80 protein-coding genes, 2 pseudogenes and 2 riboswitches are annotated in these 84703 nt (G+C 72.9%); of the genes and pseudogenes, 57 read left to right on the forward strand and 25 right to left on the reverse strand.

Going from position 1 to position 84703, the window contains the following annotated elements; translation table 11 throughout:
* Positions 1-279: 279 nt before the first annotated feature.
* Both allB and alc read left to right on the forward strand, forming a co-directional pair.
* Positions 280-1566: an allantoinase AllB gene (gene allB, locus KME80_RS19520; protein WP_308125835.1), complete on the forward strand. Its 1287-nt coding sequence runs from the start codon at positions 280-282 to the stop codon at positions 1564-1566.
* Positions 1567-2511 (forward strand): allantoicase, encoded by a 945-nt coding sequence (gene alc, locus KME80_RS19525; protein ID WP_219507191.1) that lies wholly within the window; start codon positions 1567-1569, stop codon positions 2509-2511.
* Between the two features lie 18 nt (positions 2512-2529).
* Here the strand turns inward: alc and pknB are convergent, their stop codons facing one another.
* The 4 genes from pknB to KME80_RS19545 form a co-directional block, all read right to left on the reverse strand.
* On the reverse strand, positions 2530-4452 hold the full coding sequence (pknB, locus tag KME80_RS19530) for a Stk1 family PASTA domain-containing Ser/Thr kinase (RefSeq protein ID WP_308125836.1): 1923 nt from the start codon (positions 4450-4452) through the stop codon (positions 2530-2532).
* Positions 4453-4617: 165 nt separating this feature from the next.
* Entirely contained in the window at positions 4618-5325 is a 708-nt protein-coding gene (locus tag KME80_RS19535; RefSeq protein WP_246645237.1) for a thiazole synthase, read from the reverse strand.
* A 40-nt stretch (positions 5326-5365) separates the two neighbouring features.
* A complete protein-coding gene (gene thiS / locus KME80_RS19540) occupies positions 5366-5566 on the reverse strand; it encodes a sulfur carrier protein ThiS (protein WP_219507196.1) in 201 nt (66 codons plus the stop codon).
* Entirely contained in the window at positions 5563-6885 is a 1323-nt protein-coding gene (locus KME80_RS19545; RefSeq protein WP_246645232.1) for an FAD-dependent oxidoreductase, read from the reverse strand. Before KME80_RS19545 ends, thiS begins: the two co-directional genes overlap by 4 nt.
* Positions 6875-6991: riboswitch (TPP riboswitch) on the reverse strand. Its footprint overlaps the gene before it by 11 nt.
* Before the next feature lie 53 nt (positions 6992-7044).
* On the opposite strand from KME80_RS19545, the gene KME80_RS19555 reads away from it, so the two are divergent.
* Genes KME80_RS19555 through thiE form a run of 3 tightly spaced genes read left to right on the forward strand, consistent with a single transcriptional unit; the run spans position 7045 to position 9241 of the window.
* Positions 7045-8214 (forward strand): NAD(P)/FAD-dependent oxidoreductase, encoded by a 1170-nt coding sequence (locus KME80_RS19555; RefSeq protein ID WP_246645233.1) that lies wholly within the window; start codon positions 7045-7047, stop codon positions 8212-8214.
* Between the two features lie 30 nt (positions 8215-8244).
* Entirely contained in the window at positions 8245-8619 is a 375-nt protein-coding gene (locus tag KME80_RS19560) for an Rv2175c family DNA-binding protein (RefSeq protein ID WP_219507199.1), read from the forward strand.
* Positions 8597-9241 carry a thiamine phosphate synthase gene (gene thiE / locus KME80_RS19565; RefSeq protein WP_219507201.1) on the forward strand — a complete coding sequence of 215 codons (645 nt, stop codon included), beginning with the start codon at positions 8597-8599 and terminating at the stop codon, positions 9239-9241. Before KME80_RS19560 ends, thiE begins: the two co-directional genes overlap by 23 nt.
* Here the strand turns inward: thiE and KME80_RS19570 are convergent.
* On the reverse strand, positions 9222-10289 hold the full coding sequence (locus KME80_RS19570; protein ID WP_219507202.1) for a polyprenyl synthetase family protein: 1068 nt from the start codon (positions 10287-10289) through the stop codon (positions 9222-9224). The genes thiE and KME80_RS19570 overlap by 20 nt on opposite strands.
* 85 nt (positions 10290-10374) lie before the next feature.
* On the opposite strand from KME80_RS19570, the gene metF reads away from it, so the two are divergent.
* Together metF and KME80_RS19580 are read left to right on the forward strand one after the other, a co-directional pair.
* On the forward strand, positions 10375-11295 hold the full coding sequence (gene metF / locus KME80_RS19575) for a methylenetetrahydrofolate reductase [NAD(P)H] (protein WP_219507204.1): 921 nt from the start codon (positions 10375-10377) through the stop codon (positions 11293-11295).
* A gap of 19 nt (positions 11296-11314) precedes the next feature.
* Positions 11315-11917 (forward strand): mycothiol-dependent nitroreductase Rv2466c family protein, encoded by a 603-nt coding sequence (locus tag KME80_RS19580; protein WP_219507206.1) that lies wholly within the window; start codon positions 11315-11317, stop codon positions 11915-11917.
* A 175-nt stretch (positions 11918-12092) separates the two neighbouring features.
* Here the strand turns inward: KME80_RS19580 and KME80_RS19585 are convergent, their stop codons facing one another.
* Together KME80_RS19585 and KME80_RS19590 are read right to left on the reverse strand one after the other, a co-directional pair.
* The gene (locus KME80_RS19585; protein ID WP_219507208.1) at positions 12093-12668 is read right to left on the reverse strand and encodes a GNAT family N-acetyltransferase; all 576 of its coding nucleotides are present in this window, start codon (positions 12666-12668) and stop codon (positions 12093-12095) included.
* Between the two features lie 51 nt (positions 12669-12719).
* Positions 12720-13196 (reverse strand): YbaK/EbsC family protein, encoded by a 477-nt coding sequence (locus KME80_RS19590; RefSeq protein WP_219507209.1) that lies wholly within the window; start codon positions 13194-13196, stop codon positions 12720-12722.
* 114 nt (positions 13197-13310) lie between these two features.
* Here KME80_RS19590 and KME80_RS19595 point away from each other — a divergent pair, with 114 nt between their 5' ends.
* Entirely contained in the window at positions 13311-14126 is an 816-nt protein-coding gene (locus KME80_RS19595) for a L,D-transpeptidase family protein (RefSeq protein WP_219507211.1), read from the forward strand.
* Positions 14127-14253: 127 nt separating this feature from the next.
* Positions 14254-15996, forward strand: coding sequence for a hypothetical protein (locus KME80_RS19600; protein ID WP_219507212.1), 1743 nt, complete (start codon positions 14254-14256; stop codon positions 15994-15996).
* 1 nt (position 15997) lies between these two features.
* Here KME80_RS19600 and KME80_RS19605 read toward each other — a convergent pair whose 3' ends face one another.
* Positions 15998-16645: a TetR/AcrR family transcriptional regulator gene (locus tag KME80_RS19605; RefSeq protein WP_219507214.1), complete on the reverse strand. Its 648-nt coding sequence runs from the start codon at positions 16643-16645 to the stop codon at positions 15998-16000.
* Between the two features lie 95 nt (positions 16646-16740).
* Here KME80_RS19605 and KME80_RS19610 point away from each other — a divergent pair, with 95 nt between their 5' ends.
* Together KME80_RS19610 and KME80_RS19615 are read left to right on the forward strand one after the other, a co-directional pair.
* Complete coding sequence (locus KME80_RS19610) at positions 16741-17934, forward strand: cytochrome P450 (protein WP_219507215.1); 1194 nt, start codon at positions 16741-16743, stop codon at positions 17932-17934.
* Between the two features lie 9 nt (positions 17935-17943).
* Positions 17944-18135 carry a ferredoxin gene (locus KME80_RS19615; RefSeq protein WP_219507217.1) on the forward strand — a complete coding sequence of 64 codons (192 nt, stop codon included), beginning with the start codon at positions 17944-17946 and terminating at the stop codon, positions 18133-18135.
* On the opposite strand, the gene KME80_RS19620 is transcribed toward KME80_RS19615, so the two are convergent.
* Entirely contained in the window at positions 18112-18984 is an 873-nt protein-coding gene (locus KME80_RS19620; RefSeq protein WP_246645234.1) for a class I SAM-dependent methyltransferase, read from the reverse strand. The genes KME80_RS19615 and KME80_RS19620 overlap by 24 nt on opposite strands.
* A gap of 69 nt (positions 18985-19053) precedes the next feature.
* Complete coding sequence (locus KME80_RS19625) at positions 19054-19434, reverse strand: SdpI family protein (RefSeq protein ID WP_219507218.1); 381 nt, start codon at positions 19432-19434, stop codon at positions 19054-19056.
* Between the two features lie 399 nt (positions 19435-19833).
* Here KME80_RS19625 and KME80_RS19630 point away from each other — a divergent pair, with 399 nt between their 5' ends.
* Positions 19834-20280 carry an SAV_6107 family HEPN domain-containing protein gene (locus KME80_RS19630; RefSeq protein ID WP_219507219.1) on the forward strand — a complete coding sequence of 149 codons (447 nt, stop codon included), beginning with the start codon at positions 19834-19836 and terminating at the stop codon, positions 20278-20280.
* A gap of 814 nt (positions 20281-21094) precedes the next feature.
* On the opposite strand, the gene bldD is transcribed toward KME80_RS19630, so the two are convergent.
* The 4 genes from bldD to KME80_RS19650 all read right to left on the reverse strand — a co-directional run bounded on the left by bldD (position 21095) and on the right by KME80_RS19650 (position 25482).
* Positions 21095-21589, reverse strand: coding sequence for a transcriptional regulator BldD (bldD, locus tag KME80_RS19635; RefSeq protein WP_026214021.1), 495 nt, complete (start codon positions 21587-21589; stop codon positions 21095-21097).
* 327 nt (positions 21590-21916) lie between these two features.
* Positions 21917-22807: a universal stress protein gene (locus tag KME80_RS19640; RefSeq protein ID WP_219507221.1), complete on the reverse strand. Its 891-nt coding sequence runs from the start codon at positions 22805-22807 to the stop codon at positions 21917-21919.
* The gene (locus KME80_RS19645) at positions 22807-24228 is read right to left on the reverse strand and encodes an amino acid permease (RefSeq protein WP_219507222.1); all 1422 of its coding nucleotides are present in this window, start codon (positions 24226-24228) and stop codon (positions 22807-22809) included. Before KME80_RS19645 ends, KME80_RS19640 begins: the two co-directional genes overlap by 1 nt.
* Before the next feature lie 9 nt (positions 24229-24237).
* Positions 24238-25482: an arginine deiminase gene (locus KME80_RS19650; RefSeq protein WP_219507223.1), complete on the reverse strand. Its 1245-nt coding sequence runs from the start codon at positions 25480-25482 to the stop codon at positions 24238-24240.
* Between the two features lie 146 nt (positions 25483-25628).
* Between KME80_RS19650 and pyrR the strand changes: the two genes are divergently transcribed.
* From pyrR to rpe, 21 genes and pseudogenes are all read left to right on the forward strand, one after another.
* Positions 25629-26174: a bifunctional pyr operon transcriptional regulator/uracil phosphoribosyltransferase PyrR gene (gene pyrR, locus KME80_RS19655; RefSeq protein WP_219507225.1), complete on the forward strand. Its 546-nt coding sequence runs from the start codon at positions 25629-25631 to the stop codon at positions 26172-26174.
* Positions 26171-27088 (forward strand): aspartate carbamoyltransferase catalytic subunit, encoded by a 918-nt coding sequence (locus KME80_RS19660; protein ID WP_219507227.1) that lies wholly within the window; start codon positions 26171-26173, stop codon positions 27086-27088. The genes pyrR and KME80_RS19660 overlap by 4 nt, the downstream gene beginning before the upstream one ends.
* Positions 27085-28371, forward strand: a complete 1287-nt coding sequence (locus KME80_RS19665; protein WP_219507228.1) for a dihydroorotase — start codon at positions 27085-27087, stop codon at positions 28369-28371. Before KME80_RS19660 ends, KME80_RS19665 begins: the two co-directional genes overlap by 4 nt.
* Positions 28368-29474: a glutamine-hydrolyzing carbamoyl-phosphate synthase small subunit gene (carA, locus tag KME80_RS19670; protein ID WP_219507230.1), complete on the forward strand. Its 1107-nt coding sequence runs from the start codon at positions 28368-28370 to the stop codon at positions 29472-29474. Before KME80_RS19665 ends, carA begins: the two co-directional genes overlap by 4 nt.
* Entirely contained in the window at positions 29461-32748 is a 3288-nt protein-coding gene (gene carB, locus KME80_RS19675) for a carbamoyl-phosphate synthase large subunit (protein WP_219507231.1), read from the forward strand. The genes carA and carB overlap by 14 nt, the downstream gene beginning before the upstream one ends.
* Before the next feature lie 22 nt (positions 32749-32770).
* Entirely contained in the window at positions 32771-33637 is an 867-nt protein-coding gene (locus KME80_RS19680) for a dihydroorotate dehydrogenase electron transfer subunit (RefSeq protein ID WP_246645242.1), read from the forward strand.
* Positions 33638-33648: 11 nt separating this feature from the next.
* A complete protein-coding gene (locus tag KME80_RS19685; RefSeq protein ID WP_219507234.1) occupies positions 33649-34626 on the forward strand; it encodes a dihydroorotate dehydrogenase in 978 nt (325 codons plus the stop codon).
* A complete protein-coding gene (gene pyrF / locus KME80_RS19690) occupies positions 34623-35321 on the forward strand; it encodes an orotidine-5'-phosphate decarboxylase (RefSeq protein ID WP_219507235.1) in 699 nt (232 codons plus the stop codon). The genes KME80_RS19685 and pyrF overlap by 4 nt, the downstream gene beginning before the upstream one ends.
* Before the next feature lie 402 nt (positions 35322-35723).
* On the forward strand, positions 35724-36047 hold the full coding sequence (gene mihF / locus KME80_RS19695) for an integration host factor, actinobacterial type (RefSeq protein WP_020541698.1): 324 nt from the start codon (positions 35724-35726) through the stop codon (positions 36045-36047).
* 139 nt (positions 36048-36186) lie between these two features.
* Positions 36187-36759, forward strand: coding sequence for a guanylate kinase (gene gmk, locus KME80_RS19700; protein WP_246645243.1), 573 nt, complete (start codon positions 36187-36189; stop codon positions 36757-36759).
* A gap of 5 nt (positions 36760-36764) precedes the next feature.
* Positions 36765-37034, forward strand: coding sequence for a DNA-directed RNA polymerase subunit omega (gene rpoZ, locus KME80_RS19705; RefSeq protein WP_219507237.1), 270 nt, complete (start codon positions 36765-36767; stop codon positions 37032-37034).
* A 7-nt stretch (positions 37035-37041) separates the two neighbouring features.
* Positions 37042-38226 carry a bifunctional phosphopantothenoylcysteine decarboxylase/phosphopantothenate--cysteine ligase CoaBC gene (gene coaBC / locus KME80_RS19710; RefSeq protein WP_219507238.1) on the forward strand — a complete coding sequence of 395 codons (1185 nt, stop codon included), beginning with the start codon at positions 37042-37044 and terminating at the stop codon, positions 38224-38226.
* A gap of 95 nt (positions 38227-38321) precedes the next feature.
* Complete coding sequence (locus tag KME80_RS19715) at positions 38322-38690, forward strand: hypothetical protein (protein WP_219507239.1); 369 nt, start codon at positions 38322-38324, stop codon at positions 38688-38690.
* Between the two features lie 158 nt (positions 38691-38848).
* Positions 38849-40036: a methionine adenosyltransferase gene (gene metK / locus KME80_RS19720; RefSeq protein ID WP_219507240.1), complete on the forward strand. Its 1188-nt coding sequence runs from the start codon at positions 38849-38851 to the stop codon at positions 40034-40036.
* Positions 40037-40285: 249 nt separating this feature from the next.
* Positions 40286-43120, forward strand: a complete 2835-nt coding sequence (locus KME80_RS50435) for a primosomal protein N' (protein WP_308125837.1) — start codon at positions 40286-40288, stop codon at positions 43118-43120.
* A gap of 50 nt (positions 43121-43170) precedes the next feature.
* Entirely contained in the window at positions 43171-44664 is a 1494-nt protein-coding gene (locus tag KME80_RS19735) for a hypothetical protein (RefSeq protein ID WP_219507242.1), read from the forward strand.
* Positions 44665-44701: 37 nt separating this feature from the next.
* Positions 44702-46039, forward strand: a complete 1338-nt coding sequence (locus KME80_RS19740; RefSeq protein ID WP_219507243.1) for a hypothetical protein — start codon at positions 44702-44704, stop codon at positions 46037-46039.
* A 26-nt stretch (positions 46040-46065) separates the two neighbouring features.
* Positions 46066-46614: a peptide deformylase gene (def, locus tag KME80_RS19745; RefSeq protein WP_219507245.1), complete on the forward strand. Its 549-nt coding sequence runs from the start codon at positions 46066-46068 to the stop codon at positions 46612-46614.
* A gap of 2 nt (positions 46615-46616) precedes the next feature.
* Positions 46617-47549 carry a methionyl-tRNA formyltransferase gene (gene fmt / locus KME80_RS19750; protein WP_219507247.1) on the forward strand — a complete coding sequence of 311 codons (933 nt, stop codon included), beginning with the start codon at positions 46617-46619 and terminating at the stop codon, positions 47547-47549.
* 49 nt (positions 47550-47598) lie between these two features.
* Positions 47599-49068, forward strand: a complete 1470-nt coding sequence (locus KME80_RS19755) for an RsmB/NOP family class I SAM-dependent RNA methyltransferase (RefSeq protein ID WP_219507248.1) — start codon at positions 47599-47601, stop codon at positions 49066-49068.
* 64 nt (positions 49069-49132) lie between these two features.
* A pseudogene (gene rpe / locus KME80_RS19760) lies at positions 49133-49759 on the forward strand (ribulose-phosphate 3-epimerase); the annotation flags it as partial.
* Between the two features lie 9 nt (positions 49760-49768).
* Here rpe and KME80_RS19765 read toward each other — a convergent pair.
* The 5 genes from KME80_RS19765 to KME80_RS19785 are packed head-to-tail and all read right to left on the reverse strand — an operon-like array spanning position 49769 to position 55643.
* On the reverse strand, positions 49769-50803 hold the full coding sequence (locus KME80_RS19765) for an ABC transporter ATP-binding protein (RefSeq protein ID WP_219507250.1): 1035 nt from the start codon (positions 50801-50803) through the stop codon (positions 49769-49771).
* Entirely contained in the window at positions 50800-51813 is a 1014-nt protein-coding gene (locus KME80_RS19770) for an ABC transporter ATP-binding protein (RefSeq protein ID WP_219507251.1), read from the reverse strand. The genes KME80_RS19765 and KME80_RS19770 overlap by 4 nt, the downstream gene beginning before the upstream one ends.
* A complete protein-coding gene (locus KME80_RS19775) occupies positions 51813-52793 on the reverse strand; it encodes an ABC transporter permease (RefSeq protein ID WP_219507252.1) in 981 nt (326 codons plus the stop codon). The genes KME80_RS19770 and KME80_RS19775 overlap by 1 nt, the downstream gene beginning before the upstream one ends.
* Before the next feature lie 57 nt (positions 52794-52850).
* Positions 52851-54632, reverse strand: a complete 1782-nt coding sequence (locus KME80_RS19780) for an ABC transporter substrate-binding protein (RefSeq protein WP_219507253.1) — start codon at positions 54630-54632, stop codon at positions 52851-52853.
* 9 nt (positions 54633-54641) lie between these two features.
* A complete protein-coding gene (locus KME80_RS19785; protein WP_219507254.1) occupies positions 54642-55643 on the reverse strand; it encodes an ABC transporter permease in 1002 nt (333 codons plus the stop codon).
* A 178-nt stretch (positions 55644-55821) separates the two neighbouring features.
* Between KME80_RS19785 and KME80_RS19790 the strand changes: the two genes are divergently transcribed.
* The 11 genes from KME80_RS19790 to KME80_RS19840 all read left to right on the forward strand — a co-directional run bounded on the left by KME80_RS19790 (position 55822) and on the right by KME80_RS19840 (position 65083).
* Positions 55822-56631 (forward strand): oxygenase MpaB family protein, encoded by an 810-nt coding sequence (locus tag KME80_RS19790; protein WP_219507255.1) that lies wholly within the window; start codon positions 55822-55824, stop codon positions 56629-56631.
* Between the two features lie 64 nt (positions 56632-56695).
* A riboswitch (FMN riboswitch) is annotated at positions 56696-56826 on the forward strand.
* Positions 56827-56931: 105 nt separating this feature from the next.
* Positions 56932-58056 carry a bifunctional diaminohydroxyphosphoribosylaminopyrimidine deaminase/5-amino-6-(5-phosphoribosylamino)uracil reductase RibD gene (ribD, locus tag KME80_RS19795; protein WP_308125838.1) on the forward strand — a complete coding sequence of 375 codons (1125 nt, stop codon included), beginning with the start codon at positions 56932-56934 and terminating at the stop codon, positions 58054-58056.
* Positions 58056-58646, forward strand: coding sequence for a riboflavin synthase (locus KME80_RS19800; protein ID WP_219507256.1), 591 nt, complete (start codon positions 58056-58058; stop codon positions 58644-58646). Before ribD ends, KME80_RS19800 begins: the two co-directional genes overlap by 1 nt.
* The gene (locus tag KME80_RS19805) at positions 58643-59305 is read left to right on the forward strand and encodes a nicotinamide mononucleotide transporter family protein (protein ID WP_219507257.1); all 663 of its coding nucleotides are present in this window, start codon (positions 58643-58645) and stop codon (positions 59303-59305) included. The genes KME80_RS19800 and KME80_RS19805 overlap by 4 nt, the downstream gene beginning before the upstream one ends.
* A complete protein-coding gene (locus tag KME80_RS19810; protein WP_219507258.1) occupies positions 59302-60519 on the forward strand; it encodes a bifunctional 3,4-dihydroxy-2-butanone-4-phosphate synthase/GTP cyclohydrolase II in 1218 nt (405 codons plus the stop codon). The genes KME80_RS19805 and KME80_RS19810 overlap by 4 nt, the downstream gene beginning before the upstream one ends.
* Entirely contained in the window at positions 60516-60986 is a 471-nt protein-coding gene (gene ribH / locus KME80_RS19815; RefSeq protein WP_219507259.1) for a 6,7-dimethyl-8-ribityllumazine synthase, read from the forward strand. Before KME80_RS19810 ends, ribH begins: the two co-directional genes overlap by 4 nt.
* Before the next feature lie 19 nt (positions 60987-61005).
* The gene (locus tag KME80_RS19820; RefSeq protein ID WP_219507260.1) at positions 61006-61458 is read left to right on the forward strand and encodes a PH domain-containing protein; all 453 of its coding nucleotides are present in this window, start codon (positions 61006-61008) and stop codon (positions 61456-61458) included.
* Positions 61459-61476: 18 nt separating this feature from the next.
* On the forward strand, positions 61477-62367 hold the full coding sequence (locus tag KME80_RS19825; protein ID WP_308125839.1) for an AAA family ATPase: 891 nt from the start codon (positions 61477-61479) through the stop codon (positions 62365-62367).
* A complete protein-coding gene (locus tag KME80_RS19830) occupies positions 62360-63427 on the forward strand; it encodes a vWA domain-containing protein (protein ID WP_219507262.1) in 1068 nt (355 codons plus the stop codon). Before KME80_RS19825 ends, KME80_RS19830 begins: the two co-directional genes overlap by 8 nt.
* Complete coding sequence (locus KME80_RS19835; protein WP_219507263.1) at positions 63420-64526, forward strand: XdhC family protein; 1107 nt, start codon at positions 63420-63422, stop codon at positions 64524-64526. The genes KME80_RS19830 and KME80_RS19835 overlap by 8 nt, the downstream gene beginning before the upstream one ends.
* Positions 64523-65083, forward strand: a complete 561-nt coding sequence (locus KME80_RS19840) for a nucleotidyltransferase family protein (protein ID WP_219507264.1) — start codon at positions 64523-64525, stop codon at positions 65081-65083. Before KME80_RS19835 ends, KME80_RS19840 begins: the two co-directional genes overlap by 4 nt.
* On the opposite strand, the gene KME80_RS19845 is transcribed toward KME80_RS19840, so the two are convergent.
* A complete protein-coding gene (locus KME80_RS19845) occupies positions 65066-65956 on the reverse strand; it encodes an endonuclease/exonuclease/phosphatase family protein (RefSeq protein WP_219507265.1) in 891 nt (296 codons plus the stop codon). The genes KME80_RS19840 and KME80_RS19845 overlap by 18 nt on opposite strands.
* Positions 65957-66037: 81 nt before the next feature.
* On the opposite strand from KME80_RS19845, the gene KME80_RS19850 reads away from it, so the two are divergent.
* The 7 genes from KME80_RS19850 to nusB all read left to right on the forward strand — a co-directional run bounded on the left by KME80_RS19850 (position 66038) and on the right by nusB (position 72229).
* On the forward strand, positions 66038-67078 hold the full coding sequence (locus KME80_RS19850; RefSeq protein ID WP_219507266.1) for an LLM class F420-dependent oxidoreductase: 1041 nt from the start codon (positions 66038-66040) through the stop codon (positions 67076-67078).
* 86 nt (positions 67079-67164) lie between these two features.
* On the forward strand, positions 67165-67227 hold the full coding sequence (locus tag KME80_RS53220) for a putative leader peptide (protein ID WP_357586608.1): 63 nt from the start codon (positions 67165-67167) through the stop codon (positions 67225-67227).
* A 60-nt stretch (positions 67228-67287) separates the two neighbouring features.
* Positions 67288-68571: a dicarboxylate/amino acid:cation symporter gene (locus KME80_RS19855; protein WP_308125840.1), complete on the forward strand. Its 1284-nt coding sequence runs from the start codon at positions 67288-67290 to the stop codon at positions 68569-68571.
* A 167-nt stretch (positions 68572-68738) separates the two neighbouring features.
* Positions 68739-70154 (forward strand): serine/threonine-protein kinase, encoded by a 1416-nt coding sequence (locus KME80_RS19860; RefSeq protein ID WP_219507267.1) that lies wholly within the window; start codon positions 68739-68741, stop codon positions 70152-70154.
* A 39-nt stretch (positions 70155-70193) separates the two neighbouring features.
* On the forward strand, positions 70194-71231 hold the full coding sequence (locus KME80_RS19865) for a M24 family metallopeptidase (protein WP_219507268.1): 1038 nt from the start codon (positions 70194-70196) through the stop codon (positions 71229-71231).
* A 25-nt stretch (positions 71232-71256) separates the two neighbouring features.
* Positions 71257-71817, forward strand: coding sequence for an elongation factor P (gene efp, locus KME80_RS19870; protein WP_219507269.1), 561 nt, complete (start codon positions 71257-71259; stop codon positions 71815-71817).
* 1 nt (position 71818) lies between these two features.
* Positions 71819-72229 carry a transcription antitermination factor NusB gene (gene nusB, locus KME80_RS19875; protein ID WP_219507271.1) on the forward strand — a complete coding sequence of 137 codons (411 nt, stop codon included), beginning with the start codon at positions 71819-71821 and terminating at the stop codon, positions 72227-72229.
* A gap of 123 nt (positions 72230-72352) precedes the next feature.
* Here the strand turns inward: nusB and KME80_RS19880 are convergent, their stop codons facing one another.
* Positions 72353-73933 carry an MDR family MFS transporter gene (locus KME80_RS19880; protein ID WP_219507273.1) on the reverse strand — a complete coding sequence of 527 codons (1581 nt, stop codon included), beginning with the start codon at positions 73931-73933 and terminating at the stop codon, positions 72353-72355.
* Positions 73934-74028: 95 nt separating this feature from the next.
* Positions 74029-74631 carry an acyl-CoA-like ligand-binding transcription factor gene (locus KME80_RS19885; protein WP_308125841.1) on the reverse strand — a complete coding sequence of 201 codons (603 nt, stop codon included), beginning with the start codon at positions 74629-74631 and terminating at the stop codon, positions 74029-74031.
* Between the two features lie 195 nt (positions 74632-74826).
* On the opposite strand from KME80_RS19885, the gene KME80_RS19890 reads away from it, so the two are divergent.
* From KME80_RS19890 to KME80_RS19900, 3 genes are all read left to right on the forward strand, one after another.
* Complete coding sequence (locus KME80_RS19890; RefSeq protein WP_219507275.1) at positions 74827-75585, forward strand: methyltransferase domain-containing protein; 759 nt, start codon at positions 74827-74829, stop codon at positions 75583-75585.
* A gap of 27 nt (positions 75586-75612) precedes the next feature.
* Positions 75613-76854 carry a DNA polymerase IV gene (dinB, locus tag KME80_RS19895; RefSeq protein WP_219507277.1) on the forward strand — a complete coding sequence of 414 codons (1242 nt, stop codon included), beginning with the start codon at positions 75613-75615 and terminating at the stop codon, positions 76852-76854.
* Between the two features lie 202 nt (positions 76855-77056).
* Positions 77057-77455, forward strand: a complete 399-nt coding sequence (locus KME80_RS19900) for an SCO2097 family morphological protein (RefSeq protein ID WP_219507278.1) — start codon at positions 77057-77059, stop codon at positions 77453-77455.
* A gap of 68 nt (positions 77456-77523) precedes the next feature.
* Here KME80_RS19900 and KME80_RS19905 read toward each other — a convergent pair whose 3' ends face one another.
* The 3 genes from KME80_RS19905 to KME80_RS19915 are packed head-to-tail and all read right to left on the reverse strand — an operon-like array spanning position 77524 to position 82225.
* Positions 77524-79947, reverse strand: a complete 2424-nt coding sequence (locus KME80_RS19905) for a transglutaminase TgpA family protein (protein ID WP_219507279.1) — start codon at positions 79945-79947, stop codon at positions 77524-77526.
* Positions 79944-81191 carry a DUF58 domain-containing protein gene (locus KME80_RS19910; RefSeq protein WP_219507281.1) on the reverse strand — a complete coding sequence of 416 codons (1248 nt, stop codon included), beginning with the start codon at positions 81189-81191 and terminating at the stop codon, positions 79944-79946. Before KME80_RS19910 ends, KME80_RS19905 begins: the two co-directional genes overlap by 4 nt.
* Positions 81188-82225 (reverse strand): AAA family ATPase, encoded by a 1038-nt coding sequence (locus KME80_RS19915; protein ID WP_372455369.1) that lies wholly within the window; start codon positions 82223-82225, stop codon positions 81188-81190. Before KME80_RS19915 ends, KME80_RS19910 begins: the two co-directional genes overlap by 4 nt.
* A 411-nt stretch (positions 82226-82636) precedes the next feature.
* Between KME80_RS19915 and mraZ the strand changes: the two genes are divergently transcribed.
* The 3 genes and pseudogenes from mraZ to KME80_RS19930 all read left to right on the forward strand — a co-directional run.
* On the forward strand, positions 82637-83068 hold the full coding sequence (mraZ, locus tag KME80_RS19920; protein ID WP_219507284.1) for a division/cell wall cluster transcriptional repressor MraZ: 432 nt from the start codon (positions 82637-82639) through the stop codon (positions 83066-83068).
* A gap of 222 nt (positions 83069-83290) precedes the next feature.
* Positions 83291-84262, forward strand: a complete 972-nt coding sequence (gene rsmH / locus KME80_RS19925; protein ID WP_219507286.1) for a 16S rRNA (cytosine(1402)-N(4))-methyltransferase RsmH — start codon at positions 83291-83293, stop codon at positions 84260-84262.
* Positions 84246-84703: pseudogene (locus KME80_RS19930) on the forward strand (hypothetical protein); the annotation flags it as partial. The gene rsmH and the pseudogene KME80_RS19930, both read left to right, overlap by 17 nt.

Consider the following 84703-nt stretch of genomic DNA (forward strand, 5'->3'; position numbering starts at 1 on the left):
CCCCCCCCACCAGCAGCCCGCGGCCCGCGTGGCCGCCGCCCACCTACCCTGATGCCCCCACCCGCCCCGCCCCCGGTTCCCCCGCCCCAGGCTGCCCCGACCCCGGTGGCCTCGGCTCAGGCTGCCTCGGTCTCGGCGGCTTCGGTTGGGGCCGCCCCGGTCTCGGCGGACTCGGTCCCGCCCGCCAAGGTGCCGTCCGCTCCGGGCTCGGCGGACTCCGTTCCGGGGGCGGCTGCCTTCGCCTCCGTCAGCTCGGGCGGGGGTGCGTACGAGCTGGTGGTGCGGTCGCGGAGGGGGGTGACGCCCGACGGGGTGCGGCCGGTGGCCGTGGCGGTGCGCGGCGGCCGGATCGAGGCGCTGTGCCCGTACGACGCCGAGCTGGCCGCCGCCGAGGACGTCGACCTGCGCGACCTGGCGCTGCTGCCCGGCCTGGTCGACACGCACGTGCACGTGAACGAGCCCGGCCGCACGCACTGGGAGGGGTTCGCCAGCGCCACCAGGGCCGCCGCGGCCGGAGGAGTCACGACGATCGTCGACATGCCGCTCAACTCGCTCCCGCCGACCGTGGACGCCGCCGCGCTCGCCGTGAAGCGGCGCGCCGCCGAGGGCCGGTGCCACGTGGACGTCGGCTTCTGGGGCGGCGCCGTGCCCGGCAACCTCAAGGAGCTGCGGCGGCTGCACGAGGCGGGCGTATACGGGTTCAAGTGCTTCCTGTCGCCGTCGGGCGTGCCGGAGTTCCCGCCGCTCGGGCCGGGCGAGCTGCGGGAGGTCATGGCGGAGATCGCCGGGTTCGGCGGGATGCTGATCGTGCACGCCGAGGACCCGGCGCTGCTGACGGACTGCGCGGGCCCCTCGTACCGGGAGTTCCTGGCGTCGCGGCCGGGAGCGGCCGAGCGCAGCGCGGTCGAACTGGTGGTCCGGCTGGCGGCCGAGACGGGCGCGCGGGCGCACGTCCTGCACGTCTCCAGCGCCGAGTGCCTGCCGGTGCTGGAGGCGGCGCGAGCCGCCGGGCTGCCGGTCAGCGCCGAGACCTGCCCCCACTACCTGGCGCTCGACGCCGAACGGGTGCCCGAGGGCGGCACCGCGTACAAGTGCTGCCCGCCCATCCGCTCGGCCGCCAACCGCGACCTGCTGTGGGACGGGCTCGCCCGGGGCGTGCTGAGCTGCGTCGTCTCCGACCACTCGCCCGCCACCGCCGACCTCAAGGTGCCCGACTTCGCCGCCGCGTGGGGCGGCGTCGCCTCGCTGCAGCTCGGGCTGCGCGTCGTATGGACGGAGGCGGCGCGGCGCGGCCACGGGCTCGCCGACGTGGCCCGGTGGATGGCGGCGGGCCCGGCCGCGCTGGCGGGCCTGCCGGGCAAGGGCGGCATCGTCCCCGGCAACGACGCCGACCTGGTGGCCTTCGACCCCGACGCCGTCGAGCCCGTCGACGCAGCGCGGCTGCACCACCGCCACCCGATCACGCCCTACCACGGCCACGCGCTCAGGGGCGCCGTCCTGACCACCTGGCTGCGCGGCAGGCCCGCCGACGGCGTGCCGCACGGGACCTTGCTGAGGGGAACGTAGATGCCGAGCTTCACCCACCTGCCCGACCTCGCGCTGCGCGGCCACGGCGGAGCGGTCGTCGCCGCCAGCGACGAGGCGTTCGCCGAGAAGGAGGCGCTGATCCGGCCCGGCCGCCCGGAGTTCCGGCCCGCCACGTTCGGCGGCAAGGGGCAGGTCTACGACGGCTGGGAGACCCGCCGCCGCCGCGAGCCCGGCCACGACTGGGCGCTGGTGCGGCTCGGCCTGCCCGGCGTGATCCGCGGCGTCGTCGTCGACACCGCCTGGTTCACCGGCAACCATCCCTCGTCCGCGTCCGTCGAGGCCGCCGAGGTCGCCGGGCATCCTGCGCCCGCCGAGCTGGCCGGGGCGGCGTGGACGGAGATCGTGCCGCGCAGCCCGCTCGGCGGCGACGCCGCCCACCCGTTCGAGGTCACGGGCGAGCGCCGCTGGACGCACGTGCGGCTGAACATCTTCCCCGACGGCGGCGTCGCCCGGCTGCGGGTGCACGGCGAGCCCCGGGCTGACCTGTCGGTGTACGAGGGGCTCGGCCTCGACCTGGCGGCCATGGCCAACGGCGGGCTGGTCACCGCCTGCTCCGACGCGTTCTACTCCGAGCCGCACCACGTCATCGCGCCCGGCCTGCCCCGCCACCAGGCCGAAGGCTGGGAGACCGCGCGCCGCCGCGACGGCGGCAACGACTGGCTGGTCATCCGGCTGGCCGGGCGCGGCCTCATCAGGGTCGCCGAGATCGACACCACCCACCTGCTGCACAACGCGCCCGCCGCCGTCACGCTCACCGGCCTCGACGGCGACCGCGAGGTCGAGCTGCTGCCGGCGACCCCGCTGCTGCCCGACACGCCGCACCGCTTCCGGCTGAGCCACACCGAGCCCGTCGAGCGCGTACGCGTCGACATCCACCCCGACGGCGGGCTGGCCAGAGTACGCCTGCTCGGCACCCTGGCCTGACCTCTCAGCGCCGGGCGGCTAGTGCCAGAGCAGCACCTCGGAGTTGGGCGGGCGTTCGCTGTTGGGGGCCGGACGCTGGAAACGCACCACGCCGCCGCCGCCCACCGTGCGCACCCGCACCCGGAAGCCCAGCGCCCGCAGCTCGTTGCGGGCGTCGTTGACGTTCTTGCCCATCACCTGCGGCACGATGACGAACTGCTGGTCGTCGCGGGCCTCCTGGTCACCGTTGAACCAGTGCCAGAAGTCCGTCTGGCAGCGCGACACCGTGATCATCGCCGGGATGCCCTGGTCGACCTCCGCCTTGGCCTTGGGCGCCTGCGCGATCACCGTGCACGGCTCGGCGTCGTCGTCGACCTCGGTGACCTGCACCTGGAAGCCCTGCTGGCTGAGGAACGCGGCGGCCTGGTCCTTCGGCATGCCGTCGACGTCGGGCATCACCAGCCCGGCGCTCACGTACAGGTCGATCTTGGCGCCTTCCTTGACCTTCTCGCCCACCTGCGGGGAGGTGCGGATGACGGAGTTGCGCGCGACCTCCAGGTTCTGCAGGCGGCGGACCTTGCCCACGGTCAGGCCGGCGCTGCCGATGGCGTTGCGGGCGTCCTGCTCGGTCAGGCCCTGCACCTTCGGCACCAGCACCCGCTTGGGGCCGAGCGACGGCACCAGCGTGATCGTCTGCCCGGCCTCGACCTCGGTCTTGGCGGCCGGGTCCATCTCCAGGACGAGCCCCTCGGCCACCTCCTCGTCGTGGCGGCCCTCCACGCGGCGGACCTTGAAGCCCAGGTTGCGGGCGTTCTGCTCGGCGACCGCGAGGTTCTTGCCGACGAGGTCGGGCACCACGGCCAGCGTCTTCTGCGAGAAGTAGAGACCGGTCAGCGCCACGGCGACGACCATCACCGCGGCCAGCCCCACCAGGAACCAGTTGGGCCGGAACCCGCCGCCCTTGCCGCGCCCGCGCGGCGGGGGCGGCGGCGCGGCCGGCACCTCGGCGCGCGGCTGGATCAGCGTGTGCGCGGGAGCGGCGGCGGGCGGCATCGTGGACGGCATCGGGTGCGGCCTGGAGTGGGCGCCGGACGCGCGGCCGGGCTCGCTCAGCCGGGGCAGCGTGCGGTGCGCCTCGACGGCCGCCACCAGCATCGCGGTCGCGTCGGCCGGGCGGTCGTGCGGCTCGCGGGCCGTGGCGTGCGCCACCAGCGCGTCGATCTGCGGCGGCACGTCGTGGATCAGCGACGACGGCACCGGGACCGTGTCGTGGACGTGCCGGTAGGCCACCGACATGGGCGTCTCGCCGTCGTACGGCTGCCTGCCGGTGACCAGCTCGAACAGCATGATGCCCGCCGCGTAGACGTCGCTGCGCACGTCGGCGCCGCCGGTCGTCACCTGCTCGGGCGACATGTAGCCGATCGTGCCGATCATCACGCCGGTGCGCGTCTGGTTGGTCGCCTCGATCGCCCTGGCCAGGCCGAAGTCCACGACCTTGACCCGGCCGTCGGCGGTCAGCAGAACGTTCTCGGGCTTGACGTCACGGTGGACCATCCCGGCCTGGTGGGCCGCGCCGAGCGCCGCCAGCACCGGGATCATGATCTCCAGCGCCTCGCGGGCCGGCAGCCGGTCGCGCTCGCGCAGGATGTCGCGCAGCGTCTTGCCCGGCACGTACTCCATCGACAGGTAGACCACGTCGGTGTCGGTGCCCTGGTCGAAGACGTGCACCACGTTGGGGTGGGAGAGGCTGGCCACCGACTTCGCCTCGCCGATGAACCTGCGCACGAACGCCGGGTCGTCGGCGAGCGAGCGGTGCATGACCTTCAGCGCGACGGTCCGGTCCAGCCGGATGTCGAGCGCGAGGTAGACGGTCGCCATGCCGCCCCGGGCGATCCGGGACTCGACGCGGTAGCGTCCATCGAGCAGCCGGCCGACCAACGGGTCGGCAGTCGTCGTGTCCACCCCGCTGAGTTTACGGGCGTTTCGCACCCGGGAGGGCCTGACCATCCGAAACCGATGCCGACCCGTGCCCCGCCCGGCCTCTCACGTGCCCCGCCGTCGCACAGGCCACCCCGGCACCGGCCCCGGAGAGCCGGTGCGCCCCCGGCAGACGGGAAGAACGTCCCGTCAGGGGGTCAGCGGGGAGGACGCCTCGGCGTAGCGGCGGCGCGGGATGCGCCCCGCCTGCCGCGCCATGCGGCCCGCGCGGACCGCCTCGCGCATCGCCGCAGCCATCAGGTCGGGCCGCTGGGCCCGCGTCACGGCGGTGGCCAGGAGCACGGCGTCGCAGCCCAGCTCCATCGCCAGCGCCGCGTCACTGGCCGTGCCGATGCCCGCGTCCAGGATGACCGGAACCCCGGCCGCCTCGACGATCAGCTCGATGTTGTGCGGGTTGCGGATGCCCAGCCCGGAGCCGATCGGCGCGCCCAGCGGCATCACCGCCGCGCACCCGGCCTGCTCCAGCCGGCGGGCCAGCGCCGGGTCGTCGCCGATGTACGGCAGCACGGTGAACCCGTCGGCCACGAGCCGCTCGGCCGCGTCGAACGTCTCGATCGGGTCGGGCAGCAGGGTCCGCTCGTCGGCGATGACCTCCAGCTTGACCCACGAGGTGCCCAGCGCCTCCCGGGCGAGCCGGGCCGTCAGCACCGCGTCGCCCGCGGTGAAGCAGCCCGCCGTGTTGGGCAGCACCTTGATGCCGCGCTCGCGCAGCACGTCCAGCACCGAGCCGCGGGCGGCCGGGTCGAGCCGCCGCATGGCCACCGTCGTCAGCTCGGTGCCCGACGCGGCCAGCGCCTGGTCCAGCACCTCCAGCGACGGCGCGCCGCCGGTGCCCATGATGAGCCGGGAGGAGAACTTCTCCCCGGCGATGATCAGGTCATCCACCTTGCACCGCCGTCAGCACCTCCACGCGGTCGCTGTCGCGCAGCGCCGTCGTCTCCCACGCGCCGCGCGCGACGACCTCGTCGTTCACGGCCACCGCGACGCCGGTGGTGGCGGTAGTCAGGGTCTGTACGGCCTGCGCGACGGTCATGCCGTCAGCCACGTCGTGCGTACTTCCATTGATCAGCAATTTCATGAAATATCCCGAAATCTAGCGGGTGAGCACAGGGACGCGAGGTCGCCCTCCTCGCCCTGCAGGATCGCGGCCGTGAGCGGGGCCATCAGCACCCCGCCCCGGAAATGCCCCGTGGCCAGCACCAGCCCCGGGGCCGAGCCGGGCCCGATGATCGGCAGGTTGTCCGGCGTGCCCGGCCGCAGCCCCGCCACCACGTCGGCGACCTCCAGCTCCGTCACCCCCGGGACCAGCTCCCTGGCGTCGCGCAGCAGCTCGTACAGCCCGCCGGCGGTCACCCGGGTGTCGAACCCGAGCTCCTCCTGCGTGGCCCCGACCACGAGCTCCCCGTCGCCCCGGGGCACCAGGTAGACCGGCGTGCCGTGCACCATCCCGCGCACGCACCGGCCCAGCAGCGGCTCGGGGGAGCGCAGGCGCATGATCTGCCCCTTGACCGGCCGTACCGGGACGTCGGCCAGCCCGGCGCTCCACGCCCCGGCGGCCAGGACCACCCGCTCGCCGAAGATCTCCTCCCCGGACTCCAGGCGTACGCCGGTCACCCGGCCGCCCTCGCGCGACAGCCCCGCCACGCGCTCCCGTACCAGCGGGACGCCCCGCCGCTCCAGGGCCACGAGCAGGGCGGCGGTGACGCGGCGCGGGTCCACCCACGCGTCGCCTGGCGCCAGCAGACCGCCGCGCACGGACGGCGCCAGCATCGGCTCCAGCCGCCGGCACTCGCGCCCGGTCAGCCGCTCCACCGGCAGGCCGAGCTTCTCCATGAACGCGGCCAGCTCCCCGAGCGCGGCCAGGTCGTCCCCGCCGAACGCCACGTCCAGCGTCCCGTCGGACCGCAGATCCAGCACGTCCCGCCCCTCGGCCGGCACCCCGCCGAGCAGCGGAAGCCCCCCGAACGGGTCAACCGCGGCGCCCCCGTGGGAGGACGCCTTGCCGGGGCCGGAGACGGCGGGACCGCTCGCACCCCCGGCCCGTGCCGCACTGCCGGATCCCGCGGGAGGTCCGCCCAGGGAGGCGCCCCCGGAGGGCAGGGGCGCGCCGGCGGCGGTGGGGCCGCTCGGGTGGGCGCCGGTCCGTCCAGGGGGAAGGGCGGCGTCGGCGGTGAGGTCGGCGGCGAAGGCGGGCCAGCGGCGCAGGGCGGCGATGCCGAGCCGGAGCAGCGGCTCCTCGGTGTAGGTCACCTCGCTGACCGGCGCCAGCATCCCGGCCGCGGCGTGGGAGGCGCCCGAAGCGGGGGCCGGGTCGACCACGGTGACGGCGCGGCCCGAGCGGGCCAGGCGCCAGGCGATCGACAGTCCGACGACTCCGCCGCCCACGATCACGTCCATGTCCGCTCCCTTCGCCGGCATGATCCGGATCAGGTGTCTTGCGGTCGAAGGCCCGGTGAAGCCTTCCTCTCAGCCCGGTTACGGCCGGACTCCCGCGCGTCTTACGTCCCCCAGCCTACGGCCTCGGTGCGACGCCGCGGCACCGCCCCCGTTATGGTCATGAACGTGAATCGCGTCGTGGTGGTGGGAGCGGGTCTTGCGGGCGTGCGCAGCGTCGAGGCGCTGCGGGCACGGGGGTTCGGCGGCCGGATCACGTTGATCGGCCAGGAACGGCACCGGCCCTACGATCGGCCGCCGTTGTCGAAGGCGGTGCTGCTGGGCTCCGCCGACTCCAGCTTCGTCGACTCCGACCTGGACGCGCTGGAGGTGGATTTCCGGCCGGGCGTCTCGGCCAAGTCGCTGCGCGCGGGCGTGGTGGAGACGACCGAGGGCGAGCTGGGCTACGACGGCCTGGTGATCGCGACGGGCGCGGAGCCGATCCCGCTGCCGGGTGACGGCCCGCAGCACGTGCTGCGGACGCTGGACGACTCGCTGGAGCTGCGCGCCCGCCTGGTGCCGGGCGCGCGGGTGGTGGTCGCGGGCGCGGGCTGGATCGGCGCGGAGGTGGCCACGGCCGCCCGCCGGGCCGGCTGCGCCGTCACCGTGCTGGAGGCGGGCCGGACCCCGCTGGCGCAGGCGGTCGGCGAGGAGATCGGCGCCCGGACGGAGAGCTGGTACGACGGCATCGACCTGCGGCTGGACACGATGGTCGCGTCGGTCGACGAGGGCGGCGTGGAGCTGGTCGGCGGCGGGTTCGTGGAGGCGCACGTGGTGGTGGCGGGCATCGGCGTCCGCCCGGCCGTGGAGTGGCTGGCGGGCTCGGACGTCGACCTGCACAACGGCGTGGTCACGGACGAGCGGCTGCGCACGTCGCTGCCCGGCGTGGTGGCGGTGGGCGACTGCGCCGCCTGGTGGTCGAGCCGCTACGGCACCCGGCTGCGCGTGGAGCACTGGGACACCGCGCTGAGCGCCCCGGAGGTGGCCGCCGCGACGCTGCTGGGCGAGGAGGCCGTGTACGATCCGGTCCCGTACTTCTGGTCGGAGCAGTTCGGCCACATGGTGCAGTACGCCGGCCACCACCCGGCGGGCGAGCGCCTGCTCTACCGGGGCGGGCCGGAGGGCAAGTGGTCGGCCTGCTGGCTGACGGCCGAGGGCGGGCTGGCGGCGGTGCTGGCCGTCGACCGGCCCCGCGACCTCGTGCAGGGCCGCCGGATCATCCAGGAGGGCCGTCGTCTGGACGCGGAACGCCTGGTAGATCCAGATGTACCCCTACGGGATTGTGTTGTTTGAGCAAGCGCGGCATGTGGTAGTTGTGGTTTCGTGACGCTTTCTGTTGCACAGATCGACCGGGAGACCGACCAGCTCGTTGACGAGTGGCTCACTCTCCCCGAAGTGGCCCAGCGCCTCGACCTCTCGATGGGACGGGCCAAGCAACTCCTCAAGGATCACAAGCTGCTCGGCGTGCGCCGCGGCAGCGGCGGGCCACAGGTGCCCGCGGTGTTCCTCGACGGAAAGGACGTGGTGAAAGGCCTTCCGGGCACGCTGACCGTGCTCCGCGACGCCGGGTACGACGATGTGGAGGCGCTGCGCTGGCTGTTCACCCCTGACGACTCGCTGCCGGGGTCGCCCGTTCAGGCGATCAAGGCCGGTCGTCACACCGAGGTCAAGCGCCGTGCCCAAGCCCTCGCTTTCTGACGCCCGCCTCTACCTGTGCACCGACGGGCGGCGTGACAGGGGCGACCTGGCCGAGTTCCTCGACGCGGCGCTGGCCGGCGGCGTGGACATCGTCCAGTTGCGGGAGAAGGGCCTGGAGGCGCGCGAGGAGCTCGCGCTCCTGGAGGTCTTCCGCGACGCCTGCGACCGGCACGGCCGGCTGCTGGCGGTCAACGACCGGGCCGACATCGCCTTCGCCGCCCGGCCTGACGTGCTCCATCTGGGGCAGGACGACCTTCCGGTGACGGTCGCGCGAGAAATGCTCGGCGACGACATCGTCATCGGTCGGTCCACCCACTCCGCCGCCGAGGCTTCCGCCGCGGCGGTGGAGGAGGGCGTCGACTATTTCTGCTGTGGGCCGATCTGGCCCACGCCGACCAAGCCGGGCCGGCACGCGCCGGGCCCGTCGCTGCTCCGGCACGCGGCGGCGCTCGGCGGTGACCGGCCCTGGTTCGGCATCGGCGGCATCGACCTGGCCAACCTGGACGAGGTCATGTCCTACGGGGTCCGCCGCGTCGTGGTGGTGCGCGCCATCACCGAGGCCGACGACCCCGGGGCAGCCGCCGCCGAGTTCGCCAAGCGGCTCACGTCCGCCGCGACGTAGCCGCCACGGCGAGCCCGGCCAGCGCGGTGCGGGCTTCGGGCGTGATCGGCGCCTGGTCGAGCGAGGCGAGCGCCTCGCCGAGATAGTCGCCGATCATGTCCTCGCACGCCCGCAGCGCGCCCGTGCCTTCGATGATCTCGCGCAGCGCGGCCACGCCGGGCTCGTCGAGCGCGGGGTCGCCGAGCAGGCGGCGCACCACGCCGGCCTGCTCGGGGGTGGCGGCGGCCAGGGTGCGCGCCACCAGCATCGTCCGCTTGCCCTCGCGCAGGTCGTCGCCGGCCGGCTTGCCGGTCTGCGCGGGGTCGCCGAACACGCCGAGGATGTCGTCGCGCAGCTGGAAGGCGATGCCGACCCGGGTGCCGTACGTGGTGCACAGCTCGTCGATCCACGGCTCCAGGCCGCCGGAGGCGAGCGCCAGGCCGAGACGGAGCGGGTGCTCGACGGAGTACTTGCCGCTCTTGTACAGGGCCACGCGCAGCGCCGAGTCGAAGGTGTTCTCGCCGTGCGCCTGCTCCAGCAGGTCGAGATACTGGCCGCACATGAGCTCGGTGCGCATGTGGTCGTGCACCGGCTGGGCCGCCGCCAGCGCCCGCGCGGGCAGGCCGCTGGTGCGCCACATCTCGCCCGACCAGATCAGCAGCAGGTTGCCGAGCAGGATCGCGGCGCCCTCGCCGAACTGCGTGGCCGAGCCGTGCCAGCCCGACTTCTCGTGCAGCGTCTGGAAGCGCCGGTGGGCGGCGGGCATGCCCCGGCGCAGGTCGCTCTTGTCCATCACGTCGTCGTGCACCAGGGCGCTGGCCTGCAGCAGCTCCAGCGAGGCGGCGGCGGTGAAGATCTCCGGCACGTCGCCGCCTCCGGCGCCTCGCCAGCCCCAGTAGCAGAAGGCCGGGCGCAGTCTCTTGCCGCCCGCCAGCAGCTCGTCGGCGGCGGTGCGCAGCGGTTCCAGGTCGGGGTCGCCGGTGACGGGCAACTGCCGTTCGACGAACTGCCTGATGCGACGGTCCACCTGGGCGCGCAGGTTGTCCATCTTCGCGGCGTCTGTGCTCATGCCTTGAGACTAGTGGCCGGACATATCGGCTATACCGAGCAGGTAGAGAGTCGGGCGCCGCGCGGCCACCGGGTAATCTTGTCGCATGGCCCTTGGTCGACCCTCCGTCCTGCCCGATCGCGTCCCCACCGTCCGGGAGCTGCTCGCCTCCGGCGGCCGGTCGTTCTCCTTCGAGTTCTTCCCGCCGAAGACCGACGAGGGCGAGCGCCAGCTGTGGAAGGCGATCAGGGAGCTGGAGTCGCTGCGGCCGACGTTCGTCTCGGTGACCTACGGCGCGGGCGGCACCACCCGCGACCGCACCGTCGACATCGTGGAGCGGGTCGCGCGCGGCACCACGCTGACGCCCGTCGCCCACTTCACCGCCGTCAACCACTCCGTGCGCGAGCTGCGCCACCTGGTCGGCCGCTTCGCCGACGCCGGGGTGCGCAACATCCTGGCCGTGCGCGGCGACCCGCCCGGCGACCCGGGCGGCGAGTGGGTCCAGCACCCCGAGGGCGTCCTCTACGCCGAGGAGCTGGTGCGGCTGATCCGCCAGGCCGGCGACTTCTGCGTGGGCGTGGCCGCCTTCCCCTACAAGCACCCGCGCTCGCCGTCCATCGAGTCCGACACCGAGTTCTTCGTGCGCAAGTGCCGCGCCGGGGCCGATTACGCGATCACGCAGATGTTCTTCCAGGCCGACGACTACCTGCGGCTGCGCGACAGGGTGGCGGCCCGGGGCTGCGACACGCCGATCATCCCGTGCGTGATGCCGGTGACGCAGATGAGCACGATCGCCCGCTCCGAGCAGCTGTCCGGCGCGCCGTTCCCGCCCGACGTGGCGGCCCGCTTCGAGGCCGTCGCCGACGACCCGGCCGCCGTCCGCGCGCTCGGCATCGAGCACGGCGCCGAGCTGTGCCAGCGGCTGCTCGACGAGGGCGCCCCCGGCATCCACTTCATCACCTTCAACCGCTCCAGCGCCTCGCGCGAGGTGTTCCAGCGGATCGAGCCGGCGCCCGTCCCGGGCTGATCTCCTGTTGACTGGACGGATGATCGCAGACTTCTGGCTCGACCCGTCCTGCCCCTACACGTGGCTCACCTCCCGCTGGCTCGTGGAGGTGACCCGGGTGCGGCCGGTCGAGGCACGCTGGCACGTGATGAGCCTGTCGGTGCTCAACGAGGGCCGCGACGACGATCCCGAGGGCGACCCGGAGGGCTACCTGTGGGTGCCCGCCCGGCTGTGCGCCTCCGTGGCCGACCGCTACGGCTCCGACGCGCTCGGCCGGCTCTACACCGCGCTGTGGACCACCGGCGGCGACGACCAGGACTGGCTCGGCGACCTGACGACGGCCCTGCGGGCCGCCGGCCTGCCGGAGGACCTCGCCGACGCGGCGCTCACCCCCGAGTCCGACGACCTCGTACGGGCCTCGCACGCACGGGCGATGGCCGCGATCGGCGGCGAGTCGGGCACGCCGGTCGTCGCCGTGACCACGTCACCGGGGGAGCGCGTCGCCTTCTTCGGCCCGGTGATCTCCCGCGTGCCCGAGGGCGAGGCGGCCGGGCGGCTGTGGGACGGCGTGCTGCTGGTGGCCGGCACCCCGCACTTCCACGAGCTCAAGGGCCGGCCGAGGGCGAACCCCGTGCTGCGCTGAGCGGCGCCGCCACCCGCCCGCAGGGGGACCGGGCGGGTGACGGCAGGGGACCTGCGATCGGAGAGTAAAAGAGCGTGTGCTCTCTGTAATGTTTGGTGCCCCGTGCCAAGCCTGATAAAACCTCGCGTCAGGCGAAGGGCAGCGGGAGGCGTCAGGCGGAGGCTGGCGTCAGGCGTCAGGCGGTGGGCGGCGGGAGGGGGAGCGGGCGGGCCGCGATCGCGTACGCCTCGTGGCCGCCGGGGAAGACGAAGCCGGTCAGCAGGTCGGTGAAGCCCATGCTGGCGTAGAGGTGGCGGGCGGCCGTCGGCCGGTCGTGCGTCGACAGGACCGCGGTGCGCTCGGGGCGGCCGGCGCACAGCGTGGTGATCATCGCGCGGCCGATGCCCTTGCCCTGGTAGTCGGGGTGCACGTGGATCTCGGCCAGCTCGAAGGCGTGGCCCATCCAGGACTCGGCGGCCTCGTCGCCCGCGCGCTCGCGCAGGGCCCGCAGCACGACCTCGTGCCACCACTGGCCCGGCGCGCCGCGGAACCCGTACGCGAACCCGACGACCAGCGGACTGGCCGTACGGGGTGAATCGTGCAATTCTGCGAAATAGCACTGGAAATAGGGATATGTCCCATGATTTCGCATGATTGTGGTGCGGCCGGCGATCTGCTCGGCGGGCGGGCGCATGGCGGCGGTGTAGATGCCGATCACCGTGTCCAGCCGCTCGGCGAACTCGGCGGGCCCCGCACCGCGAAACTCGATCATCGTCGCACCCTACTCCCGTCCGGGCCACGCGCCCGGCACGCCGTCACGCGCCTACTCGACGTCGGCCGGGGTGCCGCCGGTGATGCGCACGAGCTCGTCGAACGTCGTCGGGAACACCGTGTGCGGATGGCCGCCCGCGGCCCACACCACCTCGTGCTTGCCCAGCCAGGTGTCCACCAGTGTGCGCACCGGAGCCGGGTGACCCACGGGCGCCACGCCGCCGATCGGCTGCCCGGTCGCCTCCCTGACGAACTCCGGCGTGGCCCGGCGCACCTTCCGCACGCCGGCGGTGCGCGCGACGAGCTCCACGTCGACCCGGTGCGCGCCGCTGGTCAGCACCAGCAGCGGCTCACCGTCGGCGTCGAAGATCAGGCTGTTGGCGATCGCGCCGACCTCGCAGCCGAGCTGGGCCGCCGCGGTGGCGGCGGTGGGCGCCTTCTCCGGCAGGACGACGATCTCGCCGGCCGCTCCCAGGCTCCGGAGCGCGGCTTCCACGCGTATCGCGTTGGCGGGCAACTTCTCAGACATGCGCACACTCTAAACAGGTTGAGCATCACTTGACCGTGTCCAGTGGTGGTATAGGGTCCGTTGATTCGTTTGTTAATGATTTGAGAGGTGATACCGGTGCGGGGTCGACCTGGGATGGCCGCTCTCCTGACGGCGGGGGCCGTCGCACTCGCCGGATGCGGCACGACGACGGTGGCGCACACGTCAGCAGCCGCTCCCTCCGCCGTTCCTGCCGCCGCCGTTCCTGCCGCCGCTGTGCCCGCCGCTGTGCCCCTGGCCGCGGGCGCCGCCGCCTCGGCCCCGGTCACGGCGCCGGACAAGAAGCTCAAGCTGGGCGACAAGGGCAAGGCCGTCGTCTGGCTGCAGCAGCGCCTGCGGGACCTCGGCTACCGCCCCGGCAAGGCCGACGGCCGCTACGGCGGCACCACGCTGGCCGCCGTGTGGGCGTTCCAGAAGGTCAACGGCATCAAGCCGACCAGCACCGTCGGCAAGGCCACCTGGTCCGCCCTGGAGGCGCCCAAGGCCCCGAAGGTCCTGGCCCCCAACGGCAAGCCGACCCGCGCCGAGGTCAACCTGACCACCCAGATCCTGGTCCTGTACGTGCGCGGCGAGGCCAGGCTGATCAGCCACATCTCCTCCGGCAGCGGCATCCCCTACTGCGAGACCACCGTCTGGCAGGGCAAGGAGCAGCGCTTCTGCGGCTCGGCCACCACCCCGACGGGCACGTACAAGACCACCTGGCGCCGCGACGGCTGGCACAAGTCCTACCTCGGCGAGCTGTACAACCCGATCTTCTTCAACGGCGGGATCGCCTTCCACGGCGCGCTGTCGGTGCCGCTCCAGCCCGCCTCCCACGGCTGCGTCCGGCTGCCGATGAACGTGGCCGAGGAGCTGCCCGGCCTGCTCGGCACCGGCGTCCCCGTGCACGTGCGCGGCAAGTTCCGGCGCTGACCCCGGCCCGCTGACCCCCGCATAACGTCCGCGTCACCACATCGGGTGACGTGGGGGTTATGCGGCGCTTGGTGGACTCTCCGGGCCGGCGCCGGGAGGGACCCGGTGACGGCACTGGGGGAGATCCGTGCTGTCCGCTGCCGTCCCGTCCGTCGTCCCGCCGGCCGCGCCGGAACGGCCGCCGCGCGCCCGCCGCCGGTTCGCGCTCCCGAGCCTGCTGGTGGCGGGCTTCGTGGCCCAGGTGCTGGTGAGGCTGTGGCTGTCGCGCTACCACGCCGGGCCGGTGGCGAACCCGGACGAGACCGGCTATCTCGCCGGGGCGCGCTGGCTGGCCGGCGGGCCCGCCGCCGACTTCAGCGGCACCACGTTCTACCGGGGCGGCTACCCGCTGCTGCTGGCGCCGATCCACTGGCTGACCTCCGACCCCGCCACCGTCTACCGGCTGGTGGTCGTGGCCGGGTCGGTGGCCGCCGCCACGGCGTTCCCGCTGGCGTACCTGCTGCTGCGGCGGTTCGGGATCGGCCGGCGGGGCGCGTCGGCGCTGGGGTTCGCCGCCGCCCTCGCGCCGCCGGGGCTGCTGTTCTCGGGGCTGGCGCTGGCCGACGCGATCCTGCCCAGCATCGTGCTCGGCTGGCTGCTCGCCGTGCACGACCTGGTCAGGCGCGGTCCCGGCCGGGCGAGGGCATGGCCGGGAGCACGGGCAGGGGTGCTCGCGGGCGCGCTCGCCGCGTACGCCACGGCGGTGCACCTGCGCGGCACGGTCGTCCTGGCCGTCCTCGTCGTGCTCATGGCCGGGCTCGTGCTCGCCCGCCGCGGGTACGGGACCGCCGTGCTCCCCGGGGCGCTGGTGGCCGCTGCGGTGGCGGCGACCGGGTGGGCGCTCAACGCGGCGGTGTCCGCGGCCCTCTACCCGCGCGGGCCCCGCGACCTCACCGCGCTGCTGGTCTCCCGGCTCACCACGCCGGACGGGCAGGCGTGGGCGCTGTCCGGGGCGGCCGGGCAGCTCTGGTACCTGATCGCCGGAACGTGGGGGCTCGCGGGCGTCGGCCTGGCCGGGGCCGCCGTCGTCACCGTGCGGCGCGGGCCGCTCGCGCGCCGGGTGACGGCCGCCGCGCTGCTGGCCGTGACGCTCGGCATCGCCTACGCCTCCTCGGCCGCGCTGCCCGACGAGCACCGGGTCGGCAACTACGCCTACGGCCGCTACCTGTCGTGCGTGGCGGTCGCCTGGATGCTGGCGGGGCTGCTCGTGCTGGTGCGCGCCCGGCGGGCGGCGGCGCTGCGGCACGTGGCCGCCTCGGCCGCGCTGCTGGCCGCCACCGGGGGCGTCGCCGCCTGGTACGCGGGGGATCGGCTGCGCCGCTACGCGTACATCGCCTTCGACTTCCCCGAGACGTCCTTCCTCAGCGGCGTACGCGACGGGCTCGACCTGGTCGCGACGTCCCGGGCGGCGCTGATCCTGCTGGCCTGCCTGGCGGCCGCCTGCCTGTTCGCCCGCCGCCGTACCCGGATCGTGGTGGCCACGGCGGTGCTGGCGGCGGTGCACGTGGCCTTCGCCGCCGACCTCGCCCCGAAGGCGCCGCCCGCCCCCGCCACCGGCTGGCTGCACGCGCCGCCGCCCGGCGGTGGGTTCGCGGTCGACACGCGGGTCCACTGGGGGATCTGGGTGCCGCTCACCCACCGCGTGTGGTGGACGGCCCTGGACCTGTACGACGGCCGCAAGCAGGGGCCGCCGCCGGGCGCCTGCAGCGCGCTCGTGCCCGAGGACGCCGGGCCGCCGCCCGCCGGGTGGGTAGCCACCGGCGAGGGCGGAAAGGGGCACGGGTGGACGGCCTGGCGCGACCCGGCGTGCCCCGCGTCACCCAGGAGGTGACTCAGGCGGACATCCTCCCGGGACGGGCGCCACCCGGATCGGCCGGGTCCCAGTGGGCCAGGCCGCGCACGGCGACGCCGGCGGCCATGGCCATCACCTCCCACACCTGATCGCCGACGTCGCCCCTGTTCAGGCTCGCCATCGTGGCGAGCTTGACCGCGCCCACCAGCGAGCCGACGACGGCCGCCGCCTCCACCAGGTCGAGCTCGCCGGCGTACGCCTCGTGCACCGCCTCGGCGAGCCGCAACTGGCTGTCGAACAGCAGGCGCAGGCCACGCGCCTGGAGCGCCGGCACGCTCATGATGAGGTCCATGCGCCCCTTGGCCTCGTCCAGGACGTGGCTCGCACCGCCGACCGCGGAGTCCATGCCGTGCTGGAGCACCCGCGTCAGCAGCTCGGCCACCGGCTCGCCCGGCCGCCGGTCGGCGACGCGGGCCAGCAACTCCTCCAGCCGCGCGGCCGAGTCGTAGAAGACCACGTCCTCCTTGCTGGCGAAGTAGCCGAAGAACGTGCGCGTCGACACGTCGGCCGCGGCCGCGATCTCCGCGATCGTCGTCTCCTCGTAGCCCTTCTCGGTGAACATCCGGATCGCGGCGTCGGCCAGCGCCCGGCGTGTGCGCTGCTTCTTGCGCTCCCGCAGTCCTGACATGTGCGAACTGTACTGCATGCGAGTTCGTTTTTCACCTGTTGCAAATTTGCATCCGATGAGCTTTTCTGGAGATCGAGGCGAGAGGAGCCCATCAGATGACCGATCTGACCATGACCACCCGGCGCGAACGCCCCTTCGACCCGCCGGACACCTTCACGCGCATCCGGCAGCAGGCCGCGGTCCACCGGATGACGTACGCCGACGGCCACGAGGGCTGGCTGATCACCGGCTACGACGAGGCCCGCGCCGTGCTGGCCGACCCGCGCTTCAGCAACCGGCCCGAGCTCATGCACCCGCCGATCGCCCGGCCCGGCTTCAAGCCGGAGGACGCCGGCAGGTTCAGCGTCCCGCCCGGCTTCTTCCTGCGCATGGACCAGCCCGAGCACACCCGCTACCGCAAGCTCCTCACCGGCCAGTTCACGGTCCGCCGGATGAAACTGCTCGAACCGCGCGTCCAGGAGATCGCCGAATCCTGCCTGGACGCCATGGAGGCCGGCCCGCGCCCCGCCGACCTGGTCGAGGCGTTCGCGCTGCCGATCCCGTCCCTGGTCATCTGCGAGCTGCTGGGCGTCCCGTACGAGGACCGCGAGCGGTTCCAGGACGACTCCCGCATCCTGGTCAACCTGGAGACCAAGGCCGACGACGCGCTCGCCGCGCTCGGCCGGATCTCCGCGTACCTGAGCGGCCTCATCGGGCGCAAGCGCGCGCACCCCGAGGACGACCTGCTCAGCGGCCTGGCCGTGGGCGGCGAGCTGGACGACGCCGAGCTCACCGGCGTCGCGATCCTGCTGCTGATCGCCGGGCACGAGACCACCGCCAACATGCTCGGCCTCGGCACCTACGCCCTGCTCACCAACCCCGACCAGCTCGCCGCCATGCGCGACGACCCGTCGGTGGTCGACAACGGCGTCGAGGAACTGCTGCGCTACCTCAGCATCATCCACCTGGGCCCGATCCGGGCGGCGCTGGAGGACGTCGAGATCGGCGGGCGGCTCATCGCCAAGGGCGACGCCGTCACCCTCCACCTGCCGGTCGTCAACCGCGACCCCGGCCGCTTCCCCGGCGCCGACACCCTCGACGTCACCAGGCCCGCGGGCGGCCACCTGGCCTTCGGCCACGGCATCCACCAGTGCCTCGGCCAGCAGCTCGCCCGCATCGAGATGCGCATCGGCTACGCGGCCCTGCTGCGCCGCTTCCCCGGTCTGCGCCTGGCCGTGGAGCCGCACGAGGTGCCCATGCGCACGGACATGAGCATCTACGGTGTGCACCGGCTGCCCGTCACCTGGTAGGTCTAGAACATGGAGATCAAAGCCGACACCACGGTCTGCATCGGGGCGGGCATGTGCGCGCTCACCGCGCCCCAGGTGTTCGACCAGAGCGAAGACGACGGCACAGTCATGCTGCTGAAGCCCGAGCCGCCCGCCGACCAGGAGGACGCGGTCCGCCGGGCCGTGACCCTCTGCCCGTCAGGGGCGATCGCGATCGCCTGACGCCGGTGGCCGCCCGTCCTCCACGGGCCGGCGGCCACCGGCGTCACTGACGGCCGGGACGACCTCGTACACGCGGGTCGTCCCGTACACGTCGCCGGGCCGCCCGCCGCGGCGCGTCACCGTGCGCACGTGGCGGAAACGCCCGGTCCCGAGCAGGTACGCCTCCTCGACCGGGTTGAAGTAGATCACCGTGATCGGGCGGGGCCGCCGGTCGGCCGAGGCGATCAGGCCGTCCATCGTGGCCGCGAAGATCTCGCCCCTGAACGGGTTGTTCAGGAACACCACCGTGGCGTCGTCCGGGATGACGTAGTCCAGCACGTCGGAGTTGACGAACTCGACGCCGCCCGCGCGCAGCCGCAGCCGGGTGCCGGCCAGGTTCGCCCGCGCCACCTCGGTCAGCTCCGCCGACAGCTCCACGCCGATCACCCGCCTGAACGGGTAGCGGCTGGCCGCCTCCAGCGCCATCCGGCCCTTGCCCGCGCCCAGGTCCACGAACACGTCGCCGCCGCCCACGTGGTCCCGGGGCAGCGCGCGCCGCAGCGTGCCCCAGTGGGCGGGGGAGTAGTAGACCCGTTCCGGATGGTCGAGCCCGAAGTCCGACAGATCGGCGAAATCGGCCGTGCTGACGCCGAACCGCCGGTCGTACAGCAGCCGCGACAGCCGGTTGCGCACCGAGCGCAGGCTCAGCGGGCCGCCCAGGTGCATCACGTCCTCGCCGAGCTGCAGGCCCGCGTCGAAGGCGAACGCGGCGGGCGCGCCGATCGCCACCGCGCCGATCAGCAGCGGCACCCGCCCCCGCACCGCCCCGGTGAACCTGGCCAGCGAGCTCGTGTCGTACGCGACGGTCATGGAGCCTCTCCTCGGGGGGTGTGAAGTCGGGGCGGATGGCACGTTCCCGGGCGTACGCGCTCCCGGACGTCAGGAGCCGGTCGCGAGCTCCCGGTTCACCCGGGCGGCCACGAGGTGCGCGCGCCGGCCGATCAGCGCCAGCCCGCCCACCAGCAGCAGCGCCTGCGCCAGGGCGAACGCCACCCCGGCCGGCTCCGGCAGGTCCAGCGCCGCCTCGGCGGCCACGGCGGCGGCCAGCACCCCCGCCATGACCAGCGCCAGCCCGCGCATCGGCCCCCGCGCCCAGGCGTGCGCCGCGTCCCATGCCTCACGCGAGGCCAGCGTCTCGCGGGTGCGCAACCCGGCCAGGCCGTTACGGGAGTCGGCCGCGCCGGACTCGTCGTGGAACGGGACCAGCAGCAACGCGAGAGCAGGAAGGGTCAGGATCGCGGTCATCAGAACGGGGCCCATGCCGGTCATGCTAGCCAGGGCCGGGACGGGCGTCAGGCCTCCCCCAGGCGACGGTTCGGCGGCTCTTGGGACACGCTGATCGAACCTGTGTTCGTGGAACAGGTTGACACCGAGCGTGATCGAAATTATGTTCGACCTAGTGGCGTGAGGCTCGCGGCTCACGTCGTCGGACCTGGTCGTGGGTGCCGCTTCCCCCAAGCGGCACCCGCGGCCAGGCTCCACGGGCGAAGGGCGCGTCCTCGTCGTCGGCGGAGACGAGTGGGCGCGTCCTGGCCGGACGGGGAGAGGGGAAGCTCCTCGTCCGGCCGGCCCGGCGGAAATGTCGGTGCGGTCTGCGATTGTTGACCTCACCGGCTGGACGCCGGGGAGTCGCCCCACGACTCGAAGGAGGCGCGCAAGATGGCACCACGGCACAGAGACACGCCCGGGCCCCGGCTGTCGCCTGCGGTTCGGGCACACCTGACCGACTCCCGTTCCTGCCTGGCGGAGGCGGCCGCCGCCCGCACCCCGGCCTCGCGCTACGTGTCGGCCCACCTCGCGGCCCTGCGCGCGGCAGCGGCGATCCTCGCCGCCCGCCCCCGGCCCATGGAAGGCCGCCGGCGTCGCCTGCGCAGCGCCTGGGAGCTGCTGCCCGAGGCCGAGCCCCAGCTCGCCGAGTGGGCCGCCTACTTCTCGGTGAGCGCCGCCAAGCGCGCCGCCGCCGAGGCGGGCATGGTCCGCGGCGTCAGCGCCGCCGACGCCGACGAGCTGCTGGCCGAGGCCGACACGTTCGTCTCGACGGTGGAGGACCTCCTGGGCGTCCCCGCCCAGCCCCAGCTCCCCACCGCCGTCCCCCTCGCGGGCTGACACCCTCCCGCTTCGCACGCGGGTGGACCCTCACGTCCGGCACGTGAGGGCGCCGCCGCTCCCCGGCCTCACGCCCGTGGTGTGACGCCTGCGGCCGGGCCGCCTGCCGTGGCGGCGCTCCGGGCTGCCCGGCGCGGCAGCCCCCGTTCGGCGTACGCGCATGCCGTCGACGGCCCGCGCCCGATTCCGACGCGCCGCCCTCACGCCTCTCCCGGGACCGCGGACGGCCGAACCGCGTGGCGGGAAGCCCGTTGGGCCCGCAGGCAGGTCGTCCCCGGCTCCCGTGAAGGCCGCCGCCACCCTGGCCTGGTCTTCCCGGGCGCGGCCCCGGCTGGGTCCTCCGGGCGCAGCCCTGGCCCATTCTTCCCGGGCGCGCGCCCAGGGCCCGGTCTTTCCGTGCGCGTTCACGGCCCGTCCCCTTGGGGGCGTTGCCCCCGGCCGGCCTTCCCGGAGGCGATCCCAGCGGGCAGCGGCGGGCCAAGTCCTTCGCGAAGGCGGCCCCAGCGCCCGGGAAGGCGGTTTCCGCGCCCCAGGAGGGCACTTGTGGCCCCTTGGGCACCTTGGGTGGGTTCGTCGCCTGGAGAGCGTTCTCCGGCCCTTAGGGAACGCTCCCACGCGCCCGCAGGGCCGGTCCTGGGTCCCGAAGAAGGGGCGGGGTGGGTTGGGGAGCGGCCGGCAGCGGGAGAGGGCGGGAATGGTGACCAGATTGGCGTGCTTTGTTGGGTTTGTCCTAAAACGGTCAACATGCCAGTAAATGAGTATGAAAAAGGGGCGCTCCGTGGGTCTCGGGCGCCCCTGGGGGAGTCGGTCGCGGTCAGAAGGACTCGACGGCGCGCCGGGCCTCGGCGTCGAGGACGCCCCAGCTGATGAGCTCCTCCGTCAGCTCACTCGGCGACTTGTCGTAGATGACCGCAAGGGAGCGCAGGTCCTCCTGGCGGATCGACAGGACCTTGCCGTTGTAGTCGCCACGCTGGCTCTGAATGGTGGCGGCGTAGCGGGCCAGGGCGCCGGCCTTCTCCTTGGGCAGGGTGGCAAGCCGCTCCAGGTCGATGACAAGCTTGGGCGTCGGCCCGAGCGGGCTCGGCGCGGCGCCGCCCGGCAGCAGCTCCGAGACGGGCACCCCGTAGAAGTCGGCAAGCTCGGCAAGCTTCTGCACGGTGACGGCGCGGTCGCCGCGCTCGTACGAGCCCACGACCACGGCTTTCCACCTGCCGCGCGACTTCTCTTCGACTCCGTGCAGGGACAGGCCCTGCTGGGTGCGGATGGCGCGGAGTCGTGCACCCAGCGACTTTGCGTACTCAGACGGCATTGTGTGGCCCCCCGGCTCTCGTATCTATAGCTCTCAGTAGATTGTGCTCCCTTGCGGCGAATGCCTGAGCCACCGGGGGTACGGTGCCGGGTCCGGCGCCATGGGGTGGCCGTGGCCCCCGGGCTGCCCCCGGGAACGCCGCGCGGTGTTGGTTACGCTCAGTGACGGTAAAGGGGTGGACGCCTAAGGTCAAGCTGATTGGAAAAAAGATGCCGAATCCGATCCGGTATGGAACGCCACTTAAGCCCCTCATGTCCCGGTGGTAACACTACTTCGTCATAGTTTGCCGAGTAACAGGGCCGGTTTCGGCACCGGGGCGAAAGCGGATCAGGGCTGACGGGTCAGGATCATGACCGGCCTGGTCGCCGCCCGTACGATCTTGATGCTGGTGTCGCCGAGGAACACCCGCCTGAGCGGCCCCGAGTCGCTGGAGGCGCAGATGACCAGTTCGCCGGGCAGCCACGTGCCCGCGCGCATGGCCTGAGCGACGTTGCGGCCCTCCAGGATCTCCACCTCCACCTGGGTGCGCCGCCGGTGGCCCCGGGCGGCCGACTTCAGGTCGGCGGCGGCCTGGTCGCGCAGCCGGGCCAGCATCTCCTCCTCGGCCCTGGCCGGGCGGCCGCTCCTGAGCACCAGCGTGACCAGGCGCAGCGGCAGGTCCAGTCCGGCGGCGATGGCGGCGGCGCGTTTGACGGCGGCGTCCGCGCCGGGGCCGCGCCGGTAGGCGACGGTGAGGCGCTCAAGCGCGGCGGGCGGCTCGTCGGCGTAGCCGCGCGGGGCCAGCAGCACCGGCACCGGCGAGGCGTGCAGGAGCTGGTCGGCGGTGCTGCCGAGGGCGATGCGGTCCTTGCCGCCGCCGGGCGCCGACCCGATGACGACCACGTCCGCCGAGCGCTTGCGCGCCAGCTCCACCAGCCCGCGCCCGCTGCCCTTGTGCGTGTAGGCGAGGTAGGCGGCGTTCTCCCCGATCTCCTTGCCGGCCAGCTCGCCGGTCAGCTCGCGCGCCTGGTCGAGGGTGGCGGCGGCCTGCTCGTCGAGGTAGGCGGCCCACGCCCCGGCGTCGGCGCGCGCCGGTCCCGGCGGGCCCCAGGCGGGCGGCTTGACGGCGGCGACCGTCAGCCGCGCGCCGGTCTGCCTGGCCAGCAGCACGGCCAGCGTCAGCCCGTCGCGGCCCCGGGCCTCCGGGATGAATCCGGTCAGCACGTTCTCGAACCGCATCAGCGCACCTCGGCGTTCAACCGCGAGTGGCGGTAGCCGTACAGGAAGTAACAGACGAGCCCGGCCAGCATCCACAGGCCGAACGCCGCCCAGGTGACCCCGGCCAGGCCGGCCATCACCAGGACGCACAGGATGACGCCGAGCACCGGCGTGAGGGGGAACAGCGGGGCGCGGAAGCTGCGCGGCAGGTCGGGGCGCCGGTAGCGGAGCACGAGCACGCCGGCGTTGACGATGGCGAAGGCGAACAGCGTGCCGATGCTGGTGGCCTCGGCGAGCTGGCCGAGCGGGACGAGCCCGGCCAGCACCGCGATGAACAGCGTGACGATGAGCGTGTTGGCGACCGGCACCTGGCGGCGCGGGTTGACCCGCTGGAAGATCCGCGGCACGAGCCCGTCGCGGGACATGGCGAACAGGATGCGCGTCTGGCCGTACATGACGGTCAGGACGACGCTGGCGATCGCGATCACCGCGCCGAACGAGACGACGAGCCCCGCCCACGTGGAGCCGGTGGCCAGGTCGGCGATGAGCGACAGGCTGGCCTCGGTGCTCTCGGGGTCGAAGTCCGTCCACGGCATGGCACCGATGGCGGCCAGCGCGACGAGCACGTACAGCAGGGTGACGACGGCCAGTGACAGCACGATGGCCAGCGGCAGGTCGCGTTTGGGGTTCTTGGCCTCCTCGCCCGCGGTGGAGGCGGCGTCGAAGCCGATGTAGGAGAAGAACACCTGCGACGCGGCGGCCGTCACCCCGGCGACGCCCATCGGCGCGAACGGGGCGAAGTTGCCCGCCTGGAAGCCGGTGAACGCCACCACGCAGAAGAACACCAGCACGGCGATCTTGATGAGCACGAACACGCTGTTGGCCGTGGCGCTCTCGGAGGAGCCGCGCAGCAGCACCCAGGTGGCAAGCAGCACGATGAGGATCGCGGTGACGTTGACGACGCCGCCGTCCTGGCCGGGCGAGCGGGTGACGGCGTCGGGCAGCGTCCAGCCGGTCAGGCCGTACAGGAAGGCGTTGAGGTACTCGCCCCAGCCGACGGCGACGGCGGCGACGGAGACGGCGTACTCCAGCATGAGGCACCAGCCGCACACCCAGGCCACGAGCTCGCCCATGGTCGCGTACGCGTAGGAGTAGGACGAGCCGGACACCGGGATGGTCCCGGCGAGCTCGGCGTACGACAGCGCGGAGAACAGGGCGGTGATCGCCGCCAGCACGAACGCCAGCACCACCGCCGGTCCGGCCTTGGGCACGGCCTGGCCGAGGATGACGAAGATGCCGGTGCCCAGCGTGGCGCCCACGCTGAAGAGCGTGAGCTGCCACAGCGACATGGTGCGGCGCAGCTCGCCGCCCTCGCCCCGGCCGCCCTCGGCGACGATGCGCTCGGCCGGCTTGGTGCGCAGCAGGCCGCGGATCAGTGACACGGCGGGCCCTCAGATGCCGTCGCGTTCGAGCGGGCAGCTCATGCAGCGCGGCCCGCCCCGGCCCCGGCCGAGCTCGCTGCCCCGGATGGTGATGACCTCGATGCCGTTGTCGCGCAGGTAGTTGTTGGTCGTGGTGTTGCGCTCGTAGGCGATGACGACGCCCGGCTCGACGGCCAGGCCGTTGCAGCCGTCGTCCCACTGCTCGCGCTCGGCGGCGGAGACGTCCTGCGTCGGCGTCAGCACGGTGATCTCCGGCAGGTCGAGCGCGTGCGCGATGGCGGCGTGCATGTCCTGCGGCGGATGGTCGGTGACCAGCAGCTCCTTGTCGTTGCGGCCGGGCTCGATCGTGTAGGCGGGCAGCATGCCGAGCCCGGCGTACTTGGTGAACACGCCCTCGTCCAGCATCGTCATGACGGTGTCGAGGTGCATGAACGCGCGGGCCTTCGGCATGTTGAGCGCCACGATGCGGCGCGCCGAGCCGGCCCTGAAGAGGTTGCGGGCCAGCATCTCCACGGCCTGCGGCTGGGTGCGCTCGCTCATCCCGACGAGCACCGCGCCGCGCCCGATGACGAGCACGTCGCCGCCCTCCAGCGTGGCCGGCGCCACCGCGTGCCCCGGCATCCACACGTGGTAGCCGCCCGGCCCCGGCCGGTCGAAGCCGCCGGCGAACATCGGGTGGAACTGGTAGATCGCCTCCATGTTCACCGTCTCGCGCATCCGCGCCTTCTTCTTCATGGCGTTGATGGACACGCCGTCGTACACCCAGCAGGAGGTGTCGCGGGTGAACAGGTGGTTGGGCAGCGGCGGCAGGATGAAGTCGTCGCGGCCGAGCGTGTGGAAGGCCACCGACCGCGGCTCGCAGCCCAGCGCGGCCAGCTCGCCGCGGGTGATGCCGCCGGTCAGGTACGTGGACAGCGTGCCGGCGTCCATGGCGTCGAGCGCGTTGCGGATGTCGTCGACCGCCACGGGGCCCAGCCACCGCTCGTCCACGACCGCGTCCAGGATGTGCTTGCGCGCCTCGGGGATCTCCACCGTCTCGCCGAGCAGGTCCGACAGCAGGTGCACGACGACGCCCCGGCCGCGCAGCACCTGCTCGAACTCGCGGTGCTCCTCGACCGCCCGCTGCACCCACAGCACGTCGTCGAAGAGGAAGGCGTCCTTGTTGGACGGCGTCAGCCTCTTCAGCGACAGCTCCGGCCGGTGCAACAGGACCTGGTGGAGCCGGCCCACCTCCGAATCGACGTGAAATGTCATTTTCCCTCTATCCCCGGAAACCCTCTGTGTGACCCATCACCTGACGCCTACCCCGCCGTTGCCGCTGGTAGCCGCCTGGTACTGTGTGTGCCGACCAGCATCCTTTAAGACCCGTCCTGTGAGGCGGGAAAGGTGGTGAATCCCTCATGTCCGAATCCAGGGCCGTGCTCGAAGGCCCGGACATCCATCGGGCGCTCACGCGCATCGCGCACGAGATCCTCGAACGAACCAAGGGCGCCGACGAAGTCGTCCTCCTCGGCATCCCGACCCGCGGCGCCACGCTGGCCCGCCGGCTCGGTGACCGCATCGAGCAGTTCGAGGGGCTGAAGATCCCCGTCGGCTCGATCGACATCACCATGTACCGCGACGACCTGCGCCGCGGCCCCGTCCGCCCGCTCGGCCGCACCGAGGTGCCCGCCGACGGCATCGACGGCCGGACCGTCGTCCTCGTCGACGACGTCCTCTACTCCGGCCGCACCGTCCGCGCCGCCCTCGACGCGCTCAACGACCTCGGCCGGCCGACCGCCGTCCAGCTCGCCACGCTCGTCGACCGCGGCCACCGCGAGCTGCCGATCCGCGCCGACTACGTCGGCAAGAACCTGCCCACGGCCAAGAGCGAGAAGGTCAAGGTCTTCCTGCAGGAGATCGACGGGCGCGACGCGGTCCTGCTCATGAAGGAGGACGCCAGATGAACCGTCATCTCATCTCCGCCGGCGACCTCACCCGCGACGACGCGCTGCTCATCCTCGACACCGCCGAGGAGCTGGCGAGAGTCTCGGAACGTTCCATCAAGAAGCTGCCCACGCTGCGCGGGCGCACGGTGGTCAACCTGTTCTTCGAGGACTCCACCCGCACCAGGATCTCGTTCGAGGCGGCGGCCAAGCGGCTGTCCGCCGACGTGATCAACTTCTCGGCGAAGGGGTCGAGCGTCTCCAAGGGCGAGTCGCTCAAGGACACCGCGCTGACGCTGGAGGCGATGGGCGCCGACGCCGTCGTCATCCGGCACGGCTCGTCCGGCGCGCCGCACCGGCTGGCCAACTGGGTGCACGGCAGCGTGGTCAACGCCGGCGACGGCACCCACGAGCACCCCACCCAGGCGCTGCTCGACGCCTTCTCGATGCGCCGCCGCCTCGGCTCGCTCGACGGGCGCCGCATCACGATCGTCGGCGACGTGCTGCACAGCCGGGTCGCCCGCTCCAACGTGCTGCTGCTGCACACGCTCGGCGCCGAGGTCACGCTGGTGGCCCCGCCGACGCTGCTGCCGGTCTCGGTCGACACCTGGCCGTGCGCGGTCTCCTACGACCTCGACGGCGTGCTGCCCAAGTCCGACGCGGTGATGATGCTGCGCGTGCAGAAGGAGCGGATGAACGCCGCCTACTTCCCCAGCGAGCGCGAATACTCCCGGCGCTACGGCCTCGACCGTGACCGGTTCGCCAAGCTGCCGGAGGAGGCCATCGTCATGCACCCGGGTCCGATGAACCGGGGCATGGAGATCGCCGCCGAGGTGGCCGACTCGCCCCGCTCGACGATCGTCGAGCAGGTCGCCAACGGGGTGACCATCCGCATGGCCGTGCTGTACCTGCTCCTCGGGGGGGAGATCGCGTGATCATTCACAACGTCCGGATTCTCGGCGGCGAGCCGGTCGACATCCGCATAGCCGACGGCGTCGTGGCCGAGGTCGGCACCGGCCTGACCGGCGGCGAGGTGATCGACGGGCAGGGCGCCGTCGCGCTGCCCGGCCTCGTCGACCTGCACACCCACCTGCGCGAGCCGGGCCGCGAGGACGCCGAGACCGTGCTCACCGGCACCCAGTCGGCGGCCCGCGGCGGCTACACCGCCGTGCACGCGATGGCCAACACCTCGCCCGTCGCCGACACCGCCGGCGTCGTGGAGCAGGTCTGGCGGCTCGGCCGCGAGTACGGCCTGTGCGACGTGCACCCGGTCGGCGCCGTCACGGTCGGCCTCGACGGCCGCCAGCTCGCCGAGCTCGGCGCGATGGCCGACTCCGCCGCCCGCGTCCGCGTCTTCTCCGACGACGGCAAGTGCGTCAGCGACGCCGTGCTCATGCGCCGCGCGCTGGAGTACGTCAAGGCGTTCGACGGCGTCGTGGCCCAGCACGCCCAGGAGCCCCGGCTCACCGAGGGCGCCCAGATGAACGAGGGCGTCGTCTCCGGCAGACTCGGCCTGACCGGCTGGCCGGCGGTCGCCGAGGAGGCGATCATCGCGCGTGACTGCCTGCTGGCCGCGCACGTCGGCTCCCGCCTGCACGTCTGCCACGTCTCCACCGCCGGCTCGGTCGAGATCCTGCGCTGGGCCAAGTCCAAGGGCTGGAACATCACCGCCGAGGTGACCCCGCACCACCTGCTGCTGACCGACGACCTCGTCGAGGAGTCGCCGGCCGGCGCCTACAACCCCATCTACAAGGTCAACCCGCCGCTGCGCACCCGCGCCGACGTCGAGGCGCTGCGCGCGGCGCTGGCCGACGGCACCATCGACGTCGTGGCCACCGACCACGCCCCCCACCCGGTGGAGGACAAGGAGACCGAGTGGTCGGCCGCCGCCATGGGCATGGTCGGCCTGGAGACGGCGCTCAGCGTGGTGCAGGAGGCCATGATCGACACCGGCCTGCTCGACTGGGCGGGCGTCGCCGACCGCATGTCGGCCGCGCCCGCGCGCATCGGCCGCCTGGCGGGCCAGGGCCGCCCGATCGAGCCCGGCTCACCGGCCAACATCACCCTGTACGACCCGTCCGTCCGCACCGAGGTGGACCCCTCAGCGTTCGCGTCCAAGAGCCGCAACACCCCGTACACGGGCATGACCCTGCCCGGCCGGGTCGTGGCGACGTTCCTGAGGGGCAAGCCCACCGTTCTCGAAGGGAAGCTGGCGTGACCAACGCGGTTCTCGTCCTGGAAGACGGCCGAGTCTTCCACGGAACTCCCTACGGCGCCGAAGGCGAGACCTTCGGCGAGATGGTCTTCAACACCGGCATGACCGGCTACCAGGAGACCCTGACCGACCCCTCCTACCACCGTCAGATCGTCGCGATGACGGCCCCGCACATCGGCAACACCGGCGTCAACGACGAGGACCCCGAGTCGGGCCGCGCCTGGGTCGCCGGCTACGTGGTGCGCGAGCCGTCCCGGGTGGTCTCCAACTGGCGGGCCACCCGCTCGCTCGGCGACTACCTCAAGGACCAGGGCGTCGTCGGCATCGCCATCCCCGGCACCCGGGCGCTCACCCGCCACCTGCGCGAGCGCGGCGCCATGCGGGCCGGCATCTTCTCCGCCCCGTCGGAGCCGGTCGAGGAGCTCGTCGAGCGCGTCCGGCAGTCGCCCCGCATGCAGGGCGCCGACCTGTCCGGCGAGGTCACCACGGCCGAGCCGTACGTGGTGCCGGCCGTCGGCGCGAAGCGGTTCACCGTCGCCGCCGTCGACCTGGGCATCAAGGGCATGACGCCGCAGCGGATGGCCGAGCGCGGCTGCGAGGTGCACGTGCTGCCCGCCGGAGCCACGTTCGAGCAGATCATGGCCGTCGAGCCCGACGGGGTGTTCCTGTCCAACGGGCCGGGCGACCCCGCCACCGTCGACGTCACCGCGCTGCGGCAGGTCCTGGAGGCCCGGGTGCCGTTCTTCGGCATCTGCTTCGGCAACCAGATCTTCGGCCGCGCCCTGGGCCTTTCCACCTACAAGCTGCGCTACGGCCACCGGGGCGTCAACCAGCCCGTCCAGGACGTGCGCACCGGCAAGGTGGAGATCTCCGCCCACAACCACGGCTTCGCCGTCGAGGCGCCGCTCGACGGCCCGTTCGACACCCCGTACGGGCCGGCCGAGGTCAGCCACGTCAACCTCAACGACCGCTGCGTGGAGGGGCTGCGCCTGCTCGACGGGCGCGCCTTCAGCGTGCAGTACCACCCCGAGGCCGCCGCCGGGCCGCACGACGCGGCCTACCTGTTCGACGAGTTCTGTGAGGTCATGCGTCGTGCCCAAGCGTGAGGACATCAGCTCCGTCCTGGTGATCGGCTCCGGTCCGATCGTCATCGGGCAGGCGTGCGAGTTCGACTACTCCGGCACCCAGGCGTGCCGCGTGCTGCGGGCCGAGGGCTTCCGGGTCATCCTGGTCAACAGCAACCCGGCGACGATCATGACGGACCCGGAGTTCGCCGACGCCACCTACGTCGAGCCCATCACCCCCGAGTTCGTCGAGAAGATCATCGCCAAGGAGCGGCCCGACGCGCTGCTGCCCACGCTCGGCGGCCAGACCGCGCTCAACACCGCGGTCGCGCTGCACGAGGCGGGCGTGCTGGAGCGCTACGACGTCGAGCTGATCGGCGCCGACTTCGACGCCATCCAGGCCGGCGAGAACCGCGAGAAGTTCAAGGAGATCGTCGCCAAGGTCGCCCGCGAGCACGGCCTCAACGCCGAGTCGGCCCGCTCGCTCATCTGCCACACGATGGACGAGGTGCTGGCCGCCGCCGGCGAGCTCGGCTACCCGCTGGTGGTGCGGCCGTCGTTCACGATGGGCGGCGTCGGCTCCGGCTTCGCCTACGACGAGGAGGGCCTGCGGCGCATCGCCGGGGCCGGGCTCGACGCCTCGCCGACCACCGAGGTGCTCCTGGAGGAGTCCATCCTCGGCTGGAAGGAGTACGAGCTGGAGGTGATGCGCGACAAGGCCGACAACGTCGTCATCGTCTGCTCGATCGAGAACATCGACCCGATGGGCGTCCACACCGGCGACAGCGTCACCGTCGCGCCCGCGCTCACCCTGACCGACCGCGAATACCAGAACATGCGCGACGTGGCCATCGCGGTCATCCGCGAGGTCGGCGTCGACACCGGCGGCTGCAACATCCAGTTCGCGGTCGACCCGCGCTCCGGCCGCATGATCGTCATCGAGATGAACCCGCGCGTGTCGCGCTCGTCGGCGCTCGCCTCGAAGGCCACCGGCTTCCCGATCGCCAAGATCGCCGCCAAGCTGGCCATCGGCTACACGCTCGACGAGATCCCCAACGACATCACCAAGGAGACCCCGGCCTCCTTCGAGCCGACCCTCGACTACATCGTGGTCAAGGTGCCGCGCTTCGCCTTCGAGAAGTTCGCCGGCGCCGACCGCACGCTCACCACGCACATGAAGTCCGTGGGCGAGGCGATGGCCATCGGCCGCTCCTTCCCCGAGGCGCTGCAGAAGGCGCTGCGGTCGCTGGAGAAGAAGGACTCGTCCTTCACCTGGGCCGGCGAGGTGCGTCCCAAGGACGAGCTGCTGGAGGAGTGCCGCGTCCCGCACGACGGCCGGCTGCGCACCATGCAGCAGGCGATCAGGGCGGGCGCCACGCCCGAGGAGCTGTTCGAGGCGACCAGCGTCGACCCGTGGTTCCTCGACCAGCTCTTCCTGCTGGACGAGGAGGCCCGCGAGCTCGCGGCGGCCGACGACCTGACCGCCGAGACGCTCCAGCGGGCCAAGCGCCACGGCTTCAGCGACGCGCAGATCGGCGAGATCCGCGGCATCGACGAGGCCCGCGTCCGCGACCTGCGTCACGCGCTCGGCCTGCGGCCCGTCTACAACACCGTCGACACCTGCGCCGCCGAGTTCGCCGCCCGCACGCCCTACCTCTACTCGGCCTACGACGAGGAGAGCGAGGTTCCCTACGGCGAGCGCGAGAAGGTGATCATCCTCGGCTCCGGGCCCAACCGCATCGGGCAGGGCATCGAGTTCGACTACGCGTGCGTGCACGCCTCGTTCGAGCTGGCCAGGGCCGGGTTCGAGACCGTCATGGTCAACTGCAACCCGGAGACCGTCTCGACCGACTACGACACCTCCGACCGGCTCTACTTCGAGCCGCTCACGCTGGAGGACGTCCTGGAGGTCGTGCACGCCGAGCAGCAGACCGGCCCCGTCGCCGGGGTCATCGTGCAGCTCGGCGGCCAGACGCCGCTCGGCCTCGCGCAGGCGCTCAAGGACGCGGGCGTGCCCGTCGTCGGCACCTCGCCGGAGTCGATCCACCTGGCCGAGGAGCGCGGCGCGTTCGGCCGGGTGCTGGCCGAGGCCGGGCTGCCGGCGCCCAAGCACGGCACCGCCACCACGGTCGCCGAGGCGCTGGCCGTCGCCGAGGAGATCGGCTACCCGGTGCTCGTGCGGCCCTCGTACGTGCTCGGCGGCGCCGGCATGGCCATCGTCTACGACGACGAGACGCTCACCACCTACATGGCGGCCCAGGAGGGCGGCCACCCGGTGCTGGTCGACAAGTTCCTCGACGAGGCCATCGAGATCGACGTCGACGCCCTCTACGACGGCTCCGAGCTCTATCTGGGCGGCGTCATGGAGCACATCGAGGAGGCCGGCATCCACTCCGGCGACTCGGCGTGCGCGCTGCCGCCCATCACGCTCGGCAGCCACGACATCAAGCGCATCCGCGCCGCCACCGAGGCCATCGCCGCCGGGGTGGGCGTGCGCGGCCTGCTCAACGTCCAGTACGCGATGTCGGCCGGCGTCCTGTACGTCCTGGAGGCCAACCCGCGCGCCAGCCGCACGGTGCCGTTCGTGTCCAAGGCGACCGCGGTGCCGCTGGCCAAGGCGGCGGCCCGGGTCATGCTCGGCGCCACGCTCGCCGAGCTGCGCGCCGAGGGCATGCTGCCGACCGGCGGCGACGGCGGCACGCTGCCGCTGGACGCCTCGATCGCGGTCAAGGAGGCGGTGCTGCCGTTCAACCGCTTCCGCGGCGTCGACATCGTGCTCGGGCCGGAGATGCGCTCGACGGGCGAGGTCATGGGCATCGACGCGTTCTTCGGCACGGCTTTCGCCAAGTCGCAGGCCGCGGCGTACGGTGAGCTTCCGACGAAGGGACGCGCGTTCGTATCCGTCGCCAACCGCGACAAGCGTGCGATGATCTTCCCGGTGAAGGCGCTCGCCGACCTCGGGTTCGAGATCCTCGCCACCGAGGGCACGGCCGAGGTGCTGCGCCGCAACGGCGTCCATGCCAAGATCGTGCGAAAGCACAGCGAGGGGACCGGTCCCGGAGGTGAGCCCACGATCGTGCAGTGCATCCTGGACGGCGAGATCGACCTGATCGTCAACACGCCGTTCGGCAGCCCCGGCCAGTCCGGGCCGCGCCTCGACGGCTACGAGATCCGCACCGCGGCGGTGCTGCGCGGCGTGCCGTGCATCACCACCGTCTCCGGGCTCGCCGCCGCCGCGGCGGGCATCCAGGCGATCGTGCGGGGCGACGTCGGCGTACGGTCCCTCCAGGAGCACGCGCAGGCACTACGGGGCTAGCTCCCCCAGGAGGTGAAGCAGACTGGCCGGCACTCCGGTGCAGGTGACGGGCACGGTGCTGACGACGCGCCGGGTCGACGCCTACCATGCGCTGACCGTGGTGGCGCCCGGCATCGCCGAGCGCTACCGCCCCGGCCACTTCGTCTCCGTCGCGGCCGGGGGCGCCGGCACGTCCATGGTGACGCGGCGCGCCCTGTCCATCCACGACGTCAAGTCTGATTACGGTGGCACGGTGGAGCTGGTCTTCACCGTGCGCGGTCCCGGCACGGCGTGGCTGGCCGAGCGGCGCGCCCGCGACACGCTGGACCTGGTCGGCCCGCTGGGCCGGCCGTTCCCGCTGCCGCGCGATCCGGTGCACTGCGTGCTGGTCGGCGCCGAGTACGGCTCGGCCGTGCTGTTCCCGCTGGCCGACGCTCTGCTGGAGCGCGGCTGCCGGGTCGACTTCGTGCTCGGCGCGGCCAGCGCGGACCGGGTGTTCGGCGCGATGCGGGCCCGGCGGATGGCCGAGACGACCACGCTGACGACCGAGGACGGCTCGCTCGGCGTGCGCGGCCGGGTCACCGACGCGCTGCCGTCGGTGATCGCCGACACGCACGCCGACGCCGTCTACGCGTGCGGGCCGATGGAGTCGCTGCGGGCGGTGACCGCGGTGGCGATGGAGTTCGACATCCCGGTGCAGGTGGCGGTGGAGGAGGCGATGGCGTGCGGCATCGGCGTCTGCATGACGTGCGTGCTGCCGGTCATCGGCGACGACGGCGTCACCCGGATGGTCCGGGCGTGTGCGGAGGGGCCGGTGTTCCGGGGGGAACGGGTGCGCTTCGAGGACGTGGGAACGATCCCGTTCGACGCTCTCGGCGCCCCGGGGGGCGGTGCTCGCCATGCCGGCTGAGGGGTAACGATATGTCGGTTGATATGCGTACGTTCCTGGCGCATGTGGAGCTGGCGAACCCCGTCACCACGGCCGCCGGCTGCGCCGCCTCCGGGCGCGAGCTGGCCCAGTTCTTCGACCTGCACCGGCTGGGCGCGCTCACCACGCGCTCGATCACGATGGCGCCGCGCGCCGGCCGCCCCACGCCCCGGATGGCCGAGACGCCCTCCGGCATGCTCAACGCCGTCGGCCTCCAGGGCCCCGGCATCGACGCCTTCCTCGAACGCGAGCTGCCCTGGCTGGCCCAGCGCGGCATCAAGACCATCGTCTCCATCGGCGGCGGCACCGTGGCGGAGTATTCGGAGCTGGCCCGCAGGCTGGCCGACGCGCCCGGCGTCACCGCCCTGGAGGTCAACCTGTCGTGCCCCAACATGGAGGACCGGGGCCGCGTCTTCGCCCGCGAGGGCAGCGCCGCCGCCGAGGTGATCGCCTCGGTCCGGTCCATCATGCGCTACGACGTGCCCGTGGTGGCCAAGCTGGCCCCCGACGTGGCCGACATCGTCGCCGTCGCCCGCGCCAGCGTCGACGCCGGGGCCGACGCCCTGTCCATGATCAACAACCCGCTGGGCATGGCCATCGACACCGAGACGCTGCGGCCCTCGCTGGCCGCCGTCACCGGCGGGCTGTCCGGCCCCGCCGTCCTGCCCCTGGCCGTGCGCTGCGTGTGGCAGGTGCACGCCGCCCTGCCCGGCGTCCCCATCGTGGGCGTCGGGGGCGTCATGACGGGCCAGGACGCCTTCCAGCTCATCCTGGCGGGCGCCTGCGCCGTGGGCGTCGGCACCGCCCTGTTCCACGACCCGTACGCGTGCCTGCGCATCGAGCGCGAGCTCGAGGACCTGCTCCGGGCGCGCGGCTTCCAGCGGCTGGCCGACGCCGTCGGCCTGGCCCACCGTCCGCCGGGCAGCGCGCCCCGGCACCTGCTCGTCGACTCCGAGGAGAGCACGCCTTGACTCCCGCTCCCATAGCCGTCGCCCTCGACGCCCCCGACCTGGAGACCGCCGCCAGGTGGGCCGGGCTGGTGACCCCGCACGTCAGCACCGTCAAGGTGGGCCTGGAGCTCTATATGCGCTACGGGCCCGACGTGATCGCCTCCGTGCGCGGGGCCAGCGGGGTGCGGGTCTTCCTCGACCTCAAGCTCCACGACATCCCCAACACCGTCTCGGGCGCCGCCAGAGCCGTCTCCCGGCTGCGGCCCGCCATCCTCACCGTGCACGCCGCCGGCGGGCCCGCCATGATCAGGGCCGCCGTCGAGGCCGCCCCCCACACGCAGATCGCCGCCGTCACCGTGCTGACCTCCCTGTCGGAGGACGACCTGGCCCGCATCGGGCTGGCCGGGCCCGCCGACGACGCCGTCCGCCGCCTGGCCGCGCTCTCCGTCGAGGCCGGCGCCACCGCGCTGGTCTGCTCCCCCCACGAGGTCGCCGCCGTACGCGCCGAGGTGGGGGAGGGCGTCACGCTCATCACCCCCGGCGTCCGGCCCGCGGGCTCGGCCACCCAGGACCAGGTCCGGGTGGCGACCCCGGAGCAGGCGCTCGCCGACGGCGCCGACCTCCTGGTCATCGGCCGCCCCATCACCGGCTCCCCGGACCCGGGCGCGGCGGCCGCCGCCATCGCCGCCTCCCTGCGCCGCTCCGGCCCTTCCTGACAGCCGCGGACGCTCCGGGGGCCGGGCGCGTGTCAGTGCCCGGCCCCCGGACCCTCCGCGGGACGGCTCGCCAGGCGTCGCCGTGACGCCCGTGCGAGGGCACGCCGGAGGAAGATCCCGAAAGGTCCCCCACGGGTTTCGGACACAGGTCAACCGGGCTTTCGGACACAGTGCGCCCGCCCTGTCGTGATCATCGTAGCGCCCCCGGGCAGCACCGCGCGCACGGCCGAGAAGCGGGAAGTGAGGGCGATTTGATCAGCAGAAAGTGATTTTACCATCACCCAAAGTGATGAAGTCGACTTTGTGGCGAGAGAAACCGCTCTTGACGTTGCTTAGGGGGCGATGACCAGCTAGTTTCCCTTCCCGTCCGAGTACATCGACAGAAATTCGAGGTGACCCGGCGTGGCTCTTCCTCCCCTGACCCCTGAGCAGCGCGCCGCAGCCCTGGAGAAGGCTGCCAAGGCCCGTAAAGAGCGTGCCGAGGTCAAGAACCGGCTCAAGCATGGCGCGGTTTCTCTGGCTGAGGTGCTCAAGGATGGGCAGACCGACGACGTCATCGGCAAGATGAAGGTGTCGGCACTGTTGGAATCGCTCCCCGGCGTGGGCAAGGTCCGCGCCAAGCAGCTCATGGAGCGGCTCGCCATCGCCGAGTCCCGCCGCGTGCGGGGTCTCGGCGCGAACCAGAGGGCCTCCCTCGAGCGCGAGTTCGGTGGCAACGAGAGCTAATCTCGGTTCCACACGAAAACGCTGGTTCAACGGGGGGTAGGAAGTGACCGACAGGTCCTGGTCCGGCAGTGTAAGGGCCCACGAGGCAGTCGGAGCGGGCGCAAGAGTCGGCGGCTTCCTCCCCTCGCGCGAAAGGCGGCTGACGGTCCTGTCAGGGCCGTCAGGCGTCGGCAAGTCCACGGTCGTCGCCGAGCTCCGGCGGGCACACCCCGAGGTGTGGCTGTCGGTCTCGGTGACCACCAGAAGCCCCCGGCCCGGCGAGGTGCACGGGGTGCACTACTTCTTCGTCGACGGCGAGGAGTTCGACCGGCTCGTCGCGGCCGGTGAGCTGCTGGAGTGGGCGGAGTTCGCGGGCAACCGCTACGGCACGCCGCGCCAGGCCGTGCTCGAAAGGCTGGCGGCGGGCGTGCCCACGCTGCTGGAGATCGACCTGGAGGGCGCCCGGCAGGTGCGGCGCAGCATGCCGGAGTCGCTGCTGGTCTTCCTGGCCCCGCCCACCTGGGAGGAGCTGGAGAAGCGGCTGCGCGGCCGGGGCACCGAGCCCGAGGACGTCATCGCCAGGCGGCTGGCGGCCGGCCGGGTCGAGATGGCGGCCGAGGAGGAGTTCGACCTCACGCTGGTGAACACGGATGTCAAAGACGTGTGCCACCGGCTGATAGCCTTGATGACCGACCCTCAGGGGGTCATCACAACCACCAAGCGAGAGGTCTGACAATCGTGGCAGGAGTCGCCCCGGTCGCCGAGGGCATCACCAACCCTCCGATCGACGCGCTGCTCGACATCGTCGACAGCAAATACTCTCTGGTGATCATGGGCGCCAAGCGGGCCCGCCAGATCAACGCCTACTACTCCCAGCTCGGCGAGGGCCTGCTGGAGTACGTCGGCCCGCTCGTCGAGACGCACGCCCAGGAGAAGCCGCTGTCCATCGCGCTGCGCGAGGTCTCCGAGGGTCTGCTCAACGCCGAGCCCATCGAAGGCGCGGCCTGACCGCTCGATGAAGGTCGTCCTGGGCGTCGCCGGCGGCATCGCCGCGTACAAGGCGTGCGAGCTGCTGCGCCTGTTCACCGAGTCGGGGCACGAGGTCCGGGTGGTCCCCACCCGTGACGCCCTGCGGTTCGTGGGCGAGCCCACCTGGGCCGCCCTGTCGGGCAACCCGGTGACGACCGACGTGTGGGAGAGCGTCCACGAGGTGCCCCACGTGCGCATCGGCCAGGCGGCCGACCTCGTCGTGGTCGCCCCCGCCACGGCCGACCTGCTCGCCAAGGCCGCCCACGGGCTGGCCGGCGACCTGCTCACCAACACGCTGCTGACCGCGCGCTGCCCGGTGGTGTTCGCGCCCGCGATGCACACCGAGATGTGGCAGCACCCGGCCACCCGCGCCAACGTCGCCACCCTGCGCGAGCGGGGCGCGATCGTGATCGATCCGGCCGTCGGCCGGCTCACCGGGGCCGACACCGGGCCCGGCCGCCTGCCCGACCCCGCCGAGATCTTCCAGGTGTGCCTGCGCGTGCTGCGCGGCGCGCCGCGCGACCTGGCCGGGCGCAAGGTCGTCGTCTCCGCCGGCGGCACCCGCGAGGCCCTCGACCCGGTCCGCTTCATCGGCAACCGCTCCTCCGGCCTCCAGGGCTACGCGCTGGCCCGCACCGCCGCCGCCCGGGGCGCCGAGGTGACCGTGGTGGCCGCCAACGTCGCGCTGCCCGACCCGGCCGGAGCCGCCGTGGTGCGGGTGGAGACCACCGCCGAGCTGCGGGAGGCCGTCATGGCCGCCGCCGCCTCCGCCGACGTGGTCGTCATGGCCGCCGCCGTCGCCGACTTCCGGCCCGCCGACCGGCAGGACGTGAAGATCAAGAAGACCGACGGCGAGCCCGACCCGATCCGGCTGGTGAAGAACCCCGACATCCTGGCCGAGCTGGGCCGCGAGCGCGGCGCGTACCCGAAGGTGATCGTCGGCTTCGCGGCCGAGACCCACGACGTGCTCGCCAACGGGCAGGCCAAGCTCGCCCGCAAGGGCTGTGACCTGCTGGTCGTCAACCAGGTCGGCGAGCACCTGGCCTTCGGCACCCCCGACAACGCCGCGACCGTGCTCGTCGCCGGCGGCGACCCCGTCGAGGTGCCCCGGGGGCCCAAGGAGGACGTGGCCGACGCCGTCTGGGACGCCGTCGCCGCCCGCCTGTCCTGAATCCCGTACGGGCAGCTAACCGCTCGGATGGATTACCTGATCACCTGTTGCGGGATCTCCCTATAGCTACGGATACTGGGCCAAAGGGGGACGGGATGCCAATAAGTGCTGCTGTCAGGGACCGATGCAGGACGGTTCTCGGCCATCGTGGCGCGATCCGCTACGTCTTCCCGGCGCTGTCCGTCGGGCCGCCGGGGGCCGCCAACTTCCTCGTCGTCGTCACCGACCTGGCCGTCTCGGTGCTCGCCACCCGGATGCTCAGGAGCGACCGCCCGGTCTCGGTGCACGCCACGTTCCCGCGCAACACGCGGCTCGGGCCCATCCGTCACGGCCCGTCGCCGGTCATCGAGCTCGGCGACATGCTGTTCGAGTTCGACGACGAGTACGCGGCCGTGGTCGCCGCCGCCGACGCCGAGGTGTTCGCGCCGGAGACGCTGCCGCTCGACCCCCTGCCCCATCTCTGAACGTGCCCCGATCGGCCCCGCCCTCCTTCCAGAGTGCCGGATCGCGGGGCGGGTTTCGCTACCTGGCGCCAGGTAGGGCTAGACTTCGGCGAGGCTCAGGTGTGCCCAGCACCCCGAGTCCCCAGCCGTCAGCAGCCGCTGCATGAGGAGCCACTGAGTTGTCACGTCGCCTGTTCACCTCCGAGTCGGTCACCGAGGGCCACCCGGACAAGATCGCCGACCAGATCAGTGACGCGATTCTCGACACCATGCTCAAGGACGACCCGCGGAGCCGGGTCGCCGTCGAGACGATGATCACTACCGGCCAGGTTCACGTCGCAGGCGAGGTCACGACCGAGACCTACGTCGACATCCCCGGCGTCATCCGGGAGAAGATCCTGGAGATCGGCTACGACGCCTCCCACAAGGGCTTCGACGGCGCCTCGTGCGGCGTGTCGGTGTCCATCGGCGCGCAGTCGCCCGACATCGCCCAGGGCGTCGACGACGCCTACGAGCACCGCGTCGGCGGCGACGCCGACGAGCTCGACCGCCAGGGCGCCGGCGACCAGGGCCTCATGTTCGGCTACGCCTGCCGCGAGACCCCCGAGCTGATGCCGCTGCCCATCACGCTCGCCCACCGCCTCGCCCAGCGCCTGTCCGAGGTCCGCAAGTCCGGCACCGTGCCCTACCTGCGCCCCGACGGCAAGACCCAGGTCACCATCGAGTACGACGGCGACCGCCCGGTCCGCCTCGACACCGTGGTCGTCTCCACGCAGCACGCCGCCGAGATCGACCTCAAGGAGATGCTGACCCCCGACATCAAGGAGCACGTGGTCGACCCCGTGCTCGCCGGCCTCGAGATCGAGACCGAGGGCTACCGCCTGCTCGTCAACCCGACCGGGCGCTTCGAGATCGGCGGCCCCATGGGCGACGCCGGCCTCACCGGCCGCAAGATCATCATCGACACCTACGGCGGCATGGCCCGCCACGGCGGCGGCGCCTTCTCGGGCAAGGACCCGTCCAAGGTCGACCGCTCGGCCGCCTACGCCATGCGCTGGGTCGCCAAGAACGTCGTCGCGGCCGGCCTCGCCGACCGCTGCGAGGTCCAGGTCGCCTACGCCATCGGCAAGGCCCAGCCGGTCGGCCTGTTCGTCGAGTGCTTCGGCACCGAGAAGCTGCCGGTCGAGAAGATCCAGGCCGCCGTGCTCGAGGTCTTCGACCTCCGCCCGGCCGCGATCATCCGCGACCTCGACCTGCTGCGTCCTATTTACTCCGAGACCGCCGCCTACGGGCACTTCGGCCGCGAGGGCTTCTCCTGGGAGTCCACCGACCGCGCCGAGGCGCTCCGCACCGCCGCGGGCCTCTGACCTGACGCCGCCGATGCCGCGCCCCCAGGAGGGGGTGCGGCATCTTCGCGTGTCCCGGGGCGGCGTCGCCGCGCTTTCAGGACCGGGCGCCTCTCAAGGCCCGGGCGGCGTCCGTACGTGGCTGCTCGGGTGCTCGTGGACGGGGTGTCCTCCGGTGGCGGACCCCCTTCCGCGGCGTTCCCGGCGGCCGGTGGCGGGAGCGTCCGCGGGCGGGCGTGGGGCGGGGCCCAAGTCTGGTAGACGTAGTGGGTGACGACCTCCGACGACGCCCTCCTGCCGCTCGACGCCGTGCGGCCCGCGGCGTCGGCGAAGGGCGCCGTCGTGCCCGCCCCGGAGCTGCCGGTGGCCAAGGTGGCCGTGGACAACCCGCTGCCCCACCTCGACCGGCCGTTCGACTACCTGGTGCCCGCCTCGATGCACGAGAGCGCCCAGCCGGGGGTGCGGGTGCGGGTGCGGTTCGCCGGCAAGCTCGTCGACGGGTTCCTGCTGGAACGGGCCGACGAGAGCGAGCACGCCGGGCGGCTGACGCCCCTCGAACGCGTCGTCTCGCCCGAGCGGGTGCTCACCCCCGAGGTGGCCGGGCTCGCCAGGGCCGTGGCCGACCGCTACGCGGGCACCCTGGCCGACGTGCTGCGCCTGGCCGTCCCGCCCCGCCATGCCAGGACGGAGACGACCACCCGGGCCGCCGCGGCCTCTGCGGAGCCCCCCAAGGCCCCCTCCGGCCCGGCGGAGCGCTCCACGCCCCCTGACCTCCCCTCCGTCCCGGCGGACCGCGTACGGCAGCCACCGACCGCGACAGCGGCCCTGCCGACGGAGACCCCGACCTCCGAGCCTCCGAGCCCCGAGGCGGCGACCCCCGGGACCCCGAGCCCCGAGGCGGCAACCCCCGCCGGCCCGACGCCCGAGGGCCGGACGTCCGAGGCCCCGGCGTTCCCTGCCACGGGGCCCGAGACCCCCAGGTCCGAAGCCGCGGCAGCCGACGCCGCGACGCCCGAGGTTCCGGCTTCCGCAGGCCGGACGTCCACGGCCCCGGCGTCCGAGACCCCCACGCCCGAGGATCCGCAGGGGGCGACCCCCGGGGGCACTCAGCAGGGCGGTCCGCCTCTCTCGAATGCCTCGCGCCAGGTCGGCGGGCCCGACCTCGGTGCCTCCCTTCAGGGCGGTGGCTCCCCGGACGAGACGGTTGCGGCTCGGGTCGGTGAGGGCGTGCCTCAGGGGGACGGCGCGGGGGGCGTCGGTGGGGTTCAGGACGGTGGCCGGGGGGAAGGCGCGGGCCGGGATCTCGGTGGGGCGTGGGGGGCGTACCCGATGGGGGCGTCGTTCCTGGACGCGTTGCGGCACGGGAGGGCGCCCAGGGCGGTGTGGTCGGCGCTGCCCGGGGCGCGGGGGTGGGCGGGCCCCGTCGCGGAGGCGGTGCGGGCGACGCTGGACGGCGGCCGGGGCGCGCTCGTGGTCGTGCCCGACGGGAAGGACGTGGCGCTGCTCGACGCCGAGCTGGGCCGGATGCTGGGCGCCGGGCGGCATGTCGCGCTGACCGCCGACCTCGGCCCGGCCGAGCGCTACCGGCGGTGGCTGGCGGTGCTGCGCGGGCAGGTGCGGGCGGTCGTGGGGACGCGGGCGGCGATGTTCGCGCCCGTGGAGCGGCTGGGGCTGGTGGCGATCTGGGACGACGGCGACGACCTGCACGCCGAGCGGCTCGCGCCGTACCCGCACGCGCGGGAGGTGCTGGGGCTGAGGGCGCACCGGACCGGCGCGGCCATGCTGATCGGCGCCTACGCGCGCACCGCCGAGGCCACCCAGCTGCTCGCCTCCCGCTGGGCCAGGCCGATCGTGGCCGACCGCCAGACGATCAGGAGCCTCGCCCCGCACGTCCGCCCGGCGGGGGAGGACGCCGAGCTGGCCAAGGACCAGGCGGCGCGCGCGGCCCGGCTGCCCAGCGTGGCCTGGCGGGCGCTGCGCCAGGGGCTGGAGAGCGGGCCCGTCCTCGTGCAGGTGCCCAGGCGCGGCTACCTGCCGGCGCTGGCCTGTCGGCACTGCCGCGCCCCGGCGCGCTGCTCGCACCCGCCGACCCGCACGGGTCTCCCGGCCTCGACGGGGTCGGCGGCTCACGCGGGCGCGGCGGCGTACGCGGGCGCCCCCGGAGGGTTCGTGTCGCAGGGCCAGGGGGTTCTGGGCGGGCCCGGTGGGTCCGGGACAGCCGGCTCCTCGGTCCACGACGCCGCGGGAGGGGCGACCGGCGTGGGGGAGGCGATGCGGCTCGCCGTGCCCGGGGACGCGGCGTACGAGGGTGAGGGGCGTGCGGGCGCTGGGGACGGGCTGTGCCGTGGGCCGCTGGCGCTCAGGGGCGGGCACGCGGCCCCGTACTGCCGCTGGTGCGGACGGGTGGACGCGGCGTGGAAGTGCGAGCACTGCGGGAGCCCGAGGCTGCGGGCGGTGGTCGTGGGCGCGCGGCGGACGGCGGAGGAGCTGGGCCGGGCCTTCCCGTCGGTGCCGGTGCGCACGTCGGGGCGTGACGGGGTGCTGGCGAGCGTGCCGGGGAGCCGGGCGCTGGTCGTGGCGACGCCGGGGGCCGAGCCGGTGGCCGAGGGCGGCTACGCGGCGGTGGTGCTGCTCGACGGGTGGGCGCTGCTGGGCCGGGCGGACCTGCGGGCGGGGGAGGAGGCGGTGCGCCGGTGGATGAACGCCGCCGCGCTGCTGCGCCCGCGCGGTGAGCTGGTGGTGCTGGCCGACGCGGGGCTGCCGGCGGTGCAGGCGCTGCTGCGCTGGGACGCGGTCACGCACGCCGAGCGGGAGCTGGCCGAGCGGGTGGAGCTCGGGTTCCCGCCTGCGGTGCGGATGGCGACGCTCACGGGCACGGCGGCGGCGGTGCGGCAGATGGTGGCCGAGGCGCGCCTGCCCGCCGACGCGCAGGTGCTCGGGCCGGTGCCGATCGACGACTCGGGCCAGGAACGCGCCATGATCCGGGTGCCGCGCGGGAGCGGTGCGGCGCTGGCCGCGGCGCTCAAAGGGGCCAGTGGGGTGCGCGCGGCCAGAAAGACACCAGATGTCGTGAGGGTAAGTGTCGACCCGCTCGACCTGATTTAGGCTGTTTCCCCGATTCGCTCATCTGTAAGCCAGCCGTTAGCGTGCCCTCTGTGTCGATCGAATGGGTGAACCTGGCCATCGACGATCTGCGTGCTTGGGGGCGCGGGCGGGGCGTCGAGGTGGACGCGGACGAGATCCGCCTGCTCTGCGATTACGCCAGCGACTACCTGAACGTCAACGAGCTGGGCGACTTCGTCCCCGCCACGTTCGACGAACTGTTGCTGTCCATCTACCCGCGCAAGGTGATCGCGCCTCCGGAGAGCGCGCCGGAGACGGTGGCCGCCGCCCGCACGCTGGTCGACTACCTGCAGGAGTCGGGCGCGGTCAGCGGTGAGACGGCTGCGCTGATGCGTGAGCGGCTGAGCGACATCGCCACCCGGATGCCGGGGGCGCTGGCCGACACCGCCAACTTCGGCATGGCCAAGAGCCTGTTCAGCTCGATCGGGCCCGAGTCGCTGGAGCAGTCGATCGCCATCCCGTCGGGCGAGGTGCCCGACCTGGGGGAGGCGCCCTGCGACTGCCCCGGCTGCACGCCCAGGCCGGCCGTCCGGCTGCCCTCGCCCGAGACGCTGGAGGCGGAGCTGCGCGACGTCCCGCTGCTGGCCGCGCTCGACCGGGGCGAGGTGCCCTACCTGAGCGAGGTGGCCGAGGGGGAGCCGCTGCCGCGCTGGGCGGCGGTCGTCGCCCACCTCGTCGAGCGTGACACCGGCGGCCAGGTCACCGGCCACCCGCAGGTCGACGAGGAGCTCTACGACCTGCTCGACATGCTCTACCGGCTCCAGTCGCCCGCGCCCGCCGCCGTGGCCGGCGACTACCTGGCCGACCGGGCCGAGGACACCGCCGTCGACGTGCCCGCCGTGCTGGAACGGCTGGCCTGGTGCGGCCTGCTGCGCCTGGAGGACGGCACGGTCGCGCTCACCCCGGCCGCCGTGTGGGCGCTGCGCGAGCACTACCTCGCGCTCGGGCTCGACGCGCCGCAGGCTCCCGACCTGGCCGAGGCCGACGCGCGCGGGCTCATCGAGGGGCTGCTCGACGGCGTGCCGACCGAGCTGGCCGAGGACGACATCAGCCGCTGGCTGGCCGCCCGCCCGGCCGGCGAGGCCGCGGCCCAGTTGCTCGCCGCCGCCTCCGGCGCGCCCGCCGTGGCGCGCGGGATCGCGGTCACGATCGTGGACCGGCTCGGCGCCGAGGCCGCCGGCGAGGTGCGGCCCTGGCTCGACGACCAGGAGCTGCGCCCGCACGCCATCCACTGGCTCACCGCGCGCGGCCTGCCCGCCCCGGCGCTCAGCCAGGAGGAGCTGCTGTGGGTCAGCGTCGACATGCTCGCGCTGGCGACCCCGGCGGCCGCCGACGACCCCGAGATGTTCGCCGAGAACATCGCCGCCTCCGGCCCGCCGGCCCACCTCATCGAGGAGATGTGGCGGGTCGACCACCCCGACGTCGTCGAGGTCCTGGAGCTGCTCGGACGCTCGCTGCCCGACGGCACGGCGGCCAAGGCGGCCCGCAAGGCGGCGTTCAAGGCGCGCTCCCGGGGCATCCGATGAGTACGCCTCTGTGACTCCTGTGCAGTAAGTTTCGTGGGTGGCAAACAACGTCTTCGACCTCGCCGAGCTGCGCAAGCTGATCGATGAGCAGGCCGCCGTGCCGCCACGGCCGCCGCAGGAGAAGACCCCCGCGCAGCACGAGGCGCTCACGTTCCCGCCTGTCACGCTGGCCGGCGACGCCGAGCTCGCGCGGGTGGTCCCGACGGTCCCGCTCGTCGCCGACGCCATCCGCCTCGCCACCTGGACGGGCGAGCGCCCGGTGTCGCCGGACGGGCTGCTGCCGGAGGCCGACCGGGCGGCGGCCGTCGCCGAGCTCGGCCTGGAGCCGTCGCGGCTGCGGCTGGTCTGGATCGTCGCCGTCAACACCGGCCTGCTGCGCATCGCGCGCGGCCGGGCGTCGCGCGGCCCGCTGCCGGCGCGGCTGACGGTGGAGGCGACGCTGGAGTTCTGGGACGGCGTCGTCATGGACGTGCTCGACCGCGCCGACGAGGGCCTGACCGGCTCCACCGTGGTCGACGGCCACCTCGCCGAGATGCTCGCCACGATCTACTCCGTACGGTCCGGCGTCGCGATCGCCAACCTGGCCCGGGGCATCCTGCAGTCGCACGAGGTGGCCTGCGCGCCCGGCGACGCGGAGATGCGCAGGCTCGCCGCGGCGCTCCCGGCCGAGCTGCTGGAGGCGCTGTCGCTGCTGTCCTACTGCGGCCTCGTCGAGCAGACGTCGGCCGGGCGCACCGCGCTCACCCCGCTGGGCGTCTGGGCGATCCGCCGCGACCTGCTGCGCGAGGGCCACGACGCGCCCACGGCCGCCGAGGTCGAGGTGTTCGCCGACCTGTCGGCCGCCGAGCTGGTCGAGGCCCTGGTCAAGGGCTCGGCCACGCAGAGCGCCGTCGCCGGGTGGCTGGAGCGCCGCCCGCCCGAGGAGGCCGCCCGCGAGCTCATCGCGATCGCCGCCGAGGGCGACGCCGGCCGGCGCGGCGCGGTGGGCGCCGTCCTGGAGGAGCTCGGGCCCGAGGCCGAGGCCCCGATGCGCGAGGCGCTCGCCCTGCCGCTCATGCGCCGCTACGCCGCCTCCTGGCTGCACATCCGCGACCTTCAGGCGCCGCCGCTCAGCCCCGAGGACCACACCTGGATCGCGGTCGACTCGCTGGCCGCGCTCATGCACATGTCGGGGCCCGTCGCCGGCCGGCTCGACACGCCGGAGCCGGGCGAGGACCTCGTCAAGCTCATCACCGCGATGCCGGCCGTCGGCCACCCCGACACCGTGGCCGTCCTCGACATGCTCGCCGGCGCGCACGACGACCAGGCGGTCGTCAAGGCGGCGCGCAAAGCGGCGATGAAGGCGCGCTCCCTCGCGCACACTAAAATGGACTGATCCACCTACGAAACGGAGTGACCCCCTTGGCGATCCAGGCGATCCGGCTGTTCGGAGACCCGGTGCTGCGCACCCCGGCTGCGCCGGTGACCGACTTCGACAAGGAGCTCCGCAAGCTGGTCAAGGACCTCACCGACACGATGATGGACGCGCCGGGCGCCGGCCTGGCCGCGCCGCAGATCGGCGTGGGCCTGCGCGTGTTCACCTATTACGTCGACGACCAGCTCGGCCACCTGATCAACCCCGACCTCGACCTGTCCGACGACCTGGACGAGGAGGGCGAGGAGGGCTGCCTGTCGTTCCCCGGCCTGTCGTTCCCCACGCCGCGCGCCATCCGCGCCGTCGCCCGGGGCTTCAACATGCACGGCGAGCCGGTCACGCTGGAGGGCACCGACCTGATGGCGCGCTGCTTCCAGCACGAGACCGACCACCTCGACGGCATCCTGTTCATCGACCGGATGGACGCCAAGCAGCGCAAGCTCGCGATGAAGGCCATCCGCGAGGCCGAGTGGAGCGGCCTGGCGGCGCCCACGGTCAAGTTCTCCCCGCACGCCACCGGCGGAAAGGCGCTGTGACGATGCGCCTGGTGTTCGCGGGCACGCCCGAGACTGCGCTGCCGTCGCTGCGCACCCTGATCGACTCGCCCCGCCACGAGGTGGCCGCCGTCGTCACCCGGCCCGACGCCCAGTCCGGCCGGGGCCGCAAGGTCCACCCGTCGCCCGTGGCCGAGCTGGCCGAGGAGGCGGGCATCGAGGTGCTGCGGCCCGCCAAGGCCGGCGACCCGGAGTTCCTGGAGCGGCTGCGGGAGCTGGAGCCCGACTGCTGCCCCGTCGTCGCCTACGGCGCGCTGCTGCCCCAGTCGGCGCTCGACGTGCCCCGCCACGGCTGGATCAACCTGCACTTCTCGATCCTGCCCGCGTGGCGCGGCGCCGCCCCCGTGCAGCACGCCGTCCTGCACGGCGACGAGATCACCGGCGCGACCACGTTCCGGATCGTCAAGGAGCTCGACGCCGGGCCCGTCTACGGCGTCGTCACCGAGGAGATCCGCGCCGGCGACACCAGCGGCGCGCTGCTGGAGCGGCTGTCGGTGTCCGGGGCCGGGCTGCTGGCCGCGACGCTCGACGGCGTCGAGGACGGCACCCTGGAGGCCCGCCCGCAGCCGCACGACGGAGTGACCCTCGCCCCCAAGATCAGCGTGACCGACGCCCGGGTCGACTGGGCCAAGCCCGCCCTGCACGCCGACCGGCTCATCCGCGGCTGCACCCCCAACCCGGGGGCGTGGAGCGAGTTTCGCGGGCAGCGGGTCAAGCTCGGCCCCGTCCGGCTCGCCGAGGCCGCCGAGCGGCTCGCGCCCGGCGAGATCCTCGTCGCGGGCAAGAACACGGTGCTGGTCGGCACCGCCACCGGCCCGGTCGAGCTGGGCGAGGTCCAGCCGCAGGGCAAGCGGCTGATGAGCGCGGGCGAGTGGGCCCGCGGCACCCGCCCGGAGAGCGGCGAGCGGTTTGGGTGAGCACGCCGGCCGGCCCGCGCGGCCGCGCCGCGAGGGAAAGCCGGAAAGCATGAGAGCACGGGGGAACCGGCCGCACGGCGACAGCCGCGGCGGCCAGCCGACCGGCCGCGGCGGCGGCCGTGGCGGGGGCGGGGGGCGGCGGCCGCCGCGCGACCAGGCGCGCAACGCCGCCTACGACGTGCTGCGCGCCGTCGACGAGCGCGACTCCTACGCCAACCTGCTGCTGCCCCGCATGCTGCGCGAGCGCGGCATCGGCGGGCGCGACGCGGCGCTGGCCACCGAGCTGGCCTACGGCACGCTGCGCGGCCTCGGCACGTACGACGCGATCATCGAGGTGTGCAGCGACCGCGCGCCCGACCCGGAGGTGCGTGACGCGCTGCGGCTCGGCGCGCACCAGCTGCTGAAGATGCGCGTCCCGCCGCACGCGGCCGTCGGCACCACCGTCGATCTCGTACGGCTGCGCGTCGGCCCGGGGGCGGCCAAGTTCGCCAACGCCGTCGCGCGCAAGATCGCGTCCAGGTCGCTGGAGGAGTGGGTGCCGATCGTGGCGCCCGACGCCGGCGACGACCCGGCCGGGCACCTGGCCGTGGCGCACAGCCATCCCCGGTGGATCGTCAGCGCGTTCCGCGACGCGCTCGGCCCCGCCGCGCACGAGACCGCCGACCTGCTCGACGCCGACAACGCGCGGCCGCTGGTGACGCTGGTGGCCAGGCCGGGCCGCAGCTCGGTCGAGGAGCTGCGGGAGTCGGGGGCCGAGCCGGGCCGCTACTCGCCTTACGCCGCCTACCTGCCCGAGGGCGACCCGGGCCGGATCGAGGCCGTCCACGACACGCGGGCGGCGGTCCAGGACGAGGCGAGCCAGCTCGTCGCGCTGGCCCTCACCCGGGTGCCGCTCGACGGCGGCGAGGAGCTGTGGCTCGACCTGTGCGCCGGGCCGGGCGGCAAGGCGGGCCTGCTCGACGCGATCGCCCGTCACGGCGACGTCGAAGGCACCGAGGCCGGCGGCGCGGTGATGCCGCACCCGGGCGGGGCCCGGCTGCTGGCCGGTGACGTGCAGTATCACCGGGCGCGGCTCGTCTGGGAGACGACCAGGGACGCCGCGGTGATCACCGCGGACGGCACCGAGCCCGCGTGGCGGCCCGGGGTGTTCGACCGGGTGATGCTCGACGCGCCCTGCACGGGGCTCGGCGCGCTGCGGCGCCGCCCGGAGGCGCGGTGGCGGCGCGACCCGGCGAGCATCGCGGAGCTGGGCAGGCTGCAGCGGCGGCTGCTGGGCACTGCGCTCGACGCGGTGCGTCCCGGCGGGGTCGTCGCGTACGTGACGTGCTCGCCGCACCTGGCGGAGACGCGGGTGGTCGTGGGCGACGTCGTGGGCGGCAGGGACGACGTGGAGACGCTCGACGCGCGTGCCTACCTGCCGGAGGTGGGCGGGCTCGGCGACGGGCCGTACGCGCAGTTCTGGCCGCACCGGCACGGCACCGACGCGATGTTCCTGGCGCTGCTGCGCCGGGCGGGGTGAGCCGCCCCGCCGGGCGCGGGGCGGGCGGTCCGGCCGGGCGGGGCGTGGCTAGACTCTGACCATCATGGCCGTACAGATCTCGCCCAGCATCCTGTCCGCCGACTTCGCCCGGCTCGCCGACGAGGCGGCCGCCGTGCCGAACGCCGACTGGCTGCACGTGGATGTCATGGACAACCACTTCGTGCCCAACCTGACCCTCGGGCTGCCCGTGGTCGAGTCGCTGCTCAAGGCGACCTCACTGCCGCTCGACTGCCACCTCATGATCGAGGACCCCGATCGGTGGGCCCCCGGCTACGCCGAGGCGGGGGCGGGGAGCGTGACCATCCACGCGGAGGCGTCCTCGGCGCCGGTGCGGACGCTGCGGGAGATCCGCTCGCTCGGCGCCCGCGCGGGGCTGGCGCTCAACCCGGCCACGGCGGTGGAGCCGTACGAGGATCTCGTCGGCGAGGTCGACATGCTGCTGCTGATGACGGTGGAGCCGGGGTTCGGCGGGCAGAAGTTCCTCGACATGGTGCTGCCGAAGGTGCGGCGGGCGCGGTCGATCATCGAGCGGCACGGCGGGCAGGTGTGGCTGCAGGTCGACGGCGGGGTGTCCGAGAGCACGATCGAGCGGTGCGCGGAGGCGGGCGCCGACGTGTTCGTGGCGGGCAACGCCGTCTACGGCTCCGCCGACCGGGTCGCGGCCGTCGATCAGCGGGTGTCAGGCCTGGAGGGCCGGGTCGAGGACGATGTCCTCGCCGCGGACGCCGGGCTCCTCGGGGAAGTGGCAGGCGGTCAGGTGGCCGTCGCGGTTGCCCGACAGCTGCACCAGCGGCGGCTCCTCCGTGGCGCACTTGTCCTGCGCCTTCCAGCAGCGGGTGCGGAAGCGGCAGCCCGTCGGCGGGTTGATGGGGGAGGGCACGTCGCCCGCCAGGCGGATGCGCTCGCGCGGCGGCGCCCCGAGGTCGGCCTCCGGCACGGCCGACAGCAGGGCGTGCGTGTAGGGGTGGCGGGGGCGCTCGTAGAGGGAGTCGCGGTCGGCGATCTCCACCACCTTGCCCAGGTACATCACGGCGACCCGCTGCGAGAAGTGCCGCACCACGGCCAGGTCGTGCGCGATGAACAGGAACGCGATGCCCAGGTCGCGCTGGAGCTGCTGCAGCAGGTTGATGACCTGTGCCTGGATCGAGACGTCCAGCGCGGAGACCGGCTCGTCGGCGATGATCAGCTTGGGGTTGAGCGCGAGCGCGCGGGCCACGCCGATGCGCTGGCGCTGGCCGCCGGAGAACTCGTGCGGGAAGCGGTTGTAGTGCTCGGGGTTGAGCCCGACGATCTCCAGCAGCTCCCGGGCCTTGGCCTCGCGGCCGCCCTCCGGGTTGATGTCGTTGATGTCCATCGGGCCGCGGATGATCGAGCCGACCGTGTGCCGCGGGTTCAGCGACGAGTAGGGGTCCTGGAAGATCATCTGGATCTCGGACCTGATCGGCTTGAGCTCGCGCCGGTTGGCGTGGCTGATGTCCCGGCCCCGGTAGCTGATGGTGCCGCCGGTCGGCTCCAGCAGCCGGGCGGCCAGCCGCCCGGTGGTGGACTTGCCGCAGCCGGACTCGCCCACCAGGCCGAGCGTCTCACCCTCGTGCACGGTCAGGTCGATGCCGTCCACCGCGTGGACCGCGCCGATCTGCCGCTTGATCAGCGAGCCGCCTCTGACGGGGAAGTGCTTCACCACGCCGGACAGCTCCAGCAGCTTCTCCGTCACGACGCCTCCTTACCGGGTAGTCTCCTGAGTTCGGCCTTCTGCTTGATCGGCAGATAGCAGGCGTCGCCGTGGCCGCGGTGCGGCGACAGCTCGGGCCGCTCACCCGTGCACACGCCCGGCCCGAGCAGCTTCGCATAGTCGCAGCGCGGGTGGAACGGGCAGCCGGGCGGGACGTTGATCAGGCTGGGCGGGGTGCCGCGCACGGGTTCGAGCGGCACGTCCACCGGGTGGGTCAGGCTGGGCATCGAGCCGAGCAGCCCCCACGTGTAGGGGTGGCGGGTCTCGCGCAGCACCTCCTGCTTGGTGCCCCGCTCGACGGCGCGGCCGGCGTACATGACGAGCACGTCGTGCGCGGTGCTGGCCACCACGCCGAGGTCGTGCGTGATCATGATGATCGCGGTGCCGGTCTGCTCCTGGAGGTCGCGCAGCAGGTCGAGGATCTGCGCCTGGACGGTCACGTCCAGCGCGGTGGTCGGCTCGTCGGCGATGAGCAGGCCGGGGTCGCACACCAGCGCCATGGCGATCATGGCGCGCTGGCGCATGCCGCCGGAGAACTGGTGGGGATACTCGTCGACGCGGATCTTGGGCTGCGGGATGCCGACCCGGTCGAGCATCTCGATGGCCCGGTCGCGCGCCACCGACTTGGAGACGCCCTTGTGCTTGCGGTAGACCTCGGCGATCTGCTGGCCGACCGTGTGGAACGGCGACAGCGAGGTCAGCGGGTCCTGGAAGATCATCGCCATCTTGTTGCCGCGGAGCTTCTCCAGCTCGCGCTGCGGCGCGCCGATCAGTTCGCGGCCGTCGAGCTTGATGCTGCCCGAGAGCTTGGCGGTGTCGGGGTTGTGCAGGCCGAGGATGGCCAGGTTCGTCACCGACTTGCCCGAGCCGGACTCGCCCACGATGCCGAGGGTGCTGCCCCGGTCGACCTCGAACGACAGCCCGTCGACGGCGTGCACGACGCCGTCCTCGGTGTGGAAGTCGACGGTGAGGTCGTTGACTTCGAGAAACATCAGCTCAGCCTCACGCGGGGGTCGATGACGGCGTACAGGGAGTCCACGATCACGTTCATCACCACGATCGCACCCGCCGCGAGCAGGACCGTGGCCATCAGCGTCGGCAGGTCGGAGTAGTCCACGGCGCGGACGGCGAGGCGGCCGATGCCCTGGAGGCCGAACGTGGTCTCGGTGATGATCGCGCCGCCGATGAGCGTGCCGAGGTCGACGCCGAAGATCGTGATCACGGGCGTCAGCGCGCCGCGCAGGGCGAAGCGCAGCACCACGCTGCGGCCCGACATGCCCTTGGCGCGGGCGGTGCGCACGTAGTCCTCGTTCAGGTTCTCCACCATGGTGGAGCGGGTGATCCTGGTGTAGTTCGCGGTGAAGATGAGCGCGAGCACCAGCCAGGGCAGCAGCAGGCCGCTGAACCAGCCGACGGGGTCCTCGGTGATCGGTATGTACTTCGGCTGCCGGAAGACCTGCATCTGGTAGACGAAGAAGTACATGGCCAGGGTGCCGACGAAGTAGATCTGCACCGAGGCGCCGATCAGCGACGAGACGCTGGCGATCTTGTCGAGGGGCTTGCCCTGACGCAGCGCGGCGACGATGCCGGTGGCCACGCCGAAGATCAGGAAGATCACCGCGGCGCCGATGGTCAGCGCGATCGTGACGGGCATCCGGTCGATGATCGTCTCGAACACCGGGGCGCGGTTGACGAACGAGAAGCCCAGGCAGGGAGCCGGGCAGTGACCGAGGCCCCCGTAGTCGCGGCCGACGAAGATGCCCGCGAGCCAGCTGACGAACTGGACCATGAGCGGCTTGTCGATGCCGAGGTTCTGCCGGGCCTGCTCAAGCGTCTCGGGCGGGCAGACCTTGCCGCAGGCCAGCCGGGCCGGGTCGGCGGGGATCGCGTAGAACAGGAAGAAGGTCACCGCTGAGATGATCAGCAGGATGACCAGCGCGCCCAGTACGCGGCGGGTGAGGAATCGAAGCACGGGATGATCTCCAAGAGGGTGCTCCGGGCACCCGGTCGGGCGCCCGGAGCGGTGTCGCTACGGCTTCACGAAGATGGTGTTCGGCGAGACGATCCACATCTGCGGGTCGATCTCGGCGCCGCCCACCTTGGAGCCGTGGAGCGTGGTGGCGATCCGGTTCTCGGCCACGACCAGCGGCGTGTACTTCTCCTGGATCTCCTTGTCGAGCGCCATCCACGCGGCGTTGGCCGCGTCGATGTCGGGGTTCTCGGAGATCTCCTTCATCTTCGCCGTGAGCTCCGGCGTGTTCAGGTGCGACATGTTCTGGCCGCCGTCGGAGACCGGGCCGAAGATGATCGGCATGACGGTCGAGCCGGACGGCCAGTCGGCGCCCCAGCCGCCCCAGTACAGGTCGAACTCGTTCTTGGTCTGGCTGATCGAGTCGTAGTACGTCTTGCGGTCCAGCGGCTTGGCCACGACCTTGATGCCGGCCTTCTCCAGGGCGTTCTTGATCACGACGGTGACCTGCTCCTGGACCGGGGTCTGGTTGTAGGCGTAGACGATCGTCGGGTTCGGGTTGTCCGACTCGGCGATGAGCTGCTTGGCCTTCTCGATGTCACCCTCGGGCTTGGTGGTCTTGCCGAACAGGTCGTACGGCTTGTACCCGACCGTGGTGTTCTCGTTCAGGATGGTCGTCGGCAGAGCCGCGGCCTGCGGGCCGCCGATGGTCTGCTGGATCTGCTTGGACGGCCAGGCGTAGTTGACGGCCTGACGCAGCTTCTGGTCCTTCACCCGGTCAAGGTTGAAGTAGTAGTAGTTGCCGTACGGCGAGGGGCTGACCATGCGGCGGTCGGCCAGGCTCGCGTCGTTCAGCACCTGCTGGAGCCGCTCCGGCGGGACGGCCGCGTAGAAGGTGAACGCCTGCTGGTCAGGACCGACGTCGGCGATGAACCGGTCGGTGATCTGCAGGGCCTCCTGGCCGAACTCGAGCTTCCACACGTCCGGGTACGCGCCGCGGATCGGGTCGGTGGCCGGGTCCCAGTGCGGGTTGCGGGCCAGCTCCATCGACTTGTCGACGACGTGCGACTTGATGATGTACGGGCCGGAGGAGAAGGGCTCCTTGTCGTACTTCTCCTTGGTGTCCTTGGCCTTGGGCACGATGGCGTAGCCGCCCATGGCGAAGGCGTAGTTGGCGTCGGCGTGCGGCGCCTTGAACTTGAAGACGATCGTCTTGTCGTCCGGCGTCTCGATGTTCTCGAGCTGCTTGCCGTCGTACGGGCCGGAGTAGGCCTTCTTGTAGTCGTCCTGGGTCAGCCACTGCTGGATGTAGCTGGGGCCGAAGGTGATGAAGTCGGCGAACGACCGCTCGATCGTCCACCGCACGTCGGCGGAGGTGATCGCGCTGCCGTCCTGCCACTTCACCCCGTCCTTGAGGGTGAAGGTCCACGTCTTGCCGCCGTCGGAGACCTGGCCGGCGTCGGTGGCGAGGTCGCCCACGAGCTTGTACTCGCCCTTGGCGGTCCGCTTGTAGCCGGTGAGGCCGCGGTGGATGAGCAGGCCGAAGTTGGTGGCCGTGTTGACGTAGCTCTGCGCGGGGTCGAGGTGGGCGAAGTCGTCACGGTCGATCATCGTGACGGTGCCGCCCTTGACGACGCCCTCGGGGGCGATGGCCGGGCCCTTGGAGTCCTCGGCGGTGCCGAGGGTGATCACCGCGGGCTTGTACGGCTCCTGCGCCGGGGCCGAGGAACCGGCGGTGGGCGCGCCCGCCGGGGCGCCCTGGTTCCCCGGCGCGCAGGCGCCGACCAGGGTCAGCGTCGCGGCGGCGAGCACCGCGAGAGCCGACCGTCTACGGTAGTTCATTTCTCTCCTCTAACGCTTGATCTTGGGGTCGAAGGCGTCGCGGACGGAGTCGCCGAGCAGGTTGAAGGCGACCACGAAGATCAACAGGGCGACGCCGGGGAAGATGAGGTACGTGATGTCGTTCTGGTACACCTGCGTGGCCCGCAGGAACATGCGGCCCCAGTCGGGGACGAGCTCGCCCATGCCGACGCCCAGGAACGACAGGCCCGCCTCCGCCGTCACCATGGCCGGGAGCAGGAGGGTCGACTGGATGAGGATCGGCGTCCACAGGTTGGGCAGCAGCTCCTTGAACACGATGCGGCCGGGGGAGGCGCCGGTGACCCTGGCCGCCTCCACGTACTCGCGCTCACGCATCGACAGCACGTAGCCGCGCAGCAGCCGGGCCAGGCCGGCCCAGCCGAACGCCGAGAGCATGATGGTGAGCGTCACCGCCCGCAGCCACACCGGGGTCTCCTCGTCCGCCGGGACCAGCAGGCTCTCCACCACGGGGGTGAACGCGATGATGAAGATGGTCTGCGGGAACGACAGCGTGAGGTCGATGAGGCGGCCGACGAAGTAGTCGGTCTTGCCGCCCGCGTAGCCGGCCACGATGCCGACGACGATGCCGAGCGTGGTGGTGATGAGCGTGGCGGCCACGGCGATCCCGAGCGAGGTGCGGATGCCGTACACGAGCTGCATGAACACGTCGCGGCCGAGGCTGGGTTCGAGGCCGAACCAGAACTCGGAGCTGATGCCGCCGTTCGGCTGGATCGGGTAGCCGTAGTCGTTGAGCAGCCCCGGCATGTCCTGGCCGTACAGCGTGTACGGGTCCTTGCCGTAGACCATCGAGATCACGGGGGCCAGGAGGGCGACCAGGAAGAAGAAGATCACGATGATCGCCGAGATGACGCCGGTGCGGTCGCGCTTGAAGCGCATCCACATGAGCTGGCCGGGTGAACGGCCCACAGCACCGGAAGTCTCGGTCACGGACGTCGCGTCGATCGCGTCTTCTGTGGACGTCGGTGTCGTCATCTGGTCGGGGCTCCCCATGCACGTACAAGATTCCGGAAATTCCGGGCCATCGAGCACGTTCTCAAGGATCCTTGCGCAGCGCAATGACCTGCAGGGATTTCGCTGCGTAATCACGGATTTGCGACACAATCTTGAAAACATTGTGACATGTCGGCATCTGGGGGGTAAGCAGTTGCTTATGGAGGATCACGGACTGTTCGGCCCCGGATCCGTGACGTGGCGGGTCATGGGGGAGCCGATCCTGCTGGTCGGCGGATTCCGCGCGCTGCTCATGCAGGGCCTGCACCCGCGCACGATGCGCGGCGTGCTGCAGAACTCCGCCCTCATGGACCCCGACGAGGCATGGGCGCGCTTCGCGCGCACGACCGAGTTCGTCCGCGTGCGCACGTACGGCACCCGCGCGGAGGTCGAGCGGGCCGGACGCCGGGTGCGCGGCATCCACGCCCGGCTGGACGCCTACGACCCCGACGCCGGCGTCCGCTACCGCCTCGACGAGCCCGAGGGGCTGCGCTGGGTGCACGTCGGCGAGGTCGACTCCTACCTGTCGGTCGCCCGCCGGGCCGGGGTGCGCCTGACCGACGCCGAGGCCGACACGTTCGTGGCCGAGTGGCGGCGCGCCGCCGAGGTCGTCGGCCTCGACCCGGACACCGTCCCCGGCACGGTCGCCGAGCTGAACGCCTACATCGACGAGCGGCGGCCCGGCCTCGCGTTCGTGCCCGAGGCCGCCCACCCGCTCGGGCTCTCGCTGCGCACGCCGCTGCCCCCGCCGCTCACCGCGCTGCGCCCGGTGCTGCCCGCCGTGACGTTCCTGGCCTTCGCCACGCTGCCGCGCTGGGCCAGACGGCTGTACGGCCTGCCCGCCACGCCGGTCGGCGACCTGTGGGCCACCGCCACCCTGCGCGCCCTGCACACCGGGCTCGGCCTCGTCCCGGCCAGGGTCCGCTACGCCCCGGACGCCAAGCGCGCCCGCCGTCTCACCGCCGCGTGACGTCAGGCGGAGTAGGGGTCGCATGTCGCTTTTCGGGCATGGCAAACTGGTAGGAGAACAGAGCTAGCGTGCTCCGGGGTCGGTGAAAGTCCGAACCGGCGGTGACAGTCCGCGACCCGGCCGATGCCATCGGCCGGTTGACCCGGTGAAATTCCGGGACCGACGGTGAAAGTCCGGATGGGAGGAAGCGCGCGGGTGCCCGGTTTTCGTCGCCGGGCGCCACCAGTGGTGCGTGCGCGCACCGCTTGTCCCCCCGGGGCCCGCCGTGGCTTGGAGCTACTGGCGAGTAGGAGGCCGGGGGTGGACCACACCGCCCACGACGGCGATGACGCCGTCCACATGGCGCGCGCGATCGAGCTGGCCGCACTCGGGCACGGCCGCACCAGCCCCAACCCCGTGGTGGGATGCGTCGTGCTCGACGCCTCCGGCAGGGTGGCAGGCGAGGGGTCCCACCCGTACGCGGGCGGCCCGCACGCCGAGGTCGTGGCGCTGCGTCAGGCGGGCGAGCGGGCCCGCGGCGGCACCGCGTACGTGACGCTGGAACCCTGCGACCACACCGGCCGGACCGGGCCGTGCAGCCTGGCGCTGCTGGACGCCGGCCTGGCCCGCGTGGTCGTCGCCGTGCCCGACCCCACCCCGCGGGCGGCCGGCGGCGCCGACCGGCTGCGCGCCGCCGGGGTCGCCGTCGAGACCGGGCTCCTCGCCGCAGAGGCCGAACGGGTCAACGCCGAGTGGCTGACCTTCGCCAGGCTCGGCCGGCCGCACGTCACCTGGAAGTACGCCGCCACCCTCGACGGGCGCTCCGCCGCCGCCGACGGCACCAGCCAGTGGATCACCTCGCCCGAGGCGCGCGCCGACGTGCACCGGATGCGCGCCCGCAGCGACGCGATCGTCGCGGGTGTCGGCACCGTGCTGGCCGACGACCCCCGCCTGACAGCCCGTCCCCCCGGCGACGGCTCGCCGGACCGGACCCCGCTGCGGGTCGTCGTCGACCCCTCCGGCCGCACCCCGCCCGGGGCGCGGGTGTTCGACGGCGAGGCGCCGACGCTCGTCGCCGTCGCCGAGGGCGTGACCACCCCGCGGGGCGCCGCCCTGCTGCCCCTGCCCCGCCACGGCGCCGGGCTGGACCTGGCGGCGCTGCTCAAGGAACTCGCCGCGCGCGACGTCGTCAGCGTGTTCCTGGAAGGCGGGCCCACCCTGGCGGGAGCGTTCCTCGCCCAGGGCCTCGTCGACCGCGTCGTGGCGTACGTGGCGCCGGCCCTCCTCGGAGCGGGGGCCGCGGCGCTGGGCGAGGCGGGGGTGGCCACGATCGCGCGGGCGCACCGCATGAGCTTCGAGGAGATTTCCCGCATCGGGCCGGACCTGAAGATCGTCGCCCGGCCGCAGCTCGCAGGCAACAGCGCAGACAACAGCAGGGAGAAGTGATGTTCACCGGAATCATCGAGGAGAAGGGCGAGGTCGTCGCCCTGGAACGGGCCGGCGACGCCGCCAGGCTGACCGTGCGCGGCGCGCTCGTCACCTCCGACGCGCGCCACGGCGACTCCATCGCCGTCAACGGCGTCTGCCTGACGGTCGTCGACGTCAAGGACGACGTCTTCACCGTCGACGTGGTCAAGGAATCGCTCGACCGCAGCTCCCTCGGCGTCCTCACCGAGGGCTCGGCGGTCAACCTCGAACGCGCCGTCCGCGCCGACCAGCGGCTCGGCGGCCACATCGTGCAGGGCCACGTCGACGGCACCGCCGCGCTGCTGTCCAGGAGCCCCGGCGACAACTGGGACGACCTGCGCTTCTCGCTCCCCGAGCCGCTCAGCCGCTACGTGGCAGAGAAGGGCTCGATCGCCATCGACGGAATCAGCCTCACGGTCACGACTGTTGACGACGGAAGCTTCGGCGTGAGCCTCATCCCCGCCACGCTCCGGCTGACGACCCTGGGCGAACGTCAGGTGGGCGACCTGGTGAACATCGAGGTCGACGTGATCGCTAAGTATGTGGAAAGGCTGGTGGTCAGGCAGTGAACTGGGCTGAAGCCGGATTCGAGGTGTTCGGCACACACGTGCTCTGGACGGACCTGGTCGGCAACGTCGCCGCGCTGTCCACCGTCCTGCTGGCGATGCGCAGATCCATGTGGACCTGGCCGGTGCAGTTCACCGGCTCGGTGCTGCTGCTCGTCGCCTCGGTCAACGCCGGGTTCGCCGGCAACGCGCTCAAGCAGGTGCTGTTCGGCGCGCTGGCGGTCTACGGCTGGTGGGCCTGGCGGCGCGGCACCCAGGGCGGCAGGCAGCTCGCCGTCCGCCCGGCCACCGCCCGCGAGCGCGGCACGCTGGCCGGCGTCATGCTCGCCGGCACCGTCGTCGTCGGGCTGCTGTTCTTCGTCACCGGGCTGTCGTGGGGCGCGGCCAAGCCGCTGCCCGAGGGCGCGTTCCTGGTCGCCGCCGACGCCTACATCTTCGTCGGCAGCGCCGTGGCCACCTGGGCGCAGGGCAGGGCGCTGGTCGACTTCTGGATCGTCTGGGTGGCCGTCGACCTCGTCGGCGTCCCGCTGGCCTTCAGCACCGGGCTGTACGTCACGGGCGCCGTCTACGGCGTGTTCTTCGTGCTGGTGATGATCGGTTTCGTCAAATGGTTGCGTGAATACCGGCTCGCGGCCGGTCCCGAACTGGCGGTGGCGTCATGAGCGAGATCAGGTTCGACCCGGTGGAGCGGGCCGTGGAGGACATCCGCGCCGGCAAGGCCGTCGTGGTCGTCGACGACGAGAACCGGGAGAACGAGGGCGACATCATCTTCGCCGCCTCCCGGGCGACCCCCGAGCTGCTGACCTTCACCATCCGTCACACCAGCGGCGTCATCTGCGTGCCGATGGAGGGCAAGGAGCTCGACCGGCTCGGCCTGCCCCTCATGGTGTTCCAGAACCGCGAACGGCTGCGGACCGCGTACACGATCAGCGTCGACGCCCGCGACGGAGTCACCACCGGCATCTCCGCCGCCGACCGCGCCCGCACCATCCGCACCCTGGCCGACTCCGCGACCGAGCCGAACGAGCTGGTCAGGCCCGGCCACATCTTCCCGCTGCGCTACCACGAGGGCGGCGTGCTGGCCCGGCGCGGCCACACCGAGGCGGCCGTCGACCTGGCCAGGCTCGCCGGGCTCAGCCCCGCCGGCGTGCTGGCCGAGGTCGTCAACGACGACGGCACCATGGCCAGGCTGCCCGAGCTGCGCGTCTTCGCCGACGAGCACGACCTGGCGCTCATCTCCATCGAGCAGCTCGTCGACCACCGCCGCCGCACCGAGAGCATGGTCACCCGGGTCGCCGAGACGAGCCTGCCCAACACGTACGGGCTGTGGAAGGCGTACGGCTACGCCAGCGCGCTCGACGGCGGCGAGCACGTCGCGCTCGTGCTCGGCGACCTCGGCGACGGCGAGAACGTGCTGGTGCGCGCCCACTCCGAATGCCTGACCGGCGACGTGTTCGGCTCGCTGCGCTGCGACTGCGGCGTGCAGCTCGGCAACGCCATGTCGGCCGTCGCCGAGGAGGGCGCCGGGGTGATCGTCTACCTGCGCGGCCACGAGGGGCGCGGCATCGGCCTGCTGGCCAAGCTCAAGGCCTACAGCCTCCAGGACGGCGGCGTCGACACCGTGGACGCCAACGTCGAGCTGGGGCTGCCGGTCGACGCGCGCGAGTTCTCCAACGCCGCCCAGATCCTCGCCGACCTCGGCGTGAAATCGGTACGGCTGCTCACCAACAACCCGGCCAAGCTGCGCGGCATGGACGGCTACGGCATCAAGGTGCTGGGCCGCGAGCCGATGCCGGTGGCCATGAACCCCCACAACGAGCGCTACCTGACGGCCAAGCGCGACAGGCTCGGCCACGACATCTCGGAGGCGTCATGAGCGGCGATGGACGGCCGGCGGCAGGGGCCGCGCCCGACGCGGCGGGGCTGACCGTCGGCGTGGTGGCGGCGAGCTGGCATGCCAAGATCACCGACCAGCTCGTGGCCAGGGCGGTCCAGGCGTGCGACGACTCCGGCGCCACCGCCACCGTCGTGCGCGTGCCCGGCTCGCTGGAGATCCCCGTGGTCGCCCAGGCGCTGGCCCGCCGCTGCGACGCCGTCGTGGCGCTCGGCGCGGTCATCCGGGGCGAGACGGCCCACTTCGAGTACGTCTGCGACTCGGTCACGGCAGGGCTGACCCGGATCTCGCTCGACGAGCGGACCCCCGTCGGCAACGGCGTGCTCACCTGCGAGACGCTCGACCAGGCGCTGGACCGGTCCGGGCTGCCCGGCAGCAAGGAGGACAAGGGGTACGAGTCGGCGATCGCCGCGCTGGAGACCGCACTCCTCCTGAGGGACCTGCACTGACCTGAGGTAGGTTTCCCTCGTGTCTGAGCCCGTGCCGCCTCCGCCCCTGCCCGTCACCTGGCGTCCCCGCCGGGGCAGGATCGTCGCCTACGGATTCGCCACGCTCGTCGTGATCGGGGCGGTCGTCATGGCGATCCTCATCGCCGATCCGTTCAAGCTGCCCGACCGGATCGCGATCGTGCTGTTCGGGTGCGCGGTGGCGTTCGTCCTCCACCTGCTGGGCCGGGTGCGGGTGGAGGCCGACGACGAGGGCGTCACGCTGGTCAACGCGGTGCGCTCGCACCGCTACACCTGGCCCGAGGTGATCGACGTGACGCTGCTGCCCGGCGAGCCCTGGCCAAGGGTCGACTTCTCCGACGGGCGCACGATCGGCGCCATGGGCATCCAGGGCTCGGAGAAGGCGATGGCCCGCCGCGCCACCGCCGAGCTCGCCGCGCTCATCCACGAGCGCGGCGAGGCGCGCGAGGACTGATCGGCGTAGCCTGAAGGCGTGCTGCGCCGGACTATCAGGCCCCTGGACCTCACGTCGCCGGACGAGCTCGCCGCGCTGCTCGACCGGCACGACTACCTGGCCGACGACGGCCTGGCCACCGCCGCGTTCCTGGCGCTGCGGATGCGCCGGCCGCTGTTCCTGGAGGGCGAGGCCGGGGTCGGCAAGACCGAGCTGGCCAAGACCCTGGCCGCGCTGCTCGACGCGCCGCTGATCCGGCTGCAGTGCTACGAGGGGCTCGACGCCTCCCAGGCGCTCTACGACTGGGACTTCGCCCGCCAGCTCCTGCACCTCAAGACCGCCGAGGCGGCCGGCGTGGCCGACGCCGCCCGGCTCGAAGGGGAGATCTACGACCGGCGCTTCCTCATCGCCCGGCCGCTGCTGAAGGCGCTGGAGACGCAGCCGAGCGTGCTGCTGGTCGACGAGATCGACCGGGCCGACGACGAGTTCGAGGCGTTCCTGCTGGAGGTGCTGTCCGACTTCACCATCTCCATCCCCGAGCTGGGCACCGTCAGGGCCGCCAGCCCGCCCGTCGTCGTGGTCACCTCCAACCGCACCCGCGAGGTCCACGACGCGCTCAAGCGCCGCTGCCTCTACCACTGGCTGGAGCATCCCGGCTTCGACCGGGAGGTGGCGATCCTGCTGCGCCGGCTGCCCGGCTGCACCGAGACGCTGGCCGCCCAGGTGGCCCGCGCCGCCCGGCGGCTGCGCGAGGCCGGCCTGGTCAAGCCGCCCGGCGTGGCCGAGACGCTCGACTGGACCGAGGCGCTGCTCACGCTCGGCGCCCGCGAGCTCGACCCGGGCCGCGCCGCCGCCACGCTCGGCGCGGCGCTGAAATACCGCGAGGACGTCGAGCGCGTCCTGGGCGAGGGGCTGCTCGCCCATGAATGACCTGGCGGCCACCGTCACGGCCTTCGCCCGCACGCTGCGGGCCGCCGGCGTGGCCGCCGACCAGGAGCGGGCCCAGGCCATGCTGCGCGCCCTGGACCATCTCGACCTGACCTCGCCCGGCGACGTCTACTGGGCCGGGCGGCTGACGCTCTGCGCCGGACCCGACGACCTGCCCCGCTACGACCGGTGCTTCGCCGCGTTCTTCGGCGGCGTTCGGGCCGAGCTCGGCCGGGCCGCGACCACCTCCGTCACCCGCCACACCGCCGCCGAGGACGGCGGGCGCCGGGGCGAAGGGGAGGCCGCGCCCGCCACCGCCAGCCGGGCCGAGATCCTGCGCCACCGCGACGTGGCCCGCCTCACCGAGGCCGAGCGCGCCGAGGTGCACCGGCTGCTCGCCCTGCTCAGCGGCCGCCGCCCGGTCCGCCGCTCGCGCCGCCACGAGAGCGCCCGGCGCGGCGGCCTCGACCGGCGGCGCACCGTGCGCGAGGCGCTGAGGACGGGCGAGCCCGCCCGGCTGCTGCGGCGCAGGCACACCGTCAGGCAGCGCCGGGTGGTGCTGTTCGTGGACGTCAGCGGCTCCATGAGCCCCTACGCCGAGACGCTGCTGCGCTTCGCCCACGCCCTGGTCAGGACCGGGCCGCGGGCCACCGCCGTCTACTCCATCGGCACCCGGCTCACCTGCGTCACCGCCGAGCTGCGCCACCGCGATCCCGGCACGGCGCTCGACGCGGTGTCGCGGGCCATCCCCGACTGGAGCGGCGGCACCCGGCTGGGGGAGGAGCTGCGCGAGTTCCTGACCCGGCGCAGCGCCCGCGGGTCGATCGTGGTCATCGCCTCCGACGGGTGGGAGCGCGGCGACCCGGCCCTGCTGGGCGCCCAGATGGCCCGGCTGTCCCGCCAGGCCCACCGGGTGATCTGGGTCAACCCGCACAAAGGGTACGAGGACTATCAGCCGCTGACCGGAGGCATGCGGGCCGCCCTGCCGTACCTGGACGACCTGGTGGCCGGGCACAGCCTGGCCGCCTACGAGGCACTCAGCGAAAGGCTCGCCCATGCGTGACGTGCTGCCGGAGATCATGCGCTGGTGGGAATCGGGGCTGCGGTTCGGGCTCGCGACGGTCGTGAGCACGTTCAGCAGCGCGCCCCGGCCGCCCGGGGCCGCCATGGCGGTGCGCGGCGACGAGGTGGTCGGCAGCGTCTCCGGCGGCTGCGTCGAGGGCGCGGTCTTCGAGCTCGCCGCCGAGATCGACACCCCCGTCCTGCAGAGGTACGGGGTCAGCGACGACGACGCGTTCGCCGTCGGGCTCACCTGCGGCGGCATCATCGACGTCCTCGTCGAGCCGATCTCCCTGGAGACCTTCCCCGAGCTGGGGGAGGTCGCCGCGTCCGTCGCCGCGCACGAGCCCGTGGCCGTCGCCACCGTCGTGGCGGGCCCCGGCCGCATCGGCGCCCGCCGCGTCGTCTGGCCGGACCGCTCGGCCGGCACGCTCGGGCCGCGCCGGCTCGACGAGGCCGTGGACGACGACGCCCGCGGCATGCTCGCCCAGGGCCTGACCGCCATCCGCCACTACGGCGGCGAGGGGGAGCGGCGGCTGGACGACCTGTCGGTGTTCGTGCACGCCTTCGCGCCGCCGCCGCGGATGCTGGTGTTCGGCGCGATCGACTTCGCCGCGGCCGTCGCCCGGGTCGGCAAGTTCCTCGGCTACCACGTCACCGTCTGTGACGCCCGGCCCGTCTTCGCCACCCCCAAGCGCTTCCCGGAGGCCGACGAGGTCGTGGTCAGGTGGCCGCACGACTACCTCGCCTCCGTCGCGGTGGACGAGCGCACGGTCGTCTGCGTGCTCACCCACGACCCCAAGTTCGACGTGCCGCTGCTGGAGGTGGCGCTGCGCACGGAGGCGGGCTACGTGGGCGCGATGGGCTCGCGCCGCACCCACGAGGACCGGCTGGCGCGGCTGCGCGAGGCCGGGCTGACCGAGGCCGAGCTGGCCCGGCTGCGCTCGCCCATCGGCCTCGACCTGGGCGCCCGCACCCCGGAGGAGACCGCCGTGTCGATCGCCGCCGAGCTCATCCAGCTCCGCTGGGGCGGCTCCGGCAGGCCGCTCACCCACACCGAGGGCCGCATCCACCACGAGACCACTCCCGGCGGGGCGTCATGACGTACACGAAGGTGGCCGGGCTGCTGCTCGCGGCCGGGCAGGGGGCGCGGCTGGGCCGGCCCAAGGCGCTGCTGGAGCACGCCGGCGAGCGGCTGGTCGACCGGGGCGTCCGGCTGCTGGAGGAGGGCGGCTGCCACCCGGTCGTCGTCGTGCTCGGCGCCGCCACGGTGCAGGTGCGCCGGGCCGTCACCGTGCGCAACCCCGGCTGGGCGAGCGGCATGGGCTCCTCGCTGCGCACCGGCCTGGCCGCGCTGCCCGAGGAGGCGGAGGCGGTGGTGGTCGCGCTGGTCGACCAGCCGTTCGTGCGGCCGGAGGCGGTGCGCGCGCTCATCGCCTCGGGCGCGCCCGTCGCGGTCGCCACCTACGACGGCCGCCGCCGCAACCCGGTGCTGATCGCCCGCCCGCACTTCGCCGGGGTGGCCGCGCTGGCCCGGGGCGACGTGGGCGCCAGGCCCTTCCTGAAGGCCCACCCCGAGCTGGTCGCCGAGGTGCCCTGCCCCGGCGACCCGGCCGACATCGACACGCCTGAGGACCTGCGGCTACTGCAGGCGGAGTGAGGCGATCGCGGCCCGGTGGTCGCTGCCCGTCGCCGGGGCCACGCCCGCCTTCGTCGCCGTCATGCCGCGGAACAGGATGTGGTCGGGCCTGGTGATGGGGAACTCGGCGGGCCAGGTGAAGCCGAACCCGTCGCCGGCCACCTCCTGCGCGTCGGTCAGCGGCGGCGTCAGGCCGCGCATGCCCCGGTCGGTGGTGGCCGTGTTGAGGTCGCCCAGCAGCAGGATCCGCTCGCTGCGGTCGGCGTCGATGAGCTTGCGCGCCTGGGCCAGCGAGGCGTCGCGCGAGGCCGTGTGGCCCGGCCTGGCCGAGGCCAGGTGCATCACGTAGACGGTGACCTTCCCCTTCGGCGTCGACACCACCGCACGCAGCGCGCGGGGCCAGCCCATGCCCACGTCCAGCGGGCGCTTCTCGGTGATCGGGTAGCGGCTCCACAGGCCGACCGTGCTGACCGGGTAGCGGTGCTTGAACATCTTGTTGAGCTGCTTGGCCGCCGGGCCGCCCGGCGTGAGCTCCTGGGCGGCCAGCAGGTCGAGGCCGTCGGCGACGGCCCGCACCGCCTCGCCCGAGGCGTCGTTGCGCACGCCCACGTTGACGGTGCCGACGGCCAGGTCGCTCGGCCCGCCCGGCGGCGTGCGCACCAGCGTCGAGCCGAACATCGCCGCCCACACCACGCCCGGCACCAGGGCCGCCGCCGTCGCCACCCCCGACCGGGCCACCAGGGCGGCCAGCAGCAGCACGGGCACGGCCAGCCCGATCCACGGCAGCACGCTCTCCATCACGGGGGTGAACCCGCCCAGCACGGGGATCAACCGGTGTCCTGCCAGAGCCGCGGCGACCACGACCGACACGACGACGACGCCGTTCCTCAACATTCTGACCAAGCTAGCGGCTCGCCGCTGCGATAGCCTTTCGCCATCGCAACGGAACATCATTCGGTAGGTGGGGAGTCGGGCATGCGCATCGGGATGGCACTGAACTACTCGGGCGGTTTCAAGGAGACGGTCGCCGAGCTGGCCGACTACGAGAAGGCCGGGCTCGACATCGTCTTCGTGGCCGAGGCCTACAGTTTCGACGCCGTCAGCCAGATGGGCTACATCGCGGCCAGGACCGAGCGGCTGGAGATCGCCTCCGGCATCCTGCCCATCTACTCGCGCACGCCCACGCTGCTGGCGATGACGGCCGCGGGCATGGACTACGTCTCCGACGGCCGCTTCACGCTCGGCCTGGGCGCCTCCGGCCCGCAGGTCATCGAGGGCTTCCACGGCGTCCCCTACACCGCGCCGCTGGGCCGTACCCGCGAGGTCATCGAGATCTGCCGCCAGGTGTGGCGGCGCGAGCGCGTCCAGTACGACGGCAAGCACTACACGCTGCCCCTGCCCGCCGACCGCGGCACCGGACTGGGCAAGCCGCTCAAGCTCATCAACCACCCGGTACGCCCCCGCATCCCGATCGTGGTCGCCGCCATCGGCCCCAAGAACGTCGAGCTGACCGCCGAGCTCGCCGAGGGCTGGGAGCCGATCTTCTACATGCCGGAGAAGGCCGCCGACGTGTGGGGCCCCTCGCTGGCCGCCGGGAAGGCCAGGCGCGACCCGGAGCTGGGCGAGCTGGACGTGATCGCGCAGGCGTCGCTGGCGATCGGCGACGACGTGGCCGGGCTGCTGGAGTTCGGCCGCCCGATGGCCGCCCTGTACATCGGCGGCATGGGCGCCAAGGGCAAGAACTTCTACAACGACCTGGCCCGGCGCTACGGCTACGAGAAGGAGGCCGAGCGGATCCAGGACCTCTACCTCGACGGCAAGAAGGACGAGGCGGCGGCGCTGGTGCCGCAGGAGCTGCTGGAGAAGATGTCGCTGATCGGCGACGAGGGCTTCGTGCGTGACCGGGTGGCCGCGATGAAGGAGTCGGGCGTGACGACGCTCAACGTCGCCCCGCTGGGCCGCACGCACGAGGACCGGGTGCGGCTGATCGAGACGATCAAGGAGATCGCCGGCTGAAAGTTTTTCCGACAAGGGGCTCGTTCTTGGAATAAAGGTGAACGAGCCCCTTGTTAGGGACGTCCGTGAGGTTTTCGGTCATCATCGTGCGGCTCGTGGAGCGGCTGCACATCGATCTGTGCCGCGTGCTGGGCTCGCTCTGTCGCTGATCGCGCATTCCCGCGCTCGATCGCCAGACACCCCTTCCCACCTCCGGAGTTCTGTTTTCCGTGAAGAGATTCAGCTTTTCCCTGCAGTTGCTGCTGGGCCTCGTGCTCGGCGTGGCCCTCGGGTTCGTCGCCAGGATTTGGGACGTCGCCTGGCTCGCCGAGACGCTGACCCAGGTCGGCGCGCTCTTCGTCCAGCTCCTCAAGCTCGCGGTGCCGCCGCTGGTGTTCACCGCCGTCCTCGTCAGCGTCGCCAACCTGCGTAACGTCAACGGCGCCGCCCGGCTGGCCTCCAAGACGCTGCTGTGGTTCCTCGTCACCGCCGCGGTCTCCGTGGCCTTCGCCATCGGCCTCGGCCTGCTCGTCAACCCCGGCCGCGGCGTCACCCTCGACACCGGCGCCGCCAAGGCCCCCGAGAACACCGGCTCCTGGCTCGACTTCGTCACCGGCATCGTGCCGACCAACGTCGTCACCGCCTTCACCGAGGTCAACGTCCTGCAGATCGTGTTCCTCGGCGTGGTGGTCGGCGCCGCCGCGCTGGCCGTCGGCGAGAAGGCCGAGCCCCTGCTCAACCTCGGCCGCTCGGTGCTTGAGCTGGTCCAGAAGGCCCTGTGGTGGGTCATCCGGCTCGCCCCCATCGGCACCGCCGGGCTCATCGGCAAGGCCGTCTCCACCTACGGCTGGGACCTGCTCGCCCCGCTCGCCAAGTTCAGCGCCGCCGTCTACATCGGCTGCTTCATCGTGCTGCTGGCCGTCTACCCGACGCTGCTCGCCGTCTGGGGCAAGGTCAGCCCGATCCGCTTCTTCCGCAACGCCTGGCCCGCCATCGAGCTGGCCTTCGTCTCCCGCTCCTCCGTCGGCACCCTGCCGCTGACCCAGCGCGTCACCGTCGAGCGCAACGGCGTCGACGCCGACTACGCCTCCTTCGCCGTGCCGTTCGGCGCGACCACCAAGATGGACGGCTGCGCCTCCGTCTACCCGGCGCTGGCCGCGATCTTCGTGGCCCAGGTGTTCGGCGTGCCGCTCGGGCTGGGGGAGTACCTGCTGATCGCGTTCGTCTCGGTCGTCGGCTCCGCCGCCACCGCCGGGCTCACGGGCGCCATCGTCATGCTCACGCTCACGCTCAGCACGCTGGGCCTGCCGCTGGAGGGCGTCGGGCTGCTGCTGGCCATCGACCCGATCCTGGACATGATCCGCACCGCCACCAACGTGACGGGGCAGATGGTCGTCCCGGTGCTGGTCGCGCGCTCGGAGGGCCGCCTGGACGAGGCCGTCTTCAACGCCCCGTCCCAGCCCCTCACCGGCGGCCCCGCCGCCACGCGCTCGCCGGAGCCGGTCCCGGCCTGACCTGACATCGACGCCCGAGGGCGGGGAGCCACCCGGCTCCCCGCCCTCTTGCTGTCTCCGGACGGCGGATCTTCCCGCGCGCACGGCCGGATGTGCGGCGGGCGGGGGCTGTGGGGCCTATGGTTGGTCCGAAACTGCAGTGGTGAGTTGTGAGTATTGGCGGAGATATGTCCGACGCGACGCCGTCCCTGGTCGCAGGCCGGTACCGGCTTGACGAGCTCATCGGCAGCGGGCCGATGGGAGAGCTGTGGCGCGGCTACGACACCCGCGCCGACTGGACCGTGGCGGTCAAGATCCTGGGCGCCAGGGCCAAGGGCGCGGCCACCCGCCAGGTGCTGCGCGAGCACGCCCAGGCGGTCGCCCGGGTCATCCACCCGAACGTGGCCATGGTGCTCGACGTGGGCGACCACGAGGGGGCGCCGTTCCTGGTGATGGAGTTCCTCACCGGGCCCAGCCTGGACGAGGAGCTGGCCGCGCGCGGGCCGCTGAAGGTCGTGGAGGTGTGCGACCTGATCGGCCAGGCCGCCGCCGGGCTGGACGCCGCGCACCGGGCCGGCGTGGTGCACGGGCACGTCCGCCCGCACAGCTTCCGGCAGGCGGGCAGCGGGGTGCTGAAGGTCGTCGGGTTCGGCCTGGGCGAGCAGGCGCCCGGCGACGGCGACCCGCACTACCGGGCCCCCGAGGGGGAGGGCGGGCCGCCCGCGGACCTGTACGCGCTCGGCGTGGTCTGCTATGAGTTGCTCACCGGCCAGAAGCCCGCCGGGCAGCCGCCGGGCGCGCTGCGCCAGGGCGTGCCCGCGGAGCTCGACCGGCTGGTGATGTCCCTGCTGTCCGCCGACCCCGGCCGCCGTCCCGCCAGCGGCGAGTCACTGCGCCGGGCGCTGGTCGCCGTCGCCAGGCCGCGCGCCACCGTGCCGCCGCCCACGACCGAGGTGCACGCGCGGCCCCCGCTCCAGGCCCCCGCCCCGCGGGCCGGTGACACGGCCGTCTTCGACGCGGCCGAGCTCGCGCCCCCGCCACCGGGCGGCGGGGGCGGCGGGAACCGGCGGCTGTACGTCCAGTTCGGCGCCGCCCTGGCCGCGATCGTCGCCATCACCGTCGTGATGATCCTCTGGGGCGCCTCCGGGGACGAGCAGCCGGTCGCCGAGAACACCACCGCCCCGTCGGTGGCCGTGACCAGCACGCCCGACACCACGCCCGAGCCCATGCCCACCGTCGAACCCCTCCCCACCACCACCCCCGAGCCCGCCCGCGAGCCCACCTCGCTGCGGGAGACCGGCGGGGCGAACCCCAAGGGCACCGTCGGCGTCGGCGTGCCGCCGGGGGGCTGGGAGGGCTACCTCAGGCAGTTCGGCTCCGCGCTGACCGCCCAGATGCGGCTGAACGGCATCGACCCCCGCGTCGCCGGCAAGGCCCAGGACAAGCTCGCCAAGGCCGCCCGCAAGTTCGCCGAGGGGCACGAGGACTCCGGGCGCGACCACGTCCGCGGCGTCCTGCGCGACCTCCTGCGCGCCCAGGAGAAGGGCAAGATCGCCAAGGAGGGGCCGCTGCCGGAGTGGCTGAGCGAATGGCGTCTGGAGTAGGCGCCCCGAGGTGATGTTCGATACGCGTACATTGGCGAAATGACGGTCAATTATCAGGAGCGACGGGCCCGGCTCGCGGCGATGCTGCCCGCGCACGAGGTCGAGGCCATGCTGGTCACCTCGGCGGTCAACGTCCGCTACCTCACCGGGCTGGCCAGCTCCAACGCCGCCGTCCTGATCAGGGCGGACGGCTCGGCCCTGCTCGTCACCGACAACCGCTACATCGACAAGACCCGCGGCCTCGACGTCGAGGCCGCGGAGGCGTCCGACGTGGCGGGCGAGCTCGCCGCCCCCGGCGTCGGCATCGAGGCCGCCAGCATGAGCGTGGCGACCTACCACCGGCTCGGCGCCGGGCTCGTCCCGCTGGAGCCCCTGGTCGAACGGCTCAGGGCGGTCAAGGACGACGACGAGCTGGAGCTCCTGCGCACCGCCTGCGCCATCACCGACCAGGCGTTTGCCGACATCATCCGCACCATCGGGCCCGGCGTCACCGAACGCGACCTGGCCCGCCTCCTCGACGCCCGGATGATCGAGCTGGGCGCCGACAAGCCCGCCTTCGAGACCATCGTCGCCGCCGGCGAGAACGGCGCCGTCCCCCACCACGCCCCCACCGACAGGGAGCTGCGCTCCGGCGACCTCGTCACCATGGACTTCGGCGCCCTCTACCAGGGCTACCACGCCGACATGACCCGTACGGTCAGCCTCGGCGAGCCCGCCGCCTGGCAGCGGGAGATCTATGAGCTGGTGGCCCAGGCGCAGCGGGCCGGCAGCCTGGCGGTGCTCCCCGGGGCCGAGGCCAAGCAGGTGGACGCCGCCTCACGCGACATCATCAAGGCCGCCGGTCACGGCGACCACTTCCGTCACGGCCTCGGCCACGGCGTCGGCCTGGAGATCCACGAGGAGCCGTTCCTCGGCCCTTCGCGTACCGGTAGACTTGAGGACCGAGTTCCGATCACCGTCGAGCCGGGGGTCTATCTCCCGGGCCGGGGCGGCGTTCGCATCGAGGACACAGTCGTGACACGCGGGGGCGGCGCGGAACTTTTCACCAAGACGACCAAGGAGCTGCTCGTTCTGTAGAGCGGCCGCACGCGGGAGATGACGAGTGGCGACGACCAACGACCTCAAGAACGGCATGGTGCTGAAGCTCGACGGTGGTGAACTGTGGGCCGTCGTGGAGTTCCAGCACGTCAAGCCGGGCAAGGGCGGCGCTTTCGTGCGCACCAAGCTCAAGAACGTGCTGTCCGGCAAGGTCGTCGACAAGACCTTCAACGCCGGCGTCAAGGTCGACGTGGCCAACGTCGACAAGCGCGAGATGCAGTATTCCTACCGTGACGGCGACGACTTCGTGTTCATGGACACCGAGACCTACGACATGGTCAACGTCTCCAGCCGCACCGTCGGTGACGCCGCCAACTACATGCTGGAGAACACGCTCGCCACGGTGGCCTTCAACGAGGGCTCCGCGCTCTACGTGGACCTGCCCGCCGCCGTCGAGCTGACCGTCGCCGAGACCGAGCCCGGCCTGCAGGGCGACCGCTCCACCGGCGGCACCAAGCCCGCCACCCTGGAGACCGGCGCCGAGATCAAGGTGCCGCTGTTCATCACCACCGGCGAGCGGGTCAAGGTCGACACCCGCAGCGGCGAGTACCTCGGCCGGGCCTGAGGTGTCGGCACGAGGCAAAGCACGCAGGCGCGCCCTCGACATCCTCTTCGAGGCCGAACTGCGCACGGAGGACCCGCTCAAGATCCTCGCCGAGCGGGTGGAGCGGGGCGACCCGCCGGTCAACGAATACACCTCGGCCATCGTCGAGGGCGTCGCCCGGCACCACGCCCGCATCGACGAGCTCATCACGACCTACTCCGAGGGCTGGACCCTCGAACGCATGCCCGCCGTCGACCGCAACCTGCTGCGCGGCGGCACGTACGAGCTGCTGTGGATGCCCGACGTCCCCGAGGGCGTCGTCATCAGCGAGTGGGTCCACCTGGCCGGTGAGCTGTCGACGGACGAGTCGCCGCAGTTCATCAACGGGCTGCTGGCCCGCTTCAAGCAGCTCAAGCCCAGCCTGACCCTCTAGCGCGGGGCCGCCCCGGGGCCGTGCGCCCCGGCGAAGACGGCGAAGGCCGCGTCCGGCCCGGAGGCCGGCCGCGGCCCGCGTGACCCGCTGCGCCGATCAGTGACGCAGAGGCCACGGCGTCCATCAGTGGCCGGGGGCCACGGCCCGCTCCTGGGCCAGGCGCTCCTCGCCCGACAGGTCGTTGAGCGGCTTCTCCTTCAGGAACAGCACCGCCACCAGGGCCAGCGCCGTCAGCGGCACCCCGATGAGAAACAGGTCGGCGGTGGCCGTCGCGTACACGTCCTGGATGATCGCCACCACCTGCGGCGGCAGCGTGGAGATGTCCGGGACCGCGCCCTCGCCCCCGCCGCCCCCGGCGGCCAGCGGGCCGAGCCGCTCCTTCATCTGCGACGTCACCTGGCTGGCCAGCACCGCGCCCAGCGCGCTGACGCCGATCGTGCCGCCCATGCTGCGGAAGAACGACAGCGCCGAGGTGGTGACGCCCAGGTCGTGCGCGGGGACGTCGTTCTGCGCGGCCAGGACCAGGTTCTGCATGAGCATGCCGACGCCGATGCCGAGCACCGCCATGTAGACGCCGAGCAGCACCGTGCTGGTCTTGCCGTCGATGGTGCTGAGCAGGGCCATCCCGGCGAGCATCGTGACGCCGCCCGCCACCAGGAAGCCCTTCCAGCGGCCCCACTTGGTGATGAGCTGGCCCGCGACGGTCGAGGAGATCAGCAGGCCGAACACCATCGGCAGGCTCATCAGGCCCGCGACGGTCGGCGACTTGCCGAGCGCCACCTGGAAGTACTGCGACAGGAACACGGTGCCGCCGAACATCGCCACACCCACCAGCACGCTCGCCACGGTGGTGAGGGTGACGGTGCGGTTGCGGAACAGGTACAGCGGGATGATCGGCTCAGGCGCCCGCGACTCCACCCAGACGGCCAGCGCCAGGACGATCAGGCCGCCGCCCACGAGGCCCACGGTCCACCAGGAGCCCCAGGCGAACTGGTGGCCGGCCAGCGACGACCAGATGAGCAGCGTGGAGACGCCCACCGTGATGAGCAGCGCGCCCAGGTAGTCGACCTTCACGTCCTTGCGCACCACCGGCAGGTTCAGCGTGCGCTGCAGCAGGATGATGGCCACGATCGTGAACGGCACGCCGAACAGGAAGCACCAGCGCCAGCCGAGCCAGGAGGTGTCGACGAGCACGCCGCCGATCAGCGGCCCGGCGACCGTGCCGATGCCGAACACGGCGCCGAAGATGCCGGCGTAGCGGCCCAGCTCGCGCGGCGGGATCATGGCCGCCATCACGACCATCGACAGCGCCGTCATGCCGCCCGCGCCGACGCCCTGGACGACCCGGCTGACGATGAGGATCTCCACGTTCGGCGTCAGGCCCGCGATGAGCGAGCCGGCGACGAACAGTCCCAGGGAGAGCTGGATGAGCAGCTTCTTGCTGTAGAGGTCGGACATCTTCCCCCAGAGCGGCACCGTGGCCGTCATGGCCAGCAGCTCGGAGGTGACGATCCAGGTGTAGACGGTCTGGGAGCCGTTCAGGTCGGTGATGATGCGGGGCAGGGCGTTGGCCACGACGGTCGAGGCCAGGATGGACACGAACATGCCCACCATCAGCCCTGACAGAGCCTGCAGGACCTTGCGCCGGGATGTGCGCTCGGCGGGCGCGGCCTCGGGTCCGGGCTGCGCGCTGGTCGTTGTCATGTTTCCTCTCAGGCAGGGGCACGCGGCGCCCCGGTCGGGCGCCGCGCGGTCGGGCGATGGTTCAGGGAAGGTCTTGGGAGGGTCTTCGGGGCGGGTCAGGGCGTGGACAGGCCGCCGGCCAGCCGGGCGAACGCCTCGTCGAGCAGCACCGTCAGCGTGGGGACCCCGTCACCGGCGCTCCAGCGCATCATCACGGCCCGGAAGGCCGCCAGGGAGACGGCCGTCACGAGGTGGGCGTAGCCCTCGTCGCCGCTCCGCTCGGCGAGCAGGCCCGTCAGCACCAGCTCGGTCTCGACGCCGCCGGAGACGAGGTGCGGCAGGAGCGACGGGTTCTGCTCCAGCACCCTCAGCCGGAGCATCCACCACTCGCGCTGGTCCTGCACCTGCTCGGCCTGCTCGCGCAGCACCAGGTGCAGCGCGTCGAGGGCGGGCACGTCGCCGGGGACGCCGGCCAGCCGTTCCTTGAGCTCGGCGCCGACCATCCGGTTGCGGCCGATGAGGGCGTCTTCCTTGGACGGGAAGTAGTTGAAGAACGTGCGCGAGGAGACGTCCACGGCCTCCGCTATGTCCTCCACCGTGACCCCCGCGAGGCCGCGCTCGGCGACCAGCGTCAGGGCGGCGCGCTCCAGCGCCGCGCGGGTCTCGAGCTTCTTGCGGTCCCTCCGGCTGAGCTCGTCGTTGCTGTCCACGGTGGTCACAACGAACAGGGTAGGGAAGAAATTTCAGGATCTGCAATCTTTCATGATGCGAAGTACGGCAGATCACACAAGGTACGCATCCCGGACGGAGGCCCGGTTGTCGCATCCGAGGGAAAGCGCCTGCCGTCCGGGGGCGCGGAGGGCGGCACGCACGGCGTAGGCTGGGCTGGTCGGTGGAAAGAGGGAGGCTCGACGTTGCGTGCTGAAGGCGTCACGAGGACCCCGGCGGTGCGGACCGCCGTCGTCTGGGACGCGCTACGGGCGGTGCTGGCCGAGCTGGCCGCCGCCACCGGGCGCGAGGCCCTCGACATCGTCGACGCCGGGGGCGGCACCGGAGGGTTCGCCGTGCCGCTGGCCGCGCTGGGCCACACCGTGACCGTCGTCGACCCGAGCCCCGACTCGCTGGCCGCGCTGGAGCGCCGGGCCAAGGAGCGTGACGTGGAGGTGCGCGGCCTGCAGGGCGACGCCGCCGACCTGGGCGACCTGCTCAGCCGCGACAGCGCCGACCTGGTGCTGTCGCACAGCGTGCTCGAGTACGTGGACGACCCGGTCGGCGCGCTGTCGGCGATGGCCGGGCTGCTGCGCGAGGGCGGCGCGGTGAGCGTGCTGGCCGCCAACCCCGTCGCCAGCGCCATCCACCGGGCGCTGGCCGGGCAGTTCGACGAGGCCAGGGCCGTGCTGGCCGACCCGATGGGCAGCTGGGGCGACCGCGACCCCACGCCGCGCCGCTTCACCGGCGAGACCCTGACCGGGCTGCTGACCTCGGCCGGGTTCCGGCCGGGCGCGGTGCACGGGGTGCGTGTCTTCGCCGACCTGGTGCCCAGCCGGCTGGTCGACGGCGAGGCCGGCGCCGCCGAGGCGCTGGCGGCGCTGGAGCAGGCCGCCTCCGCCCATCCGGTGCTGCGCGACATCGCGACCCAGCTGCACGTGCTGGGCCACAAGGCCTCGGCGTAGAACGCCTGTTCGGATAGACTCGGCGGCGTGTCTCGCAAGCAGATCACCGGCATCGGCCCCGCTCCGCGGACCGGGGGCGACGACAGCGGCTGCCCGATCCTGCATGTCGACATGGACGCCTTCTTCGCCAGCGTCGAGCTGCTGGAGCGGCCCGAGCTGCGCGGCCTGCCGGTGATCGTGGGCTCGCCCGCGGGCCGGGGCGTGGTGCTCAGCGCCACCTACGAGGCCAGGGCGCGGGGCGTGCACTCGGCGATGCCGATGAGCCGGGCGCGCCGGCTGTGCCCGCAGGCCACGATCATCCCGCCCAGCCACGGCAAGTACGCCGAGGTCTCCAGGGGCGTGATGGAGATCTTCCACGCGATCACGCCGCTCGTCGAGCCGATCGCCTCCGACGAGGCGTTCCTCGACGTGGCGGGGGCGCGGCGCCGGCTGGGCTCGCCCGCGGAGATCGCGGCCGGGATCAGGGCCGAGGTGCTGGAGCGCTACGGCATCACCTGCTCGGTGGGCGTCGCGGGCAGCAAATTCATCGCCAAACTCGCCTCAAAGCAGTGCAAGCCCGACGGCATGCTCGTGGTGCCGCCCGATGACGTCGTGGCCTTCCTGCACCCGTTGCCGGTCTCGGCGCTGTGGGGCGTGGGCGAGCGCACCGAGCAGTCGCTCGTGCGCCTCGGCATCCGCACCGTCGGCGACCTGGCCAGAGTGCCGGTGTCCACGCTGCAGCGCGAGCTCGGCCAGGCGGTCGGCGGCCACCTGGCGGCGCTGGCGTGGGGGCGCGACGAGCGGCCGGTGACCGCGCACGTCCCCGACAAGAGCATCGGCAACGAGGAGACCTTCGCCGCGGACGTCGACGACCCCGACGTGATCAGGCGTGAGCTGCTGAGACTGTCCGAACGGGTCGCGGCCAGGATGCGTAAGGCCGGACACGTGGGCAGGACTGTAAGTGTGAAGCTGCGCCGAGCCGACTTCTCCACGATCAGCCGGTCCCGGACTCTCAAGGAGCCGACCGACGTCGCCCAGGAGATTTACGCCACAGCGTGCGAGCTGTTCCAGGCGGCAGGTCTGGAACGGGTGCGGCTGCGCCTCGTGGGGGTCCGGATGGAGGGCCTGCGCCCGGCCGATTCGGCCTCACGCCAGCTCAGCCTGGGTGAGCGGGAGACCGGCTGGCGCGAGGCCGAGCAGGCCATGGACCGGGCCGTACGCAGATTCGGCCCCGATGCGGTGCTCCCGGCTTCGCTTGTCCGGGGCAGACTTGATGAAATGGAGGCGTGAGGAGATGTCACGACTTCCGGGGAGGAGGGCGATATGGCGCAGAATGAAGCCATGACGTCACCTCCGGTTTGGTCTGCGTTGGACGTTTGCTTTCGCCTACGTCTACAGCCTCGTATTCTGGGGATAACCGACCGCGAGGTTCGGACACCCCGTGTCGTCCGTTGCCGTCTTCCCCGTCCAGGGGCCGTCCTTGGGAGGCGCCGTGCCGCTCTCTGAGCACGAGCAGCGCTTGCTCGACCAGATCGAGCAGGCCCTCTACGCCGAGGACCCGAAGTGGGCCAACACCGTAAGGATCAGTGACCCGCGCAGCCATTACAAGCGTCGCCTGATCAAAGCCTCCGTCGGCTTTGCTCTCGGCGTCGTCCTGCTGATGGTCGGCGTTGTGATCAACCTGATCCCGCTCGGCGTCGGCGGTTTCGTGGTCATGCTCGCCGCGTGTCTGTGGGGTCTGTCCAGTTGGAAACGCATGAACGGGTTCGGCGGCGACTCCGCCCCGGCGCCCGGCGCCCCCGCTCCGGGCAAACAGGCCCGCCGGGGAAACCGGGGGACCTTCATGGAACGCATGGAGGAGCGCTGGCGCCGTCGACACGACGAGCGCTGAGCCTCAACAGCCCGTGAAACGGTCGTGCGGCCGCCCCCAGCCAGGGGAGCGGCCGCACGACCGTTTCGTCACGCGCCCTTCTGCGACGCCGTCCGGCGCAGCCTGATGTTCTCCAGCCGGTCGAACCCGTCCAGCAGGCCCTCGCCCAGGCCGCGCAGCCGGCGCATCGTCGAGGGCGGCATCAGCACCGCCCGCACCCGCCTGGCCCGCGACACGGTCGCCGCCAGCGCCTGGCGCACCCGGCGCAGATCCTTGCCCATCGGCGCGATCTCGCCCGGCTCCCTGGCGTACAGCACCCGCTCCACCGTCGAGGCGATCGCCGCGATCGACGCCGCCGCCTCCGCGTCGAACTCGTACTGCTCCGTCAGCCGCCGCGCCAGCGCGCGCGGCGTCTCGCTCGCCCCGCGCGCCATCCCGTAGTCGCACAGCGCGTCGTCCAGCTCCGCCCAGGCGGCCGCGACCGCCGGATGGCGGCTCGCCACCACCCTGGCCGTCACCTTGTCCGACGGCTCGCTCACCTTCCAGCCGAGCGCACGCACCCGCCTGCTGCGGGTGAACAGCCGCACCGCGGCCGGGACGAGCAGCACCAGCAGGAGCACGCCCGCGCCGAGGCCGATCTGCGCGATCAGCGGGGTCGACTCCTCCGGCGGCACCCCGCCGTTGGCCAGCAGCGCCGCCTCACGGTCGAGCTGACGCGGGTTCTGGCGGTTCTGCGGGCCCAGCGCCTCGCTGTCGGGGCTGCCCGACGAGCCCGGCGTCGGCTCATCCGCGCTGCCCGTCGAGCGGGTCTGCGGGATCGTGTACGCGGGCACCCGGGCGCTGCCCTGCCCCGCCGACCCCGCCGGCGTCGGCTCGAACGGCAGCCAGCCCACGCCCTCGAAGTACAGCTCCGGCCAGGCGTGCGAGTCGTTGGTCGCCACCGTCCACTGGCCGCCGATCTGCGTGCCGCCCGTGTAGCCGATCGCCACCCGCGAGGGGATGCCGACGACCCGCGCCAGCAGCGCCATCGAGGCCGCGAACTGCTCGCAGTAGCCCGCCCGGCTGGCCAGGAGGAAGTCCTGCAGCGCCGAGTTGCTGTGCCCCTGCGTCTCGAGGCTGTAGACGAACCCGCCGGTCCTGGTGAAGAACTGCTGCAGCTTCACCGCCCGCTGGTAGCCCGTCTCGGCGCCTCTGGTCTCCTGGCGGGCCAGCTCCCTGATCTCCTCCGGCAGGTTCTCCGGCAGCTGCAGGTAGCGCGGGTCGGCCGCCTCGCCGCCCGGCGGCAGCGAGTCGAGCACCTCGGAGGTGACCTGCGGCTCGCCCGACAGCACCTGGTACTCGAGCCCGGCCGCCTCGTCGACGGTGGAGAAGACCATCAGCGTGCTGACGTCCGCGCGCCAGTCGCCGTCCACCTGGATCGCCCTCGGCGGGTACGGCAGCGGCAGGAACGACAGCTTGGAGATCTCCTCGCTCATCGTGATCTGCGTGCTGACGTCCGCCACCTTCACCTCACGCCCGAGGCCGGGCGGCGGGGGCAGCGGGCCGTTGTCCGTCCGGTTCTCCGGAGCGCCCTGCGGCTGCGTCATCCCGAACTGCTCGCCGTCGAACGTGTCGAGCGCGTAGATGCGCAGGTAGCGCGGCCTGCTGTCGTTGTTCGTGTAGGTCAGCACGGTGCGCCGCTCCGGCAGCTCCAGCCGCCCCTTCAGGTCCGCGATCGGGTCCGGGATGCTGATCGAGTTGCCCCGCCCGGAGCCGCTGCCGCCCACGCCGAAGGTGAAGAAGGAGACCGGCTCCATCGCGGGCAGCGCCGCCGGCACCACCACCGCCAGCGCGATCGCCGCGAAGCCGATGCGCTTGCCCGACAGGCGCAGCCCGCTGGTGTCGGCCTGCCCGCCCGCCCGCGGCGTCTGCTGGGCCGCGCGGGTCCGGCGCACCAGCACCGCCCGGCCCCAGTGCCCCACCCGCTCGCGCCCGTCGGCGATCAGCAGGCTGGTGAAGCCGAGCGCCGCCAGGATGAATGCCGGCCAGCTGATCGGGTCGGCCAGGATCGTGGCCGGCACCGTGGCCAGCGCCAGCAGCGGCAGCCCCGCCAGCGCCGCCCGCCGCAGCCGGGAGGCGAACAGGTCGACGATGATCGCGATCACGCCCACGCCGCCGGAGGTCAGCAGGGAGATGGGCTCGTTGGCGGGCACCGGCGCGGCGTAGCGCTGGATGTCGGCCCACCCGGTGGTCAGCAGGTCGGCCAGCTCCAGCACCGACTCCTTGGTCGGCACCACCAGCGCCCAGGCCTCCTCGGCGGTGAAGGACACCGTCAGGTACAGGCCCAGCGCGGCCACGCTCACCAGCGCCGCCGCCCACGACGGCAGCGACAGCCGCCCGCTCACCAGGCTCGCCGCCATCACCGCCAGCACCGCGCCCAGCGACGCCCAGAACCAGGAGCCGCCCTCGAAGAGCGGGTAGAGCAGGATCGCCGCGGCGAACGTCGCCACGGCGGACGCCACAGAAAGCCTCATGCCGAACCTCCGCTGAGCACGTACCTGCCGCGGCTGCCGGCGTCCTGCCAGACCGAGGCGATCGAGACGCCCGCGGGCAGCCGGACGATCCGCCAGCCGTACCCGGCCAGCACCGTCTGCACGGCGTCGTAGTTCTCCGTCTGCCCGCCGTCCCAGGTGCCCACGTCGAGCAGCACCGCCACCGCGGTGATGCCGCTGTGCCGCAGCCGGGCCAGCTCGCGGGCCTCCTCGGGGTCGAGCGAGCCGAGCACGGCCACGATCAGCCCGTCGCCGCCGCCCTGCCGCAGCGCCGAGACGCCCATCTCCAGCGACCTGGCCGAGCTGCCGCGCACCATCGCCAGCGTGTCCAGCAGCGACCAGCTCAGCCCGGTGTCCGTCAGGTGCTCGGCGCCCTGGTCGGTGACCAGCCGCAGGCCCAGCCCCTCACGCGCCAGGTGCACGCCGATCGAGGCCGCCGCCGAGACCGCCACCTCGAAGGAGGAGCGCGGGCCCTCGCCGCGGTGGGCGAAGCGGCGGGTGTCGAGCAGGAGCGCGCCGCGGCTCTGCCACTGCTGCTCCTCGCGCCGCACCATCAGCTCGCCGTGGCGGGCGGTCGAGCGCCAGTGCACCCGGCGCAGGTCGTCGCCCTGCCGGTACTCGCGCGGCGCGACGTCGTCGTCGCCCGCCGCCGCCACGCTGCGGGTGCGGCTGTCGCCGCCGCCGGTCCACTCGCCCGACAGCCGTACGTGCGGCAGCGCCACCACCTGCGGCGTCACCACCAGCGTGTCGGTGATCGTGAACGCCCGGGTCAGCTCCACCAGGCCGAACGGGTCGGCGATGCGCACCGACAGCGGCCCGATCGGGTAGCGGCCGCGCAGGTCCGAGCGCACCTTGTAGTCGATCTCCCGGACGCCGCGGGCCTCCACCCGGTCCAGCACGAACCGGGGCCGCACGCCCAGCGCGTACGGGACGGTGTCCTCGATCAGCAGCAGCCCGGTCGGCAGCCTGGTCACGTTCTCCAGGCGCAGCGTCACGGTCGCCTCGCCGCCCGCCTCCGCCCTGGCCGGGTCCAGCCGCCTGGCGCAGCTCAGCCGGTAGCGCGTGCGCGCCACCACCAGGGCGGCCAGCAGCGGCAGCGCCGTCACCAGCACGCCGATCCTGAACAGGTCGTCCTCACCCAGCAGGAACGCCATCACCAGCGCGGCGATCCCCGAGGCCAGGAACGAGCGTCCCCGCGAGGTGAGCGCCCGCAGTCCGGCTCTCACGACGCCCGGGTCTCCGGCACCGGCACGCGCCTGACCAGCTCCGCCACCACCTGCTCCGGCAGCCTGCGCTGGCCCTGCGCCTCCACGCTCGGCAGCAGCCGGTGCGCCAGCACGGGCACGGCCAGCTCCTGGAGGTCGTCCGGGATGACGTAGTCGCGGCCCGACAGCGCCGCGTTCGCCCTGGCCGCGCGGACGAGCTGCAGCGTCGACCGGGGGGAGGCGCCCAGCCGCAGGTCCGGCGAGTGCCGGGTGGCCACGACCAGGTCGATGGCGTACTTCTTGACCGGCTGCGACACGTACACCCCGCGCACGGCCGCGATCAGCGCGCGCACCTCCGCCTCGGTGGCGACCGGCTGCAGCCTGTCCAGCGGGGAGGTGCCGCCGTGCACGTCGAGCATCTCCAGCTCGGCCGTCGGCTCCGGATAGCCCATCGCCACCCTGGCGGTGAACCGGTCTCGCTGCGCTTCCGGCAGGGGATAGGTGCCCTCCATCTCGATCGGGTTCTGCGTCGCGATCACCATGAACGGCGCGTCCAGCTCGTACGTCCTGCCGTCGACGGTGACCTGGCGCTCCTCCATGCACTCCAGCAAGGCCGACTGCGTCTTCGGCGAGGCGCGGTTGATCTCGTCGCCGACCACGATGTTGGCGAACACCGGCCCGGGCTTGAACTCGAACTCCCGGGTCTGCTGGTTGTAAGCGCTCACACCGGTGATGTCGCTGGGCAACAGGTCGGGGGTGAACTGCACCCGGCGCACGGGACAGTCGATGGACCGCGCCAGGGCCTTGGCCAGCATGGTCTTGCCGACTCCCGGGACGTCCTCGATCAACAGGTGGCCCTCGGCGAGCAGGACGGTCAGCGTCAGGCGGACGGCGTCGCTCTTCCCCTCGATCACGGACTCGATGGCCTGCCGGATCCGGTGCGCGGTGGAGACAAGCTCGCCGAGCTGGGGAGGGACGTCATGGGTTACTGCCACCAGGCCTCCATGAGAGGTGCGACGGCCTGCCCCGCCCAAGGGTGCCTTTGCGGGAGACATGCCATTGTTTTCCATTATCTGTACGACCCTACGACTCTGTGGGTTCCGGAGCGACTTTTGCGGATATTCCAGAGAAGCCAGAGGTTGTTCATGTTCATGTCGCATTGCGGTGCGAATGCCGTGACACCGCCCCCCGCGCGGCGCGCCACTTTCCCCCACCGCCGCCCCCTCTAGCGGCTCCGCCGGTTATTCGCCGGGCTTTTCCCGCTTCGACACGCCCACGGGCCGCCGTGCGGCCGCCCCCGCCCCCCACCCGACCCCATCGCGCTGACCTGCGATAACGCGTGGAAAACGACGGATGAACCGGGTTCGAATCAGTTGACGGTGGGGAGAAGTGGAGTATGGTGGTGCGCAGTGGAGGGCCCGGTGCACCAGCGCCGAGCGCTTCACGAGGCACGGGAGGTGGGGCCGATGTTCCTCGGCACCCATCAACCGCGTCTGGACGACAAGGGACGGCTGTTCCTGCCGGCTAAGTACCGTGAGGAGCTGGCGGAGGGTCTTGTGATCACCAAAGGCCAGGAGCGATGCCTCTACGTCTTTCCCGTGGAGGAGTTCCAGCGCATAACCGAGGCTCTCAGCACCGCCCCGGTCACCGCCAAGGCGGTGCGCGACTACAGCCGCGTCTTCTTCGCCAGCGCGTCCGACGAGAAACCAGACAAGCAGGGACGCATCACGATCCCGCAGGGGCTGCGGCAGTACGCCGGCCTGCAGCGTGACTGCGTGGTCATCGGTGCCAACACCCGGCTGGAGATCTGGGACGCGCAGGCATGGGACACCTACCTCAACGCGCAGGAGCAGGCGTTCGCCGACCTGTCGGAGGAGGTGCTGCCAGGGATTCTCTAGAAGTCACGGTCGAGCCGTCGGAGATGTCGTTCGGCGAGGTCTCCACCCGCAACCACTGCCGGCCAGCTGATGCACCTTCCCCGGTGTCAGATGGCAGGCGTCCACGAAGAGGGTGCGGATGGGGACCTGGCCGGACGGCACCGGGGTGGGGACCCTTTGCAGGACGGACACATCGACCGGCCGCGTCATCCGCGAGCCAGGACGCGAGAGGGGGGTTTGGAGATGCACGACGACGCAGCCAAGGGCGGTCACGTTCCGGTCATGCTCGAGCGCGTACTGGAGCTGCTCGCTCCGGCGCTCACCGGCCCGGACCCCGTCGTCGTCGACGCCAACCTCGGCCTCGGCGGCCACGCGGAGGCACTGCTCGCCGCGCACCCCGCGCTGCACCTCATCGGCATCGACCGCGACCCGTTCGCGATCGACCACGCCACGCGCAGGCTCGCCCCCTACTCCGGGCGCACCACGCTCGTCCACGCCTCGTCCGACGAGATGGCCGCCGTGCTGGCCCGCGCCGGGCGCACCACGGTCGACGGGGTGCTGTTCGACCTGGGCGTCTCCTCGCCCCAGCTCGACGAGGCCGAGCGCGGTTTCGCCTATTCCTACGACGCCCCGCTCGACATGCGCATGGACACCGACCAGGAGCTCACCGCCGAGGTCGTGGTCAACACCTACCCCGCCGCCGAGCTGACCCGCATCCTGCGCGTCTACGGCGAGGAGAGGTTCGCCCCGCGTGTCGCGGGCCTGATCATCAAGGAACGGGCCAAAGACCCCATAACGTCGACGAAGCGGCTGGCCGACATCGTCCGCGAGGCGATTCCGGCCGCCACCCGGCGCACCGGGGGCAACCCCGCCAAACGAACGTTCCAGGCGCTGCGCATCGAGGTCAACGCGGAACTGGCCGCCCTGGAGGCGGCCCTGCCCGCGGCCCTCGACGCGCTGGCGCTCGGCGGGAGAGTCGTCGTGCTCTCCTACCACTCCCTGGAGGACCGGCTCACCAAGCAGGTCCTCACGGCGCGAACCAAGGACACCAGCCCGCCCGGGCTGCCCGTCCCGCTGCCGGCTCACCAGCCGCGGTTCCGCCTCCTGACGAGGGGAGCCGAGCTCCCGAGCGAAGAAGAGCTGACCCGCAACCCGCGGGCGGCTTCGGCCCGGCTCAGGGCCGCAGAGAGGATCCGTGTTGACGACCAGGACTGAGCAGGAGACCCGGCGGGGCGCGCCCGCCCGCGGCACTGTGCCCACGACCGGTCCCGCGGCCGGGAGCACGCCCGCGGCCGCGGCCGGACCGAAGACCGGCAGGCGCCGGCCCGACGTCCCGCACCCGGCCAAGCCCGTCCCCGAGACCGACCCGCGCCCGGCCCGCGGCGCCCGCCCGTCGCCCGACACCAGATCCCGCACCCCCCGCCCGGCCGCCGACCGCGCGGGCCGCCCGGGTCCTGACGCTTCCGGGCGTCCGGGACGTACGGGCGCCGAGCGCGCCGAGCGTCCGGGGCGGACGGCCGCCGACGCGGAGCGCTCCGGCGCGGCGCGCACGGCACGCACGGCGTCCGACGGCGCGCAGCGTACGGGGCGGACGGCGGCCGAGCGGTCCGCCGGCGCGGCCTCCGAGCGCGCCGGCCGCACCAGGACCGAGGCCGC

This window comes from Nonomuraea ceibae, assembly GCF_019396325.1.
Lineage (GTDB): Bacteria > Actinomycetota > Actinomycetes > Streptosporangiales > Streptosporangiaceae > Nonomuraea > Nonomuraea ceibae.

Excerpts from the sequence above, each read along its gene's own strand:
- KME80_RS19590 (WP_219507209.1), bottom strand. The coding sequence starts at position 13,196 with ATGTCTGAGAAGTTGCCCGCCAACGCGATACGCGTGGAAGCCGCGCTC.
- KME80_RS19685 (WP_219507234.1), top strand. The coding sequence starts at position 33,649 with ATGTCGGTTGATATGCGTACGTTCCTGGCGCATGTGGAGCTGGCGAAC.
- pyrR (WP_219507225.1), top strand. The coding sequence starts at position 25,629 with ATGTCCGAATCCAGGGCCGTGCTCGAAGGCCCGGACATCCATCGGGCG.
- KME80_RS19830 (WP_219507262.1), top strand. The coding sequence starts at position 62,360 with ATGAATGACCTGGCGGCCACCGTCACGGCCTTCGCCCGCACGCTGCGG.
- metF (WP_219507204.1), top strand. The coding sequence starts at position 10,375 with ATGGCCCTTGGTCGACCCTCCGTCCTGCCCGATCGCGTCCCCACCGTC.
- KME80_RS19650 (WP_219507223.1), bottom strand. The coding sequence starts at position 25,482 with ATGACATTTCACGTCGATTCGGAGGTGGGCCGGCTCCACCAGGTCCTG.
- KME80_RS19715 (WP_219507239.1), top strand. The coding sequence starts at position 38,322 with ATGCCAATAAGTGCTGCTGTCAGGGACCGATGCAGGACGGTTCTCGGC.
- KME80_RS19790 (WP_219507255.1), top strand. The coding sequence starts at position 55,822 with ATGGAGGATCACGGACTGTTCGGCCCCGGATCCGTGACGTGGCGGGTC.
- KME80_RS19780 (WP_219507253.1), bottom strand. The coding sequence starts at position 54,632 with ATGAACTACCGTAGACGGTCGGCTCTCGCGGTGCTCGCCGCCGCGACG.
- KME80_RS19555 (WP_246645233.1), top strand. The coding sequence starts at position 7,045 with ATGAACGTGAATCGCGTCGTGGTGGTGGGAGCGGGTCTTGCGGGCGTG.
- KME80_RS19615 (WP_219507217.1), top strand. The coding sequence starts at position 17,944 with ATGGAGATCAAAGCCGACACCACGGTCTGCATCGGGGCGGGCATGTGC.
- alc (WP_219507191.1), top strand. The coding sequence starts at position 1,567 with ATGCCGAGCTTCACCCACCTGCCCGACCTCGCGCTGCGCGGCCACGGC.
- KME80_RS19605 (WP_219507214.1), bottom strand. The coding sequence starts at position 16,645 with ATGTCAGGACTGCGGGAGCGCAAGAAGCAGCGCACACGCCGGGCGCTG.
- mraZ (WP_219507284.1), top strand. The coding sequence starts at position 82,637 with ATGTTCCTCGGCACCCATCAACCGCGTCTGGACGACAAGGGACGGCTG.
- KME80_RS19880 (WP_219507273.1), bottom strand. The coding sequence starts at position 73,933 with ATGACAACGACCAGCGCGCAGCCCGGACCCGAGGCCGCGCCCGCCGAG.
- KME80_RS19915 (WP_372455369.1), bottom strand. The coding sequence starts at position 82,225 with ATGTCTCCCGCAAAGGCACCCTTGGGCGGGGCAGGCCGTCGCACCTCT.
- KME80_RS19845 (WP_219507265.1), bottom strand. The coding sequence starts at position 65,956 with ATGTTGAGGAACGGCGTCGTCGTCGTGTCGGTCGTGGTCGCCGCGGCT.
- KME80_RS19660 (WP_219507227.1), top strand. The coding sequence starts at position 26,171 with ATGAACCGTCATCTCATCTCCGCCGGCGACCTCACCCGCGACGACGCG.
- KME80_RS19595 (WP_219507211.1), top strand. The coding sequence starts at position 13,311 with ATGGCCGCTCTCCTGACGGCGGGGGCCGTCGCACTCGCCGGATGCGGC.
- KME80_RS19785 (WP_219507254.1), bottom strand. The coding sequence starts at position 55,643 with ATGACGACACCGACGTCCACAGAAGACGCGATCGACGCGACGTCCGTG.
- KME80_RS19630 (WP_219507219.1), top strand. The coding sequence starts at position 19,834 with ATGGCACCACGGCACAGAGACACGCCCGGGCCCCGGCTGTCGCCTGCG.
- KME80_RS19585 (WP_219507208.1), bottom strand. The coding sequence starts at position 12,668 with ATGATCGAGTTTCGCGGTGCGGGGCCCGCCGAGTTCGCCGAGCGGCTG.
- KME80_RS19620 (WP_246645234.1), bottom strand. The coding sequence starts at position 18,984 with ATGACCGTCGCGTACGACACGAGCTCGCTGGCCAGGTTCACCGGGGCG.
- KME80_RS19835 (WP_219507263.1), top strand. The coding sequence starts at position 63,420 with ATGCGTGACGTGCTGCCGGAGATCATGCGCTGGTGGGAATCGGGGCTG.
- KME80_RS19905 (WP_219507279.1), bottom strand. The coding sequence starts at position 79,947 with ATGAGGCTTTCTGTGGCGTCCGCCGTGGCGACGTTCGCCGCGGCGATC.
- ribH (WP_219507259.1), top strand. The coding sequence starts at position 60,516 with ATGAGCGGCGATGGACGGCCGGCGGCAGGGGCCGCGCCCGACGCGGCG.
- KME80_RS19850 (WP_219507266.1), top strand. The coding sequence starts at position 66,038 with ATGCGCATCGGGATGGCACTGAACTACTCGGGCGGTTTCAAGGAGACG.
- thiS (WP_219507196.1), bottom strand. The coding sequence starts at position 5,566 with ATGAAATTGCTGATCAATGGAAGTACGCACGACGTGGCTGACGGCATG.
- KME80_RS19610 (WP_219507215.1), top strand. The coding sequence starts at position 16,741 with ATGACCGATCTGACCATGACCACCCGGCGCGAACGCCCCTTCGACCCG.
- KME80_RS19640 (WP_219507221.1), bottom strand. The coding sequence starts at position 22,807 with ATGCGGTTCGAGAACGTGCTGACCGGATTCATCCCGGAGGCCCGGGGC.
- KME80_RS19770 (WP_219507251.1), bottom strand. The coding sequence starts at position 51,813 with ATGTTTCTCGAAGTCAACGACCTCACCGTCGACTTCCACACCGAGGAC.
- bldD (WP_026214021.1), bottom strand. The coding sequence starts at position 21,589 with ATGCCGTCTGAGTACGCAAAGTCGCTGGGTGCACGACTCCGCGCCATC.
- KME80_RS19755 (WP_219507248.1), top strand. The coding sequence starts at position 47,599 with ATGAGAGCACGGGGGAACCGGCCGCACGGCGACAGCCGCGGCGGCCAG.
- KME80_RS19865 (WP_219507268.1), top strand. The coding sequence starts at position 70,194 with ATGACGGTCAATTATCAGGAGCGACGGGCCCGGCTCGCGGCGATGCTG.
- KME80_RS19625 (WP_219507218.1), bottom strand. The coding sequence starts at position 19,434 with ATGGGCCCCGTTCTGATGACCGCGATCCTGACCCTTCCTGCTCTCGCG.
- KME80_RS19545 (WP_246645232.1), bottom strand. The coding sequence starts at position 6,885 with ATGGACGTGATCGTGGGCGGCGGAGTCGTCGGACTGTCGATCGCCTGG.
- KME80_RS19535 (WP_246645237.1), bottom strand. The coding sequence starts at position 5,325 with ATGGGCACCGGCGGCGCGCCGTCGCTGGAGGTGCTGGACCAGGCGCTG.
- rsmH (WP_219507286.1), top strand. The coding sequence starts at position 83,291 with ATGCACGACGACGCAGCCAAGGGCGGTCACGTTCCGGTCATGCTCGAG.
- KME80_RS19810 (WP_219507258.1), top strand. The coding sequence starts at position 59,302 with ATGAGCGAGATCAGGTTCGACCCGGTGGAGCGGGCCGTGGAGGACATC.
- KME80_RS19800 (WP_219507256.1), top strand. The coding sequence starts at position 58,056 with ATGTTCACCGGAATCATCGAGGAGAAGGGCGAGGTCGTCGCCCTGGAA.
- KME80_RS19580 (WP_219507206.1), top strand. The coding sequence starts at position 11,315 with ATGATCGCAGACTTCTGGCTCGACCCGTCCTGCCCCTACACGTGGCTC.
- coaBC (WP_219507238.1), top strand. The coding sequence starts at position 37,042 with ATGAAGGTCGTCCTGGGCGTCGCCGGCGGCATCGCCGCGTACAAGGCG.
- fmt (WP_219507247.1), top strand. The coding sequence starts at position 46,617 with ATGCGCCTGGTGTTCGCGGGCACGCCCGAGACTGCGCTGCCGTCGCTG.
- KME80_RS19860 (WP_219507267.1), top strand. The coding sequence starts at position 68,739 with ATGTCCGACGCGACGCCGTCCCTGGTCGCAGGCCGGTACCGGCTTGAC.
- KME80_RS19570 (WP_219507202.1), bottom strand. The coding sequence starts at position 10,289 with ATGAGCACAGACGCCGCGAAGATGGACAACCTGCGCGCCCAGGTGGAC.
- KME80_RS19840 (WP_219507264.1), top strand. The coding sequence starts at position 64,523 with ATGACGTACACGAAGGTGGCCGGGCTGCTGCTCGCGGCCGGGCAGGGG.